The sequence below is a fragment of the Alteromonas halophila genome, from assembly GCF_014651815.1.
GTDB classification, from domain to species: domain Bacteria; phylum Pseudomonadota; class Gammaproteobacteria; order Enterobacterales; family Alteromonadaceae; genus Alteromonas; species Alteromonas halophila.
Genome location: NZ_BMXP01000002.1, coordinates 173,015 through 288,357 on the forward strand (window position 1 = coordinate 173,015; position 115,343 = coordinate 288,357).

A 115,343-nucleotide genomic window follows, 5' to 3' on the forward strand; every position below is an offset into this window, starting at 1 on the left:
AGCCCGGCGTATACATTGCCAGTTATGCTGGATGTGGGCACCAACAACGAAAAACTGCTCAATGATCCCATGTACATGGGAGCCCGGCATCCGCGAATCAGTCAGGACGAGTATGACGAGTTTGTCGACATGTTCGTCAAAGCCGTTAAACGTCGCTGGCCTGATGTCATGATCCAGTTTGAAGACTTTGCGCAGCCGAATGCGATGCCGCTGCTCAATCGCTACCGCGATGATGTCTGTTGTTTCAACGATGACATACAGGGCACTGCTGCAGTGACACTGGGTACTATTCTGGCGGCATGCCGGATGCGCTCCCAGAAATTGTCGGATATGAAAGTGGTGTTTGTTGGCGCGGGCTCGGCAGGCTGTGGTATTGCCGAGATGCTGGTACAGCAAATGACCCATGAAGGGCTCAGCGACACCGAAGCGCGTCGTCAGGTGTTTATGGTGGACCGCTTTGGGTTGCTTACCGAAGGTATGGAAGGCCTGCGTGATTTCCAGCAAAGATTGTGGCAAACCAAAGATGACCTGGCGCAGTGGAGCTATAGCGGTGATTACCCATCGTTACTGGACGTGGTGCACTGCGCCAAACCCGATATTCTGATCGGAGTTTCCGGGCAGCCAGGACTGTTTACCGAGCAGGTTGTGCGGGCCATGAACCAGCATTGTGAAACGCCCATTATTTTTCCGTTGAGTAACCCGTCCCGTCAGGTTGAAGCGCGACCGGAGCAGGTCATCGAATGGACAGAAGGCAATGTTATTATCGCCACAGGAAGTCCGTTTAAACCGGTAGAATACGAAGAGACCATCTATCCCATTGCACAGTGCAATAACGCGTATATTTTCCCTGGTATCGGACTGGGGGTAGTGGCTGCAAAGGCAAAACGTATCAGTGATGAAATGCTGATGGCCGCCAGTACGGCGCTGGCAAACGCCTCGCCGCTGGCAAATACCGGCACTGGCGCACTGCTGCCGCCGCTGGCAGGGATAGCCAACCTCAGCAAAGAAATCGCGTACGCGGTAGGTAAGGTCGCGATGGAGCAGAATCTGGCGTTAGAAATGAGCGATGAATCGCTGCGCGATGCTATTGAACGCCACTTCTGGGAGCCCGAATACCGTCCTTATAAGCGTGTCAGTATCTGATAAGCACGTCGAATAACCTCGTAAGGCACTAATACATATAGTGTTTTACGGGGTATGTCTGATAAAAGCATCAGACACCGCCAGTTTATGCCATCATATGCTGTTCCCTGCATCCCCTGCGTTCTGACACATTGACGAACACGTCCTGTTCCCGTCCCCCATTATTACACTGAAATCTGTCGCCGGTTTGCAACATTTCCAGAGGGATATCGCAAACGATAACCTTAATTATATTTTAAGTCATTGAAATATAATAGTTATTCATATCTGGCATGAGAGTTGTATTAAACATAGTGCAACATGGTTTTTCCTAACCATTCTTCATGCTTTGCGGGCAAGGGACTGTCCGCCTTTTCTTTGTGGAATGCCATTCCAGTATGGCACTAAACACCGCCAGTGCGCTATCTGTCTCGTTTACCCTTGCGGTTATGATCTAACTTGTCTTTCATTGCTAATTAAATGCCAGGGAAGATCCCTAAACTTTGCCAAACACACCGGAGTGACTATGAGCGATGACAATCAGTATACCCCACCAGACATCTGGACATGGGAAAAAGAAGACGGCAGTAAATTTTCTTCCATCAACCGTCCTGAAGCAGGAGCCCGCGAAGAAAAAGCGTTGCCGGTCGGAGAGCACGACTTACAACTGTACTCGCTGGCAACTCCAAACGGACAAAAAGTCACGATCATGTTAGAAGAATTGCTGGCTGCTGGCGTAGACGCGGCAGAATACGATGCCTGGCTGGTTAATATCGGTGAGGGTGAGCAATTTACATCGGGTTTTGTTGAAGTGAACCCCAACTCGAAAATTCCGGCCATGGTGGACAACAGTGTCTCTCCTGCACTGACCTTATTTGAGTCAGGCGCAATTCTGCAGTATCTGGCAGAAAAATTTGAAAAGCTTATCCCCGATGAGCCGCACGCCAGAGCCAAGTGTCGTCACTGGCTGTTCTGGCAGGTAGGCTCTGCGCCCTTTCTGGGCGGTGGCTTTGGCCATTTCTACAACTATGCACCTTATCCAATGGAGTATCCGATTAACCGCTTTACGATGGAAACGAAGCGACAACTGGATGTGCTGGATAAGCACCTTGCTACGCATACATACATGGCGGGCGATGAATACTCTATTGCCGATATTGCAATCTGGCCCTGGTACGGCAACCTGGTTTTGGGGCGCCTGTATGATGCAGAAACCTTCCTGCAGGTTCATCAATACAAACACGTCATGCGCTGGGCGAAAGCCATTGATGCCCGTGACGCTGTGAAACGGGGGCGCATCGTCAATCGCACCTGGGGTGATGACGGCCAGCTGGAAAACCGGCACAGTGCCGAGGATATCGATAAGGCACTCGCCGACGCAGGCTAGTTTTGCGCCAGAGGGGGCGGTATCGCCGGTTCGGTACGCCGTAAATCCATCCCTGGAGGCTCTGCTGCAGCATCCCTGCTGCAGAAGACCTCACAGACGATACCGCCCCCTCTGGCACATCGAGCTGTGTCTCTGTGGGTAAATTGTAAATCTGTCCTCAGACAGTTTGCCGCAGCATCCCTACTGCGGAAGGCTTCACAGGTGCCACCGTCTCTCACCTCTGCATCGTAATCTGCACGCCGTAAATCCATCCCTGCTGCAGAAGACCTCACAGACGATACCGCCCCTTCTGGCACATTGAGCTGTGCCTCTGTGGGTAAATTGTAAATCTGTCCTCAGACACTTTGCCGCAGCATTCCAGCTGCGGCAAGCTTCACAGGTGCCACCGCCTCTCGCCTCCGCATCGTAATCTACACGCCGTTAATCCATCCCTGCTGCAGAAGACCTTACAGACGACACCGCCCCCTCTGGCACATCGAGCTGTGCCTCTGTGGGTAAATAGTAAATCAGTCCTCAGACGCTTTGCCGCAGCATCCCTGCTGCGGAAGGCTTCACAGGTGCCACCGCCTCTCACCTCTGCATCGTAATCTACACGCCGTAAACCCATCCCTGCTGCAGAAGACCTTACAGACGATACCGCCCCCTCTGGCACATCGAGCTGTGCTTCTGTGGGCAAATAGTAAATCAGTCCTCAGACACTTTGCCGCAGCTTGTCTGAGACGAAGGCGTGGCTACCCTAGTGGCCGTCAACAAAGGACAGAAGATAGTCGCTGATGATGGGCCAGAGTGACTTACAGCGACGGGAGAAAAAGCCCATATGGCCAACCTGTGTCAGGCCGTGTTCACTGGGCGTGATAAGGGTTACCTCAGCATTCATGTTGGGGAATACGCGTAGCATGTCCTGTACATTGGCCAGATTGGCAATGTCGTCATCCTCGGCAATCAGCCATTTAGACGGAAAGTGAATGGCGTCGTAAAAGTGGCTTTTTACTTCGCGGCCAAACGCGGTTTGCACATAGCCTTGTCCGTTACACCACTGCTGCCACTGACGGGCAACCTGCTTAGGCAGCGGTTCGCCCATTCCTACCAGGTGCGCCTTGGTATGACCAAACAGCAGGTTATTGAGCGGAATATAGACATTCATAAAAAAGTGCGCGGGCAGTAAATAACCCGGGCGCATATTACTAAGTTGCCCGGATGAACTGCCGAAGTTACACATGGCAGTAAAGTCAGAGGCGTTGTGCATCAGGCCAACAAGTTGTCCGCCGGCACTGTGGCCGACCAGAAAATAAGGTACATCGGGTACCTGGGCCTGCAGTTCGCTGAACACCGCAGGCATGTCTTTTTGCCCCCAGCACACCAGGCTGGCATCGCTGTCTTTAACCGTGCCCTGCAGTGACTCGCCAATCCCACGATTATCATAGGTGATAACCGCGAAGCCCTGGCTTGCCAGGTAGGTCGCAAAGTGTGTATAAAACTGACGACGAATGCCGGTTGCGGGACCAACCATAACTGCCGCCTTAACGGTATCCGGTATAAATAGCGTGGCGGCCAGCAAATGTCCGTCTTCACAGCGAATTGCGGTTTCTCGTTGCATGCATCACCTTGTCTGGTCATACCAGTGAGAGTGATAGATTAGCAGAACAAGTGCCAGTGTTGAAGTTTTGTCATGCTAAAAGCAACGCGACGTGGTGCAGAAGAGACAGTGGAAATTATACTGTCAGCGTAAACACCTTCGAATTGCGCTGGTAGTTATACAGCTCTTTTTTGATGGCGGGCAGCGCACTGATATCTGCCCGTTCAAAGCCCTGCTCTAAAAACCAGTGGGCGGTGACGGTGGTCAGCACAAAAATCGTCCGGATGTCGGCTTCTCTGGCACGCTGTCTTACCAGTTCAAGGATCCGCTCGCCACGGTTTTTACCACGGTAGTCCTGATGGGTGGCTACGCAGGCCAGTTCTGCGCAGTTATCCTGGGGATACAGATAAAGGGCCGCGCAGGCGATGATCATGCCGTCGCGTTCAATTACCACAAACTGCGATATTTCGTCTTCCAGGCGCTCTCGTGATCGTTTCACTAACACGCCGCTTTCTTCCAGCGGTTTGATCAAATTAAGAATACCGCCGACATCGTCAATGCTGGCTTCGCGCAACTGCTCATAGTGGTGTTCCATAACCAGCGAGCCGGTTCCGTCGCGGGTAAACAGCTCCTGAAGCAGGGCTCCATCGTTTTCATAGCTGATACAGTGGGCCCGGGGGACGCCTGCAGCCACACTGGTGATAAGCGCCGTAAGAACGGTTGATTCGGTCTTAATATCGCCATCGGCAATGCGCGCCTCAAGGTCTGGTCGCTCAATGGTTCTGAGCAGCTTGCCGCTTTGATTGTATATACCGTCAAAGTTGGAAAACACAATAAGTTTGTCGGCCTCAAGAGCAATTGCGGCCTGTGTGGCGACATCCTCATGAGAAAGATTAAATACTTCCCCGGTAGCGGAGTAGCCCATCGGGGAAAGCAGCACAATCGAGCCATCATTAAGATGATCGTTAATACCAGTAACATCAATACGACGTACCTGGCCGGTATTCTCAAAATCAACGCCATCGCGCACGCCAACCGGTCTTGCGACTACCAGGTTGCCGGAACAAACGCGGATCTCAGAGCCGTGCATGGGCGAATTAGGCAGCCCCATGGTCAGCAACGCTTCTATGTGCGCACGTACCGAACCTGCGGCATCTTTTACACACTCCAGCGTTTGCTTGTCGGTAATGCGTACGCCCTGTTCAAAACGCCCTTCCAGTTCGCGTAGGGCGACGCGCTCATCAATTTGCGGGCGCGCGCCATGCACCAGCACCAGGCGTACACCCAGTGTGGTAAGCAGCGCAATATCATGAATAATATGCGCAAAGTTATCGTGCTCGATAGCTTCGCCACCAAACATTAGCACGAACGTTTTACCCTGATGGGCATTAATATAAGGCAGCGAGCTGCGAAACAGCTTTATTCCGTCGTGTTGCGCCAGCACCATGGCTTATTTTTCCTGTTGATCCAGTGTTTCATATTCCCGGTACAGTGCCTGTGTTACCGTCTCACTGCTGGTACCGCCCAGAATATTGCGTTTGTTCAGTCCGTATTCCAGCTGCAGCACCTCATAGACATCCTCGTCAATGTGCTCGCAGATAGACTGAAGCGTGGACAACGCCAGATCTTCAATGGCACAGCCGTGTTCGAGGGCCTTCACCACCGCCTGTCCGGCGATATCGTGTCCGGTACGGAAGGGCACCCCTTTGCTCACCAGGTAATCCGCCAGTTCGGTCGCGTTAGCAAAGCCCTGACTAGCGGCCTGGCGGCAGCGCGCTTCATTAAGCTTCAGCGAGTCCAGTACCTCTGCAGCGATACACAGACAAGTATGCCACTGCGCCACTGCGTCGATGGCGCCTTCCTTATCTTCCTGCATGTCTTTGTTGTAGGCCAGTGGCAGGCCTTTCATAGTCACCAGCAGTGCCTGCAGGGCACCAAAGACCCGGCCGCATTTGCCGCGCATCAGCTCCAGCGCATCCGGGTTTTTCTTTTGCGGCATCAATGATGAGCCCGAGGTAACTTCGTCGCCTAACTGCAAAAAGCCCGCCTCGCCACTGTTGTAAAAGATCAGATCTTCCGCCATGCGCGATAAATGCATCATGCTGGTACTGGAGGTAAACAGTAACTCCAGCACGAAATCACGATCTGATACCGCGTCCAGGCTGTTCAGCGTGGGACCGGCAAACCCCAGCGACTCGGCAATGTCATGACGATCGACCGGATAGGTGGTACCGGCCAGTGCGCCGCAACCCAGCGGGCACTGATTGAGCCGCTTACTTAAGTCATCTAAGCGACTGATATCCCGTTTAAACATTTCCACATACGCCAGGCACCAGTGCGCAAATAAAATAGGCTGGGCCCGTTGCAGGTGGGTATAGCCGGGAATAATGGCCTGCTGGTGGCGGGTAGCCACTGACAACAGGGCGCGCAGCAGGGCCGTCAAATCACTGCGCAAAGAACGCACATGTTCACGCACCCACAGGCGAAAATCGGTGGCGACCTGATCATTGCGGCTGCGACCGGTGTGCAGCTTTCGTCCTACGTCGCCCAGTTTGTCGATAAGTGCGGCTTCGACAAAGCTGTGGATGTCCTCTTCGCCACTCGCCGCAAAGTCCAGCTCGCCGTCGCGGGCCTGATCGCGCAACTCTTCAAGTGCTGCCTGCAGTTGTTGCTGCTCATCGTCAGTCAGTACGCCGGCATTGTTCAGCGCCTTCGACCATACAATTGAGCCAGTGAGATCCTGCTCGGCCAGCACATTATCAAACGGCAGCGAGTCGTTGACCTGTTTAAACATGCTGCTGGCGTTACCGGCAAACCGGCCTCCCCATAGTGCCATGGTGATCTCCTTACTGCTGCTTTTTCAGTGTGTCGATACGGCTGGACAAGCTGAACAGGCGGATAAAGCCTTCAGCATGTTTCTGGTCATACACATCGTCGGCGCCAAACGTGGCAAAATCCTCTGAATACAGGCTGTTGGGCGAACGGCGCTGGGTTACCGTAGCCTGCCCCTTGTACAGTTTAACCACAATGTCGCCGGTAATTTTTTTGGCGAACGACGCGGCACCGGCTAGAAGTGCATCATTAAGCGGCGTAAACCAGCGCCCGTCGTACATCACATGCGAAAATTCCAGCGCCAGCTGCTCGCGGTATTTCAGGGAAGCCTTGTCCAGAATCATGGTCTCAAGCGCTTTGTAGGCCGCCAGCATTACCGTTCCCCCTGGCGTTTCATAGCAGCCCCGTGACTTCATGCCTACCAGACGGTTCTCAACAATATCAATACGTCCAACCCCGTGCGCCGCAGCCAGTGTATTGAGCTTCACCAACGCCTGATAGGGCGTTAATGCTTCGTCATTAACGTGGGTCAGTTTGCCTTCTTTAAATGACAGGGTCACACGCTCAGGTGTATCCGGTGCGTCTTCGGGATCGACTGTCATGGTCCAGACTTCCTTTGACGGCTCCTGCCACGGATCTTCCAGTTCTCCGCCTTCATGGGAAATGTGCCAGGCGTTGGCATCCCGGCTGTAAATTTTGGTGGCCGACGCAGTGGTAGGAATATCCCGCTTGGCCAGATAGTCCAGCAGGTCTTCCCGCGAGACCATGTCCCACTCCCGCCATGGCGCAATCACTTTTAAATCAGGTGCCAGTGCTGCAAAGGCGCTTTCAAAGCGCACCTGATCGTTACCTTTGCCGGTACAGCCATGGCTGAGCGCATCGGCGCCCACCTTTCTGGCTACCTCAACCTGGGCTTTGGCAATCACCGGGCGGGCCATCGACGTACCCAGCAGATATTCGCCCTCATACACGGCGCCGGTGGTAATGGTGGGGTAAATATAGTCGCGTACAAACTCTTCTTTTAAGTCAACGATATGACACTCACTGGCGCCCGAGGCGATGGCTTTTTGCTGCAATCCCTCCAGTTCGTCATCGCCCTGGCCGACGTCGGCGGCGAAGGCAACCACCTCACACTGGTAGGTCTCTTTTAACCAGGGGATGATTGCTGAGGTATCGAGGCCACCTGAGTAGGCCAGTACAATTTTGTTAACCTGTTGCATTTTCTGTCGTCCTTATAAACCGCTTAATAAATGAGTCAGAATTGCATTCTGGCCATGCATTCTGTTTTCTGCCTGCTGCATCAGCAGTGAGGCGTCGCTGTCTATCAGCGAGCCGGTTATTTCCAGATCCCGGTGGGCGGGCTGGCAGTGCATCACATGACTGGCACCCGTACGTGTCATCAGTGCTTCATTGATCTGGTAAGGCATAAACGTGTCTTTAATCTCGGCGAGCGGTGTTTCATCGCCCATCGACAGCCACGTATCGGTGTACAGCACGTTCGCACCTTCCGCATCGGCCAGATCATGACTCAGCGTAATGGTTGCCCCGGTCTGCATGGCCAGCGTGTTTGCCTGTGAGACCATGTCAGGCTCGGGCGCGTGACCAGGCGGTGTGATCACTACCTGATTACAGCCTAACAGTGCGCCCACTATCATCAGAGAATGGGTGACGTTATTTCCATCGCCGATGTAGGCGACGGTGAGCCCCTGGGTTTTACCAAACTGCTCGACAATGGTCAGATAGTCGGCCAGTCCCTGACAGGGGTGATATTTATCGCACAGCGCGTTTACCACCGGCACCCGTGCGGCACTGGAAAACTGCTCTAACGTGCGGTGTGAGTATACTCTGGCAACGATGGCATCAGCCCAGCAGGCAAGGTTTGCAGCCATGTCGATGGTATCTTCACGACCACTCAACTGGCTTGCCTTGGTATCTAAGTACACCATATGTCCGCCCAGACGGTTGATACCAATATCAAAGCTTACCCGGGTACGCAGCGAAGGTTTTTCAAACAGCGCCACCACCGATTTACCCGCGAGTACCTGCGCATAACTTTGTGGTGAGCCCTTAATTTCCATGGCCAGTTCGAGCAGTCGCTGCATGCCCTCGGGTGACCAGTCAGCAAAAGTGAGTAGATCCTGTTTCATGGTCTTTCTCCATTCGGTAATGCGTTCGGATGAATGCGGGTGCCTGTTTCATGATGAAGAATTGCGCTGATTGACGCCGACCAGCTGGCAATACTTACCGGGCGTTTTAATGCCAGTGCTGCGGTAAGCGCCGCGTCAGTTTTAACCCGCATGCCATCTGTTACAACGCCATTGTCGTACAGTGTCGCCAGGGTCTGTTCATCAAGATCCGTCAGCAGCATTTTGTCGGCATCAAGCACGCCTTCAACATTGGACAATAACAACAGGTCGCCGCCTACCAGCTGTGCAATGACCATCGCCGCCTGATCCGCATTGATATTTAGAAGTCGCCCGGTGTCATCCGCGCCAATTGAGCTTATAACCGGTAACATTGTCTGCGATAAAATGGATAGCAATAAGCCCGGCTCACCAGGCTGAGCACGGCCCACCGCGCCGTACTTCGCGTCAAGCGGAGCACAGTGCACCATATTGCCGTCAAGCAGTGATAAACCCACCGGCGTTAGCTTGTTACTCAGCGCCTGACCACACAGCGCTTTATTAACATGACCGGCCAGCGCGCCGCCAATGTAGGGCATGTGCTCGTCCGGGGTGACCCGTAATCCGTCAATTTTGGTGCTGGGCAGATTCAGTGCCTGCATTAGCTGTTCAACGGACGGGCCGCCACCATGTACCAGCACCACCGGCCGGGTAGTCTGTATGTGGGCAATACTGGCAAACAGGTGTGCCATCGCTTCCGGGTGTTCAAGTAATGCACCCCCCACCTTTATAACAACGGGTGCGCGACTCATAACAGCAATCCCGTCTGCTGCGGCCAGCCGCAGGTCAGGTTGGCACACTGAATGGCCTGAGAGGCTGCGCCTTTCATCAGATTGTCGATGGCCGCGGTGACAACCACGTAGCCAGACGCAGGATCGTATTGCCAGTAGAGATCGACAAAAGGCGTTTTTACCACATCATCCAGTTTAGGACTGTGCTGGCGAAGCCTGACCAGCGGCGAGTCTGCATAAGCCTGATAAAAGGCGTCATTGACCTCGTCGTGACTGACGCCGGCGTTGAGTTTCACGGTCACGGTTGCCAGTATGCCGCGTTTAAAATTGCCAAGATGCGGTGTGAAGATCACTGGCGTGCCCAAGTAAGCACTGATTTCTGGCGTATGACGATGAGACAGTATGCCGTAGGCCGATAAACTTACCTCGCAAAAGCTGTTGGTAAGGCTGGCTTTTCTACCCGCGCCTGTGACACCGGAGACGGCATTGATCACCGGGTAATGTTGGGTATCAACCAGCGTGTTGTTTATCAGCGGCTTCAGCGCACTTAAGCTGGCAGTAGGATAGCATCCGGGCACAGCGACCAGGCTGGCATTGCTAATGTCTTCAGCATACCACTCGGCCAGACCATAAACGGCATTACTCAGTAACGTAGCATGGCGATGTTCAAAGCCGTAAAAACGCGAAAAGATCGCTTCATCTTTAAGGCGAAAGGCACCGGATAAATCAAACACCCTGGCCGTTCCGGCCATAAGGCGTGGCATCCAGTCGTGACTGACCTCATGCGGTGTCGCCAGAAAAATCATCGACACGTCATTGCACAAGGTATCCAGCATCTCATCGTCTACCGGAGATAACTGATAATCGAGATGAGCCAGCTGACCGTGAATGGCGGACAGTGGTTTGTTTGCGTCAGCACTGCTCGCCGACACGCAGACATGACTAAGGGTAAGCGAGGGATGTTGATCCACTAACTGAACTAACTGAGCGCCGGTGTAACCACTGGCACCGATAATAGCAACCTGATTCATAGTATAAGAATGTGTTAAATCTGAAAAAAATCCACTTTTTACCCTCGTAATCAGTGCCATTACCGGCACTACAGCCTTCTTACGAAGGTAAAAAGTGCGCTACGGACATTGCGCAAGTTCGACGACCACATCGTCGTTGCTTTTGACAAGCGTAGCCAGCCAGGGGAGAGGTAACCCTGTATGTTGTCACCCAGGCAGAGTGCCCAAAGGCATTAACATTCATCATAAAAACCTGTAATTAACCGTGCACACCAGAGTGTGCATAAATCACTAACATCTGCAGTGTACCTATGTGGAATAATTATGCAATAAAAATAAATAAATATTTTTTCTTTTTCGTCTGGTACGGATTCATAATCATGCGCATCATGTATGACAAAACGTTGACAAGGCCTGTTTTAACAATGAATATTTATACTATTTGAAGGGAGTTAGGGATGAGTAAGTACACAGTGGCGCTGGTGGCCCATGATCACAAAAAGCCAGACTTGCTGGCGTGGGTGAAAACCCACCTGTCTGTCATGCAAAAATGCGATCTGGTCGCTACGGGGACAACCGGCAGCATGATCGAGGAAAAAACAGGGTTGTCTGTAGATTGCCTCAAAAGCGGGCCGCTGGGCGGCGATCAGCAAATCGGCGCGCTTATCGCCGAAGGCAAACTGGATATGCTGTTCTTTTTTTGGGATCCACTCAACGCTGCACCGCACGATCCTGACGTTAAAGCATTACTGCGCCTTTGCTCGGTGTGGAATATTCCGGTCGCCTGCAACAAAGCGACAGCCGATCTGATTGTCACCTCGCCACTATTTTTATCAGACGACTATCAGGCAGAAAGGCCGGCGTTGTAGCCAGCCTTCAGGATGAGGCGTTGTTGCGCCGGGGCTTATCCCCGTGCGCGATGGTGTGGTTTTTGCGGCCGATGTGTTTCGAGCAGGGTCAGAAACATCTGCTGTTGGTGTTCATTTAACACGTTAAACATGGCATGTTGGTTTGTGGCCTTTGCCTGCGCCAGTTCAAGCAGACGGATACGGTGCGGCTCAAGGACTGTCAGCCAGCGCTCATAACTGAATGCGTCGCTTCTTATCAGTGCACGTTCAGCGTTGCGAAACGCCACCATTTCAGAGTGAAAGTCCTGCATTAGTGCATCTCGATCCTCGGCGAGTGCGGCAATTTCTATGTCCTGTTCACTCTTAAGCCCGAGTTTTTTAAACAATTCGGTGTGCGACCGGCGAGGCTTGGGACGATCGTGGTCACGTTCGCTGTCTTCAGCCAGCGCCTGACGTTGTGTATCGCTTAACAGGCTGTAAATAGCATGCCGTAGCGATGCAACAGCGAAGGCTTTTGTTTCGCGGTCATTGAAGCGGTCTTTAACCTGTGTACTGATATCGGCATCATCACCAGTCATCAGCTCGGTGAGCCATTCTTCGCGTCCGTCATGATGTGGCGCCTGATGACGGGTTTTGAAGTCACGTACCAGTGCACGGATCTGCTGGTGTTGTTCATCGGTCAGCGACAGATCGCGAAGCTGATGTATGAATCTGAGACCGGGAGCGGCACCATGCCGGTGGTCGGTTGGTTTAGCCTGGCTCACAGTTGTGAAAAGCAGGGTGCTGGCGAGCAGGCTGGTCAGTATGACGTTTTTCATTTGTCTTCTCCGGATTGGTTTCACATAAGTAAGCATTTTGCGTTACTGCCAGATAAGTCTATGCGCCTGAATGCAAAGTGACGTCAGTGGAGTGTAAAGCTTGTGTAAAGACGCGACCCGGACTTTGCTGTTTAATCACTGAACTTTGTACACTGGTGTCAGTCGATAACAAATAACCGCAAAATGAACAGACTTATTCGCATTTTCCCCAGGTTAACGGCGAAGCGTTATCAGTCTCACTTTATGATCTGTATGGCCAGCCCGGGAGCTTTACATGCAATCGCTGCTTATTATTGATGATGACCATCAGCTGACAGCCATGCTCGACACCTATCTGAGCACGCTTGGCTATGGTATTTCTATTGCCGAGGACGGCGAAGCCGGACTGGCACTGGCCACTTCAGGCCGGCATTTTGATCTTATTTTACTGGATGTCATGATGCCGAAACTGGATGGGTTTGATGTATTAAGGCGACTGCGAATGCATCATTCCACGCCTGTGTTGATGCTTACCGCCAGAGGTGATGATTATGATCGCATTCTAGGGCTGGAGCTGGGGGCCGATGACTATTTGCCTAAACCGTTCAATCACCGCGAACTGGTTGCGCGCATCAAAGCTTTTTTCCGTCGTCAGGAGCTGTCTTTAAGTGCACAGTCGCAGCAGGACTTGTCGGTCAATGGTCTGTTCCTCAGTACCGCCACACAATCTGCGCAGGTTGATGGAACGACGCTGGATCTAACCGCTACGGAGTTCGCGCTGCTGAGACTGTTAATGATGAACGCCGGTCAGCGGGTAAGTAAACAGACAATCAGCGAGCAGGTACTGGAAAAAAAGCTGATGGCCTTTGATCGCAGCATCGATATGCATGTGAGTAATCTGCGCAGGAAAGTGTCACAGATATCGCCCAAAGAACGTATTAAAACCATTCGTGGGGCAGGCTACCTGCTACTTACACAATGAGCATGACTGACAGCGTAAATCCGGTTAAGCGCCTGGTTGGGCGCCTGTTTTTGTGGTTCTGGCTCACGTTGCTGGTAACCGCGATTGTCGCAATAGCAGCCACCCGGCTATGGTCAGACACGATCTCATTATCAGACCCTGAGCCCGCGGTAAATGCTGCCTTATCGCGAATCAGCGGGCAGATTAACAGTGACCGGACATCGCGGCTGCGGCTTGACAGTCTGCTGCGACGTGCATCACGCGGTATCCGGGGCGAAGTGGTTGCCTTCAATGTACAAACGGGGGAATTTATAAAAGCAAACGGTCCGCCGCTGCGTCCAGGCGATGCTGAAAATATCGAACGCCTCAGCGGACAGCGCCAGGCAATGAGCTTGCACCAGGGCATCGTGCATATCACCGGACCCGTGGCCACGCAGCATCGTGGTAAGGTGTATCAGCTCTTTGTTTTGCGCCTTGATCGCCATGGCCCTGAGCCCTATCGGCTGGCGCTGCTTGCCATAACGGCACTGTGTATTACCGCGCTGCTCGCTTACGTGTTTGCACGTTCTCTGGTGCGTCCAATTCTGTCAATTCAGAAGGCGGCGGGCGCTTTGGCGTCCGGCCAGCTTGATGCCAGGGTGTCACAGGCAGCAACACGTCAGGACGAGATTGGCACACTGGCGCGTGACTTTAACACCATGGCCAGTCAGCTCGAAGCCATGTTGCTGGCACAAAAGCGGCTACTGGCAGATATTTCCCATGAATTACGCTCCCCCCTCACACGCCTGCAAATGGCGGTGGGCATTGCCCACCAGCAACACATTGATGCGCAGGTCATCGACCGCATTGAGCGGGAGGCCGAATGCATGGAAGCGCTCATTCAGCAATTGCTGACCCTCAGTCGCGCCGAAGCCGGCACGTTGCAGCGCGAGCAGCTATCAGTGCGCGAATTGCTGTCAGAGTTACTCACTGACGCCAGTTTTGAAGCGAACAGTCTGGGTAAGGAGTTGCACGTGTCTCCCGTTCCGGATGTGCAGATAACCGTAAGTACAGACCTGCTGCGCCGGGCGACAGAAAATGTCATTCGCAATGCGCTTCACTATGCCAGCCATGATATACACATCGAGGTACAGGTAACGGATACGTCATGGACACTGATCATCAGTGACGACGGCCCCGGGCTGACTGAACAGCAGTGTGAACACATATTTACCGCGTTTTATCGTGTGTCAGCGGCCCGGGAGCGCGGCTCGGGTGGCGTCGGGCTGGGACTGTCCATTGCAAAAGCAGCGGTGGAAATGCATGATGGCCAGATTACTGCACATCCGCACGCCAACGGGGGGCTGCGGGTGACGCTGTCATTTCCCCGCTAAGACCATGTAAATGAGCTGGACATTCACCGACGAAGCTACCCTTGAGCGCGGCTTTAGCACTACTATCGAAACATTCTGGCAGCGCCAGGTAGAGCAATCTGTAATGACCGGAAAAGACGGCGTGTCGGTGCACGTGGCCTGGTGTGTGCCCAACAATGCCCGTAACACCGTGGTGATAAGCTCGGGGCGTATTGAGTCGTTGCTTAAATACAAAGAGCTTATCTTTGATTTGTACCAGAACCAGCTCGCGGTGTTTATTCTGGATCACCGTGGGCAGGGGCTGTCCGGACGAATGACTGACGATCCGCAGCACGGCTTTGTGGCCAGTTTTGATGACTACGTCGATGATTTACTCACCTTTACCGATACTATTGTGGCACCCCGTCAGGTGGGGCAGTTAACCCTGCTGTGTCACTCAATGGGCGGCGCGATTGGTGCCTTAACGTTGCTGCGCGATCCAAGCCGGTTCAGTAAAGCCGTGCTGGCATCGCCGATGTTCGGGATACGACCCGCACTGCCGCCCTGGCTGGCGAACTCGCTGGTTCATACCGGGTTGGCCTGGAACCGGCTGCGAAAAAAACGCTCAGGGTATTTCTTCGGGCAAACGCCCTATGTCGCGTTTCCTTACACACTGAATAAGCTCACGCACAGCAAAGTTCGCTATGAGCTGTTCCGCCAGCTGTACGATGAAGAGCGTCAGATCCAGCTGGGCGGTGTAACCAGTGAGTGGCTGCATGCTGCACAGGTGGCCATGAACAGAATTGAAGCCTGTGCCCCGCAAATCACCACACCCACGCTTATCTTCAGCGCCGACGGTGACAGCATTATTGATAATGACCGGCAGCGTCGGGTGGCCAGACGGTTTGCCGACGCGCAGCTTGAGGTAATTCCCGAGGCCTATCATGAACTGTTTACAGAAGCCGACCAGTACCGTGACAAGGTACTCACCCAGACCCTGGATTTTCTGACACAGCCGTAATTACAATCCCGGTTGGGCGGCAGCTGGAGACAAAGAGCAGACCTTCAACGCCCCTAATGATAGGCAGAAATGCGTAGGCTAAAATACCGAGCGAAGCGACAGAAGGCTACGTGTTATTGACCACACACAAAAGCATCATTACTTACCAACAAATGGCGACCTTGCGATGGGCGACAGTGGCACCACTTGTTTCGAAGCTGAGTGGTATTAAACTGTTGAGCTCTTTGATGCTCAGTAACTAAAAACCGGCCTTAACTGGCCGGTTTCTCAAATTCATAAATTCGGACTATCGAAGCAGGGTATAATCCGTTATTGACGTTTAAGAGTCAGTTTAACGAAGCCGGCATTTTGCATAAGCGTGTCTTCATCAACGATTTCAAATACGTCTTCGCTGCCAGATTCGTCCTCCATCACCAGATATTTTTTATCACCTGATTCGCGGACAAAGATATCGAATTCTGTTCGCTGACCACTGCTCTCCACATAGTCGTCGCCGATAATCAGTGTGCCGGATTGACCTACCATAGCCAGCATTTTATCCATGCCACCACCGCCTATTTTCCAAGTGCCTTCATAACCATGTCCACCGCAGGCTGTCAGTAGAAGAGAGATGGCCGCAATCGCTAAAAATCGAAGTTTCATAAATACCTCAAAGTAAGTGTTTCTGTGTTTATTTTTTGTTCTATCAGAAAGCTGCCTGACGGCAGCTTTTTTCGTTTGTTATTTAATATCCGTCAGCAGCTGCGGCGTACCGAACTGCTTCAGTGTCCCGCCAGCCTGTTTCACGACAGCCTCCCAGAAAGCCTCAAGCGAATTCAATGCAGACTGTGAAGAGTAAGCGCTACCGCCTTGAGCATAACCGCCACCGATAACAAAAACCTCTACAGAAGACAGCGCTGTTGGCACGATACTATTCGCATATTTGGCAAACTCAGCATCGGCATCAATGGCGCGAACGCTGCCAGCGGAGTAAAAGCTCGACATATCTGAGTTTTCCAGCATATCGGATACCAAGATCAAGATACGACGCTGCGTATTGTTCTCAGCGAACACTGTTTTGGACACATCGAGCAGTGAACCAACCAGCTCAGTTTTCGGGTAATTCTGATCGCTATCGTGAAAAGAGCCTTTAAGCTGTTTGTGCACAAGGTTAATGGCCTTGGTGCTTTGCATTTCCATGCACTTATCGAATTTGCCGAGCTTCAGTCGGTTCATTGCGTTGCGCTGCTCTTCACTCATCGGCTGGTCAAACTCACCGTCAAAGGTGATATCGGTATACCGACCTTGTGCGTTGGCAGAGAAGGACACTACACGAATGCGATCACCGGTACCAACCAGTTGCTGTACCTGATGGTGGACGCTCTTCTTAAGGTTGGTATCAAGATTAACGGTTTGGTCAACCATAACCACAATATCTCTAAGTGGTGTAGTGGGTTTGATGTCCGCTACCTCCGCATAGTCATAGCATGACACGATATCGTCCCGGTCCGCCTGAGCAACGGCGAAATGACTCGCCGCTGCCGCAAGCATCATTAATGCTGCGCGTTTGATCATAGTTTACCTTCCGCTTTAAGCTTTTCTAAGATGCGAGCACGTTGCTCTTCGGGTGTTTCTTGCTTTTGAGCCTGCGCTTCTTCCAGCAACTGTTTTTCCATTTCTTCGTCGCTCAACGTCGTCTGTTCCTGCTGTTCAGCGAGTAGTTGCTTTTCCATCTCAGCGTCAGACAATGGAGTCTCTGGCTCTGCCTGAGATTGTGTCGCTGGAGCGGGGGAGGTGTCTGTTGCAGCCGTGGACATAATGTCAGAGTGCTCACGCTCACGATCCAGTTTGGTTCGAGTCTGACGGTTACGGCTGGCCATGGACTGCTCTGCATCCTGTTCAACATAGCTCAAGAAAGTACGCTCTGATGTATTGCCCAGCAGGACAGCTATATGGCTGTTCATAGTGTTGTCGCTTAAGGTTTTAGCCATACGCGATTGCAAATCACTCAGAGTTTTTTGCGCTCGCTGGACAATCTTTTTCGCCTTGGCATCCATCGCCATTTCATACTGGCTTTTGGTTTTGTACTTATGAGTACTTTCCCATGCGCTTTTAGAGTGTTTACCGACAAAACCAAACTTAAACGATACCCATGTCGCAAAGGCTTGTAGTACCAGAAACAAAATGGCCAACATGCCGAACGTTGCCCAGCTACCTTCTTTGGTTGCCTGACAAATTTCAGACTCGCCTTTCGCTTTCGCTTCTTTAGATGTTTGTTGCGCTTCAGCCGGAGGAGGCGGAGCGTCACTGTAAAGGTCGGCAAAGTCACCGCCACCACTGTTGGTTGCTGCTGCTCCCGGCTGGCACATAGCGTCCTGAGTCTGAGCCACTTCAAGTGTTTTTACTCGAACAAAGGTGATGATGACACCGATGATAGCGATAGCCACGACAGCGCTTATAGTAAAGGTGTGCTTCTTCTTAGGTGTATCGACATCAAGGCGGTTTAAACGGCGCTTATACTTCGGGCTATCTTCATCAGAGAAGTCTTCAATCGCATAGTCATAGTCAATCTCATCAAGCGTCTTTGGACGGGTTTGGGGATCGTCCACTGCCCAGTTATTCCGGATGCGACCAAGAATACTGTTGCGGTACATCTCGTGACCCATTAGGTGGGTCAGGAACGCAAGGATAACTGCAAAGGCGATAGCGACTATCCACGTCATAATCACCCGGGTGTTTTCAGAGGCGCTTAAGTCAATGAAGCCACTCATGGTGTAGCTGAAACCCCATGCCTCTAATACAAGGACAGCAAACAATCCCAGCATTAAGAATACACCAAGGGGCTTTCTGCCTGACTCACCGACAATAGACAGGTACTGCTTACAGGCTTCGTAATAGTCACCGTCTTTGTGGATCTTGCTATAGAGCTCTGAGTAGTCCTGACAGACAACGGTTTCTGAATGGAACCAATCACCATTGGTGTCGGGGTTTTTAGATAGAGAGCGGAGTTTACCGAATAGGAAGTTGTGGTATTTAAACCCTTTCCACCACAGGCTTACTGCGTCCCAGTTGGTATAGGCGAAATAAAATAATATCGACAGCGTCAATGCGATAACAATCAAGATATCGCGATAGGTGCTGAGCAAACTCACCAGATCCATTTTCTTATCCTTCTACTAAATTCATCTTGAATGATTTTGCCATCAGGTCTTGGTTTTCCTGATAAATCACGGCGCTTGCACGCGTTGTTCTGTCACCATTGGTGTTGAACACAACGTCAGTACAGCGCATCAGTGCATCGTCTTCTTTGGCGAACATGCGAACCAGCACGGTGCCATCCCCACGATAGGTTTCGACGCTGACCGGATACTTGTAATCTGGTTGTGTTGCGCTGCCGTCGTAGTTCTTATAGAAGCTGATATGCGGCTTGTGTGTTGGGTTCAGAGTTTCTTTTTCGATACCAATTGGGCCTACGGTGATACCGGTCTTAGCGGCCATGCCATACCAAGCTGTACCATACAGATTCGTAATGCTTTCTGAGACCTTTGCTTTTTGAATTGAACGGCCTGTGTAGCTTTTCAGTGTGGACTCGGCCACTGGTGCGGTGTATGCGCAGCTACCGATAAAGTGGCTATCATCAGCCTGTGCCGTGGGGAAGAAGGGTATTGATGACTCTCTCTCACGCTCGCCTAATGCCGCAACCACATAGGACTGATCAAACTTAGACAGGGCGACACCATTCAGGCCAAGGCTTTCAGAGCGACGCTTGGACGATGCTTTGACTTTGGGCTCTGGCGCCTTATCCTGTGTAGACGGGTCCTTTTTCTCTACCACAGGCAAATCGTTAATAACGTTTTCGATACGCGTCTTTTTTGCACTAGCGACCTGCACAACCTGCTCGTCCGGCACCATGTTCCTCTCTGGGCCTTTATCGCCTCGTTTGTCCAGCATGACGTCGACTAGCTCGAAACGGCGGTTCTTTCGTTTGCCATCTTCCGTCTGGTTACTTGCGACCGGCTGAGATTCACCGACCCCTTCAAAGAATATGCGGTCGGGGTTCGCTCCTACTTTCACCAATTCGTCAGCAATGAATTTTGCTCTGCGCTCAGACAGCTTTTGGTTGTAGGATGCAGAGCCTGAACTGTCTGTGTGGCCAACTACGTATATCTTAGATGCTTCATCCAAACTTTTTATGTAGCCCTTTAGGAAGCCGCGAAGATTTTTCAATTGCTGAGGGTCAGTAACCTCTGCTCTATTGGAGGCAAACATCGGCTTTTTGGTTGATAGCGATACTTGTGAAGCAATGACATTCTCTTCTGCATCATCTGAAAAGCTTGTGCCTTTCTCCTTATCGATGGCAATCCGCTCGAATTCAGGCTTCAGTGAGTTCTTTTGGGCGAGTTCTTCAAGCTCCTTTTCCCGGGCATCAATGTAAGCGCCGACACCACAACCAACAATTCCGCCAGCCAGAGCACCAATCGCTGCTTTTTTTACATCTCCGGTTCCCATGAAGGTCGCAACTCCCCCAGCAAGTGCGCCACCCATACAACCAAGTGCAGTGTTAGACATACCGTCTGTTGAGGCGCATCCGTTTAGCATCAAGGGGGCAGAAAGGGCCAAGACTACGGATTTATAGGTTCTTTTATGTTTCATCCCTCGGGGTTCCTTATTTTATTCATACTAAGACATCATTTAGTCCGTCGACTATCACGCTACGACCATGAAAGGCTTCCTCGTGACAAAGTCAAAATAAGCTAGATATATGGTGTGCCTGCAATTGAATGTAATGCAGGTAGACCACAACTATTTCATAAAAACGGATTTGGGATACTAATAGTGAGGAGTACCTTTCAATCCGTGAAAGCGCAGTGCAGCTTTTTTAAGTGCCCAGCGGTCAATTCCCATCTGATGTTACTTGAATTACGTGGTGCGAAAACAAGCTAGGGGTAATTAAATTTAAGCCATAGCCTAAATTTTAATCCTTAGATTCAGCATCATAGCATGTTACGTTCATATTGCGAACAAACCCTGTGTGTTGACTTTCCAAGCTACCGTAGTAGTGAAGTGGTCATGTTTTGTCAGGCGTTGTTTAACACTTTGGAGCCGGCTCACATTTTATGAGCTGCAACATTTAGACCCTGTTTCTTATCGTGTACTAGTGAAGTCTAACCAGTTCTCATTATATCCCTTCATTTTTATTGAATTCAGCTCCGCTCGATCGAGCTTGTATTTATTGATGATAAACTCTTCGGAGTCTAGAACTGATAGACCCTCATCTTGAAGCTTTACACTTTAGCCCACCTTTCGATATTACGCTGAATAAAACCCTCAGATAATTTACGACGTTCCTTCAACATTTCCGTTGATTTCTCTAAGAGCGAAGCTTTAATTAATCGAACAACGTCTGGAGTAACCTTATAAATTAACTCAGAAATATCAATTTCATCTGCAATTTCAGGATTATCTTCAATTTTTTTGTTGAGAGAGTCCACAAATACATTATGAAGATTATCCATCCAACTCACCTATGATTCGTTACTGCTTTATGCTGAGAGTTGATAGTAACCCTCGTTTTCACTGAAAAACTATAATCTGTGTTTTCATGGGAAAGAATGTTATATGTCCGCTTCACGTACTAACGAGACCCTCACCTCCGCGAGGGTGACGGGCTGGTTTGGGCACTGAACAAACTGTTAGAACTGATTGAGCATTATCTTGGTTAGTGTCAGGTAAAGTTGAGGTCAATCCATAGTAGTGCCTGTACAGGCAGACGAAATCAGGCCGCTGTTCGCTTTTTGTTCGCGTCGTTTTAGGGAAAGTGGTAATGTACTTTACGAATACTGGTTGCAAGAGGTCGTCGGGTGCAACGCGTTACAAGCCGAGCTGTCACGCTTTTACTGGCATTGAGTTTTGCCCTCTCTGCATACGGCAAAGACTCTGTTATCCGCTTTTACACTGAAATTGCGGCCCCGTTTTATTGGCTCGATGAGAATGATCAGCCACAGGGGGCGAGTCTTGAGCTGGCAACCGCTGTGGCAGACAAGGCGAAGCTAAATGCCACTGTCGAGCACCTGGCCTGGGCGAGAGCCTATTACGAAGCCACATCATCCCAATGTGGTACTTATTTCCGTCCTCAAAACACCGGCGCGTGAGTCTGAGTTTCAGTGGCTGGGGCTGGTGCATGTAGCGCGTGCCTCGTTTATCAGGCTGACAGCGCGAGAACAGCTCTATATCGATAGCCCTGAACAGGCCCGACAATACCGGGTAGGGACGATTCGTGGTTATGGTGCAGCCAGCTATCTGAAAAAACAGGGTTTTGTTGAAAATGAAAATCTGTTTCTGGCAACCAATCCGGAACAGCTCTGGTCCATGCTGTATAGTCAGCGAATAGACCTGGTGTTGTCCAACCTGGAAACCGACCGCTATGAAATAGCGAGTATTGGCCTGGATCCCGACAAAGTAACTGCCATTCATAACGTCGAGGCGCTGAATCTGCAGCTGCAGATGGCAACCGGGCTTTCGACACCTGAAGATACCGTTGAAAGCATTCGTAAAGCTCTGCACCAGCTGAAGGAAGGCGGCGATTATGAGCGCATCATGCAGAAGTGGGGGCTGTTGTAACGTACAGAAATTACCACCACGCTTTTCCCGCACCGGCGTTCCCCGCTAAACGTTCAGTCGCCTTTGCAAAAAGGGTATGAAAGTTCAGACGTGCTACAAAAATTACACAAAAACATTCAGATACATTCTGTGTAGACTATGCTTTTCTGAAACGGACTTGTCATGGGGTGGTTTTTGCGGTCAATTAATCCGACTCTCTTGCTGTTATTGCTGCTTCCCAGTCCAGCGTGGGCATGGGCAGAAAAGATACAGGCATTGCCAGCTATTACATTTACCCTTGTATTCTGGGCACTTGTCGGCCTTGCGGCGCTGTTTTGTGTGCTGTATCTGGTTTCACGTATTTCTGCAAAGCGTTATCAGAAAGCGCGGGATAAACAGCAGTCCACCAGTACGCAGCTACAGGCGCAACTTGATAGCCTGAGCACCGGTATTGTGCTGTTAAGTGACCAGCAGCGCATTATGTATGTAAATCGCACGGGGGCTTACCTGCTTGGTAAAAAAGCCGATGCACTTCTTGATACTGAACTGACAGCCGCAATGCCCGAAACACTCAGCCACGATTTGCTGCATGCTCTTGCCGGTGCCAGAGAACAGGTGCTGCAATGTAAGTTACCATCACGGGACCGCCACTACCGGGTGAGAGTTACCCCTAAAATGCCCGATGTGACCGGCTGCGCCGCCCAGGTGCTGCTGGAAGATGTCGATCGCCTGCAGCATGAAATTGATAAGGGAGACGCGCTTGCCGGGCACCTGAGCGCACTGTGGGACACGGCGCAAACGGGGTTAATTCGTCTCGATACCGGTTCCGGAGACGTCACGGTCAGCGCATCACTGGAGAAGTGGCTTGAACAGCCGCCCGTCACCGGCGATGAGATTGCCGGGATATTCTCTGACAGCGATAAGCCAGCAGTTTCTGAGCTTATCAACCGGGCCAAAGACGGCGAGGGTGACACTATCGAGGTCACGCTTAACAGCACGGGTCGTGCGATACCAGTATGGCTAACATCCCGCTGTGCCACGCACACGCTGCATGACACGCCGCTTATTCATCTGACGCTGACAAGCCGTGAGCGAGAACTACAACACGAAGCTGACGCGCAGAATGCGAAAAAACGTTACCAGTCCTTAACCGCGTTGCTGCCTCAGGCTTGTTACCTTACCGATGCAGACCTGAAACTAACAGAGTGTAACCGCAGTTTTGCCAAGGTGTTCGGCGTCGATCCGATGCGCGTGAAAGGTAAACCAATTACCGAAATAAGCTGCTTCAATGACGCGATGGCGTCACTGCATCTGAACCTCGAAACCGCCATGCCCAAGCATGCTACCGTTACCTTAGCTCTGGCAGATGATCTTAAGAAAACGCTTAAGGTGCATGTTCAGGCTGTGTATGAGGACGGCAAGCGCACCGGGATCCTGGGTATCGCCGAAGATATTACCACGCAGGTACAGCTTGAAAATGATCGCCAGCATGCGGTGAAACGTCTGCATGCCTTTATTGACCGGGCTCCGATGGGCGTTGTGGTGTTTGACGGCGACGATAAAATAAAAGAGGTAAATCATACGGTTACCCGCCAGCTAGGGCTGTCGGCCGATGAAATCAGGCAGCGCACCTTTTATGACATGTTCAGTCAGGGCGATCAGGCAGGCCGGGCGGCCAGAAAGCTGCATCGCCATGACCAGTTTTCCGAACTGCCAGCCTTGCTTAACAGTAACGGCAAACCCGTCTCCACAACGCTCTATGCCAGTAAAATTAATGAACTGCCTCAGGAGTTTGTGTGCTGGATTGGCGGGCGCGAAGAGCAGGATTATCTGAATGACCGGTTCGAGCGTCTCATCAAATATGCCAGTGTGCCGGTGGGAATACTGGAGGAGCAGGGATTTAGTCACTTAAATACTGCTGCCTGCGTATTTTTTGGACTGCATGATGAGGACGAACTGCTTGGCAAGGGCCCCGATGAGGGCTTACTGAATGACAATGAGGAGAAAGCCCGCCAGCTTAGTGAGAAACTCAGTACGGCCCGTCATCAGGGGCAGGTGCAGACGTTTACGTGGCAACATACGTTTCGCGGTCAGTCATTACCCTGTGAGCTGACGCTCATTCCGGTACTGCGTGACGGCGAGCTACAATCGGTGATCTGCATTTGGGTCGATTTACGGGCGCTGGAAAAAGCCAACGCGGCACGTACCGAGGCACTGCAGTTACGCGAGGCGGCCGAAAAAGAAGTTGCCGAAAAACAACAACTGCTGGCCTCCAGTCAGAGTAAGCTGGAAAAGCAGTCGGCCACCCTGGCACAGACCGAAGAAAGTCTTGCGACGACCGAGCAGAAACTCTCTGAAGCCGAAGAAGACCTGTCGGAAAAAATGGGCACCATTACCGATCTTCAGCAGGCCCACAAAGACATTAGCGAACATCTGGCCAGCCTGCAGGGCGACTATGCCCGCAATAAAAACTTACTGGCGCAGAGTCAGCAGGCAAATGCCGATCTTGAAGCACAACTGAAACAGTCCAGCGCCAAGGTAGGTCGTCTGGAGGCGCAGCGCAATCAAATAGCCGATAAGCTGCAATACAGTGAAAAGCAATATCAGCAGGCTCAGGCACAGCTGGACGAGAGCAAGAAGGAAACCGAACGGTTGCGCGAGGCACGCCGGGAGCAGGAGCAGGAAGTTGAGCAGTACCTGTCGCAAATCACCAGCCTCAAAGACTCCATTGGCGACAAAGACAAACAGTTGTCTGACGTCAGCGGCCAGATCAATGCCCTGCAGTCGCAGTTAGTCAGTTCGGGTGAGGCGTCAGATAAACTACGCGAGCAGCTTGCCAATCAGCGTAAAGCCAGCGACAGGGCCGAGAAGCAGCGCCGTGAAATTGAGCTGGCCTGTCAGGCCGCCGAAGCTGAGCTGGCGGCCAAAGCCCGCAATATTGAACATTTGCAGCATGAAATGCAGATGCTTGAGAAAATGTCGCAGCAGGAGAAAGGCGACATGGAAGCTTACGCCAGCCAGCTCCAGCAGGAGCTGGAAGCCAAACAGTCGCAGTTAAGTCAGACTGAATCCGCGCTTGAGAAAATTCGCGCGCAGTCGGAAGCCGATCAGCGCGAGAAAGCCCAGCAACAGGATGTGCTGGCGAAATTGCAGCAGGAAATGCAGCAGGCTGAGCAGCAGGCGAAAGCGCAGCAGGAGAAAATGGCGACCCTCGACGCCGAGCGTAAAGCGGAGCAGCAGCGCATGCAGGAGGCCCTGCAAGCCAAGCAGGCGCAGTTAAGTGAAACAGCGCGCAACCTCGAAGAGGCGAAAAAGCAGAACGAAGATGCCGCAGCAGAAAAAGCCCGGCAGCAGGCCATGCTGGACAAACTGCAACAGGACATGCAAACCACCCGCGACGAGGCAGAGGCGCAGCAAGCCAGGCTCGCGGCGATGAGTGCCGAGCGCAAAGAAGAGCATGCAAAACTGCAGGAAGACCTGCAGGCCAAGCAGAAACAGCTTCAGGAAACCAAGTCATTCCTGCAGGATGCCAAACAACAAACCGAATCAGAAAAAGCCGAGAAGGCCCGCCAGCAGGCCATTTTTGAAAAACTCAAGTCTGAGCTTGCGACCATGGAAGCCAAATCAGCCGAGCAGCAACAGGCCATTGCCGAGACCGACAAGGCGCGCCAGGCCGAACAACAGGCCATGGAAGAGAAGCTGGCTGCCCGCCAGAAGCAGCTTGAAGAAACCCGCGCAGAACTGAGTGCCCGTCAGCAGCAAATGGACGAAGAGAAGCAGGCCCGCCAGACACAGCAGGCCTTGCTGGAGAAACTGCAGTCAGAAATGGCCAGCATGGAAAAACGTGCGCAAGAGCAGCAACAGGCCATGTCGAGTAGCGACAAGCGGCGTGCGGAAGAACAGGCCCGGCTGGCCAAAGAGCTGGAAGGCAAACAGCAGCAACTGGAAGAGGCGCGTAAAGAGCTTACCGCCAGACAGCAGCAGATGGACGCCGAGAAACTGGCCCGTGAAGAGCAGCAGGCCATGTTAGAACAACTGAAGTCAGAATTGTCAGATGTGGCGCAGCGCGCTGAGAAACAAAAAGAAATGATGAGTGGCAGTGATGAGCAGTGGCGCAGGCATCACGAAGAAATCGAAGCGCAGAAGAAGCAATTGCAACAGGCACTCAGTCAGGCTGAAAATCAGAATACGTCTATGCAGTCGCAGCTTGAACAGAGCCGCGAGGCGCTGACGCAGGCCGAGAGCAAGGTTTCCAGGACCATAAGCGAAGAGCAGAAACTGCAAAGTGAGCTGAATACTGCCCGCGAGCAGGCAGCATCGTTACGTGAGCGTCTGGCGCAGCAGGAGGCGCAGGAGGCACAGCTGCAGTCACAGGTGAGATCGCAGCAATCCGCGCTGAAAGAACGTGAGCAGAGTATCAGTGATCTGCAGGCCAAACAGAAGGCGCTGGCCGACAAGCTCTCTGCCATCGAGAAAGAGTACGCACAGACCAAAGCTTCGCTCAGTCAGCAGGACTCCAGTCAGAGTGAACTTAGTGATCAACTGAAACAGCTGGAAAGCGAGCTGCTGCAAAGCAAGTCACAGCTGGATACCAAGGAAAAAGCGTTACAACAGGCGCAGACCAAACTGAAAGACAGTGAGCATAAACTGGTCGAGCAGGAACAGGCGCTGGTGGACGCGCAAAAAGCTGAGCTGCAAAAGGAAAATGCCGACGACACGCCGAGCCGGCCAGTGCCGGCCTTTGCCAAAGCCCCCATGCCTGCCGACCCCATTGTCTGGTTTGATTTGCTGCCGTACCTGCAGCAAAACGAACAGGTGGGGTCGCTTGCACAGTCACTGACCAGCCTGATGGATAACCTCAGCGAAGCGGTAGAAGGAGTGGAGCAGGCCGTGATGGAGGACAGTCGTGGCAAGATCCTGACCAGCAGCCGCAAGCTGGTCAGTGTGATAAAAACTGTTCAGTCTGATCCACTCAATGACATGGCTGCCCGGCTTCAGGCCGACTATGAATCGAATAACTTCGATAATATTTCGATTTTCTGGCCCACTGCCAGACAAAACCTGATGAAAACGTTGCGGGTGATTTACTCTCACCTGCATGAGTAGTGCATTATCACTGACTAAGTATCGGCGCGTCCGTTGTGGACTGAGAAGAAAGGCAATGGCGGTGTTGACACGTACTTATTATTCGCATGTGCAAAGCGCCCCCAGGCTTAAATTTGCCTGGGGGCGACTGTGACCGCTCATACGCAGACTAGTTGAATGTGCTGATGATTGCGGGGATCCCCGGAAACATGCCAATAATTGCCATTACCGTGCACAGTACAACAAATGTAATGCCGGGAATGATCCAGCGGCCGGTTTTGCCCAGTTCGCTGGCACGGTCTTTACAGCCGACCATACCGATATTGTCCAGCAGCATCGTGAATGACCAGCCAAATACCGGATTGACCAGTACTGACGACACCACCACCAGCGCCGCCGATTGTGTGGTCTTGCCTTCCCGGGTCATTTGCATACCGGCCTCCATCAGCGGCAGGAAAACCCCTACAATCAGGGCGACAGACAGTACCGGCGGCCACACTGCCAGATCCATGGGGTAGCCCCACAGTGCAGCAATAACACACAAGACGCCGGTTACGACTGCGCCTGCCGGGATAGGGCGCCGGGCGATGGATGCCGGAATGATGTAGGTTCCCCAGGATGACGCAATATTACCGCCTCCCAGCATACTGCCGACGGCCTGCCGTGTAGATGCAGCGATCATGGTATCGTCAATGTTCATCTGTACTTTTTGCGTCTTTTTGGGATAGCTGATTTTCTGAAAGACCTGATGGCCAAGAAAATCCGGTGACCACATTGCGACCGCCAGCACGGCAAAAGGCAGAACCGCGACAAAGTGTGACCAGCCAGGCAGTCCCAGTTGCCAGCCGGTGCTTTCGCCCCACCAGTAGGCAGGGTTAAGGTTAGGTACACCCGGCGCGGTGGTGAACTCGAACGGTGCGCCCATCGCCAGTGCGAGAACCGCGGCAACACCGGCGCCCAGCGGAATCGCCAGCCAGCGCTTTTTGATATGCTCAAGCCAGGCGTAAAGAACAATAGTCACGATCAGTACGACGAACGCAAGGTACCCCATGTCGAAACCCTCGGCCCAGGCAAACAGTTTCTTCACCTGCCCGGTAATGCCAATAAATCCAAGGTAAAGCAGTAAGCCGCCGCACACGCCGTTACTGGTAAGTTTGGCCAGAATACTGCCGCCGCGTGTTATTCCCAGTAGCAAACCAAATAGGCCAATAAGTAAACCCAGTGCCATTGGATGACCACCTGAGGCGACAATGATCGGGACCAGGGGAAGCAAGGGGCCATGTGTACCGGCAAGGTTGGCTGTGGGATTAATAAATCCTGACACCAGTATGGCGAACAGCACGCCAGCAATCAGCAATTCAAAACGCACATTCTCAATGACAAAGTCGGAGGACAGACCGAGCGGGGCAGCAAACGCGCCGACCACGGCCGCCACCATCACAATTTTTCCAATGGTTGCGGCCATGCCCGGCACCAGATCTTCAAACTCAAACCGGTAGTCGCGAAGCGGCAGATTAGGCCGCCATCGTCGCGGCGACATGATAGACAGTTCATGATCAAGGTAGTCTGCGCGGCTGGCAAATGCAGTGGCAGGTTGCGATTGTGATGCATAGTCAGATGATTGCTCGTAAGACACACCGTACCTCAAGGTTGTTGAAGGAGCGGCCAGTCTAGGTGGCAGTGTACTGAGTCACAATGCGACTTGGGTCGTAGATGCTTGGTGTACCTGTGCGAATCTGCTTTTAACCACAAGGGTAGCGACAGGCGTCCCGCAGGACGCCTGTCGTTGCGGTGACGCGCTAATAAGCGCCTTCACTGTAGATTAATTCATAGCTATGGCTGTAAATTTCCAGGATATTACCGAACGGATCTTCCATATAAATCATGCGGTAAGGTTTCTCGCCGGGGTAATAGTAGCGCGGTTCCGGCATGCGCTTTTTACCGCCGGCGGCGACGATGCGATCGGCCAGTGCTTCTACATTTGGATCCTGCACACAGAAATGGAAAATTCCGGTCTTCCAGTATTCAAAATTATTATCCGGATTGGTCTGGTCGTTAAACTGGAAAATCTCCACACCTACCCGGTCACCGGTAGACAGGTGGGCGATTTTAAAGCTGCCCCAGCCAGGTCCGAAAACATCTGAACACATCTCACCAATGGCACTGTCATCTTCCTCTATGGTGGTCGGTTCCATAATCAGATACCAGCCCATTACCTGGGTGTAAAATTCAACCGCTTTTTCGACATCCGGTACGGAAATACCAATGTGAGAAAAAGTACGGGGATATACGTTAGTCATAAATTGCCTCCTGTGTTGGTTGTTAATTAGCCTACACAAGCGGTATGATTACGTAAAATTATCATATTTAATAAAATCGAGTATATTTTGTAATGATAAACACGGTGTGGCTACAGACATTTTGCGTGCTGGCTGAGGTAGGCCAGTTTACGCGCACAGCAGAAAGGCTGTATATGACGCAGTCTGGCGTCAGTCAGCATATAAAAAAGCTCGAAGAACAATTGGGTACGCCTTTATTACTGCGTGACGGCAAACAGTTTAGCCTGTCCGATGCGGGCAGAAAGTTGTATCAGGAAGGCCAGCAGATATTACAGGCACTAAGCAATGTGGCGCAGCACATTGGTGATGATCCTGCTTTTGAAGGCACGGTGCGGATAATGTCACCGGGTAGCCTTGGCCTTAAATTGTACCCGCATTTACTCGACTTGCAGGTGTATCATCCTCAGCTTAGCGTTGAGTACCGGTTTGCCCCTAATCATGATATTGAGAACGGTGTTGTTAGCGGTGACGCGGATCTGGGGTTTGTGACCCGTCCTTCTGACAGCCCGCTGCTGCATTGTCAGCCAATTGCACAAGAGCAGTTACTGCTGGTAACGCCAGCGTCGGTTGCCGTCCCCCACTGGCAGGACTTGTGTGCGCTGGGCTTTATTGATCACCCCGACGGCGACTATCACGCCTCACTTCTGTTGCAGCCCAACTACCCACAGTACAAAGGCAGCAAAACGTTTACACGAAAAGGATTTTCTAATCAGATTGGTTTAATACTGGAGCCGGTCAGCAGAGGCTTAGGCTTTACCGTACTGCCTGCTTACGCGGTGGCGGCGTTTGATAAGTCTGCGCAAATCCGCACACATACCCTGACAACGCCGGTCAGTGAAACTATTTACTACTGTTGCCGGCGCGGGGAAGCCCTGCCACGCCGGTTGACCACCGTGTTAGACGAAGCCAGGAAATGGTTGTAACAGCCAGCTAAATGACCAGCATGTCCATAAAGCGGTTAACCGGCGTTGCCTGAAGCGCTGACGGATCTTTACACAGAGAATATATGGCGCTGGCTTGCTGCGCCGGGAAGCGTGTCGCCAGGTTGCGTTTAAATTTCTCCTCAAGCACGGGTATGCCTTCTTCACGACGACGGCGGTGTCCGATCGGGTATTCGACAGCGACCTGATCGGTGGCGGTCCCATCAGAGAAAAAGACCTGCACGGCATTGGCAATGGAACGTTTGTCCGGGGCGTGATAGTCCTCGCTGTACTGTTTATCTTCCACGACTTCCATTTTCTCGCGCAGGGTATCAATGTCGGGATGCGATGTATGGAAGTCATCTTCATAATGGTCCGCATTCAGCTCGCCCAGTAGTAATGGAACGGCCGTCATGTACTGCAGACAGTGGTCGCGATCGGCTGGGTTGGCCAGTTTGCCCTGTTTAGAAATGATGCGTATTGCCGATTCATGGGTGGTGATCACAATGCGCTCAATGTCATCAATGCGGTCTTTGACCTGTGGGTGTAGCGCCACGGCGGCTTCACAGGCAGTCTGAGCATGAAACTCGGCGGGAAAGCTGAGCTTAAACAGAATGTGCTCCATGACGTAACTGCCATACTCGCGCTGAAACGTGAATGTGCGCTGGGTCTCAGGCTTCACCTGTAAGTCTTTATTGGTGTGACTGAAAGACACATCGTAAAAGCCCCATTGTGGTGCGGTGAGTGCGCTGGGAATACCCATTTCGCCGCGCATTGACATGTCGGCCAGACGCACCGCGCGTGAGGTGGCATCCCCTGCCGCCCATGATTTGCGTGAGCCGGCATTAGGCGCATGACGATAGGTGCGCAGTGCCGAGCCATCTACCCATGCCTGCGAAAGCGCGGCCATTATTTGCTCGCGGTTGCCGCCCATCATGTGCGTTACCACGGCCACACTGGCCACCCGGACCAGCAGTACATGACACAAACCAACCCGGTTAAAGCTGTTATCCAGCGCAATGACGCCCTGAATCTCATGGGCCTTAATCATGGCCAGCAATACATCACGCATAGTAAGCGGGGACTCGCCACGCGCAATACGCTGCTGCGAGAGATAATCGGCCATGGCAAGAATGCCGCCCAGGTTATCTGACGGGTGGCCCCATTCGGCAGCCAGCCAGGTGTCGTTAAAGTCCAGCCAGCGAATAATACAGCCAATGTCCCAGGCCGCTTTTACCGGGTCCAGTGTGTATTGCGTACCGGGAACACGGGCACCATTGGGAACAACCGTACCCGGTACCAGCGGGCCAAGGTGCTTGGTGCATTCCGGGTAGCGCAGTGCCAGCAGGCCGCAGCCCAGCGTATCCATTAAACAGTTTCGGGCAGTATCCAGTGCTTCCTCTGACTGCACTTCATAGTTAATCACATAATCCGCGATATCCTGGATCACAGCATCGTAATCGGGGCGGTTACTCGACTCGGCCTGATGACTCATGGCGTACTCCTGCAAATAATGAATGCGTACTTAACGTTTCACGCTGTTTTCTATGTTGTGTAATACGCAGTCACCAGGATACGGATTATTGTTGCCAGACGATGAGTTAACGAGTGCGTCACAATGAGTGTCCGCCAGGGGCGGTAAATATTGTGTGTGTTGACAAGTAGCGGTAGGCTGACGCTTTTGTTACAGAGTGCTGTGTTATGTTAGATATCGTGCTTTACCAGCCTGAGATCCCGCCGAATACCGGTAATATTATCCGGTTGTGCGCCAATTCCGGCTTTTCATTGCATTTAATTGAGCCACTGGGCTTTGCCTGGGACGACAAGCGTATTCGCCGGGCAGGTCTGGACTACCACGAATTTGCCAGCGTACAGCGTCACAGTTCGATGGATGCTTATCTGGCGGCCTGTAACCCCAGCCGGGTGTTTGCCTGTACAACGAAAGGCAGCGCGTTTTACACCGATGTGCACTATCAAAAAGGCGACGCTCTGTTGTTCGGACCGGAAACCCGCGGCTTGCCCGATAGCATCATCAATGCGCTACCACCGGCGCAGCGTTTGCGTATCCCTATGCTGCCAGACAGCAGAAGCATGAACCTGTCCAATGCGGTGTCGGTGTTTGTGTATGAAAGCTGGCGTCAGATGGGGTTTGACGGGGCCAGATAAAAAAACCGCGTGAGTTACGCGGTTTCGTCTTTAAGCTCACGACCCAGCAGAGTCAGCGCGGCCTCTTTAGGGGGCTTGCCCTGATACAGCACCGCGTATATCTGTTCACAAATGGGCATTTCCACGCCGAGGCGTTTCGACAGAATGTGCACTTCTTCTGTGTTTCGGTAGCCTTCTACAACCTGTCCAATCTCCTGCATGGCAGTATCGACAGACTTGCCCTGGCCGAGGGCCAGACCAAAGCGCCGGTTACGTGACTGGTTGTCAGTACAGGTGAGTACCAGATCGCCCAGGCCTGCCATGCCCATAAAGGTCTCAGGCTGTGCGCCCAAATTCACGCCTAAACGGGTCAGTTCGGCCAGCCCCCGTGTGATCAGTGCCGTCCGGGCATTGGCGCCAAAGCCAAGGCCGTCGGCTAACCCGGCACCAATGGCAATCACATTTTTAACAGCTCCGCCTAACTGCACCCCAATAAAATCAGGATTTTTGTAGACCCTGAATGATTTGGCGCAATGCAGTTTTGCGGCAAAGTCGTCAATGAGCTGCTGGTCGGTAGAAGACAGCGAAATCGCAGTCGGCAGGCCGGCTACCATCTCTTTGGCAAAGGTTGGGCCTGACAGTACCGCCAGCGGGTAGGTATCGCCCAGCACATCCAGTGCCACTTCCCGCAACAGTCGTCCGCTACCTGGCTCCAGTCCCTTGGTCGCCCAGATTACGCGATGCGCATCGGACAACATGGGCTGAATGGTTTCCAGCATGGCTTTAAACGCATGGCTGGGTACCACCACCAGAATATCGCGGCTGGCACTGACAGCAGCGGCCAGATCAGTCTCTATTGACAACTGTTCGGGAAAGGTGGCGCCAGGCAGGTACCGCGCATTTTCGCGGCTGTCGCTAAGCGCGCGCATATGTTCCGTGTCGCGGCCCCACAAATACGTTGGAACCCCGTTTCGGGCCAGACAAAAGGCAAGGGCGGTGCCGTATGACCCCGCCCCTAATACCGATACCGCGTTTGCGTTCGGATTCACCTTGATTATGCGTCCAGTTGCTGCGCGTTATCGCCTTCTTGCGCCTGCTGTGCACGTTTTTGCATATAAGCGGCAAAAATAGCGTCAAAGTTAACCGGCGCCAGGTTCAGTGGTGGGAAGGTACCGCGGTTCACCAGGCTGGCGATAGCTTCACGGGCATAAGGGAACAGCACGTTCGGGCAGTAAGCACCAACCATGTGCGCTTTATTTTGTTCTGGTATCTCACCAATGGCGAAAATCCCTGCTTGCTGAACTTCGCACAAGAAGGCGGTTTCTTCGTTCATGGTCGCCGTGACTGTTACCGACAGCACAACTTCATACACGTTTTCTTCAAGGGTATTGGTGCTGGTATCGATATCCAGTTTAATCTCGGGCTTCCACTCTTTGGTGAAAATAGCCGGTGAGTTTGGTGCCTCATACGAGATATCTTTGGTATAGATGCGTTGGATATTAAATTGCTGCTGCGCTTGTTTTGCTGCAGCTTCGCCGTTATTGCTTTGATTTTCTTCAGCCATGTTACTTCCTAATCGTTATAATAGTGATATTCAATGTAAAGCCATATGGTTACTGGCTTTGTAGTAAAGCATCCAGTTTTTGCTGACGCTCCAGCGCCATCAGCTCATCGCAGCCACCAATATGCAGGTCGCCGATGAATATCTGAGGCACGGTCCAGCCCCCGTTGGCGCGTTCAATCATTTCTTCGCGTAACTGGGGTTTTGCATCAATAGCCACTTCATGAAACGCAACACCTTTCTCCTCAAGCAAGGCTTTGGCGCGCGTACAGAAAGGACAAAACGCTTTGGTGTAAATGTCGACCTGTTGCATGGTAAGCCTCTATCTGGAGATGGGAAGGCTGGCACTTTGCCAGGCATTCATTCCGCCTTTCAAAATCCGAACGTCTGAGAATCCATCCTTAGCCATAGCTGTTGCCGTGGCGCGGGCAGAATTACCCATTGCGCAAATTACAATAATGGGCTTGTCTTTAAGGTTTTCAAGTTTCTTAAAATTTTTCTCCCTGATCTCTTCGGGCTTGATCTGACGAGCGTTAATAATGTGACCAGCGCGAAAGTCTTTCACCGGACGGATATCCAGAACCGTGGCATCCTGCTTGTTGATAAGCAATGTGGCTTCGTGGGTGTTCACTTCCTTCACCGACGATGTCCAGGTGCTGATATAGCTGTAGATCAGCATGGCGACCAATGCCAGCCAGATGCCTGCCAGGATCATATTATTACTGGCGAACTCGATAAGTTGCTCCATTACCTCTAACCTTCGACCTTTGCGACCATAAAAAAGAGTGCAAAGTATACGGAAAATTGGCGCAGAAACCACCCTGAGTAACTACTGACTTACAGGCATAACCATAATGCACTGGTGCTACTGAGAAATTGGGCTGGGCATCAGCATAAGGCTCGGATAAACTGGCCCTACTTTTTGCTCAAAAATGGTAGCGGATGACATGGAACCTACTCTAAGCCAGGAAGATCAGGAAGCCCGGCAACACGCGTTGATTGCCTACATATTAATGCTGCTTGGCCTGTTTACCGGGCTGCTATGGCTGGCAGGAGGTATCTGGGCCATTATTAAACAGCCCGCCGCCTCACAAACGCAGTTTGCCGACCACTATCAGAATTTGGTGCGGACGTTCGTTATTGCGATCGTCCTGTCTATTCTTGGCGGCATTCTCACGGTGGTCCTGATTGGCTGGCCAATCCTTTTCGGCGTATTTATCTGGGCGGCGTTTAAACTGGTTAAAGGGCTGGTGCGGCTCTCCTCCAACCAGGCCTATTACGCCTGAATGATGTGCTTGCTGATGCGCGTTTGTTTATTGCTGTTGTTGGGGATCGTACTGGGTAATCCTGCTTTTGCTCAGCAGGATGAACAGCGACTGCAGGCATTGCAGGCTGAACTCAAAGAGCGTCAGCAGGCGCTGGCGGACAGCCAGGCAACCGCAGAAGAATTGCAGGAAGTACTGAAAGAGTCTGAGCTTGAAATAGGCCGCGTGGCCCGGGCGCTTGAAGAGACCCGCACGGCGCTCGCCAACAACCAGGCAGAACAGGAAACGCTTAAAACCCAGCAGTCCTCACTTAAAAAAGCCATTCTCAACCAACAGGATATGTTAGCCAGTCAGCTGCGCAGTGCATTTATGGCGGGCCATTATGACTACGCTAAAATGCTCTTTTACCAGGAAGATGCGCGCAAATTTGAGCGGGTAGTGACCTATTATCAGTATTTGTCTAAGGCGCGTCAGGAAGCGATTAGCGAGTTTCGCGCCAATGTCGACAAGCTCAAAGAGGTGAATGCCCGGCTCAGCGACAAAGCCGATGAGCTGAAAGCACTGCTAGCCAGACAACAATCACAACGTGCATCGCTGGTGGCCCGACAGGACGACCGCAAAGCCACGCTAAATAAACTTAATAAAAAAATTGCCTCTGAAAGTGAGCGAATCGCGCAGCTGCAGGAAAACGAACAGGCGCTGGTACGCGCTATTGAAGAAGCGCAGCGTCGCGCTGAGCAGGAAACGCAAATGATGGCGGGACTGGCGGGCAGCAAGGGGCAACTGGCAGCACCGGCAGACGGACGTGTGCGCAGGCTGTTCGGGCTGCGTCGACAGGGGCAGTTACGCTGGAAAGGCATTGTCATAGAAAGTAATGAAGGCAACGCGGTTAAAGCGGTGTCAGGCGGCCGGGTCTTATACGCTGACTGGCTGAAAGGCTTTGGCCTGGTCACCATTATCGATCATGGCAAAGGGTATATGAGTGTGTACGGGCATAATCAGGCGCTGCTTAAACAATCCGGTGATTCGGTGCGTCCCGGCGATACCATTGCCCTGGTGGGTCAAAGTGGTGGTCAAACCTATCCGAATCTTTATTTTGAAATTCGCCACAAGGGCAAGGCACTGAATCCCAGTAAATGGCTGGCACGGTAGGTGCGGTGGCAGGCGGGCGTTGGTGGTGAACGCCCCCGGGAACTACTCAGTGCAGACAGACACTGACCGTGAATACCCGCGACGGGTAGGGGACAGGCCTAAAGGACGCCGGCCATGGTCAGAACATTAAAGCACCATACGCCTGCCATTACCGCGGCAGAGATGGTAATCGCTTTCTTTTCAATAGCTGAATAATGCATAACGCTCTCCTTGTTTCGGATTCATAGAGCGTATCGGCAAAAAGAAAATTTGCTTTAATGGTTGTGGTAATGGCTTAAAGCTACGTGGTGCATAACACCGTTTTTAGCTTATCAAAGGCAATATTTTTACCGCACAGGATCACTGCTGCACGTTGTCCCTGAAGTTGCGGCGCATACTTAAGGGCGCCTGCAATAGCTACGGCAGCTGCGCCTTCCACAATCGTATTGTCAAAGGCCACCATGTCCTTCAGGGCACGGGCGATTTCTTCTTCACTGACCAGCACGGTGTCGTCGATGACCTGCTGACAGACATCAAATGTGATTGCTCCTTCATCTACACCGCCAGCCGTACCGTCAGATAATGTCGGCTTTTCATCCACTTCACAGATTTTGCCAGCCTTCAGGCATTCTGCCATGGCCGGAGCATGCTGTGGCCAGCAGCCAATGACGCGAGTGGCAGGGCTGTGTGCTTTCAGCCACGCCCCAATGCCGCTAATCAGGCCGCCGCCCCCCACCGCGATGAAGACTGCGTCAAGGTGTGGCTGTTGGTGAAGCAGCTCTTTGCCTATGGTTCCCTGGCCCGCCATCACCAGTTCATCGTTATACGGCGATATGTAGGCCTTACCTTCACGTTCTGCTTCCTGGGCTGCGGTTTTTTCTGCAACCAGGCAATCGCCGTCGGCATGGATAACCTGGGCGCCTAACGCCTCGATTTTTTGAACTTTGAGCGGCGAAGCGTCCTGCGGCACAAAGACGCGCACCGCCACACCTGCCTCTCTGGCCGCCATGGCACACGCCATACCATGATTGCCAGAGCTGGCGGTGATCACCCCTTTTTTGCGACCTGCATCATCTAACGCCAGGATCCGCGATAAAGCACCGCGGTATTTAAACGACCCCGTGTGCTGCAGGTGTTCACCTTTAAGGTAAACCTGCATGCCGGCCAAGTCAGACAGCCGTGTGCTGATGTCCAGTGGGGTATGCACAGGTGGCGTGCTACTGCTTTGCATACGCTGCCAGGTAGTATTAATACGTTCAACGATGTGCGTGATAGCGTGGGACATGCGGGCTTCCTGATAGTGTGTTGGCTACGATCGAGTCGGGCAATGAGAACATCATGCGCCAGGTAAGCGCAAACTTCATTTCCCCTGAAGACTTACACAGTGTGCTGCTTGCTGGCACCAGATACTGGCTATCCTAATCAAAATTCCCGCTGCGCTAAAGCTTTCTTCCGCAATCTGACACAGGTATGCTTAGGCAGGGAAAGAGGCAAAGCAGTCTGTCAGCACTCAGCGAACCCAGAAGGGCGCAGTCGCAAGGCTGGCTTCGCGGGCAATAGCCGTGGCCTTTAGTGAGCACTTTCCTAACTGGCAAAGAACAACTAAAGCAAACTCGGGTTATCATGCGCAAACACGTTTTCAGACATTTTGGCTTTACGGTGCTTGCCGTCCTTGCCTGTATGCTGATGCACAGCGCCCATGCCAGCGAGAAGCCAGGTATTGTGATTATTATTGATGACCTGGGCTACCGTCAGTCTGATAAACAGGCCCTGTTGCTGCCAAAAGCCGTTGTGTTTTCTATTTTGCCGGACACGCCGCTGGCTACGCAGTTATCGCGTCGGGCCGATGATCAGGGCCGTGATGTGATGCTGCATCTGCCTATGCAGGCATTGTCCAATAACCGATTACTTGGTCCCCGGGCGCTCACAGCAGATATGTACCCCTCCGGTATTGCCAGTACCCTTGAGGCGGCGCTTAAGAGTGTGCCGAATGCGCGTGGGCTGAATAACCATATGGGCAGTTTGCTGACCGGCAGGCGTCGGCCAATGCAGGCACTGATGTACGAAATACACCAGCGTGGTTTGTTTTTCGTTGACAGCCGTACTACGTCTGAGTCGCTGGCGCAGCGCGTTGCACAGGAGCACGGCGTACCCAGTGCCCATCGCCATGTGTTTATTGATCATCAGCAGTCAGAGACGTTTATGAACCAGCAGTTGCGCCAGCTTGAAACAATAGCCCAGCAACATGGTGTGGCGATCGGCATTGCTCACCCTCATCCCAGCACGCTGGCCTTTCTGAGCGAGCAACTTCCTGAGCTGAATGCCCGTGGTATTGAACTGATCTCCATGTCGACGTATTTCGCACGCCAGCAGCCGGCACGTTTGGGGAATTCAGTGTCAGGTGCACGTGTTGCCGCGCCCCGCTAAGGCGTCTTCTTAGTGCAACGTGCGCAATTTAAGATCGTCAGTTGCTCACTGCCATGGTTAAATTTTATAAAAGCGATTTAACTCTGTCACGTTTTGTTATAATATAACGTTCTTCGAAAGCAACCTGTGTGGAATCATCATGACCCCTGTGGAGAATCCGACAAAACTGGACACGTTAGGCATCTGGATTTCCAGCCTGTGTGCGCTGCATTGTCTGGCGTTGCCGGTGGTTGTTCCCTTGTTGCCACTGATCGGGTCGACGTTTTTTGCACAGTTGTGGTTTGAAAGAACAATTCTGAGTATTTCGCTGGTTATTGGAGCGGTTGCGCTTATTTCCGGGGCACTGAAATACCACTCCCGCTACTATCCTCTGGCATTACTTGCCGTTGGCGGTCTTATTTACTGGTTTAAAGATATTTTTGGTGAAAGTGGCGAACCATTCACGATTGCCACAGGTGCCATGCTGATTGTCGCCGGTCACTGGGTAAATATGCGGCTATGCCGGCAGTATCGCAATGACCGCCGGATGATGTTTACTGCTCAGCAGGTAAGTACTCAGGCAAAATAACCGGTTGTTAGCCGTGATACAGCGCCGGGTGAGGTTCGTCATGCAGTACGTGACGGGCGAACGCCGGTACATTGGTAAATATCCCATCGACGCCCCAGGACTCCAGCTCCAGCATATCCAGGTGTCCGTCAACGGTATACACATACACCTTCAGGCCCGCATTATGCGCATCGCGCACGTATTCAGGGGTGATCACATCCAATGCAACGTGCAGGGTAGAAGCGGATATGGCGGTGGCATCTACAATACTGTTGCGGGTGTAGCTGGCTGTTAATGCGCCAATAGTAAGGTATGGCCGGTGGTGTTTTATATCGGTTAACCAGTGGTGGTTGAACGAAGATATCAGCAGCCTGTCAGCGCTTACCCGGGCACTGGTAATGGCTTTGTCGAGTTGCTCCAGCCACTGCTGGGTGTCCCTCAGTGACTTAATTTCAATATTACACCAGGCATCGGCGGGAATGCAGAGCAGTGCTTCGCTTAGTAACGGAATCGTCTGGCCATGCCCCGCATCAAGATGACGTAAATCAGCCAGCGAGGAATCTTTAAAGCGACCCTGGCCGTTGGTGGTGCGATGCAGGTAGCGATCATGAAAGACCAGAATCGTGTCATCATGCTGATAGGTGTCAAATTCGATAGCGTCAGCACCCTGATGAAAGGCTTCTTCGAACGCTGATAAGGTATTTTCCGGCCGGTCGCGACTGGCACCTCTGTGACCGATGATGTGCATGCTACGCTATCCCTCGTTGTGCAATTTATGCGCGTTAAGCGTTTCATAAATAGACGCTGAAGTAATCATAATGCCGCCTAACAGTGTTTGCCAGCCGGGACTTTCATTAAGCAGCACTATGGCCAGAATGACGCCATAGAAAGGTTGCATGCAGGCAATCAGTGAAAAGGTTTTGGCGCGCAAATGGCGCAGACAAGCAGCAATCAGCGCATGGGGCAACGCCGTAAATACGGTGCCAAGCAACAGCAATAAGCCCCAGGTTTGCAGCGACGCCTCACCAATCGCCGGGGTGCCAAAGGGCAGGACGCAGACACTGACGATCAGGGTCTGCCACGCCATTGCCTTGGCACCACTGTAATGTGAAAAATGCTTGCGATGGGTCAGGTTGCGTATCGAATACAAAAATGCAGAAAGCACGCCGACAGCGACCCCCAGTGTGACATCATTAGCCAGCGATACTTCCGGGACCATCAGGATAATACCGGCCACCACAATGATGGCCGAGAGCAGATCCTGCCAGACCAGCGCAATTCGCTCAAAAAATGGTTCAATCAGCACGGTTATCACCGGGAAGGTGAACATGGCAATCATACCGACAGACACGCTGGCATATTGCATGGCAGCAAAATACGTCACCCAGTGCAGTGCCATCAGTGCGCCCAGCCCGATTGCGATGCTGTAGTCGCGACGACGACTGAGGGTCAGCGATTCACCGCAAAGGCGCAAAAACACAAACAGCGCAAGGCACGCAACGACGGAGCGAACCAACGTAATATCGCCCGCGGCCAGCGGCACCAGGTGTGAAAAAAGCCCGGTGCCAGCTAACAGCACCACTGTAAAATGCAGCGATATCAGGCTGCGTTTGACCGGATCCATCAACGCTCTGAACGCGTTGCCATTGGCTCACCTAACCGGGTTACCATGCCAGCTTCCAGCGCTTCAAAATCAATGGCGTCCTGCTCGAAACAGGCGACGATGGTTGAACCCAGTTTGAAGCGACCCAGTTCGTCGCCTTTTTTCAATGTAACGCTGGCTTCGCTGTCTTTATCATAGCGCCAGTGCTGCACGTTCTTGCCTGCGGGTGGCGTGACCGTGCCAGACCACACTGTTTCGATACTGGCGACAATTGTTGCCCCGACCAGCACCATCGCCATTTTACCGACGGGTGTATCAAACAACGCCACAACCCGTTCGTTTCTGGCGAAAAGATCAGGCACATTCGCTGCTGTCAGCGGATTAACAGAGAAGAGTTCGCCGGGCACATACACCATATCGGTGAGCGTGCCGTCGACAGGCATATGTATACGGTGATAATCACGCGGTGCCAGATATACCGTCGCGAACTTACCATTTTTAAATGGCTCAGCAAGATCAGGGTTGCCCCCCAGCAGGGATGTCAGACTAAAGTTGTGTCCTTTGGCCTGAAAAATACTGTCATAATTGATATCGCCAAACTGGCTGACAGTGCCGTCGACGGCATGGATCAGGGTGTTGTCGTCATTGTCGATGCTGCGCGCTTCAGGTTTAAGCGGGCGCGTAAAAAAAGCATTAAATGACCGGTAATGCTCTGGCTCAGGGTACAGTGCCTCGTCCATGTCTACCCGGTAATGCTTAATAAATGCTTTGATCAATGCGGTGGTAAGGCCACCCATTTCGGCTTCGGCAAGTTTGCCAACCAGGCGTGATAACGCATGTTTCGGGGTAATGTATTGCAGATTGATTTTTAGCCAGTCCAGCACAGCGTATCTCCGTTTCAATTTCGCGTGGATTGTACCTTAGATAAGGGGTTTGAAAACAACTTATCTGTACTTGCTTATACCAGATGCGGTATAAGAGGGCTCACCATAGTTTAAAAGAGTTACGGCCATTGTCCGCGAAACCTGCGTTGCAACCTCGCATTTCAGGACGCGCTGAGTGATGATTGCCTTGTTTGCAGCTTCCCTAAGGAAGCCGTTGCCGGAAAGTTAGTGAAATTTATGAAACTTGATGTTGTAAGCAAGCACTTACTGCTAATTTTTTCGTGGCTGGCATTGTGGCGCCTGGCAGTTTTTATGGAGTATGCGCCGCACGCCAGCATATGGTTTCCGCCAGCCGGACTGACGTTTGCGGCCTATCTGCTGGTGGGTTGGCGGGTGGTTGGGACTATGTTTATCGCCTGCATGCTGTCGACATTCTGGGAACATATGGTGTTTCAGGATCAGCGCACCATTTCAGAGCTACTTACCTCAGGCGCCATCTTTGCCGTTATCCATAACCTTATTTACGGTGTTAGCGCCCATTTACTGCGCGGCGCCATTGAGCAGGTAGATACCTACAACCTTTACCATCTGGTTATGCGGTTTATGATCACTGCCTCGGTATCCAGTTTTTTTATGGCACTGACCGGCATGGTCCTGCTATACGGAGGCTTATCGCTGGCCAGTTTCAAAGAGTCCTGGCTGGGTTGGTGGATAGGTGACATGTCCGGCATTCTGGTGTTAACACCGCTGTTTATCAGTTTTATGAACCGTCTGTACCCTAAACGGGGGTTACTGACTGCGTTGCAGTTCTCGTTGCCGGCCACCCACAGGCGATGGAGTTATGGTGCAAAACTGCTGCTTTGCAGCAGCCTGCTGACTATTGTTGTAATTATGGCGGATCTGTTTAACTCTCCGGAAATTGCCTGTTTCGTGTTTTTCCTGGCCCTGCCGCAGATGTGGATTGTGTATACCGAAACGCCCTACCGCACTGCGCTGAGTCTGGCGTTGTACAGCTTCCTCACCGCAGCGCTGGTTGCGGTTTTTGGGGTAGGAACCCAGGCCTATATTTATCAGTTTGCAATAAACGTTGTGGCCTGTAGTGCCTATTTTGCGATGGGGGTACCGGCTCTGGTTTCAGCTAACCGGATGCTGCACCAGAAAGCGCATATCGACCACCTTACTCAGGCTTATACCCGGCAGCATTTTCTTACGCTTGCTGAACAGCAGATAAAGCAGGCCCGACGTTACGGTCAGGCGACGTCTCTGCTCCTCATCGACGTGGATAAGTTTAAACTGATCAATGATAAATATGGCCACTCTGTCGGTGACCGGGTGCTCGAACGCATTGCGGTAGAAATAAAAAGTGCATTACGCGAGAGTGATATTCTGGGACGATTTGGTGGTGATGAGTTTATGGTAATGCTGCCCCAAACGCAGGAAGATGATGCCTTCGAGGTTGCCGAGCAAATCCGTGAGCGGCTGGCCGGGCTGTCCTTTGTGCAACCTGATCTGAGTGTATCCTGCAGTTTTGGTGTGACAGGGCTGGATGCCAGTCAATCGTTTCAGGACGCGTTTGAAGAAGCTGATAACAGCCTGCTTGCTGCAAAACGAGCGGGTCGCAATGTCACCCTTATGGCCTCTGAAACGCCGTTACGGCAAGCGTGACGGTCTAAGGCTATGTTCGGTTAAAAGGGCTGACTACGACTGGGGCGCTGATCTTCCATGGTGCTTAAGATTTTGTGATAGCTGGCAAAGCGTACTGCACTGATCTCGCCTTTTTCCATAGCATCACGCAGTAGACACCCAGGATCGTCCAGGTGCTTACAATCGCGGAATTTACAGCCGCCAAGGTAATCCCGGAATTCTATGAAGCCCCAGGTAATGCGTTCAGAAGGCAGGTGCCAGAGGGAAAACTCCCGTACGCCCGGCGAGTCAATTAAATCGCCGCCTTGTGGCAGGTGTAACAGCTTCGCCGCGGTGGTGGTATGTTGTCCCAATCCCGAGTTATCAGAGATATCACCGACCTGTTCATCGGCATCGGGCAATACCTGATTCACCAGGCTTGACTTACCTACGCCTGACTGACCGACAAAAATACTCACATTGTCGTTTAAGTACGCGTTTAACTGTTCCAGCCCTTCACCGGTTTTGCAACTGGTAAACAGCACCTGATAGCCCAGCTCCTGATAAATGGCCAGTGCCTGTTCGGTGCTCTGGCGCTCATCAACATCGAGCATCTCAGCTTTATTCAGCACAATCAGAGGTCGAATGCCAATATCCTCACAGGCAACCAGGTAGCGGTCAATAATGTTCAGCGACAGCGCCGGTTTGACAGAACTGACGATAATGATTTGATCGATATTCGCGGCAATGGGTTTAACGCCGTCATAAAAGTCAGGGCGTGTGAGCTCCGACTGCCGGTCTTTTACCAGTTCAATGACACCGCTGACGCCACGGTCCCGCTCGGCGTCTTCGCCGGGACTAAACAATACGTTGTCACCGCATACGACGGAGTTGATCGTACGTCTGATATGACAGCGGGAAACAGTGCCTGACTGGTCCTCTACATCGGCATGTTTACCAAAGCGTCCGATCACTTTGCCAGATATCAGGCTGGCTTCATCAAGAGGACTATCAGCATCCCCCTTTTGCCGCAGTCGCTTATTGCGGTTTGCTGCAACCTGACGCCTCTGACGGTGCGTGAGTTTTGGTTTTTTGGCCACAATTTCTCGCAGATTTCACGTATACTGGCGTTCAATGATACCGTTTGTATGGCACTAGTGCCATGATTTAACGAGGAAAGTGAATGGCTAAAAATAATACCAATCTGGTTTGGATCGATATGGAAATGACCGGCCTTGATCCGGAAACCTGTGTAGTAATGGAGATTGCCACAATCGTCACAGATGCACAGCTCAATGTACTGGCAGAAGGCCCGGTGATTGCTGTACATCAGCCAGACAGTATTCTGGACAATATGGATGAATGGTGCACCCGGGTTCACGGTGAAAGCGGGCTTACCCAACGCTGCCGTGAAAGTAATGTGAATGAAGCGCAGGCCGCACAACAGACGATGGCGTTTCTTCAGGACTATATCGACCCCGGAAAGTCCCCGCTGTGCGGGAATACGATCGGTCAGGATCGTCGCTTCATGGTTAAGTACATGCCAGAGCTGGAGGCCTTTTTTCACTACCGTAATGTTGATGTCAGTACCATTAAAGAGCTGGTTAAGCGCTGGAAACCAGAGGTGCTGGACGGGTTTACCAAAAAAGGCGTGCACCTGGCGCTGGACGACATTCGCGAGTCCATCGAAGAAATGCGTTTTTATCGTGAGAAAGTGTTCACGATTTAGTCGTTTATGCACGGATACGTAAAAAAACTGCAATTAACGGTTGCGTGAGCGCCGTTTTTTTGTAAAATGCGCACCACTTCAAACGAAGTGCTTTTTTGTGCGGGAATAGCTCAGCTGGTAGTGCACATACCTGGTCACCACGTGATTGCCATTTTGGCAAGGTTGATAACAGGTAACACAACCACCGAGGCCGCAAGTTAAAAATGAGTGCGGGAATAGCTCAGCTGGTAGAGCACAACCTTGCCAAGGTTGGGGTCGCGAGTTCGAATCTCGTTTCCCGCTCCAATTAAAGCATAATGACAAAGTAGTCATTATTGCGTGCGAGAAATCGCTCCCCCAAGGGGGCGCGACCGGTTCCCGGCGAGTTAGCAAATCTCGTTTCCCGCTCCAAAAATCTTCAGAAATACCTTCTATGCGGGAATAGCTCAGCTGGTAGAGCACAACCTTGCCAAGGTTGGGGTCGCGAGTTCGAATCTCGTTTCCCGCTCCAATATCTTCAGAAAAATACCTTCTATGCTGGAATAGCTCAGCTGGTAGTGCACATACCTGGTCAGCACGTGATTGCCAAGGTTGGGGTCGCGACCGGTTCCCGGCGAGTTAGCGAATCTCGTTTCCCGCTCCAATATCTTCAGAAAAATACCTTCTATGCTGGAATAGCTCAGCTGGTAGTGCACATACCTGGTCACCACGTGATTGCCAAGGTTGGGGTCGCGACCGGTTCCCGGCGATTGTTTCTCAACGAGTTAACAAATCTCGTTTCCTGCTCCAATATCTTCAGAAACACCTCAATCCGATTAGTCAAGCGTCTGTCATGACAAATGTGTCTTCACCGTGTGATGTTAAACGAACGGTGAAGGCGGCTGCGTACGGTCGATAGCGACGTATTTTTTTAAGCCTTTTATAAGACGTACTTTTCATGTATATTTTTTTAGAGATATAAGGAAAGTTAAATTATTTCAGTCAATTAGACTGGTTAACCTCGGCTTTGCACGTCTATTTCAAGTGCCAAGCAAACAATAAGGACGTTGAATATGAAAAGTTTGTTTTTCTTCGAAAGCATGATCACGCCTAAAGTGATTACCTTTATTTACTGGCTGCTGTTACTGGTCGCTGTGATAAGTGGTGTGGCATCAATGTTTGCCGGGTACGGCGGAATATCCTTTACCTCATTTTTGTTAGGGATACTTTATATCGCAGGCGGGGCACTTGGTGCCAGATTATGGTGCGAGCTGGTTATTGTGCTGTTTAAGATAAATAGTAACCTGTCAAAAATGGCACAGGCCTCTGACGAGTAGACTTATTCACACCTTCCCTGGCTAAACTGGGGCGACTGCGCCCCCAGTTTAGCTATCAATTCACTTCTCCACGCACTGAAAAGCTTGCATGTAAGAATAAGTCGGTCTAGGCTGACTGGTCAAACCAGATGCAGTGAGAGATCTTATGCCGGCCAGTAACCCTCTACGTAAATTTGCAGAAAAGGCTAACCGTTATCCTTCATGGTTAAGCAGTCGTCTGCTGACTTTTGCATTTCGCTCCAAAGTGAAGCTAACCAATACCGTAAAACTGGATATCCTGCATACGGATCTGAAGTCAGTCACCTTTCGGCAAAAAAACTATAAGAAGGTACAGAATCACATTGGCAGCGTGCATGCCGCAGGCATGGCGTTACTTGCTGAGTCGTCCACCGGATTTGTTGTTGGCGTAAATTTGCCAGGCGATAAATTACCGCTGATTAAAGAAATGAACTTAAAGTATGTAAAGCGTGCTCAGGGCGATATGCAGGCGGTGGCCGAGCTTACAGACGAACAAATTCAGCAAATGCAGACGCAGGATAAAGGGGAAGTCACCGTAAAGGTTACTGTCACAGATGTTCAGAATATAGAGCCGGTGATATGTGAAATGGTGTGGGCGTGGGTCCCAAAACAACGTAAATAACCTGCAGTTGCGGTCTTATCTTTACGTTAGACAATGTGCGTGGGAGGCTAATCACCGGAATATTCACCTTCACCGGCCATGAATAATCATAGAACATAGCACAATTATCTGGTGCTGAATCCGGCTGTCATATCTGCCCAGCGTTGTGTGACATTTCCATGAAACTGTTGCTGTCTCGTTGACAGATCAATGCTTCTTTTCTAAAACAGATGTAACAGACACCGGTACGGGTACGCAGTGTACCGAAGCACATCAATTGAGGATCGGCTCATGGCCAGAATATGCCGTGAAACACTTCTTAAGCGTTTGTTCTCTGACAAAAAACATTACCCGTACGGATTTTCCCGTTCTGGAGATTTCTCGATCCGCGAAAGTCAGCTTTTACAGCAGTACGGCACAGTGATGGATGCCATACAACGCGGTGATCTTGAGCCGTCAACTCAGGAGGAACGCAACTGTCTGAAGGTTGTCGCAGGCGAACGTGATCCGCAAACCCCGCTTGAGAAAACCTGGATGAAGTATCAGACACGCATCCACCGCCCCAAAATGGCCAGTATTTATGGGTCGAAGCCAGTGATGCGGGGAGATGTTGCAAACGAAGCGAATGATGACGACCTGAATACATCTCTTGACGGTATGGTGCTGCCTGAGTAGCGGTGGAAATGTAAATGCAATGTAAACTTGATCCTCATTTTAGCTGTGAATTTCATTTGAGGTGAAAGGAATATCCTAATATTTCATTTATATGGGATATATGTCTCACTTTTCTGGATTTTCGTGTTTTATCTTCCTATTTCCTTCGATATAGTCCGGCTATGGCTAAGAGAGGGCATTTTGCCCTTTTCTGGCAATTGCTGGTAATACCGTTTCGTGACAGGAGATAGGCCGTGAAGATGATGTCAGGCGCAGCCATGGTGGTAGAGGCGCTAAAAGATGTAGGAGTGACACATGTGTTCGGTTACCCGGGTGGGGCCGTACTTGATATTTACGATGCGCTTTTTGCGCAGGATGATGTCAAACATGTGCTCGTACGTCATGAACAGGCCGCCGCACATATGGCAGATGGGTACGCACGCTCGACGGGAAAAACCGGCACCGTACTGGTTACCTCAGGTCCTGGGGCAACCAATACGATTACCGGCATCGCCACCGCGTATATGGATTCAATTCCTATGGTGGTGCTGTCCGGTCAGGTACCGTCGATGCATATTGGTGAAGATGCGTTTCAGGAAACCGATATGGTGGGTTGCTCGCGGCCCATTGTAAAACACAGTTTTCTGGTCAAACGGGCCGTGGATATTCCGGATGCCATTGCCAAAGCCTACTATATTGCCAATTCAGGCCGGCCCGGCCCGGTGGTGGTCGACTTGCCCAAGGACATTGTCAATGTGCAGGAGGAGCACCCTTATGTGTTCCCCACCGATGTGAGTCTGCGTTCATATAACCCTACCGAGCGTGGACATCCGCGCCAGATTAAAAAAGCCGTGGATGCGCTGATGAAAGCCGAACGCCCGGTGTTATATGTTGGCGGTGGCGCGATTGCCAGTGATGCCTCTGCACAGGTACTGGAAATGGCCGAAAAGCTGTCAGCCCCGGTCACCTGCACACTAATGGGGCTGGGCGCGATTTCCGGTACTCATCCGCAGTTTGTGGGAATGCTGGGCATGCACGGTACCCTGGAAGCCAACAAAACCATGCATAATTCAGATTGTATTCTGGCATTAGGCGCGCGGTTTGATGACAGGGTGACCAATAACGTCGATAAATTCTGTCCGCATGCCGACATTATTCATGTGGATATCGATCCGGCATCGATTTCTAAAACGGTGAATGCGCATATTCCGGTGGTTGGCATGGTCGACAAAGTGCTGGATCAGATCCTTGAGCAACTGGTGAACAAGGATTTGAGTGCGCAGCCGGACAAGCTCAAAGACTGGTGGCAGCAAATCAGTCAGTGGCGGGACAAAAAGTGTCTGACCTACGAGCAGGGTGACACCGAGATTAAACCGCAACGGGTGATTGAGTCGCTGTATAAACACACCAATGGCGATGCCTATATCAGCTCTGATGTGGGGCAGCACCAGATGTTTGCTGCACTGTATTATCCGTATAAAAAGCCGCGTCAATGGATCAATTCGGGCGGCCTGGGCACCATGGGCTTTGGCTTACCCGCCGCGATGGGCGTGCAGGTTGCGCATCCAGGCGCAACGTCAGTAGTGGTTACCGGCGATGGTAGTATTCAGATGAATATTCAGGAGCTGTCGACCTGCCTGCAATATAATCTGCCGGTCAAAATCATCTCACTGAATAACCGTGCGCTGGGTATGGTACGCCAGTGGCAGGACATGATTTATAAAGGCCGCCATTCACACTCTTACATGGACTCCATGCCTGACTTCGTCAAACTGGCGGAAGCGTATGGCCACATTGGCATTAAAGTGAATAAGCCGGATGAGCTGGATGACGCAATGGCCGAATGCTTTAGTCACAAGGACCGGCTGGTATTTATGGATATTGCCATTGATCAGAATGAACATGTTTACCCCATGCAGATAAAGTTTGGTGCTATGGATGACATGCGCCTGAGTAAAACGGAGCGAACCTGATGAAGCGTATTATTTCAGTGTTGATGGAAAACGCCCCTGGCGCCTTGTCCCGCATTGTCGGTGTCTTCTCGCAGCGTGGCTATAACGTCGATTCGTTGTGTGTGGCACCTACCGATGACCCCAGCTTGTCGCGACTGACCATTATTACGCACGGTGACGACAAGGTTATTGAGCAGATCACCAAACAGGTCAATAAGCTGATTGATGTGCTTAAAATTGTCGATTTGACGGAAAACGCCCACATCGAACGTGAACTTATGCTGATCAAGGTTGCCACCCGCAGCGAAGCAGTACGCGCCGAAGTGAAGCGTAATACCGATATTTTCCGTGCCCGGATAGTGGACGTGCACGCCAACAATTACACCATCGAAATTACCGGCACGACCGATAAACTGGATGCGTTTGCCGACACCGTCGGACAATGTGCCGAAATCATCGAGTCATCACGCACCGGTGTGTGTGGTCTGGCGCGGGGCGAACGGGCACTGCGACCCTGAGTGCGCCGGCCCGCCTTAGGGCGGGCCATAGGCTCAGGCCTCGAACGTCCCTTTAACGCGAGCTTGCTGGTTGTCTACCATTTGCACGCCATTGGCGAAAACGTGCTGAATATCGCGCGTCGCTGGATCGATAAGCACAATGTCAGCATCTGCATTCGGCTGTAACCGGCCTTTATTGTGCAGGCCCAGTATATCGGCAGGAGACAGGGTGACACTGGCAATGGCATCGGAGAGCGACACGTCGCGTATCGCGGCCAGATCACGGAACGACTGATAAAGGCTGCCCACTTTTCCAACTTCCAGCCCGGTCAGGCGCCCGTTGTTGTCAAACACCGGCAGGCTGGCGTTGCCGTCAGAGCTCATGGTCAGCTGGTGAACATCAACACCCTGACCTAAAAACCAGGCAATAGACTCTGCAGCCGGAATTTCCCCTTCCGCAATAAATTGCGCATTGGTGCTGGTTGTCACATCAATTCTGCCACCGCGTTCGCACCAGCGCTTGCCGGCTTCCATCAGCGACTGACTGCGGTTGATGTGGGTGGGATAAAACTGGCTGGCCGGGATATCAGAGCTGTCTGTTACCTCGTGAAGCAGCGACAGCTGATAGGGACTTTCACCGGTATGAATACTTACAATACCGCCTTTTCCGGACAGCATGCCGCCAACCCGGGCTTGTGAGGCAATGCGCGCCAGTTCGCTGGCACTGAGTTGTGAAGAGCGGTGGTCAGCGATGGCTACTTCGCCCACCCCAATCACCGGGCCAGTGAGCATAATATCATCGGTGATATCACCGGTGACGGTGCGCACCGGGTAGTGGTAAGAGCCCGTGTAGCAGTAAGCCGATATGCCCTCATTTCTAAGCCCATAGGCTTTGGCAATCAGTTCGGGCAACGTGCGGGTGGTGGCATCGGTACCCAGCGCACCAATTACGGTTGTTACACCGTGCAGGGTGGCATCGGTCAGGTTCATTTCCGGAGTGCGGGTGTGAAAGCCTCCTTCGCCTCCGCCCCCGGTAATATGAACCAGCGAGTCAACCAGACCTGGCATGGCGATCATGCCATTTCCATCGAGCCGGGTAATGTGTTCGCCGGACAAGGTAATGCCTGGCTCAATAGCCATAATACGGTTGCCGGCAATAAGAATGTCGCAGACGCCCAGTGCCCTGGGCGCATACACATCGACATTGGTAATCAGTGTGATCATTAAGAGAACCCTGTGATAACAGCAAGAAAAATGGATGCGCAGGCTAGCGCAAATAAGAGTAATACCAGCTTCCAGACAAATCTCGCCCAGACTGTCCAGTCCAGACGGGCAACGCCCAGACAGCCAATCAGCGAGGCCGAGGTAGGAATGATCAGGTTGGTCAGTCCATCACCCAGCTGGAAGGCCAGTACCGACACCTGTCGGCTGACCCCGACTAAGTCAGACAGCGGTGCCATTAATGGCATGGTGATCGCCGCCTGACCCGAGCCAGAGGCGACAAAAAAGTTAAACACTCCCTGAAATGTCAGCATCAGTAGCGCACTTACGACTGTACTGGTTTCCGCAAGTGCTTCACTGGTATAGAAAAGCAGCGTATTAAGCACCGACGGCGAAGTTACATCATCGCCGCCAAGTACCAGCACAATACCTTTTGCCATCCCCACGATCAGTGCGGCGGGCAGCAGGTCGCGAGCCCCTTCCACAAACGCCTGACTAATACCGTTTAGCCGCATGCGTCCGCCAATAAAAGCAATGAGTCCGGCCCCCAGTCCCATAGCGAAAAACTGCGTTGCAATCTGGGGAATGTAGTAGGCATGCACAATCACACCCCAAATCACCCAGATTATCGCGGCCATAAACCATAGCAGGATACAGATATCCGTACGTCCAAAGGAGTCGGTGGTGGATTGCTGATGCTTATGGTGCCTCTGATCGGTCTCCCGGCATGGCGATAGCGCCGGATCTGCTTTGATTCGCCGGGCGTAGAGCAGGGTAAACATCAGGCCGGTGACAGTAAACACTGCCCACATGGCGATTCTGAAGCCCTGACCGGACATCAGGGGCACCCCGGCGATGCCCTGGGCAATGGCGACCGAGAAGGGGTTCATCCAGCTGGTGGCAAAGCCAATCTGGGTTGCCACGTAGGTAATCAGCACAGCCGTTATACTGTCGTAGCCCAGCGCGACGATAAGCGGTACCAGCACAATACAAAAGGCAATGGCTTCCTCGCCCATACCGAAGATGGCACCGCCCAGTGAAAACAGCACAAACATTACTGGCAGCACGGCCGTGCCCGCGTGTTGGGTGCGGTTGATTAGCGCAAGAATACCATTATGAATCGCCCCGGTTTTCATTACGATGCCAAAGGCACCGCCCACAATCAGGATAAAGGCGACCACGCCCACCGCAGAGCCGTAGCGATCGCCCGACACCAGACCATCAAAGGCATAATTCAGCAATCCGGTTTGCTCTGCCGAGTCGCTGAACAGCGTGGCTCCGGCCGGGCTGTCGGCCGCATAATGAAAGCTGCTGGCATCTACCACTTCCCGGGCTTCTCCGGCACTGGTGGTCACCTGTTCGGTGGTAAACGCGCCGGGCCGGACAAATAGCGTCAGCAGACCGGCAGCGACAATCACAAAAAACAGGATCACAAAGGCATCCGGCATCCGCTGCTCTTTTTTTACAGCATCATGCATAGTCAGACTCCGAGTTGAAAAAAGGCGGCCCGGCAGGGCCACCATAGCTTACAGCCAGGCACCTGGTCTGGGCTGGCATTATTTAACTTATCCCGTCAGGCCTGCAAACAACCGCCTGGACCAGGCACCGGACTGTGTGCGTGAGCGGCGATAGACGTGTTTGCACCTTCTCTAGTCAAAGTAGTAGCTTAGCGAGAGGGTGTACATGGTGCCATAGGGATCATGATTATATGCATCAAAGCCCCGGGCCGAGCCGTACGCAACAGGCGCATCACGGTCGAACAGGTTGTCGATGGTCAGGCGCACGTCGGCATTCTCAAAGTAATAGCCCGCACTGAAGCTCACCGTGGTCCAGCTGCTGATATCGCGTTCGCCGTTTTCATCCAGCGCGCCAAGGGCTTCCAGCTCATCGATTTCACGGCCACGCAAGCGGATCGTTTCATCTTTGTAGCTGTCGGTATAATAAATATACGCGCCGGCGTACCAGTCTTCGGTGGTCCAGAAAATCTCCGCCGTGGCAATGGTTTCCGGATAACGGAACTGACCGGCCAGCGACTCAATTTCGTCAGAGCCGGGCTTATTGCGGTCATAGGTCAGGTAATGGGTACCAGACAGACCCAGCTCCAGGTCACCCTGATCAAACACAATGTCGTGGGTCAGACTAAGGTCAATCCCTTCCAGCTCCTGCGTACCGGTATTTTCAAGCTGCAATACGTGGTCGCGGAACAGAGGCAGCTCCGCGTAACGCGGATTCTCAAATTCTACCCAGTTTGCGAGGATCTGGTTTAGATTTGCGCCGTCTTCTTCAATGGTCAGGCCGTTGTTGTCGGTGACCAGACACAGTCTTTCCTCGTAGGAAATACCGGTTTCGCCCTGGGGAACCAGCCCACAGTGACGCAACGATGCGTCGTTGATGGCACGCGCCAGCACCCCGGTCATGTTGGTATCGACAATTTCCTCGTGGTCAAACTGCCAGTAATCAATGGTCAGGTGTGTGTATTTGGTCGGGCTGTACGCCAGTCCAAGACTGTAGGACTCAGACTCCTCTGCTTCAAGACGCGGGTTTCCAAGCTCCAGTACGTTGTTGCCACGTACCGCGCCTTCCCCCTCGCAGTAGAGATCCGAGACCGCCTGATTGGCTGAGCAGTCGAAAGAGGCGCGGGTAGTACGAAGGTCAACACCCGCCTGCGTCAGTGACGGCGCACGGAACGCAGTAGACCAGGAACCACGCAGAATAAGATTATCTGTAGGGCGGTAGGTCACGCCCACTTTGGGGTTAAAGGTACTGCCGAAATCATCGTAGTCATCGAAACGACCGGCCAGGCTCACATCCACCTGTTCGGTCAGCGGAATATGAAATTCGGTAAAGACCCCGAACTGACGACGGTCAGCCGACGATTTACTGGAACCAAAACCATAGACATCGACCAGGTACCCATTTTCCGGCCGCGCCTGCGCCTCAAGCGACGGATCATCAGTAATTTCTTCGTGACGAAGCTCTACCCCTGCCGCCATGCGGATAAAGTCGCCGCCAAACTCCATCAGTGAGCCATTCACTTTAAAGTCCACACCCATTACTTCGCTGGTGCCATCCCGTGTTGGGCGGGACTGGGTGAGAGCCAGAATCTCCTGGTTAGCCGCATCATCCACCGCAAACGGGTTATAGCTGGGCAGCAGTGTACCGGTTGCACAACTTAAGTTATCGGTGCCCGCGTTATAACTGGCAAAGCTGCCATCACTGCACAGCTCACCAAAAACGGCAGCACTGTAGCGGTAACGGTTATAAATACCGGCTACTGCTTCCTGTTCGGACTCAGAACGGGAATAGGTCACACCACCTTCCCAGTCCCACTCGCCCCAGCTGCCACTTAGCGATGACACCAGGCGGACAGCGGTGGTATCGACCTCGACCGTACGAGGCGATTCAAAGCGGGCATCATAGCGAAAGCCTTCCAGTTCGCGGCCTAAGTAAGTATCAAAAAATTCAGAATAAATCCCGTCAAGCAGTGCATTGCGGGTGGCATCCGGGAATACGTCCAGCGCATCAAGGGCAACCCACGGGCCTTCCTCATCATTGATTTGATTTATCGGTGCCGGCGTTGAATAGGACGTGGATGAAGAATGCGAGGCCAGAATGTCGGTTTTCCAGACCATATCATCAATATCGCGGGTAAAGGTCAGGCCGCCGGAAAAAGTTTCCAGTGGTGTTTCGAAGAAGTCATCCTGATTGCCGTAGTAGGCACAGATATCTTCGTCCAGCTCCGTGGAAACCAGTTCGGTTTCGCAATTTGGTGCGCCAATTTCATAAAAGTCCTGCGTGGACAGGTAATAAATATTGGGCGTAGGCTTGGGCAGATAAGAATACCCGCTTTGTAAAATGGGGTCGCGGGTGGCCGCAAAGTCTGTGGCCCGAATCGATTTACGATCATAGTAATCGGCAAACAGGGTCAGGTTGCCATCGGCGACCTGCGTCCCCCACAGTGCCTGCAGGTTGATGGCGCCATGATCGTCATCATCCACGGTGTTTTCGTAACTCGCGTTAAGCTCCAGGCCTTCGTAATCATCCTTGAGAATATAGTTGATGACCCCGGCAACCGCGTCAGCGCCGTAGATGGCAGACGCTCCTGTAGCCAGTATTTCTACGCGTTTGATGGCAGAGGCCGGTATGCTGTTAATATCAACAAAGTTCTCGGTGCCCGCGGCAAAGGAACTGGCGGCAATACGCCGGCCATTCACCAGTGTCAGGGTAGCCGACGGGCCAATGCCCCGCAGCGACGCAGCGGCCTGCCCTGGTGGTGTGGAGGTCGAGGTTGCGCCACTTTGCGTGGTATCAAAGGTGCCGACCCCACCGCGGGTCTGACTGACCGTGCGCATCAGTTCCGAAATCGTATTGGCCCCGGTTTTGGCGATATCTTCTTCGTCCAGCACGGTGAGCGGTTGTGACCCTTCAAGGTCGACACCGCGAATATTGGAGCCCGTTACCTGGATCCGCTCTACCATGTCGTCGCTGGTTTGTGACGCAGGCTCTGCCTGTTGCGCAACGACAGCCGGTGACAAGACCACTGCCGAGGCGGCAGCAATACGCATGGCGCTGCCTACCGCAGCACTTAATACCGATAGTTTCATATGGTTTTCCCCCATCACACGGACGGTCTTGTGCCGTCTTCAGTGCGATATTCAACACAAATTGTAAAAATTATTTTGAGATTGGTACTACTAAGATTGCTGCGACACGGGCAGCAGAGACCGACCTGGCGGACCCAGGTGGTATAGGTGAGCTATTCGTCGAACCACTCCGACAAATAGTAATTCTGGTAACGATACGTGCCGAGATTGGCCGCTTTCTTAAACATGAATTACTTTACCTTTAAATTGCTGATTTATGCAGTTTTGCATGATCAGTGAAAAGTCACCGTACGCGATGTTTCGGTTGACTTCAATAATTTGTTAACACTAGTGTAAAAAAAAGTCAATCGAATTATTAAAGCCTGTCAGGAGGTTTCCTTGCTCCCCAATGTGTTGTTCTTGCGTGTTCGTCGAGGTAAACAGCTGCGCGTTTCATTGTCGGCGTTTTCCCTTATTTTATCTTTATTTTTCGTGTCATTCCCTGCTTTTTCGAAGGATTTTGATTTAATGCTGGTAGGCGGTTCCCTGCAAACCTGCTCCAGTTTTTTTCCGGATAATTGCGATAAACAAACGCAGTTTTCTGAAGCAAAAATGCAAAATAAATACAGAATTTCTGAGCAGGCTTACCAGCGTCTTGTGAAAAATAGCGCGCACTTTGTCCAGGAATTAAAAATTTTCGATGCGCTGAAAGCGAATAAATATTCAGAAAGCGCGTTTAATGAAACAGATCGCCAAGGCTTCTTTTCCCAGCTTGAATCGTTAGGTATAAGCAATAAAACGATCCAGCATCTGCCTGATGAACACTACTACGCACTGCTCGACAGCCATGAAGTGTATCAGACCAGTGCACAGGGCGAGCGACTCAAAGAGCAGGTGAGCCTGATGCACACCGAAAATGTTCACAGTAAAGCCATTTATCAGGCGTTTGTCGATGAGGCCGCGCAGCGCGCTGGCGGAAAAACGCCGCACATTCTGGTGGTTACTGCCTCCTCCCGTGACCCTTTTGCAGTGGTGGACTTTTACACCTCGGTGTTTACTCAGGCGGGCGCCAGAGTCGACTGGTTGCCAGTCAGCGCCGCATTCGTTGAAGCCCGTCAGGACGGACAGTGTAATGAACTTGCCACTTACAGAGCCAGACACCACCTCTACGACAGAGCCAGGGTGTATCCGGTACTCAGCGACTATCAGCAGCAGCTTTGTGCGTCTCCCGAAAAGCTACGGGACCTAATTGCCACGGCGGACGGGATTTTCTTCAATGGTGGCGATCAGAGTAAGACGCTGGCGTCACTGATTGACAGCGAAGGGCGCGAGACAGATGTACTTCGTACCATGCGTGCCCGTGTCAGCGCGGGAAAGCTGATTGTAGGTGGCACCAGTGCTGGCACGGCGGTACAGGCAGGCGGCACACAGGCAGGTATTCCGGTGCCAATGCTCACCAGTGGCGATCCAGCGACGGTCATGCATGACGGTGTTTTCTTTAACACTGCCCCATCAGTGCGCTGTGCGCAGGGTGAGTCATGTACCTCTACCGTGCCCGCGGGTGCCGTCACACTGCGAAGTGAAGGTGGTACCGGGCTGTTTCATCAGGGCTTACTGGATACCCACTTCTCCGAGCGCGACCGTGAGACCAGGCTGATCATGGCCACTGCACTGAGCCGGCAGACCCTTGGCTTTGGTGTTGATGAAACCACAGCGCTACTGGTCAATACACAAGGCGCAACGAGTACCTTTGATGTCATGGGCGAAGGCGGCGTATTTGTGGCCGATATGACCGACGGTCAGCTGGTGCGTGACTGGACAGATGGTGTCGTGCGCCATACCGTAGGTGGCAGGGCGCACTACTGGACAGCCGGTACCCAGGCGACGTATTCAGAGCGGTCATGGCAGGTAAGCCTGCCGGGTAAGCCGGTAACCGGCCGCGTTGTGGCCTCAGGCGCGCAAAGGGACGGCGTGTGGCGCAGCCAGATCACTGGACACTGTGGTGCGCGGGATGCCATTAACTGGGCGCAGTTTGGCAATCATTACAGCGTCAAAGCCGCCGCAGACACGGTATTTGCAAAATCAGAGGCTGGCCATTGCGGGTATCAGTCACTGCCTTTTGCTGTCAGTGGTCCGGTAACTGATTAAAAGCCAAAGAAAATTCAGGAGCGCTTGCCATAGTAAGCTTCTACGCGCAGCGCAACGCCATAGGACGGCGAAAACGACTCGTCGCGCAGCCACAGCACAAAGGGCTCGACTTCAAAAAACAGCCACTCGCGGTACCGGTTTGCGCGCCAGCGCAGACCGGTGTAAACCTCCTCGACGCGATAACTGGGCTGACTCAGGCCCTCAACCAGCGTGTGGAACAGCAGTGCATTTTTCTCGTCGATTGGATGCAGCCACTGTACGTCGTGACGCCACAGCCAGTCATTGCTGTCGTCCCGAAAATAAAAGCGGTTATTCAGGCGCACCACATTTTCGGTATCACTGACATGCTGTACAGACAGGCCCAGCTCTGCTCCCAGCCGGTCACGGGTGTAGTAATACAGCTCGGTGTCATAGCGCACGGCCCAGTGGCGGGAAAGGGCACTGGCATCCTGAAACTGTGTTTTGACATAAAGTTGATCACGTCGCCCGGCCCCCACGCGGTATGAAAGCCGCGAATCCTGATCAGGCCTGAACCGTAATGCCAGCGTGGTGCTTTCACGTTGCCGCATTGAATTGTCGCGAGCTGCACGGATAGTATTATCCTGCGACTCATCCTCGTTATCACTCAGCAATAAGTCCACACGGTTTTCCAGAGCAGGCAACTGTACCCGGATACGAAATCGAAGATCGGTTTGTGCAATATCCCGGGTACGTGGCTCCCAGGCCAGCTGAATACGTCCCTCAGCGCGTGCATTTTTATAGGCGGTACTGCCGTCTGCAGCAAAAAAGCTGTCTAGCTGCCGGACGGTATAATCCATGGATTCAGTGAAGCCATCCTGCCATGTATCAAGCCAGTGTGAACGTTCACTTTGCGGATTGTCGCTGGTGGTGTGTTGTGGCGGCGGAATCAGCGGGGCAGCCTCAATGCCGGACACAGCAGCGACTTCATCGGCCATAGCCAACGTACTGCAGACCACTAACCAGTAGCACGCCATGACCAGTACTCCTTACCTAAAACGACAACTGCCTCTGCTGCATACTGTCTTTTTATGTTGAAAATGACCTGACGACGGTACAGGCTCATGATACAAGCATGCAACTGGCGCTGGCAGAGGTCAACTTATTACTCATCCTGGAGGGAGGCGCAGCTGCTTTTCGATACCCTGCAATCTGGACTGGTTATGGAAAACAGGGCGTTTGCCAGCAATGCAGACGACACAATCTTTGCAAATAATCTGGTGAAAGCTTAGCCCTGCAATGGCATACTGGACGCTCGCAATGCAAGGAGAAGTAAGATGGGCATTAGTATGTGGCAACTGCTGATTATTCTGGTCATAGTGGTTCTGCTGTTTGGTACCAAACGCCTTAAAAATATTGGCTCGGATCTCGGTGGTGCAATTAAAGGGTTTAAAAGTGCGGTAACCGACGATAAAGACGCCGACTTTGATGGCGACAAAAAAGTCGAAGAAAAGCAGCAGGCCGATGCCGCTGATTCGCAGCAGACAACGGCGAAAACAAAAGAAAAATCCTGATGTTCGACATTGGCTTTTGGGAAATTCTGGTCATTGGTGTGCTGGCCTTGTTAATACTGGGGCCGGAACGCCTGCCTGGTGCCATGCGATCTACCTTTTATACCATACGCAGCGTGCGCAATGCGGCGTCTGGTTTTAAGCAGGAGGTTGAACACCAGCTTCGTGTCCATGAGCTGCATGAAAACTTAAAAAAAGCGGAACAGAAGGGCCTCAATGATATGTCTCCCGAGCTGAAAAAAAGTGTGGATGAGCTCAAAGATGCCGCTGAGTCGGTCAGAGAACCTTATAAAAAGAAATAGATGTCAGACGAAAACAGTTTACTGTCCCACCTTATAGAACTGCGATCCCGAATTCTCAAAGCACTGGCTAGTGTGCTGCTGGTGTTTCTGGCGCTGGCGTATTTTAGTCAGGATCTTTATCAGTGGCTGGCGACGCCGCTGCTGCAGGCGTTGCCGGAAGCAAGCTCGATGATCGCAACCGATGTGGCCTCGCCGTTTTTTGCACCGTTTAAATTGACCCTGGTATTGTCGTTTTTTATTGCCATTCCCTATGTGCTGTATCAGGTTTGGGCATTTGTGGCGCCGGGGTTGTATCGCAATGAAAAAAAACTGATTGCACCTCTGTTGTTATCGAGTACGCTGCTTTTTTACGCCGGTATCGCTTTTGCGTATTATGTGGTCTTTCCGCTGGCCTTCGCGTTTTTTACCAGCGTTGCGCCGCAAGGCGTCACGGTTAGTACGGACATTTCCAGTTATCTCAATTTTGTATTGAAACTCTTTTTCGCGTTTGGCGTCTCATTTGAAATCCCAATCGCGATTATTTTAATGTGCTGGACTGGGGTAACGGATGCCAAATCACTACGTGCGAAGCGTCCTTATGTGATCGTAGGGGTGTTCGTGATTGGAATGCTGCTGACGCCGCCGGATGTTATTTCGCAAACGCTGCTGGCATTACCGATGTGGCTGCTATTTGAAGTCGGGGTACTGATTGGTGGTCTTTATGCAGCGAAACGTGACGATGAGGCCGATAATACGTCGCACGTCGATCCCTAATTTAGCAAGCTCATTAGCTGAAGGATATTAAATGAAGTATAACGCGTTACTCTTACTGAGTTTTATTGGTTTAGGGGCACCGACAACGGTTGCTGCAGAGACCATAGAGAATGCGCTGGCAAAGTGCAGCGAACAAAAAAACAGCCTGCAGAGACTGGTCTGTTACGACAGGGTCGTAAAGGATCTGAATCAGTATTCTGGGCTTGATGGTTCAGTAACCCGTCATCAGCCAGTGCCAAAAGCACGGCCTGAGAATCCGCTGCCACTGGCCAATGATTCCAATTCACAGCGCCAGCAGCAACGTAAGCCTGAAACCCGGTTTGGTCTGGAACATACCGAAGACAACACCACGGAATCAGATACCATGAGCGCGATGATTGCTGAAGCTGAAAAATCACTTCGTGGTCAGTATGTCATAACGCTCGATAATGGGACCGTATGGCGGCAGACCGATCAGGAATACTTCAGTCTGAAAGCCGGACAAAGTGTCACGATTGAACGTGGAATTCTGGGCGCTTTTTATCTTTCCCGCAGTGGTGCGAACAAGCAAATAAAGGTTAAACGCGTCGAATAAATGAAGTGGTTTGATGCGGGTGTAAATCTTACCGACGACCGTCTGGATGCAGAGGCAGTGATTACAGACGCACTTGCTGCATCGGTCCAGCGGTTGTGTGTCATCACTACACACCCAGACGAGTGGCAACGGGCGCGTGAACTGCATGCGCAGTTTCCACAGCAGATTTGCTATACCCTGGGAGTGCATCCGCATCACGCAAAAGATGTGACAGAAGCCGACTTTACCCGTCTTCGCGACATGATATCCCTGCCAGGCGTGGTGGCCCTTGGCGAGTGCGGGCTGGACTTTAACCGTAATTTCTCGCCGCAGGATACGCAGATAGCGGTTTTTAAAAGGCAGTTGTCTATCGCGGCAGAGACGGGCAAGCCCGTTTATCTGCATGAACGGGACGCGTTTGATACCCAGTGCGCCTGTCTTAAACCGGTGGTTTCGTCATTATCAGGCGGTATTGCACATTGCTTCACTCAGGGCCAGCGTCAGCTCGATGCATATCTTGAAATGGGACTGTATATCGGCATTACTGGCTGGGTCTGCGATCCGAAACGCGGTGATGCCTTACGCCAGTGCATTCCTTCTCTGCCTCTGGATAAACTGATCCTCGAAACCGATGCCCCCTATTTGTTTCCTAAGTCATTGCGTCCGCGCCAGCGTAATAATACCCCGTCGTGCCTGCCTCATATCGGCGAGCAGGTAGCGTCGCTGTATGACATCTCACCTGCACAAATCAGCGCTAGCAGTTATGCTAATACCTGCAGGTTATTCGGGATGGACTGATTCGACATTATGCAACTGAGTTCTCTGGATGTGCGGCGATACGACGTCTGGCTGGTAGCCACCACCTGCCTGGCCTTTATCTGCTTCGTAATAGTGGCGCTCAATGTACTGCCCGCTAAGAATGACGGCGAACGTATCAGTGATTTGGCCTACTACGCGGATCCCCAGGCGACCCAGACATTGCCCACCTTGTCGTCTGTGCCGGACGGGGAGTGGACATCCATACAAAACCCTATCAACCTGGGCATGGATCATGCCCCATACTGGTTTCGCTTTACGGTGCCACCCACAGCCGAGTCAGCCGCACACTATCTGCTTGAAGTCAGCTATCCATTGCTGGATGAGGTGATGGTTGCGGTTTTTGCCGAAAATATGCTGGATCCCATGGTTACCTATCAAAGCGGAGACGGACAGCAATTTAGTCAGCGCGCCATATCGCACCGTTCGTTGCTGTTTCCACTGCCTGACTCAGCATCGCCGTTAACCATTGTGATACGCGCCAAAACAGCAGGAACTATCCGTTTGCCGCTACGGATCTGGAAAGAGCGAGAGTTCATTGAACATACGCCTAAGCAAAGCCTGGTGATGGGGGTGTTCTTCGGCTTCCTGGCGGCAATGGGCGTGAGTAATTTCTTTTTGTTTGTGACAACCCGCAGCCGCTCCTTCCTGGCCTATTCCGGTTATGTTTTCTCACTGGGTCTGACACTGGCATCCTTACATGGGTTTGGCTACGCTTATCTGTGGTCAGAACAGGCCTGGTTTCAGGAGCGCGCGGTTGCCCTGTTTGCCAATGCTACCATCGTTTTTGCCCTCATCTTTACCCGCATGTTACTGCCGATAAAGCGCACCATGCCGCGAATGGAGCGACTGCTCAGAATTACCATTATTCTGTTTGCGGTAAACATTGTGATCGGCCTGTTCTTACCTTACGCCTTTCTGATTAAGATTTTTTTGATCATGCTAAGTGTTGTCGTGATGCTCACACTGTCGCTGGGCGTGTGGCTGTCACTCAAAGGAGTGGTCATCGCCCGTTATTTCTCTATTGCCTGGGCGGTGCTGCTGTTAAGTGGTCTCACTGCGAGTCTGGATAACCTGCATATTGTCGATTTGTCTATTTCGTCCAACTATCTGGTAATGCTGGGCGCGTCTATTGAGACCATCCTGCTGGCATTCGTGGTGGCTATCAGCTACAGCCACAATCGTGACGAAATGTTCGACGCCCAGGCCCGGGCGCTGACGGAAGAGAAAAATGCAAACCGCGCCAAGGAAGACTTGCTGGAAGTGCAGCAGCGTTATCAGTCAGATCTGGAATATAAAGTTGAGGAACGCACGCTGGAGCTTGAGATAACCCTGCGTGAACTGTCTGAAGTTAATCGCGAGCTGGAAACCCTAAACACAATCGATTCGTTAACAGGCATTAAAAACCGTCGCCACTTTGATAAACGCCTGAAAGCCGAAGGACGTCGCAGCCGCCGTGAACAAACGCCGTTATCGCTGGCCATGATCGATATTGATCACTTCAAACAAATCAACGACCGTTTTGGTCATGTGGCTGGTGATGCCTGTATAAAACACACAGCCAACGTACTGAAAGACCAGTTGCGACGGCCTTCAGATGATGTGTGTCGCATCGGCGGCGAAGAATATGCACTTATCCTGCCCAACACCGATAATCAGGGTGCAAGGATGGTGGTTGAGAATATGCGGGCGATGCTGGAAGACACACCCATTGAATTCGAAGGTCAGCAGATCCATATGACCATGAGCGCTGGCGTTGCAACGACGACCATTGCGTTCGAAGAACATGAACTGGCGTTGCTGAAAGAGGCAGACAGGCAACTTTACTCTGCCAAGCAGGCCGGCCGCAATCAGGTTGTGGCTCACCAATTACTATCGGAATAACTATGCTATCTACTACTTATCCCGCGCGTCGTATGCGGCGGCTTCGTGCTCAGTCAGGATTGCGAGAGCTGGTGGCTGAAAACCAGCTCAGCGCGTCCGATCTTATCTATCCGGTATTTGTGTTGCCCGGTGAGGGGCAGCGCGAAGCGGTACCCTCAATGCCCGGTATTGAGCGACTGTCCATTGATGAGCTTATCAACGATGCGAAAGACTGGCGTGCTCTGGGCATTACTACGCTGGCGATATTTCCGGTCACTCCCATGTCAGCGAAATCAGACTGTGCCAGCGAAGCATTTAATCCTGAGGGGCTCGCACAACAGGCGATGCGTGCATTAAAGCGCGCCTATCCTGACTTATTGCTGATGTCTGATGTTGCCTTAGATCCGTTTACCAGTCATGGTCAGGACGGTCTGGTCAATGACCAGGGCTATGTCGTTAATGACGAGACCGTTGAGGTGCTGGTTAAACAGGCGCTGTCACATGCCCAGGCGGGGGCCGATATTGTGGCCCCCTCTGATATGATGGATGGCCGCATTGGTGCGATCCGACAGGCGCTGGAACAGGCCGGACACAGTAATACCTGTATTATGGCCTATTCGGCAAAGTATGCGTCCAGCTACTATGGCCCGTTTCGTGATGCCGTCGGTTCAGCGGCGAATATAAAAGGTGGCGATAAAAAAACCTACCAGATGGATCCGGCAAACAGCGATGAAGCCATTACGGAAATTGCCCTGGATTTGCAGGAAGGGGCTGACATGGTGATGGTAAAGCCCGGTATGCCGTATTTAGATATCGTCAGACGTTGTAAAGAGGAGCTAAAGGTGCCGACCTTCGCCTATCAGGTCAGTGGTGAATATGCCATGCATCAGGCCGCCTTTGCTAATGGCTGGCTGGACGCAGATAAGGTTATTCTGGAGTCACTGCTTGGCTTTAAGCGGGCCGGGGCTGACGGTATTCTGACCTACTTTGCACCGCAGGCCGCTGCGTTGCTTCAGAGAAAATAACACGCGCTTCGCCGTCGCTACAGTGCGGATTTATTCGCACTGTAGCTGCCACCCGGCACGATGCTGCAGCCAGCATTCGTTGGCCAGCTCAGCATTAATTAACGGGTGGGCTTTGAGCCAGCCTGGCGGAAAGGAAATGGTCCAGTCGTCGCCACTCACCTGTAAGCGTATGTCTGGCAGGTGCTTGTTCTGACGGCGCAGGCAAACCACTACGGAAATGCGTAATAGTCGCAGCAGTGCCAGTAACATTGGACGCACATCCTCGTGATAGTTGCTAAATGTAGTGGTATCAATGGCCAGCCGGTGCTGACCCACCAGATCACGGATGGCACTGCGCTGAAGCTGCGTAAAACCAGGCATATCAATATGAGAAAGAATGTAGGCACCGTGCTGGTGGTGCTTTTTATATTCGATATGCAGACCAATCTCATGCAGCGTGGCCGCCGCCTCAAGAATGGCTTCGGTGTCCAGGTGACAAATCTGGTGCTGTGCGCACATCTGGTGGCACAGTTTAAGCGAGACTCCGGCTACCGTTTGCGCATGCGCTGCATCAATATGGTAACGGCCCAGCGCCTGATTCAGGGTCTGGGTTCGGCGGTCGTTTTTTTGCAGATTATCGAGCATGCCATAGATAAGCCCCTCGCGCAGCGCTCCGCCTGCAATGTTCATGGTTTCAATATGCATTGCTTCAAACAGTGCAATGAGGATCGCCAGACCACTGGGAAAAATAGGCCGTCGACTTGCTTCAAGTCCTTCGATTGTCAGTTTATCGACGTGTCCGTCATCAATACATTGTTGGCGCAGCTGGTAAAGGTAGTCGAGCCGAATGGCATCGCTGATCCTCTGTGCCACCAGAATCTCGGTGATGGCCTGCGGCGTACCTGATGCACCCAGACAATTATCCCAGTCAAAACACAAAAAGGCATCCGCTACTGCATCAATCTGCTGATGTGCAGCAGCAATGGCACTGTCAAATTCGGCCTGGGTTGTGCGGCCACCGGTAAAGTAACGCTCCATGAAGGTCACACAGCCAATGTCCAGGCTTTTCAGGTGCATGGGGGTCATGTCATTACCGATGATCACTTCCGTACTGGCGCCACCAATATCAATAACCAGTGTGTTGCCCTGATTGGCTGACGTATACGCAACGCCCAGGTAGATTTGCCGGGCTTCTTCTTCACCGCTTATCACATCCAGCCGGTGCTTAAGAATGTTTTCCGCTTTACTGACAAATTCGCTGGCATTTGTGGCGAGACGTAACGTCGCAGTTGCAACAATTTTGATATTCGAAGGAGGGATATCCTGCAGTCGCTCAGCAAAGGTATACAGGCATTGCCAGCCACGTTCCATGCTCGCAGCATCCAGCTTAAGCTGCTCATCGAGGCCCGCTGCCAGACGTACTTTTTGCTTAATTTTGTTGATGATTTGCACACTGCCGTTAACAACGTGCACAACCACCATATGAAAACTGTTGGAGCCAAGATCAACAGCGGCGTAGTACTCACCCTGTGTGGTTGTGGGATGGGTAAACGCCGCCTGCTGCATATTCGGTTATCCGTTTTGTTTTTTCTGTGGTGGCTTGCCGCGCCCACGGCCCCGGCGCGATGAATTGCGCGCATTCGGTGTGCGTCTTCGACGCGGCTTGGGCGTTTTTACATCGTCGAGCAGCGCACCGCGATCGTAATCGGTTACCGGGATGGCGTGAGATATGTATTGTTCAATCGCAGGCAGGTTCAGTGCATACTTTTCACAGGCAAAGCTGATGGCATGGCCACTTTTTCCGGCGCGACCTGTACGACCAATACGGTGCACATAGTCTTCTGCATCGTCCGGCAGATCGTAATTGAATACATGTGTCACGGCTTCGATGTGCAGGCCGCGGGCGGCTACGTCGGTGGCGACCAGTACATCCAGGTTGCCTTTTGAAAAGTCGTCCAGAATAGCCAGGCGCTTTTTCTGAGGTACGTCTCCGCTCAGTAAGCCAACCCGGTGGCCGTCGGCGGCCAGCCAGTCGTTGACCCGCTCACAGCCGCTTTTGGTGTTGGCAAACACAATGGCTTTTTCAGGCCACTCTTCTTCCATCAGCGTCAGCAGAAGTAGCATTTTGTCTTCGTCTGACGGATAAAACAGCTCTTCTTTAACCCGGCTGGCGGTCTTTTGTTCAGGCTCAACCTGCACATGGGTGGGGTTGTTCATATGCTCATACGCCAGCTCCTGCACCCGGTAACTCAGGGTGGCAGAAAACAGCATACTCAGACGTTCGGTAGCCGCAGGCATCCGTCTGAACAAAAAGCGAATGTCTTTGATAAAGCCCAAATCGAACATGCGGTCAGCTTCATCGAGCACCGCCACCTGAATGTTATTCAGGGTGAACACGTTTTGCTTATAATAATCGAGTATGCGGCCGGTCGTACCAATAATGATATCCACCCCATCCTCAAGCACTTCACGTTGACTTTGGTAACCTTCGCCCCCATAAATCAAACCAAGTGATAAGCCAGTGTGTTCACTGAGCAGTTTTGCATCATTGTATATCTGAACGGCAAGCTCTCGTGTTGGCGCCATAATAATGGCTCTGGGGCCTTTACTGGCATCGGTGTCGTTGGCCCGGCCTAACAGATAGTGGAAAGTGGCAACCAAAAATGCCATGGTCTTTCCGGTACCTGTTTGCGCCTGGCCAGCAATATCCAGACCGTCCAGTAAGGGTGGTAGAGAGAGCGCCTGAATCGGCGTACAATGCGTAAAATTTTCTGCCAGCAGGGCGTCAAGCACCTTGCTGTTAATCGGCAGATCGGAAAAATGCGTTTCAGTTAAATGTGTGGTTTGCATAGCTTATAGCTTATCAGTGCTTGCATTAAAAAACAGTTTCTATATAACACTCATGGTTGAGCTGAACAAATCAGCGACAGACCAAATTTGGAGAAGAGAATGAGCGACAATATTATCCAGTTATCAGACGATAAATTCGAAGCAGACGTCATCAATGCTGAAGGTCCTGTGCTGGTTGACAGAAGTTGCGAGCGAGTATGACGGCAAGTTAACAGTTGGCAAGTTGAATGTCGATGAAAATAACGAAACCCCGCCAAAATATGGGATCCGTGGCATTCCTACACTACTGCTTTTCAAAGGCGGTAATGTAGCAGCAACCAAAGTTGGCGCATTATCAAAAGCGCAACTGACAGAGTTTCTGAACGAAAACCTGTAAGTGCTTTGCGGCGTGCCCGGTGTCAGTATCACCGGGCCGCTCTTATATTCCTGCGGCTTTTTTACGATTTTAAACATTTCTCCGGCAAAAGGCTGGACGAACCTCATTTATGGTGCTAACGTTCTAAAAGCTCTCATCTGAGCAGCGTTCTGCTTTGTCCACATCCGGGCAGCTACATATATCAATCCTTTAATCAAACAAACTAACAAGTGACGAATAGTCCTGTAAGCGAAGTTCAAGCACAAAGACCCACCAGTATGAATTTAACTGAACTCAAAAATAAACCAATCAGTGAATTGGTTGGTATGGCCGAAAAAATGGGCCTGGAAAACATGGCGCGAGCCAGAAAGCAAGATATCATCTTTTCAATCCTCAAAGCCCACGCAAAAAGTGGCGAAGACATTTTTGGGGACGGGGTGCTCGAAATCTTGCAGGACGGTTTTGGTTTTTTACGCTCAGCAGATTCTTCATATCTTGCAGGGCCGGATGATATCTATGTCTCGCCCAGCCAGATTCGACGGTTTAATCTGCGCACCGGGGATACTATCTCCGGTAAGATACGTCCGCCGAAAGACAGCGAACGCTATTTTGCACTGTTAAAAATCCGCGAAGTCAACTTCGACAAGCCTGAAAACTCCCGCACCAAAATTCTGTTTGAAAACCTTACGCCACTGCATGCCGAATCACGTTTGCGTATGGAGCGCGGCAATGGCTCAACAGAAGATATTACCGCGCGGGTGCTGGATTTGGCATCGCCTATAGGTAAAGGGCAGCGTGGCCTTATTGTCGCACCGCCGAAGGCCGGTAAAACGCTGTTGCTGCAAAACATTGCTCAGTCCATTGCCGCAAATCATCCGGAATGTGAACTGATGGTATTGCTGATCGACGAGCGTCCGGAAGAAGTGACCGAGATGCACCGTCTGGTCCAGGGCGAAGTGGTGGCATCAACCTTTGATGAGCCGGCCAGCCGTCACGTTCAGGTTGCAGAAATGGTGATTGAGAAAGCCAAGCGTCTGGTTGAACACAAAAAAGACGTGGTCATCCTGCTTGACTCTATTACCCGTCTGGCCCGCGCCTACAACACCGTGATCCCGTCATCAGGTAAGGTACTGACCGGTGGTGTAGATGCAAACGCTCTGCACAAACCGAAGCGCTTCTTTGGGGCGGCGCGAAATGTTGAGGAAGGCGGAAGCCTGACCATCATTGCCACCGCGCTGGTGGATACTGGCTCGAAGATGGATGAAGTGATTTACGAGGAATTCAAGGGCACCGGTAATATGGAAATGCACCTGCATCGCAAGATTGCAGAGAAGCGTGTCTTCCCGGCGATTGACTTCAACCGCTCAGGTACGCGACGTGAAGAATTACTCACGGCGCAGGATGAACTTCAGAAAATGTGGATCCTGCGTAAAATCGTTCACGAGATGTCTGAAATTGATGCCATTGAGTTTTTGATCAGTAAACTGTCAATGACCAAGACCAACAACGAGTTTTTCGATGCCATGCGGCGTCAGAAAAGCTAACCTCGTTTATATCCAGAAGGCCGCACCAAACTGCGGCCTTTTTACTATCTGCTGCCTTCTTCCTGCTATTTGCTACTTCTGTCTAGTAGTCATACCCCAAATCTTTTCGTAATGTACACATCAGCAAAACGCGAATGTGACTGATGTTGCCGTTTTGAGCCTGTTCATCCGGCAGAATGTAACCGATGTCATTATCAGGTACCGCAGATCAGAATTTGTATTGTGTTTGCGTTCGAGTAATCTGGGAGTTCCAGTAAACAATAAGAGAAACGCATGTTACGACTTATACTTACAGCTGCCATTCTGGCATTCGGTACATCGGCCCTTGCCGACGTTGACGTGGATGAACGGGCCAAACAGGTTGAGGATGATGTAATCAAGTGGCGGCATCATTTTCATGAGTTCCCGGAACTGTCGAACCGGGAATTTGAAACCGCTCAGTATATTGCCGACTACCTTAATGGACTAGGGCTTGACGTCACAACCGGTGTAGCGAAAACCGGCGTTGTTGCGGTATTGGACTCAGGCAAGCCCGGTCCCGTGGTTGCACTGCGTGCAGATATGGACGCTCTGCCGGTAAAAGAGCGAAATGATCTGCCCTATAAATCGACGCAAACTGGCGAATACAATGGAAAAACAGTGCCGGTGATGCATGCCTGTGGCCATGACACCCATATGGCGATGCTGATGGGGGCTGCGAAAATACTGACCGATGTGAAAAGTGAGTTACGCGGTAAAGTTAAGTTTATCTTCCAGCCTGCAGAAGAGGGCGCGCCGCCGGGAGAAAAAGGCGGAGCGGAAGTGATGGTCAAAGAAGGGGTGTTAAAGAGCCCGGATGTGGACGTTATCTTTGGCTTGCACATCAGCGCGAATACTGATGTTGGGTCGGTTCGTTATAATTCGGGCGGCACCATGGCTGCGGTCGATCCTTTTAAGGTGGTGATCAATGGACAGCAGGCGCATGGTGCTTATCCCTGGAAGAGTGTCGACCCAATTGTCACCGCCGCACAGATGGTGATGGCGCTGCAAACTATTGTCAGCCGTGAAATAAAAGTCATCGATGATGCCGCGGTAGTAACCGTTGGCTCAATTCATGGCGGCAATCGTTCTAATATTATTCCCGAGCAGGTAGAACTAGTTGGGACCATCCGTACCCTGGACAAGGCGGCACGCGAACATATTTACGAAGCCATGGAGCGTAAAGTAAAAGGTATCGCAGACAGTATGGGCGCCACGGCGGAGCTTACCCTGCCACTGGATTACTCGTATCCTATTACCTACAACGATCCGGAACTGACGCAGGCCATGCTGCCGACCTTGCAGCGCACGGCGGGAAAAGAAAATACCCTGCTATCCAAGCCGGTCACCGGTGCCGAAGACTTCTCGTTTTTCCAGGAAAAAGTACCAGGCCTGTATGTATGGGTTGGGGGCAAACCCAAAGACGTACCTGAAGAGGAATCCCCTGCCCATCATACGCCGGACTTCTATGTGGATGATAAAGGCATGAACCTCGGAGTTCGTCTGCTAACCAACCTTACCCTGGATTATATGGCCGCGAACTAAGCGGTACATAAAGGATTATCGGGTTATGAAGCCGTGCGCCATTTTTGACCTGATGATCCTGTTGCTGTGTGTGTTAGCCGGTACGGCGGTTAATACGCTTCCTCCCCCGATAGAAAGTAGCGGTGTTGAAGTATTTGGTCTCGGTGCAGCAGTATTTCTGGCGCTGCGTTATTCGCCTGTGATGGCGGTTCCCGCTGCACTGATAATATGCGCGCCGGTGTGGGTTCTCGACTCTGGCATCATTAGCAAAGTGACGCTAACACTGCTACCGGTCGTGGTTAGCGCCGTTGGGTATTTGCAACCTGTCGCCAGGGCTCTCAAAAATACGGTTATCTGGTGGGCTTTGCCTGCTATGTGTCTGTTGCTTGCTGAACACTTCTGGTCACTTGGTTTTGAGGACAGCTTACCGATCACCGGCCAAATCATTAGCTGGGTCAGTGGTGTGTTTGGCTTTGTCAGCGGGCAGTTTGCCTTTCTTTTTGTACAGCGCTACCAGCGCGATTGGATAAGCCGCGACATTGGCTTACATTTTTTATTCAGTTACCTGTTTGCTGGCAGCTTTTTTATTGCGGTACTGGTGATTGTGTTTACGACGGTAGGGCTTTATCAGCATCAGGAACGTCAGCAACTGCAAAGTTATATGACGCAGCGTGCTAAGGTACTAAATCAGCAGCTCAGTGAGTTTGTGTCTCACCATCATCAGGTGATTATACAAGCTGGCGACATGTTATCTGCGATTACCGATGATAAGGCCTATGATGTTCGTGCTCGCCGCGCATTGCGTACGCTGAACCAGCATACTCCGGAGTTTCTCACCTTTCTGATTGCTGATGCGCAGGGCGACATAGGCTATGCCAGTCCGCCCGATCTGCTGGAGGTTGCCAGACAGGCCGGGGCACTGAACGTGGCTGGGCGCGACTATTTTTATACCGTCGTGGAGACTGGCCGCCCTTTTCGCTCAGATGTATTCAGGGGGAGGGGCTTTGGTGATGACCCGATTATTGCACTTTCAGCCCCAATTAAAGACAGTAGTGGCAACGTAACCGGAATTATTGAAGGTTCACTGTCACTGAAAAGCTTTCAGCAATTCGACGCACAGAACATTGCTGGCTTTTCTATGCTTCTGACCGATGCAAATAATCGTGTGATCTATGCCTCTTCACCTCTGGCACTTCCGCCACTGAAAGCGGCGCCGGATATGCAGTGCGCTGAAGAGTGTGAGACCCGTGTCACTATGCTGGACAAGCAATGGCTGTATACCGCTCGCGGAATCGATTCGCTGGGCTGGCAACTGCGTCTGCTGTTCGATAATCGTCTGTTTGTTACGCTTTCCAATGAGTATCTGGTCAGTGCGTTGGTGGTATTGCTGGTGCTGTCCGCCGCAGGCACCCTGATCGGTTTGCTGGTGGCAGGCATGGTCGATTCGCCGATAAAAGGGCTGGCACGCCGTGTCATTGCCTTTAGCCCGAATTCACGCAAAGTTGACAATCCTATGCAGCACCATGCCTCGTATATTCGTGAAATCGCGGCACTGGATGATGAGTTTGTGCGTCTTCAGCATCGCCTGATTACTGCGTTTGACGAACTTGGACAAGCGCGTAATGCACAGCGTAGTCTTAATCGTGAGCTCAGTGATTTTAATAAAACGCTGGAGCAGCGTATTGCTCAGAAAACTCATTCGCTGGCTAAAGCGCTGGACGAGGCAAATGCAGCAAGCGTAGCGAAAACGCAGTTTCTGGCGAATATGAGCCACGAAATTCGTACACCAATGAATGGCATTATTGGTAATTGTGAACTGTTGCGTGAACAGGCCCTGCCACCGGCGTCAGATGCCCGGGTTAATGTTATTGCGCAGTCGGCTATGAACCTGCTGACGATTCTTGACAATATCCTGGACTGGTCAAAAATCGAATCCGGAAAAATGCGTGTAGATAATCACGCTACGCAATTAACCCCGCTGTTGGCGTCGGCCTGTGAGTTATATCGCCAGAAAGCCGCGCAAAAACAGGTGAATATCAGCCTTGATATTGATCCGTCGGTACCGGCATGGGTGTTGATCGATAGCGGGAAGCTCAGTCAGGTTCTTAACAATTTACTTAGCAATGCGGTTAAGTTTACGACGCAGGGAACGATCCGTGTGCTCGCAACTTATACCAGTGCAATGTTGAAGATTGCCGTCACCGATACCGGTGTCGGCATTCAAAGAGAAAAACAGCTTACCATTTTCGAGCAGTTCGAACAGGCGGATGCATCCACCACGCGCTTATTCGGCGGCACGGGCCTGGGCCTGGCGATTAGCCGAGGGCTAGTGGACGCAATGAAGGGTAATATCAGCGTTTCCAGTACGCCAGGTCAGGGAAGCTGTTTTTCGGTAATTATTCCCTGTGATATCACTGCCGAAAAAGTAAGCGACGATTCCTCTGCCTCTTTGCCTGAAAATCTGCGCGTACTGCTGGTTGAGGATAACGATATCAATGCGCACATCGTGCAGGATATGCTAAAGCAGGCGCAGGTACGGTGTGTGCGCACGACTAACGGCCTGCAGGCACTGGAAGCAGTAGAACGACATCGCTTTGACTGTATTTTAATGGACTGCCAGATGCCCGTGATGGATGGCCTGGAGGCGACCCGCAGGATCCGGCAGCGTGTTGATGACAATCGCCACATCCCAATCATAGCGCTGACCGCTAACGCATTTAATGAAGACCGCGATGCCTGTATAGCCGCCGGCATGAATGACTTTGTGACGAAACCCGTCACCCGGCAGCGGCTGTTTGACGTGATCGCGGCAATGGTGGCGACGCACCAGCAAGCGTGAACGTTCATCAGGCGTGGTGGCTTACGCTTCACACCTCTTAACTCACTATACTACGCCCCCTTCTGCCACATGCCGGGCAGGCAAGATCATCGTGTGGCGACTGGGATCTGGCTGCTTTTTACGCTACAATCCCGCGCTTTCCACGGCACTGAGTGGGAATGGTGTGGGAATGTGTATGCGAACGCCTTCACAGCACATTTTTTTCCACGTAAAAAGGTTATCATATGGTGTTAGTCGTCACCTGATGTGACGAATAGCGCATACCGCTTCTACAGACACCCAGGTGAGGATGAGTTAATGGCAAAAGTCGCAATAGTTATGGGGTCAACGTCTGACTGGCCGACCATGCAACAGGCCGCCAAGATGCTGAAAAGTTTTGGTGTAACCTTTGAGGCGCGGGTCGTGTCGGCACACCGCACGCCAAACCTGCTGGTTGAATTTGCTGAGTCAGCTGCCGACGAAGGCTTTAGTGCGATTATTGCCGGTGCAGGAGGGGCTGCCCATTTGCCTGGGATGATTGCCGCTCACACACATTTGCCGGTGTTTGGTTGCCCGGTTAAGTCCAAGGCTTTGAATGGGCTTGATTCGCTGTTATCTATCGTGCAAATGCCCAAAGGGGTCGCGGTAGGCACCCTGGCTATCGGAGAAGCCGGCGCGGCGAATGCCGGTTTACTGGCTGCACAGGTGGTGGCGCTGCAGGATGAAGCGGTACGCGATGCCATTATTGCATTCAGAAAAACGCAGACCGACACCGTATTGAGTAATGCCAGTCTGGAGCTAGATGAATGAGAGTACTGATTTACGGTGCCGGGCAACTGGCGCAAATGATGTATCTGGCGGGCTGCCCGCTGGGGATTGAAGTTCAGGCCGTGGACGTGAAAGATGACAGTGTTGTGCATCCGGTATCAAAACTGCCACTGGAGTTGAACCTGACGCAGGCCATTGAAGCGGCAGATGCCCTGTCAGTGGAATTTGAGCATGTCCCTGAGCGCTTACTTGAACAGGCCGCCGCATCTGACAAATTGCTTCCCTCGATGAGCAACATCCTGATTGGTGCAGACAGGGTGCGTGAGAAAAAACTGCTGGAGAGTCTGAATGTGCCCAACTGTGCGCACAGACTCGTAACGGATCTGACGCAACTGGATGAATGTGTTGAGTCACTTGGTGAGCGACTCATAATCAAGGCCAGTCGTGACGGGTATGATGGCTATGGCCAGTGGCGTCTGACCGACAGAAGCAAACTGGATGCACTCAAGCAGTCATTACAAGGCCTGGACCTTGATGCAGTTCCGCTTATTGTCGAGCAAATGGTCGACTTTGACCGGGAGCTTTCCATGGTTGGTGTCAGAGACAAGCAGGGCAATATCAGCACCTATCCCCTGGCGGAGAACCTCCATTATAAGGGACAGTTGCATGTGTCAGTTGCGCCAGCGCCTGAGGTTGATACTGAACTGCAGAAGCGGGCTGCGCATATCTTTGAAACGCTGGCCAGCGGTATGGATTACGTCGGCGTGCTGGCCGTCGAAATGTTTCAGTGTGGTGACACTCTGCTGGTCAATGAGCTGGCGCCGCGCGTGCACAACTCCGGGCACTGGACGCAGTCAGGTAGCGTAACCGACCAGTTTGAAAACCACCTTCGTGCTGTGTGTGGGCTGCCACTGGGTGATGTGGCTGCAATTGGCGTCAGCGCGATGGTGAATATCATTGGCTGTGGCAGCTTTTCCAGAGAACTTTTGAGTATAAAAGGCAGCCACTTACACTGGTACGGCAAAACTGTGCGTGAAAAGCGCAAGATGGGACACATCAATGTAGGGGCCGCGGATTACGCCGAACTGGGCGATAAACTTGCGGCACTGAGTCAGTATTTACCGCTTGAGTTCTTTCCTAAACTGGAAAAAGAAGCACGGCGTTTACGCAACGCTTGACAACCGCCGCTGCTTGCATACAATACGCACCGCTTCGATGCAAAGCAGTGCCAGGCACCAGTCTGGTATGCTGCGATAAGATGCGATTTTCTTTCGGTGCCGACTTAGCTCAGTTGGTAGAGCAACTGACTTGTAATCAGTAGGTCGCCAGTTCGATTCCGGCAGTCGGCACCATCTTCCCCTCTTCCTTATTTCCCCCGGTTGGCATAGACTGGCTTTCACATTTGGTGAATGCTTATTGGTGGAAAATTAATGGTTTTTTTACGCAGAACCCTGGCGTTTATTGCAGTACTACTTTTATCTCCCTGCACGCTTGCTGAATCGCTGATGGTACACGACGCGTATGCGAAGGCGACCTTTCCCATGGCGCAGACGGGGGCGGCCTATTTCACATTGCACAATGCGTCTGCCACACCGCGCAAACTGCTTGGTGTTGAAGTCGATGCGTCGGTGGCTGACGAGGCGCAGTTACATACCACCGAGATGCAGGGCGAAATGATGCGTATGCGCGAGGTGTCCGAGGGATTGCTTATTAAAGCCGGTGAAGAAAAACAGCTCACACCTGGCGGTTATCATGTGATGATGATGGGGCTTGCAGAAGGCTTAAAGGAAGGGCAGACCTTTGCTCTGCAGCTGGTATTCGACAATGGCGAAACACTTGAAACCACCGTCACTGTCAGAGCCGCCGACTCCGATAGCGGGCATCACCATCACGGCCACAATTAATCCAATATTCTTAATAAATGGTATCTATATAATAGATTGTACTTAATCTCTTTAATCAGTTTATCCTGTATATAAAGAAAAGGAGGAAACATGACAAAGATTGATATCGGTATTTCAGAAGGTGACCGTAACGATATAGCAAAAGGTATCGCTAAGTTACTGGCAGACTCTTACACGCTGTATCTGCAAACACACAATTTCCACTGGAACGTCACTGGACCGCAGTTTCGTGAACTCCACCTGATGTTCGAGGAACATTATACTGAGCTGGCAGAAGCCGTAGATGAAATTGCTGAGCGGATCAGAACACTTGGTGTGGCCGCGCCTGGCACATATAAGGCGTTTGCTGAACTCAGTGCCATAGAAGAAGTTGAAGGTGTGCCAGAAGCGAGTGAAATGGTGCGTTTGCTGTGCCACGGCCATGAGCAGGTGGTTAAAACCAGCAGAGAGGTTCTGAAGCTGGCGCAGGACGCAGACGATGAATCTACAGCGGCGCTGGTGTCAGATCGTATGCGCGTTCATGAAAAAACCGCGTGGATGCTGCGCGCAATGTTGCCTGATTAAGGGGAGCTATGAAACGCGTTTTAGCAGGATTATCAATCGCAGCGCTTGCATCACTGGCGGCACAGAGTGTCGCCAGTGATTCAGTGAATGTTGACGAGCTGGCTACCGGGTTGTCTCACCCCTGGGGCATGGCGTTTTTACCCGACGGTCGCATGGTGATAACAGAGCGAACAGGCACAATGCGCCTTTACTCGCCTGACGAAGGCGTCAGTGAACCGTTGACGGGTGTACCAAACGTTGATGCAGTCAACCAGGGCGGGCTGCTGGATATTACGCTTGATCCAAACTTCGCTGAGAATCAGACCCTTTATTTCTGCTACAGCAAACCGGGTCAGGACGGTAACAGCTCAAGTGTCGCAAAGGCTGAGCTGCGTAATAACGCACTGCATAATGTGCAAAACATCTTCACCGCACAGCCGCTTGTCGATAATGGCTTTCATTTTGGATGCCGGCTGGCCTTTGATCGTCAGCAGCATCTCTTTATAACGCTGGGCGATCGCTATAAATACATGGATGAAGCGCAAAATACCGATAACCATTTTGGTAAAATTGTGCGGGTCCACACAGACGGCAGTGCGCCCGATGATAACCCGTTTATTGAGGGGGATGCGCCAGAAATCTACAGCTATGGTCATCGCAATGTTCAGGGGCTGACAGTCCATCCTGAGACCGGCAAGGTGTGGGCGATGGAGCATGGACCTAAAGGCGGTGATGAGGTCAATCTGCTGGAGAAAGGGGCTAACTACGGGTGGCCTGTTATCACGTATGGTATCGACTATGACGGCGATATTATTTCGGATAAGACGCACAAAGAAGGCATGAAACAGCCTGTGCTGTACTGGGACCCCTCTATTGCGCCCAGCGGTATGGTGTTTTATGACGGCGAGCCCTTTGCTGACTGGCAGGGAGATTTACTGGTTGGTGCGCTTAAGTTTACCCACCTTCGTCGTATTGAGATGGAACAGGGGGCGCCTGGTGACCAGCATGAATACCTGAAAGATCGCAAAGAGCGCATACGCGACGTTGATGTGGGGCCTGATGGGTATATCTATTTGCTCACTGACGCACCAGACGGGAAGTTGCTCAAACTGTCACCTGCTGAAAAACAGTGAAGTGCAGACGGGCAAACCCGGTTTGTCGTTCAGCTGGTGAGGGGCTGGCGTGGTGGTAAAGCAATGCATAAAAAAGTGCATAGGTGGGTGCGTTACGCCCCTTCGTCAGCGAGAACAACTGTCACTGCAGGGCAGCACTGCCATGCGGTGTCATCAGGCACCCTGTCAGGCGTTATAGTACTTAGTACAGTGTGAAGCGCTGTGTATGCAGATCGTATTGCATCACCGTGCTGTTTACTGGGTCAGTTGACTGGCAAAGCGTTCCAGTTCAGCCAGAATAATTTCCAGTTGTACTGGTTTATTAAAGTGCCCATCGAACCCTGCTGCTTTGGTACTGCGTCGTGCTTCCTGATGCCCGTACCCGGTGATAGCCAGAAACAGCGTGCCCGCAGTTAGTTGCGGCTTCAGATGCTGGATGAGCTCGGTGCCGCTCATATCAGGCAGACCAATGTCCAGAAGCGCAACGTTGGGAGCAAACGATGCGCATTTGTCTATGGCTTCCTGCGCAGTGTTGAACACTTCAACTTCACAGCCCTTCAGGCTTAGTATCATCGCCAGACCATCTGACACGGTTTCATTGTCATCTACCAGCATGACACGCAGCTTATTAAGGTTGGAAAAGTCGTCGGCAGCTTTCGCTGACACTTCCAGTGTCGGTGTGTCACCACTGCCAATTGGCGCCGATGTGATAGGCAGGGTGAGCGAAACGCAGGTGCCCTTATTTTCGCCGTCACTGAAGATAGAGACGTTACCGTTGTGCAGTTCAGCAATCTGTTTTACCAGCGATAGCCCAATTCCCAGACCATTATTGGCCCGGGTTTTCTTGTCCTTAATCTGCTGAAATGCTTCAAATACTTTTTCCCGGTAACGCATGTCCAGGCCAATACCCGAGTCAACGATATTGATGACCAGACGGTCCTCATTGCGCACCATTTCGACCTCAATCGATCCGCCTTCGGGCGTAAATTTAGCCGCATTATTAATGATATTGTTGATCACCTGCTGGATCCTGACGCGGTCCAGGTAGGTGATAATCACTTCGTCAGGCAATGTCAGTCGCATAGACTGTTTATTCTGTTCAATCGAGGAGGTGAAGTTTTGAATTACCTCTTCAAGCAGCGTATTAACATTCACCGACGATTTTTCAAGCTTCACTTCGCCGCGGGATATGCGGGTCAGATCCAACAACTCATCAAGCAGCGATGAAACCAGGCTCACATTGCTTTTCATGGTGCCCAGTGCCCAGTCGAGCTTGCTGCTGTCATGGTCAATAATTTGCACTGCGGCACTGATAGAGGCCAGCGGATTGCGGATCTCATGGCCCAGCGTCGCTAAGAAGTCATTCTTCTTATCATTCGCTTCCTGCAGCTCTTTAACCGCAAATTTGAGTGAGGATTCCAGTTTTCGCTGGCGGGTAATGTCAGTCACCATGCCGATCATCTTCACCGGTTCATCCCCGTCAAACAGCACCTGACCATTCGCTTCAATCCAGGTCAGCTTTTTCGTGATCTGGCTGATTACCCGGTACACCGCATGATAGTGGCCGTCACCTTTAGGGTCCCTGGAAGCTGCAATCGCATCAGAAACTGCCTGGCGATCGTCTTCGTGCATCGCCTGATAGAAATCTTCAACCGTTACCTGATTGCCGTGTATTCCCCAAACATTATCGAGCATCTGATCCCAGTCGATATACTGCTCAGAGAAGACCCACTCAAACGAGCCCATGTGGCTTGAGTCTTTGGCAATACGCAGACGGTTTTCGTTGGCCCGTAATTCCTGCTCCATGCCCTGACGATGTATGGCCACGGACAGAATATTGGCTGCTGACATCAAAAAGTGGATATCTTCGTCGTTAAAGACGCGTTTATGCTTGGTATGAACACTCAGTACGCCGTAGGGGTGGCTGCCATATTCAATAATGCAACTCATCCCACTGGTGATTTTGTGCTCGTTAAGCAGATCAGAACCTGAGAACCGTTGTTCACTTTGCAGGTCTTCCACAATCACTGGCTCGGTTGTCGACAATGCAAATCCTGCCTGGGACGCATTTTTCGCAGGCACCGTTACTGTGCCTACCAGACCACTATCCCAGCCTATCCCAGCAGTCATCAGCAGATTATCTTCATCAGGCTGGTATTTAAGCACTTTGCAGAAATCGACATTAAGGGTATGAGATACTTCACGGACTAACTGGTCCATGAGGTTTTCCGTGTCTTCTGTACTGAGGGCCTTAATGCCCAGTTTGGCAATGACAGCATGCTGCTCGCTGCTGGCCTTGAGCCGATCTGCGGTGGTTTTGAGACTGGTAATATCGACAAAGGTGATAACCACCCCATCCACTTTTCGTGACTCTGTCTGGTAGGGCAGGATCTTACGGTCAAACCACTTGCCATCGGCATGAATTTGCTTCTCGCTGGCCTCGAGACTGTCTAATACATGTTTTGCTTCTTCCAGCGTGTGTTCATCGATCAGGTCCCGGCAAACTTCACTAATTGGCTGATCGATATCCTGTGATCCAATCCTTAGCAGGCGTTCGGCGGCAGGCGTATAGCGCTTAATCTTAAACTCGCTGGAAAGAAAAATGGTAGCCAGGTTGGTACTGCCAAAAAAGTTTTTGATGTCATCATGGGTGGTCGAGAGTTCATCAATTTTGTCTTTCAGTTGCGCGTTGACCGTCGTCAGCTCTTCATTCAGTGAGCGCAGCTCTTCGGTACTTGCTTCAAGCTCTTCATTCGACGACTGCAGTTCTTCGTTTGTCGATAAGGCTTCTTCATGGGCGGCTTTAAGCTCTTCTGTGCTGGTCTCCAGCTCTTCTACCGTATTTTGCAGCTCATCTTTAGTTTCGCGCAGCTCACGTTCCATCGCATCAATCATTGAATCCTGGTCATGATGACTGACCAGGTCCGAAGTAAACCCCGACTCTGCGGGTTTGTCTGCAATTTCTTCGAAGGTAATAATTACGCTACCTTCACCCCGTCCGCTGTCTGCTGCGGGCGTAATCACGCAGCGGAAGTTTACATGGTCGTGGGTATGTAAAGCCGTTTGCGGGAGGTGAATACTGACCCGCTCACCGGTTTTTTTGGCTTTATAGATTCCACTGCGCATACGGGTTCTAATTTCCGGAAACAGCATGGGGTACAGGTTCAGCGCGGCTTGCCCTTCTTCCGGCAATTGCAAAAACTTATTCACATTGCCGTGGAAGTAGGTAATCGTGTTTTGCTCATTGACAATAATCGACGGCTTAACGGCCGCCAGCAGCGTTTGCTTGTGCCAGTTGTCCTCAGCCAGTTGCCGCTCTTCGCGGCTTTGCTTAGGCTTGCCTCTTTTCTTGTCCTCAAAGAAAGAGGGAAGCTCAGAAGGCAGACGCTGGACATTTTCCCGTTCTCGGCGACTGAAAATACGCCACTTCTTAGACAGGGGGGCAAACACCCGTTTGTAATCACCAATGCTCTCCGAGCTTCCTAAAAACAAGTACCCCTTGGGCAACAGTGAATAGAAAAATGATTTCAGTACGCGCTGCTGAGCAGACTGTTGCAGGTAAATCAGCAGGTTTCTGCAACTGACAAGGTGAAGCTTGGAAAACGGCGGATCAGCATAAACATTTTGCTGTGCAAAAGAGATACAGTCGCGGATACGGCCTTTAACAGTGGCGTAGCCGTCTTCTCCCACATTAAAGTACTTGTGGGTCAGCGTTTTCGGTAGCTCTGAAATAATACTATTAGGATAAACACCGCGCCGGGCGACCTGAATTGCCTCAGCATCTATGTCTGTGGCAAAGACCCGTAGCCCCAGCAATTTGCCAGACTTTTCGATCTGTTCGGTTAATAAAATGGCGATAGTGTAAGCTTCTTCACCACTGGCACAGCCGGGTACCCAGACCCGAACATCCTGGCCTTCGTCAACTTCAGAGACAATGGTGGCAAGCACCTGGCTATCGAGTATTTCAAACGCTTCCCGGTCACGGAAAAAGTCCGTCACGTTGATCAGCAGGTCACGCATTAACGCATTACGTTCTTCAGTATTCTGGCGGAGTGAGTCCAGGTATTCCCCGGCGTTGTGCAGACCAAGCAGGCTCATACGGCGATAAAGCCTGCGTTTTACGGTGCTGTCTTTGTACTGACTGAGATCAAAGTTTTCCTGTGCTTTTAGCAGCGCACGGATGTTGGTCATATCATTTGCCGGAGCAACATCGTCTTCGTCAAAGTCATGGTAGGGATGCGACGCATAATCGAGCAACAGATCAGGAATGTCTTCCAGCGGCATGGTTTCGTCGACAACACCTGCCAGAATCGCGGTTTTGGGCATGCTGTCGTATTGTGCACTGTCTGGGTTCTGGACAATGGCCAGTCCACCAGCTGCTTTTAGAGTGCGCAGGCCTGCTGTGCCGTCGCTACCTGCACCCGAAAATACCAGACCGACCGCTCGTGATTTGTAGTTGTTAGCCAGAGAGCGAAACAGGTGGTCAATCGCCATTCTGGAGCCCAGTTGATCTTTTTGCTCGGTAATATTCAGCGTATAGCCGTCAACTTCAATGTACTGACCCGGCGGAAGAATGTACGCATGGCCTGGCTCAATTTTTTCATTGTGTTTTGCCTGACTACAGGGGAATTCGGTTTCACGCTCCAGAATTTCTGACAGTAAACTGTCATGATTCGGGTCCATATGCTGAGCAACAATGAAAGAGATTGGTATGTCGTTGTGGACGGCTTTGAAAAAGCGTTTGAGGGCTTCCAGTCCGCCAGCCGACGCCCCAACACCAACCACCAGATGGGCGTTGTTCTTTTTATTATCGCTATCGCTCACATCGCCCTCTTTGGCACTGAAAATACTATCGACGAAAGAGTAGCAAGTGCCAGTCATTGCGTCCAATCAATTCCCTGCTGCTTTGTTCATCGAAGGCAGCAGGACTTGCTACAGGAAACATGTAAGAATAACGAAATCGTCACATCGACGTATCCTGAACGTGTATTCTGTACTCATTCGCGGCCTTGCAACTTAAGGTATGACAACATTAAGGAAACTTGGATGCAAAGATCAATCAGTGTAGCGCTGGCTTTACTAATTTGTATCGCCGGCTGTGCCAGTCAAGGCGAAAATAGCAACCACAGGACACCCACATCGGCATCTTCGGTAACAGAAGATGGGACACCCACCTCGTCGACCCGACAGCAAGGCAAAACACCCTCCTCTTTGTCAGAGGGTGTATGGCGGGTTGAGCGTATTGATAAGGAGGAGGTCGTTGATGGCAGTGGTGTCACCTTAGATCTTTCACAGGCTGGGAGTGTGAGCGGCTCAACCGGGTGTAACCGCTATACCGGTGAGCTTGATGCATCTGACGGCCGGTTTCGCACTGGTAAACTGGTAACGACCCGGCGCGCATGTGCTCCTGCGATTGCGAAGCAGGAAGCGCAGTTTCTTGAGGCGCTGGAGGCCTCGGTCAGCTATGGCATGAAAGCAGGCACTGGGTTGATTCTTAAGGATGACAGGCAGCAGACACGGCTTGTACTGACAGAAGTTGTGTCGGCTGACAATGCACAGCAGCTCCCGCAGGATGGTGCGTCACGTCAGATTATTGCGTTTCATTGTGAAGGCTTTGGCATAGTGGGCGTTCGCTTTCTGGGCGCAGATACAATTGAATTGTCAATGAATGGAAATACCAGTGTGTTGCCCCGCAAGGTGACGGCATCAGGTGCCCAGTATGCCGACGATAACCTGGTGTTCTGGAACAAAGGCGATGAAGCGCTGCTGCGAATTGCAAAGCAGGACTATCAGTGCCAGCGCAAAGAGAATAAATAGAACGTGGCGCAGAAACAGGCCAGGCAGCAATAAAAAGGGAGGCAAATGTGCCTCCCCATATTCATTTCATTGCTGAATTACTGTTCCTGGTTGTCGGTTTTATAACGTTCAAACCAGGCCAGAATATTGCCCACTTTCTGGATAAGACGTGATGGTTTACCGGCAATACCGTGAGGGGAGCCCGGTATACGCACCATGGCAGCGTCTACACCTTGCAGGCGGAGGGCCTGATAGAATTGCTCTGACTCGCTGATTGGCGTGCGGTAGTCGGCTTCACCCGTTAACAACATGGTGGGTGTCTTAACATTGCCGACCAGTGATAATGGGCTGCGATCCCACAGTTTATCGGCCACTTCCCAGGGCATATCTGACATCCAGTACTGACTAAAGAAAGGATACGCATCCGCCGTCAGTGCAAAACTTACCCAGTTAATCACCGGCTTGGCGACCACGGCAGCACGGAACCGGTCAGTTTTACCCACAGACCAGGCTGTCAGCACACCGCCCCCAGAGCCACCGGTAATGAAAAGGTTGTCCTTATCAATAAAGCCTTTGTCAATTGTCGCGTCGACCACATCCATCAAATCATTGTAATCTTCTGACGGGTAATTGTGGTGAATAAGGTTGCCAAAGTCTTCGCCGTACGAAGAGCTGCCGCGAGGGTTTGACCATACCACCACGTAGCCCTTTGCGGCCATTAACTGAATTTCCATAGAAAAATGGGGGCCATAGGCTGCGTGCGGGCCGCCGTGGATTTCCAGGATAAGTGGATACGACTTATTTTTGTCAAAATTCGGCGGATAGGCAATCCAGGCGTCGATGTCGCGGTCATCCACAGACGAGGTAACGTCCATGGCCTCAACCTTCGCCAGATTGAGGTGACCCAGTGCATCTTCGTTGAGGTTGGTCAGGGTTGTTTGCTTGCCACTGCGGGTTAGTAGCGCTAAATCTGCCGGTTGCATACTGTTTGCTTTGGTATACACAATGTCGCCCTGCTGGCTTAATGCAAACTCCCCCGATGTGTAGGGGCGTCCCAGCGATTGCCCGCCGATTGCAATATCCAGCGCCTGAATTTCACCATCGAGATTGACCCTGGCCAGACGCGTATTGCCTTTATCCTGATACGAGAACACCAGCGTGTTACTGTTTTGTGCCCAGACATAGTCGCCAATGCTGCGGTCCAGACCAGTAGTGATTCTTGTGGTGCTGTTATCACTTAAATCCATGATCACAATGTCGCCATTCTGGTACGACAACTTGCGATCATTAAGCTGCATAAAGGCCAGTTTTTTACCGTCCGGGCTTATTACCGGGTTGCCCTCCGGCCCTTCGATGTCTGTGACCTGTGTGACGTCAGCGGTATCAATGCTGACTTTATAAATATCACTGACCAGCGGATGCAGAGCATAGTTTTCATCACGTTGGGCTGAAAAATAAATGCTTTGGTCGTCGCGGCTGAAATTCAGGCTGCCCGAGTTAGGATAATTCCCGGTCGTCAGCTGACGTGGCGTGCCCCCTTCAACACCCAGAATATAAATCTGATTGTGGCCATCGGGGAGATACCCGGCACCGTCGGCGCGGTATTGGGTTCTTTCAATGTAGGTTGCAGGCTCTGCCCAGGTCGCTCCCTTTGGTTTCGCGGGCATATTGGTAAACAGACTTGCGGGTTTTGACGGTGTAAACATGGTAAAGGCCAGTGTTTTACCATCGTGAGACCAGGTTATATTGCCCGGGCTGTGCTCCAGATTCGTCAGTTTTGCCGTGCGGTCACTGTCAAGATAGCGTACATAGAGCTGCACTGAACCGCCAGCATCTGACAGATAGGCCAGCTTGCTGCCATCAGGGGACAGGGCGGTCGCAAAGGCATTCGCACTGTCTGCCATCAGTGGCCGGTGAGACATATCATCCAGGTTTACCTGCCAGACGCTGGTGCGCGTGCTGTCACTCATAATGTCAGAAGAGCGACGCTCATAAATGACACTGCTGCCATCAGGGGAGAATTGCGGTGCAGCCGGGTACTCCAGGTTAAATGTATCTTTGTAGTCAAGAGTGGTCGGCAACGCCGGCGTGTCATCTTTTGCCAGCGCGGCCCCTGTAAACGCAGCAAATGTCGCTGCAACAAGCCCCGGTAGCGCCCTATAGTGATGTCGCATAGTGTATCCTTCTTGGTAGTGTCGGCACACCTTGTATCTGCGCTGAATGCAGGCACGCCGTGTTCGAACAACAAGTCATTCGTGCTTAATGATGCGCATTCCCTGAACGCAGAGAAAGGCGGCCCGACAGAATATCTTTAAACATTACCCAGTCACCCATCAGGCTGTACAGCGGGTAACGAAATGTCGCCGGCCGGTTTTTTTCGAAAAAGAAATGTCCGACCCAGGCGAACCCATAGCCAATGACCGGCAGCAACCATAGCCATACCCATTGTTGCGTGACAATCGCGAAGAGCGCGACCGCCAGCACCAGCCAGGAGCCAATAAAATGCAGCAAACGGCAGGTGGGATGGTCATGTTCGCTGAGGTAATACGGATAAAATTCGCGAAATGTATCAAAATCTTGTGACTGATCAGTATCGTGTGAAGTCATGGCAGGCTCCCGCAGCATGTTACAGGAAGGTTAACACCATATTGTACAGACAGCCAAAAATTGCATAAGGCTGTCTGTCGCTGAAACAACGCAGGCTGTCGTCCGTAATGGGTTGTATTTTTAGCTTACGCGCCCCATATTCCGATACAACGAAAATTAAGGTAAAGGCAGATTTCATGGATAATTTAGTAGACAGTGCCTCAATGGGGGCGTCCGCCAACATCGTCGATATCACCGTAGAAAATTTTCAGCAGGTTGTGCTGCAGGAATCACAGCATAAGCTGGTTATGATTGACTTTTGGGCTGACTGGTGCGAACCCTGCAAAGATCTGCTGCCGATTCTGGAAAAGCTGGCTGCGGAATATCAGCAGCATATGATCCTGGCGAAGGTTGACTGTGAAGCTCAACAGGAGGTCGCTGGTCAGTTCGGTATTCGCAGCCTGCCTACCGTGATGCTGGTGAAAGACGGCCAGCCAGTTGATGGGTTTGCCGGCGTTCAGCCAGAAGCGCAAATTCGGGAAATGCTGGCGAAATACTTACCTGCGCCGGAAGATGAAGCGTTACAGGAAGCCGCGCAAAAGGCACAGAGTGGCGACTATCAGGCGGCATTTCCGTTGGCGAAGCAGGCGTTTGACCTTAACCCTGACAACATCGATGCTAAATTTCTGTATATCGACTGTTTAGTAGAGACGGGTTCAGTCAATCAGGCAAAGGACCTGCTCGAGCAGGTCAGAATGGTCGATCAGGATCAGCGTTATCAGGCGCTTGCTGGCAAAATCGAGCTGGCTGAACAGGCTGCGGATTCACCGGAGATACGTCAGTTGCAGGAGCAGGTGGAATCAAATCCCGATGACTTGCAGGCTAAAATTAATCTTGCGGTGCAACTGCAGCAGGCTCACCGTGTTGATGAGGCTTTGTCATTGTTATTCTCGGTGCTGGTAAAAGATTTAAATTTCGGTGACGCCCGCAAAACCACGCTGGATATGATTAATGCATTGCCAGATGGCGATCCGCTTAAATCTGAATATCGCCGTAAAGTTTACGGGTTATTGTACTAACCGCTCTGCGGTCACCAGACTGTAAGCCTGAATGCTCACAGGCGTTGGTGGTGAGGTAATGGTCAGGGTTTGAAGCCCTGATCTGCCAGCCAGTTTAAGGCTGAAAAATACGTGGTAAAGTATTCACGCTGGTAATCACCGACATCAAAGGTCTGGTCACCTGAGGGATGCGTTCTCTCCAGTTGCGCACGTTTTATCATGCCAGGGTCAAGGACATAAGCGGCGCGCTTAAGCCCGTGCTCAATATTGAATTTTATAGCATTGCTGAGGCAGTTCTGGCATTCCGGTGTGGAGAGTACCCAGCGTCTGCCATCCATGAGTGCAGCCCAGGGCGCCCCTTTAAATAAACGCACCATATCCTGCATATCCACGACCATGGCTTCGGCTGTTTTCAGATTCCACGCACCTGTCGCGAATACCTCAAGCACATTGCCGGAAATATCCAGAGTGTAGTTACCGTACCGGGGAAATCGCATTGCGTTTATCCTTGCATACTGCCCGCCAATAGGAGTCTGAAAGTAGTTATAGCAGATATCGAAAAACAATGCGTTGTATATGCATGGCAAAACGCAACTGGTCAGTGGACTGGAATACTGGTCAAAGTCTGATAAAGTGCGAAGCGGAATTTTCACACTGTATATCACCATGTACCAACACTTTTACTCTCGCTTTTTAGCGGCCAATCAGGGCAAACAACATTACGCCTGTCACAGCCATTATTACTGGCCGGATGTGACCCGGGAAGCGATGTTGCAATACTGGGACGACAGCGCAAAGCATGTTGACGATAAATGGCAGGTGTTTTTTTCTGATGTCGTGCCGGCATTACAGGCATCGATCAGCGACATACTGGGGACGGATGATCCGGCACAAATTGTGTTTGCGCCGAATACACACGAGCTGGTCTACCGCATACTGAGCTGCTTTGATTTTGGCAAACCACTCACTATTCTCTCCACCGACAGTGAATTCCACAGTTTTCACCGACAGGCAAACCGGCTGGCCGAGCATGAACATGTGACGCTGGTATCGACGTCCAGCATGCCGTTTGCTACGTTTACCGAGCGCTTTATCCAGCAAATCAGGGACACCCACCCCGACGTCGTTTTCTTCAGCCAGGTCTTTTTCAATTCCGGCTTCGCGGTTGAGGACATCCAGACTATTGTTGATGCCATCGACAATCCCAACACCATCATTGTTATCGACGGCTACCACAGCTTTATGGCGCGTCCGATTGATATCAGCAAGATGCAGTCTCGGGTCTTTTTTCTTGCCGGCGGGTATAAATACGCCCAGGCCGGGGAGGGCGTGTGTTTTGCCCACGTGCCGCCAGGCTGCACACTGCGACCGGCTCACACCGGCTGGTATGCCGAGTTCGGCGCGCTGGATAAGCCACGCGACGGGCAGGTGCAATACAGCCAGGATGGCATGCGCTTCGCCGGCGCAACCATGGATTTTAGCGCCCTGTATCGCCTGCGTGCGGTTTTCAAGCTGCTAGAGGATAACAACATCACCGTGCGCGATATTCACGAGCATGTATCGTCGCTGCAACGCGTATTTCTTGAAAAACTTGACGAATGTGGACACCCACAGTTAAACCGCGACAACCTGCTGGTTAAGGACACCCACAATCGTGGCCACTTCCTGACCTTCCAGCTCCCTGATGCAGACACCACCGCAGAGCTTGCTGCCTGGTTGCGTAAGCAGGGGATCTTTACCGATTACCGAGGCGATCGCATACGTTTTGGGCTGGGGCTGTACCACACTGCCGACAGCATTGATCTGACATGCCTTAAGCAACATGCAGGGGTGTAATGACGATGGAATGGCTGTGGGCTGCACTGGCATTGGTATGCGTTATTGAAGGGCTTGGCCCGCTATTGTTCCCGGATCGCTGGCGACTGTATCTGTTAAAGATCAGTCAGCAGCCTTCGAACCAGCTACGCCAGGTTGGCGGGGTATTCGTTGTGATCGGTGTTGTGACGCTGTATTACCTTTCAAGTCACTGAAATCCCGAAAACTTCCTGAAAATTCAACGCGCATTGAATGGATTGCGCTGATTTTTTGCGCATAAAACAGATGATCACACGGCGATAATTTTGTAGAATCCACGCCTAATTTTTTAACACATATGATTCATGGCAAAGAACGTTGTGGTACTCGGCACCCAGTGGGGTGACGAAGGCAAAGGTAAAGTTGTAGATCTTCTCACTGATCGCGCAAAGTATGTGGTCCGCTATCAGGGCGGTCACAACGCCGGTCACACGCTGGTAATTGATGGTGAAAAAACCGTCCTTCATCTCATCCCCTCAGGCATTCTGCGCGATAATGTAAGCTGCATTATCGGCAACGGCGTGGTGTTAAGTCCCGAAGCGCTGATGAAAGAAATCACGATGCTTGAAGAGCGTGGTGTGCCAGTAAAAGAGCGCCTGAAAATCAGCGAAGCCTGCCCGCTTATCCTGCCGTATCACATTGCACTGGACGTGGCCCGTGAAAAAGCCAGGGGCAGTAAAGCAATTGGCACAACAGGGCGCGGAATTGGTCCGGCTTACGAAGACAAAGTGGCTCGCAGAGCATTGCGGGTTGGCGACTTGTTTAATGCCGAAGACTTTGCTGCCAAGCTGAAAGATGTGCTGGACATCCATAACTTTACGCTTACGCAGTACTATAAAGAAGAGCCCGTCGATTACGACGAAACCCTGAAGCAGGCGATGGCCGTTGCCGACATGCTGAAAGCCATGGTTGTTGATGTGACCGACGAGCTGGATAAGGCACACCAGGCCGGGCTGCCAATTATGTTCGAAGGTGCACAGGGTACACTGCTGGATATTGACCACGGTACCTACCCCTATGTGACGTCATCGAACACCACTGTAGGTGGAGTTGCAACCGGCGCGGGCTTCGGCCCAATGAAACTCGACTATGTGCTGGGCATTGTTAAAGCCTATACTACGCGCGTAGGATCGGGCCCGTTTCCAACTGAACTGGACTGTGACGTCGGTCAGCACTTAGGTGTAAAAGGCCATGAATTCGGCGCGACAACCGGACGTAAGCGCCGTACCGGCTGGTTTGATGCAGTAGCAATGAAACGCGCGGTGCAGATTAACTCGATCACCGGTTTCTGCCTCACTAAACTGGATGTACTTGATGGGCTGGATACGCTGCAAATCTGTATCGGATACAAAGACGCTGACGGCAATGTCAAAGATGTGCCGCCCATGGCAGCAGATGGTTATGATCTGGTTGAGCCGGTGTATGAAGAAATGCCTGGCTGGAGTGAGTCAACCTTTGGTGTGACCCGTTACGAAGAGCTGCCCACCGCCGCTAAAAACTACATTCAACGTCTGGAACATATTACCGGGGTGCCGGTGGATATTATATCAACCGGACCAGATCGTAATGAAACCATAGTGTTACGTCACCCCTACGACGCCTGATCGCGGTCAGGATCACAGTAGATCCATAGCTTATCCCCTGATTTATCCACAGCCTGCTTAATGCAGGCTGTTTTCGTACAGCGCTTGATTTTTCAGGCTTGCCAAGGTGCTGACACTCCTCTATTCTCAACTGCTCAGGTTAACTTACCACAGCGTCTCTACAGGAGTGTTTTCGGATCATGATCCCTACAGCACAGGCCGAGTCGGATCTGGCGATCCCATCAATGCAACCATTACTTGATAATCTCAACGCCGTTTTTGCGACGGGCAAAACCCGTTCGCTCGACTGGCGTCGCCAGCAACTTAATGCACTGGAGTCGCTTGTCAGTGATAATGACGTCGCTATTCAGCGGGCGCTGAAAAGTGATCTGGGAAAATGTGAAATGGAAGCCTGGGCGTCAGAAATTGGATTTTTGCTGAGCGATATTGCGCATACCCGCAAACACTTGGGAAAGTGGAGTTCACCGCGTAAAGTCGGTACGCCGCTTGTTGCGTGGCCTGGCAAGAGTTATCAATTACCAGAACCACTGGGAACCGTGCTGATAATCGGCGCCTGGAACTACCCACTACAGCTGACGCTGGCGCCATTTGTGGCCGCAATAGCAGCAGGTAACTGCGCGGTCCTCAAACCTTCTGAGCTGGCGCCTGCAACGTCTGCAGTTATCGCTGAGCTAATACCAAAATATTTAGATAGCTCAGCCGTTGCCGTGGTTGAGGGGGGCAAAGATGAGAGTACTGCGCTGCTTGCCTGTCGCTGGGATCATATCTTTTATACCGGTGGGGAAGCAGTAGGAAAAATAGTGATGCGGGCTGCCTCAGCGCATCTGACACCGGTCACGCTGGAACTAGGTGGGAAGAGCCCCTGTCTGGTTGATAAACGTGCCGATCTTAAGGTGACAGCCAGACGCATTGTGTGGGGGAAATGGATGAATGCCGGGCAGACCTGCATCGCACCGGATTATGTGCTGGTAGAGCAGGAGCATGTGGACGCATTTGTCGCCGCGATTAAAGCGGAATTACATGCCCAGTACGGCGAGAATCCCCTGCAGTCTGCCGACTATGGAAAAATCATCAACGCCAGGCATCTGCGCCGTTTACAGAGTTATGTTGAAGAAGTAAGTGTTCACTATGGTGGAGAGGTCGACGAAATGGCGCTTCGTATGGCGCCGACGCTGGTTGTCGATCCGGATCTGCAAAGTGATCTAATGCAGGAAGAAATTTTCGGGCCGGTGCTGCCCATCATTCCTCTGGCGTCCCTGGAAGATGCGATAGAAACAGTCCGGGCACGTCCTAAACCTCTCGCGTTGTATTTGTTTACCAGTGACGATAAGTTGCAGCAACGGGTACTGAGTCAGTGCAGTGCAGGCAGTGTCTGTGTGAATGATACCATGCTGTTTATGACCAACCCTGAACTGCCGTTTGGTGGGGTTGGTAACAGTGGAATGGGAAGCTACCACGGGCGTGCCGGGTTTGATACATTCAGCCACCTCAAATCTGTAATGCGACGCGGATTTTCTTTTGACGTCGCGTTCCGCTACCCGCCGTATACATCACTCAAGCGTAGTATTCTTAAGAAATTACTTTAGGAAGGAGAAACAAGTATGCCGCAACCGTTCCATCTGGCAATACCGGTGATTGATCTGGCTGCATCAGCCGCGTTTTATGGTGAACTGCTTGGCTGTGAACGCGGGCGCAGTGATGCGCACTGGATTGACTGGAATTTTTTTGGTCATCAACTGGTGACGCACAAAGTCGCGGCAATGCCAGAGGAGCCGGCACCCAATCAGGTTGATTCACACGCAGTGCCAGTGCCGCATTTTGGTGTGGTGCTCGATATGGATGACTGGAAGGCACTGGCGCATCGGCTGGAGACGGCGGGGGTGGCGTTTATTGTCGAACCCTACCTGCGCTTTGTTGGACAGCCAGGTGAACAGGCCACAATGTTCTTTCGGGACCCCAACGGCAATGCATTAGAACTCAAGGCGTTCGCTGATCCCGGGCAACTGTTCGCAACCTGAGATTTCTGCAGGGGCACTGCCATCTTCAAGATGGCAGCAAACACACTGACTTCTGAACGCCAGATGCAAATGTTTCGTAGTTAATTACGGATACTCACCGTTACTGGTGGGCGAGCCTTCAATATCCGGCACATGAGGTGAATGATGAGCAGTAAGCATGGTAAACAGATTAAGGATGACAGCCGCTACGAAGCATTGCGTGAGCAGGGTTACAGTAAAGAAAAGTCTGCCCGTATTGCCAACGCACAGGCCAACACGTCATATTCCCCCTCTAAAAAAGGCGGGAAAGCATCTCCGTATGAGGACCGCACTAAACAGGAGTTGTATGACAAGGCGAGGGAAATCGGCATTGAGGGACGTTCTAAAATGTCGAAAAACGAGCTGATTGAGGCACTTCGTAACCACTAGATCGTGGAGAGCTAATCAGCGAATAAACACCCACCTTCCCTAGACGGTTTCGGTTTCTTTTACTTCGTAAATTTCCAGCCAGCTGGCTGTTTCTGTGATCGATTCTGCAGTGAGGTCCCGCAATAACTCGTCAAGTGCTTTAAGGCGCACTGGCTGCGTTGATAGCTGCTGCAACCGGTGGTTGTAGCCCAGTAGTGTTTCCCGGGCACTTAACGAGCGCTGGGCAGAAATATCGAATTCCGCATGATTACGTATGGCAAATGCGGTGGTGCCTAATACCGGAAACCAGGCCGCGAGCACGCCACATACCTTGGAGATAAGATAATAGCGTGCGGGCAACAGGCCGCTCGCCACTTTAAGGCACACTATTACAATGGTGGCAGCAAACAGGCGTTCACTGATACGAGCCAGGCGTCTGCCCATCAGGTTCATAGCGATGGCGTTACGTGTGTGATACTGATACTGCTGCGCTATCCACTGGCTGCGGATCACGCTAATGACCTGATCTAAATAGTTGTGATTAACTTTGTAGCCTGAAAAGCCGATGTAGCGCAGCACGGTTTCGGTATACAAATAGGCCCAGCACCGCTCGGGCCTACCATGACCCAGCAAATTACGGCTAACCACCTCTTCGTTGTCGCAGTAGCGGCGCATAGGAAAATGGCTGCCAAGCAACGACAAAAATAAGCTGGGCCTGAGAAACTCAGCAATACAGCGGTACTCAAGCCACCGATCATGCAACTTTTTATGTTTGTCGCGTCTGAACAGCCCGTAAATTAACAGCAGCAATGCCAGTTCCACAGCGGCGCAATACGCGGAACTGTTGCCATAGATCGCGGGATCCGAAAGTGCAATTGCCAGCGCAGCCACAATCAGTGCAGCAGCGCCCAGCAAATAAATAAACACAAAGGTGCTGCGATGTTGTGCGGCATAATAGCTTGCCAGTCTGTCTGCGCGAAGGTATGCAGCAAAATAACCATGACTGGCGACAGACTCAACAGGCCCGATATCGGCTTTGCTTTGTGCCATCACTTTTGCCTGATCGGGAAGGCGATCGCGGTGACTGGCAGCTACTTTGTCGATGGCATTGGGGGAAGTAAAAAACCGCTTGAGCAGCGCAAAACCGTGTTGGAGCGGGCTGAATTTCGTGGTCTTTAACCTGATGGGACCGTCATCGTTAAAGTCCGGTTGTTGCTTTGGCGATAAGGCCAGACACGTTTCACTGGCAAATGCTGAAAAACGCGCCAGCACCTGTTGCGTAAGCGGATCCTGTTGCCCGTTTTCGGCGCAGGTTAACAGCGTATCGAATAACAACACATGCCCGAGCCAGTCATAAAGCGCATCTTCCGAAAAAGTTTGCTGCCTAACCTTGCCCTGATGATGGTGTATAAAATACATCGCATCAGGATTTTCGCTATCAATCCAGATAACCGGTATTTTCTGAGCTAACGCCAGATTCACGGTCCATGCAGTGCCGTAACCTGGCCGCTCTTTGCCATCATACAGGGCAACGAGCAGGTCGCAGTTTCTCACCAGGTTCTCTGCACAGTCACGATAAGCAAAGTCACTTAGCCGACGATCACCGTCCAGCTCCAGCACACGCGATTGAGGCGTATTAAAACCGGCTTTTTCAAGTAGAGCGTAATAGGATTGCTGGCTGGTGGCATCAAAGTCGCGGGCATATTCGTCGGCACTGAACGGAAGAATACAGGCTAGCTCATAGGCCTCTGCGACCAGTGCCGGCTCGATGAGCAGTCTGTCAGCGCCGTCAGCCATCGAAGAAATTAAACGTAATAGTGGTGGTGCGTCTGCATAAAGCGAAGCGGCATTAGGATGCTGATGACAGCGGGAAAGCTGAACGTGAAGCTGGTCATACAGGTGCGAGATGCGGGCAACCAGCTCCGCATTGTCAGCCCGTATATTGGCATTTTCCCGATGTCCGGCTACCGCCACACGCAGGGTCATGGGTACCAGTGGGTTCTCGGCGAATCGGGCATACTGATCCTGTACGTTATTTTTATTCATAGTGTCATCCATTCACTGACTGATGATCGGGCGCAGTTATTATTTAAGACCTAAAACGTGAATTTGTCAGAGTGATACGACAAATATTCTTCGCGGTAATCGCAGGCGGCAACTATGCTGAAGTACAGTTTTTGTACTACGCTAACTAACTCGCGTAGCGCGGACCGTTCGTCATGCATACCTGCAATCTGTTTGTGTCATCACCCGGAGATGTGGCCCTGGAGCGAACACTTATCGCAGGTGTTGTAGAGCGATTGCGTCGCGTGTTTGGGCACCGCAGCAAGCTGACGCTTACCCTGTGGGAAGAATTGCCACTTGAAGCAAATACGTCCTTTCAGCCGCAACTTCCCGATCCGGCTACCATGGATATCTTCATACTGATCCTGTGGCAGCGTATGGGGACGCCACTGCCACAAGAGGCTATCCCGCCCACCTTTAAGGGGCCAATGACCGGTACAGAGTTTGAGTTTTTTTCGGCTCTGAAGGCTCAGCAACAATCTGGACAGCCATCGATCATGGTGTACCGGCGCATGGACAATGCTGGTAAGTATGCTGATGAAGTGAATGCGTTTTTTGCCACGCACTTTGTCGATGACAGCCAGTGTGTACGTAAGGCCTTTCATACCTACGCCACTATTGCTGAATTTGAGAGCCTGGCTGAAAACCATCTGTACCGCTGGCTGGACAGCCACCTTCCGCACCTCAGCGAAAAGGAGATGATCCAGGAGCGGCAGTGGTACAGCGGCAACCCGTTTCAGGGACTGAAAGCGTTTCGTTTTGAACACGCCAGTGTGTTTTGCGGGCGAAATGATGCAATAGCGGAAGCTTTGGAAAAATTGAAAGTGAAAATGCAGGCTCATCAGCCCTTCTTGCTGATTGTCGGCATGAGTGGTTCGGGTAAATCGAGTGTCGCCCGTGCAGGGGTCCTGCCGGCGCTATATAACGCGCCATTTCTGCCCCGCGATGGGATGCTTGGCAGAGGTGTAATGTGCCCTGCTGATGTCGAAGGCGATCCGTTCAAGGGGCTGGTAGCTGCGTTGTCAGCGCAAAGCGCCGGCTCATTGGTCTCTAGTCATGACATACCACGCCTGGCGAAGTTGGCAGCACAGGCGCCTGATGACTTTATCTCGCTGGTAGACCAGGCAATGGCCAACAAGCCACCACCGTTTCATCTGGTACTGCTGATTGATCAGCTTGAAGAGTTATATATTTCTGCCGCTATCGATGGTCCGACACAAAAGCGCTTCTCAACCCTGATCAAGCGCCTGGTGGAATCGCTGCATATCATCGTTGTGGCGACATTACGGAGTGACTGCTATCACCTTTTAGGTGGCTCTCCAGCTTTTATGGCAATGAAGCAGCAAGGCGGCCAGCTCGATCTCACGCCACCCACGCTATTCAATCTGCGCCAGATGATCACGATTCCCGCGCACGCCGCGCGGTTGCACTTTGAAGCTGGCGAACATGGACAGCCACCGTTAGATGAAGTGATTGCCGAGAGTGCAGCCTGCTCACCGGAAAGCCTGCCGCTACTTGAGTTTACTCTGTCGCAACTGTATGAAAGCCGCACCCCCAGCGGCATGTTGACCTTCAAACAATACAACGCGCTGGGCGGCATTGAAGGCGCGATAGCCAGTCACGCGGAGGCGGTCTTCAGCCGCCTCAGTGACAAGGTGCAACGCTGTTTCGCGAGTGTATTTAATCAACTAATTAATGGCGATACCAATCAGCGATACCTGCGCAAATGGGTGAGCCACAAAAAGTTAAATGTGGATGTCCATGCAGGGCAGCTGGTGGCAGCATTTTTGGCGGCGCGCTTGCTGGTCAGCGAACGCAACCCCGATAATGTTGATGTCGTCGCGCTTGCGCATGAGTCGCTGTTTATCCACTGGCCACGGCTTGTCGAATGGCTGAAAGTAAACCGCAGTCTGCTGAATATTCGCAATCGCATGTCCGGACAGGGACAGCGCTGGCTTGCTGCCGGTAAGGATCCGGCCTTGTTGCTCAATCGCGGTAAACCACTAGAAGACGGTAAGGCATTACTCAACAGTGACCTGACTCTGGATGAAGATCTTAAACGCTACGTTAATGCATCACTCAAGCGGGTCGCTCGGGCTCGGCGGCTGCAGTATGCCGCTATCGTCGCCTTGTTTGCTATCACACTGATTGCTCTCGGGGCGTCTTATTTTGCCAGGCAAAATCAGTTAGCGGCAGAGCGTAACTTAGCGAAAAGTCAGGATCTGATTGAGTATCTAATTGACGATTTGCACAGCCAGCTCGAAAAGGTAGGTCGACTGGATGTGATGCAATCTATCGGTGAAAAAGTTATGGATTATTTTGCATCCATGGCACCGACCGAAACAACGGCAGACAGTCTGCGCAACCGAACCAAAGCACTATATCAAATTGGCAGTGTCTACATGGAACTGGATGCGGCAAAACAGGCTGTCAGGGCCTTTCAGCAAAGCCTGGAACAAGCCAGGGCACTTACCCGGCAGACGCCCGACAAGTATACCTTTGTGTTTGAACAAGCGCAGGCAGAATTCTGGCTAGGCTATGCTTACTGGTCGTCGAATGAGCTGGACCGCGCAGAAGCACAGTTTATTAGCTACCGGGATACTGCTACCCGACTGGTAGCGCTGCGTCCTGACAGCCCCTCAGCGATGATGGAGGTGGCATATGCCTACTCAAACCTTGGCACGCTGGCGGATACCCGGGGCGAAATCGACGAGGCTATTCAGAATTTTTTGCAGGCGGCGGCCACGACGGTCAAGGTGGTGGCGCTTACACCTTCCGACATGGACGCCATAGCAACGCTGGCAGATATTTATTCGTGGCTGGGCTCGGCCCACGAAAAGCAGCTAAAACTCACCCAAGCATTAAGTTTTTATCGCAGTGAGCAGAAGCTATTCAGCCGCATTCAGCAGCTCGAGCCAAGCTATCAGTCTCGTGTAAATATTGTTCTTGCCAACAATCGCCTGGCAAAAATAGAGCTATTTAGCGGCAATGTCGACAACGCTATCGCGACGTACCAGGACCAGCTTGCCAGCATGCAGCAGATCGTTGACTACGACCGTAATAATCGAAACTGGCAGGAAATATTATCCGCCACTCACGCAGGACTTGGCGAGGCGCATATTCTTGCTCAGGATCTAGCTGCTGCCCAATATCACCTGGATAAAAGTTTCGCCATCGACCCTGAGATACCGCAGCAAAGCAACCGCTACTGGCGGTCAGCTTTTTATCAGCGCCACTACTGGTACTGGCGGTTGCTTATTGCGCAGACTAAGTATCAGCAGGCCAAGTCCTATGAGCGCGACCTGTTTGCCACCGATGATCCCACGGCGCAGTTGTGGCAGATGCGTATTGCCAGCTACCGTCGACAATCGGTAGACGCACTGCCCGACACTGCCGCGAGTCCATACCATCTTGTTGCATTGCTTGAGCAGGCGCTGCTCACACAACGCACAGATGTGCTCATGTCGATGGTGGCGCGCGTTCCACCTTCACTGTGGAATTACCCTGAGTTAGTAAAGCTAAAGCCAGGCATCGATACACGGCTTACCTCGCTGCCACCCGCGCGGAGGCAGGCGAGCCATTCGGCTTGGCCAGAGCATTAACGCTTAAGCCTGCCTCCGTGATCCCCAACAAAGGAAACAACAATGAACAAAAAGACATACCTACGTTACGTGATCTGCCTGATGGCAGCGTTAAGCGCCGTCGCCGCGGCTAATCCACATACCATTGACGTTGAGCTGAAGGTGGCCAATGCGGTTGATGAATTGCTGTTATTCCGGGACGGCCAGCAAATAGACATTATCGATTTTCCGAAAAACAAGAAATTTATTCGTTTTACCTTTCCTGACGGCTATCGAAAATTTGACCTGAAAGTTTTTGAAATGAATGAAGTCGCTGAAAAAGAAACCATAATGGCTGCCTATGCCGCGAGTCGTGAACAAGGTGTCAGCCAATTCAACACCTTGTGGCGAGGACATGCCTCCAGTACGCAAAATGCCCGTGAGTTTCAGGTACACCAGCAGGGTCGGTCGACGCTGGTGGTGCGCAATAAAAATGTGGATGGCACGCCCGAAGGCGTGCTGCACGATTATATTTTACGATTTTCGGTGAATGGTATTACCTATCTGAGCGACCCGAGTATCCGTAATAAACAGAACTAGTCGGTGTGCGCGTCCCGCACCATGGCCTCACCGCGCCCGCTTTGTTCAGACGCTGCGCTGAGCCCGGTGCTGTCCTGCTTGATCAGCTGCACGTCGCCAAACCGGCGTCTATCCAGGGTATAGCCCATTTGCTCCAGGTGTTTGAGGGTGCCGGTGTCAAAACCTGGGTGAACACGGATAGTGTCTTTGGGCCATAGCTGATGGTGAAAACGGGGCGCATTGGCGCTCATTGTTGCGTTTTGTTCGAAAGCCAGTGCATTAAGAATGGTCTGGGTCACCGATGAGATAATCGTGGTTCCGCCAGGCGAGCCGGTGACCAGTGCTACCTCGTTATCGCGCAGCACGATGGTAGGCGTCATGGAAGACAGCATCCGTTTACCGGGGGCGATGGCGTTGGCTTCCCCACCAATTGCGCCGAAAAAGTTGGGTACGCCCGGCTTGGCACTAAAGTCATCCATTTCGTCATTCAGCAAAAAGCCCGCACCGGCTACAACCATGCCACTGCCAAATGACAGGTTTAGCGTAGTGGTATTCGAGACCGCGTTACCGTGTTTATCGACGATAGAAAAATGCGTGGTGTCCTCACTTTCAATCAAACCGGGCTCTACCGGTTTTGACGGCGATATTGCGGTGGGGTTAATGTCACTGGCTCGCCGCGCAAAGTAGGCGGGATCGGTGAGTGCCGCCACGGGCACATCAACAAAGTCCGGGTCGCCAAGGTATTCGGCGCGGTCAGCAAATACCCGTTTACCAATTTCGGACATTACGTGCAGATAATCGGGTGAGTTGTGCGCTGGCATAGTATGGGTAGTGGCATAAGCTTCCAGCATATTCAGCCACTGCGCGACGGCCACGCCGCCTGAGCTTGGTGGCGGCGCGGTAACCAGCGTAAAATCGCGCCAGGAAAGACTTAACGGCTGACGCCACTTTGCCTGGTACGCTGCCAGATCATCTGTCGTGATCAGGCCGCCATTATCTTCCATAAAATCTTCAATCTGCGACGCCACCTTTCCCGCATAAAAGCCGTCATGGCCGTGCTGCTGTATATGGCGCAGGGTTGCCGCCAGTTCAGGCTGAACAAAGCGCTGGTTGCTCTCTATATCACCAAAGTGGTCGGCAAAATTAGTCTCTATACCGCGTTGTGAAGTACGCTTTATGTACTTTGCGACGCGATCAGCAAGATGGGCAGGGACGACAAAGCCATCTTCGGCCAGGGCAATTGCCGGTGCCAGCAACCGCGCCCAGGGCAGCGTGCCGTACGCCTGATGGGCTTTCCACATGCCAGCGACCGTGCCAGGCACACCGGAGGCTTTCGCGCCGAATAAGGGCTCTCTGGTTTTTACCTTACCCTCGTCATCCAGGTACATATCACGGTGCGCGGCACCCGGCGCTTCTTCACGGTAATCCAGAAAGCGCTGTTCGCCGTCTTTGACGATGGTCATAAAGCCACCGCCGCCAATATTACCGGCTTCGGGCAGGGTCACCGCCAGCACAAACTGAGCGGTAATTGCGGCGTCAACGGCGTTACCACCGTCATCCAGCACCGCCATGGCAGCCTGAGCACTAAAGGTGTCTGGCATAGCAACAGCCTGCTGTGACGGTTGCGGGTCACTGGCACAGCCAGCCACTCCGAGCAAACAGATGAAGAGGTATAAGAAACGAACCATGGGTTTATCCAATCATTATCAGGCTGGTAATGAAGTAGGCTACCAGTGTCATGCCACCGGCGACAAGCGCGTAGGGCAACTGGGTTTTCACGTGGGTGAGGACATCGCAGCCTGCAGCCAGCGATGACACGGCCGTCGTGTCAGAAATGGGCGAGCAGTGATCACCAAATATGCCCCCTCCCAGTATTGCGGCAACCACCAGAGAGGGGGGCAGCCCAAGCGTCTGGATCAGGGGCACGCCAATGGGTATAAGAATGGCAAACGTGCCCCAGGATGTGCCTGTGGTAAACGACATCACGGCCCCTGCCAGAAACAACATGGGTACAATCAGGACCAGTGGCAGATATTCGCCCACAATACCGGCTACAAAAATGCCAGTACCTAACGCTTTGAGGCTATTGCCTAACGTGAGTGACAACAGCACAATAGTGACCAGGGGCAGCAGTTCACCCATGCCCTTGAAGCCTACTTTGACGGCCTGCTGATGCGTGAAACGCCCATACCCAAGCAGCAACAGATAAGCCACTGCGGTCGCCAGCGCGGTGGCGTAAAGTACTGATTTACTGCCACTGCCGTCGGCAATGCTGCCATTGCCGGTCCACAGCATAAAGCCAACCATACTCAGCACCATGACAATGAGCGGTACCAGCATGTAGCGGGCCTTAGTCGCAGGCTGAATTTCCGGCGCGCTGTCAGTTTTGTGTTTGAGTGCTTCCTCGGCTTTCATCGGCCCGTGTACTTTATCGCGGGCGATGGTATAGGCGACAATGCCAAGTGTAAAAAGCGCATAAAAGTTAAGCGGTACACTGCCCCATAAAATGCTGGCGGCGGAGCCACTTAATTCGTAACCTTCAAGCATGGATAGCACAAAGGCGCCCCAGCCATTGAGCAAAATCAGAATGCAGACCGGTGCGCTGGTACTGTCGATGATGTAGGCCAGGCGCGCACGGCTCATTTTAAACTTATCAAACAGACCCCGTGCAAAAATGCCCGACGTAAGCACACTTAAATTTGATTCAATAAACACCGCAATGCCGGTGAACATCGTGATCCCGCCAACCTGACGACGTCCCCGTGCAACGCCTTTTCCCACCAGGTAGTTCACGGTGGCAGTGACGCCCCCAGAGTCCCGGATATAGGCCAGTAATGCACCGACCAGCACTGAGAAAATCAAAACCCGCGTATTACCGGGGCTCGCTGCGGTATTAATGGCTTGTTCGATGGCGTTGATGGGGGCCAGCAGCAGACTACCGCTGTTATTCACAGTAAGTAGCAATGCCTCGGCGCACAGCACGGCCAGCAGTAGCGCCAGAATGACTTCTTTTTTCCAGAAAACGACGATTATCGCCACCAGTGGGGGGATGACTGACACCCAATCCATATCAAACGCGCCTTGTATCTAAAGGTTCTGCCACGGCAAGGGTGGCACAAAATAGTTGGTAACCGACGGATCCTACGCAACTGCCTGCTGTTGCGCCAGTTATCATTCGTTCTATGTCATTGTTTTTCAGTATTAACGCGCACTGTCGACTGGTGCGGCGTGACTGCCATGGCGCGGTACAGTGGTAAAAGCCAGTACGCCTGTCATTGTCGCAGCGTCATGCAACCCTGTCGATATGCTGCTTGGCTGAGTTCGGTTGTGGCGATAGACTTACCTGCATGCATTTCCTATTACGTTATTAAGTGGCCCCTCATGCGTTATTTTTGTTTGCTGGCAGTGTGCGTTTTTTCATTATTCACCGAGGCCACCACGCTGTCTCCGGTGCAGAAACTGGGGCAGAAAACCATCATCGATTTACGCTATTTCTGCGTCGATGGCACACCGGCTGACGCCTGTCGAACACCGTTTACTCACATTACCGCACAAAACCGCCAGGTGATCACCGACCTGCTGACAGAGTATGCGGTAGGCGGGGTGATTTTGTTTGCCGAAAATATTGAGAGCAGCACCCAGCTCATCACGCTGAACTATGAGCTGCAGTCGATCATGCGAAAAGCCGGCCTGCCGCCTCTGTTTATTGCCATCGACCAGGAAGGCGGCAGAGTGGCACGGCTGCCAGAAGACATGGCGGTGCGGTTTTCCGGGAATATGGCTATCGGCGCAACGTATGCAAAATCTGGCACCCGCTTTGCCAAAGACGTGGCGAAAGGGATGGCATCAACCCTTAAGCGGCTTGGGATTAATGTTAACTTTGCGCCGTCACTGGATGTAAACAGCAATTCTGATAACCCGGTTATCAATGTGCGCAGCTATGGCGAGCAACCGGCAATGGTGGCGGCGCTGGGAGAGGCGGCAGTCAGGGCCATGCAACAACAGGGTGTAATAAGCGCAGTGAAGCATTTTCCCGGTCATGGTGACACCCATACAGACAGCCACAGTCACTTACCACGGGTCACGCATGACCGTGCTACCATTGATAAACAGGATCTGCTGCCATTTAAGCGTGTGATCCGGGATGCCGCACCGGCCATGGTGATGACCGCGCACATACAGTACCCGGCACTGGACAGTGATACCGTCGTCAGCCAGTCGGGCAAAGAAACGATTGTGCCGGCCACCATGTCCTCACGCATACTCACCGACCTGTTGCGCGACCAGCTAAAGTTTAAAGGCCTGATTGTGTCAGACGCCATGGACATGGCAGGGATCACGACGTTCTTTTCGCCTCAGCAGGCGCTCGCGACGGCATTTGCTGCAGGTGTTGATGTGGCACTGATGCCGCTGCCGCTGCGCGTGCCGGATGACATTACAGGGTTTGGTGAGCTTCTTGCCAGTGTTGAAAAGCTGACACAACAACAGCAAAACGGCAAAGCAAGGCTTGAGGCATCGCTGGCACGAATTCGGGAAACCAAAACGGCTTTTAGTGTCGGTGCATTCATCAACACGTCGCTGACTGCGCGGCTTGCAAGTGCCAAAAACACGCTGCCTCAGCCGTCGAATCTGGCGCTTGACCGTGACCTTTCGCGCCAGGCTATCACTCGTATTACGCCTTCTTCTGCTGTCACGCTGAGCCAGCAAGCCCAGTGGTTGTTTGTTATGCCAGACCAGGCTCATTGTGTGGCTGCCCGGGCGGCAGCGACTGCCAAAAATATAACGTCCAGGTGTTTGTCTTACTTCTCGCTGCCACCATCAGAAGTAACACAAAAGGCCGTCGCGGCTGCCGACGCGATAATCGTCGGCGATATTACCCCTCAGCATGCCATCTACGAAACCGGAGGGCTGGATCCGCAGGTTCCCCGTGCCACGCTTTCAAGTCAGCACGCATGGCTTAAAGCGGTAATGAAGACCGCACAGAGCAACCATAAAAATGTAGTGTTTGTCGCTATGCGTGCGCCTTACATAGTGACAGAGATGGCCCCCTTTGCCAGTCAGACACTGGCCAGTTATTTCTACAATGTTGGCGTAACAGGGCAGCGCGCGCGCAGTGTGATGTTCGACAGCCTGACTGAGGTGCTGCTTGGTAATCAGGCTGCACAGGGGACATTACCGGTTACGGTACCGCTTGCCCCGGCGCGCTGACTTCATCGAGTAAATACGCTACATGCGCATAGGGAATGCCGCCGTGGTGAGATAGTCCCAGTTCACAGGTTCGGGAATTGGAGACGCCACGACGGCAGGTGTCAGGGATCTGACCCCGCAACGTTGCCAGCGCACTGGCATTCAGTGCCGGCCTGAACAACCCTTTATCACCGGCAAATCCGCAACAGGCAATATCGTCAGGTTCACAGACCTTCGCTGCACACAACGCGGTGAGAGTACGCAGCGCGGCGCCATGATCCAGATGCGTGCTGGAACAACTGACATGCAACATAACGGTTTCCTGCACAGGCGTAATTCTAAGCTTAGGAACAACGTATCGAAGTAAGTATTCACTCATTTCAGTGGCATTGATTTCTGGGATCTGCTTCGCAGTGAGCGCACAGGTGCTGGCGTCAAATACCACGGGGAAGTCAGGGGATGGGCTACTGTCTGTCAGTGCAGATTTCAGCGCTTGCTGAACATGATGCGCTGCATGTTGCCGCCCATTGCTGCTAAACGGCTGCCCACAGCAGGTATTGTCATACCCATCTGGGATGCGGACGTGGAGCCCGGCTTTTTTACACAACTTTAAAAATATTTCTGAAAGTGAAGGCTTACTTACCTCACTGCCGAATAATCGGTTAGGGCAGGCAGGAATGTAAAGTACATCGGGCTGCGATGACGATATCGCTGCCGGTAACGGTGCCGGCGCCGGTAAAGTGGGAATGATATACGGAAACCGACCTTTCGTCAGGCGGTTCACAGAACCGCTGAGTGAGGCCACAGCCTGTTTACCCACCAGCCGCGACACCTGATGCGTGGCCCGAAGCCCCAGTCGCTGTATCCCGGTTGACCGGGAAAAGTGCCTGGCCTGCCATGAAAGCGCAGAAGACGACTCCCGCTCACGTAACTGCAGGATCCACTCACCGGTGTTAATGCCTACCGGGCAGCGGGTTGCGCACATGCCGGTCGCGGCACAGGAATCGACTGACAACGCCCCAGTGGCCTGGCTGATTTGCTGCTGTGCGGCCTCTGATAATGACGCGGCCCGACGTGCCAGTGCAATACGCTGACGCGGCGAAAGCGTGTGGTGCAACGACGGGCAGGCGGGTTCACAGAATCCGCACTCAATGCAGGTATCCACAATGTCATCTATGGCTGGCAGGTGTTTTACATGCCTTACATGTGCCTGTGGATCGTGATTAAGGATCACGCCGGGGTTCAGGATCCCAGTCGGGTCAAGTAAGGTTTTCAGCGACTGCATCACAGCCACGCCATCTGCTCCCCACTGCTGAGCAAGAAACGGCGCCATATTTCGCCCGGTCCCGTGTTCTGCCTTCAGGCTGCCGCTAAACTGACCGGCCACCGTTTCGACCACGGCCTGCATAAAGGCATCGTAACGCTTAAGCTCACTGTCGCTGACACCCTGACTAAACACAAAATGCACGTTTCCATCCAGCGCGTGCCCAAAGATGATGGCGTCGTCGTAGCCAAAGCGAGAAAACAAATCGGTCAGTGCGCGTAAACCGTCAGCCAGCACAGACAAGTCAAACGCAACATCTTCAATGATCACCGTGGTGCCAGTGTCGCGCACCGCACCAACGGCCGGAAACAAGCCTTTGCGGATATCCCAGAGCGCATTGATCCTAGCCGCATCGTCGGTAAATGCACACATGGCGACCGGCTGCTGTGAGACCGGGCAGTCAGCAAATGCTGCATCTATCTGCGTTAGCCTGTGGGTAAGCTGCGCCGAATCATCACCACCAAGATCGATGAGCAAGGCAACCTCTCCCTCGTTAATCTGCTGCGTGTAAAAATCACGGAGAAGCGGTTGTACTGCGCGCAGCGCTCGGGTATCCATCAATTCTACCGCATCGGCCTGATAGTCGCGCAACACCGGTATCAGCGCACAGGCCGCGTCAATGTCCGGGAACAGATACAAACCCGTAGCGCGCAGCACAGGGATTTCAATGGTGTGGTAGGTGATATCGACAATAAACCCTAAGGTGCCTTCTGAGCCGATCATCAGGTGGCTCAACATGTCTATTGGGTCGCTGAAATCAACCAGCGCATTCAGTCCGTAACCCATTGTGTTTTTTAAACGAAACTGATGGGCAATGGCGTCACTGAGTCCCGGCGTCGTTGCGATAGTTGTGGCCAGTTCGGTCAGTGTTGCCAGCAACGTCGCATGGCTTTGCCTGAAAGCGGCCACGCTGTGGGGGTTCAGCGTGTCGAGTACGGTGCCATCGCTAAGCATCAGCGTCATACCTGCCAGCGTATGATAACTGTTGTTTTTCACACCGCAGCACATGCCGGATGCATTGTTCGCCGCGATGCCCCCGATTTTGCAGGCATTAATCGAGGCGGGATCCGGACCAATTTTCCGCCCATAGGGCGCCAGCAGGGTGTTGGCTTTGGCGCCAATAACACCGGGCGCCAGGCGAATTTTTTTGCCCTGATCGAGAATATGGGCGTCTTGCCAGTCGCGCGTCAGCATAACCAGCACCGAATCGCTGACGGCCTGACCGGAAAGGCTGGTGCCAGCGGCACGAAACGTCACAGCGATACCGTGTTCGGTGGCCAGACGAAGCAGCGACTGCATGGCCTGCGGGCTGTGTATATACACAACCAGGCGCGGTGTCAGCGCATAAAAACTTGCATCGCAGGCCAGCGCGGTGCGCCGTGGCAAATCATCGATAATCTGCCCGGCGGGTAAACACTGGCAAAGCGCACGATGAAAAGCCTTAAACGCCTGCTCAGTGTTCGTCATGAGCCTGACCTTTCGGATACAGCAGGTAAGGCGCGCGTCTGGCACGAAATGCGGCCAGCGGTTGCTGCCATTGCTGACGAATTTCACTCGGCGTTGCTCCCGCCTCAATGGCTTCGCGCAACGCCGATGTACCGGCTAACTTGTCGAAGAACGCCGGGCGGGTGAAAAACGGTACGTCAGTGTCGTTGAAACGCTGGTAAGCGGCAATCAGCAGCGCCAGGTCAATCCTGTTACTGCGCGGCGCGGTAAAGCGCTGTGCCTGTAACGTTTTACCGTTAAGTTTTGGCGAGGGCGCCGCCTCGTTGCCGGCGATAGTGACAGGCGTATCGCCCAGCATCACCTGATCATGACCAATAAGCTGAAAAGGCGTTGCGGTGCCGCGCCCCACACTGACCGCCGTGCCTTCAAAAAAGCACAGCGTTGGATACAGTGAGATGGCCAGCATATTGGGCAGATTAGGGCTTGGTGGTATTGGCAGTGTATAGGGCGTACTGCGGCTGTAACCGTCGACAGGGATCACATGTAAGCGCAAGGCCTGTGACGCATTGATCCAGCTTTCGCCCTTTATCATCCGTGCCAGCTCGCCCAGGGTCATGCCATGCATCACGGGAATAGGGTGCATCCCCACAAAAGACTGAAATGCGGGAGCCAGCACCGGGCCATCGACGATCCCTATATGCGGATTAGGCCTGTCCAGTACTACCACGCTGATATTTTGCTCGGCTGCGGCCTCCAGCACATAGTGCAGGGTGCTCAGGTAGGTGTAGAAACGGGTACCGACATCCTGCATATCAAAGACCAGCACATCGACATTTTCAAGCATGGCTTTGGTCGGCTTTTTGGTGCTGCCGTACAAGGAATGCACGGGTAGACCAGTCTTGCTGTCAGTGCCATCCGCTACCTTTTCGCCCGCCGCTGCCTGACCGCGAAAACCGTGCTCAGGCGACATCACGCTGACCACATTCACCTCGTGCTCACGCAATACGTCCAGCAGGTGTTTGTCGTTTACGCGGGCCGTATGGTTGACGACCAGCGACACCCGCTTACCTTTCAGCAGCGGGAGATACTGGTCGGTCTTAGCAGCGCCCACACTGATAGCAGCAGCTGGCAGGCATATCAGGCTAAGCAGAATTACTATAAGGTACCGCATCATTGCGCCGCCTTACGTAAAAAGCCCTGGTGCCTGGTCAGGCGCGTGCGGGCAGCGGCGGCATCACAGCCGGTCAGCTGCATGAGTATGGCCACTTTTGTCTCATTCCCGGCCGCCGCCAGCACTTCTCTGGCGGCTTCAGCATCACAGTCTGTTGCCTGCATCACAATGCGTACGGCCCGCGCCTTGAGTTTGGCGTTACTGGCATTCACGTCCACCATCAGGTTCTGGTAGGTCTTACCCAGCCGGATCATCAAAGCGGTACTGAGCATATTTAATATCAGCTTCTGTGCCGTGCCTGACTTCATACGGGTCGAGCCCGTCAGACATTCCGGGCCCACCACTGCACACAGAGGCACATCTGCATGGGCAAAAATAGCAGCATCGGGGCTGCACGCAATGGCAGCCGTAAAGCAGTTATTGCGCCGGGCACAGGCCAGTGCGCCACTGACATAGGGAGTACGGCCGCTGGCAGACAGTCCGATGATGACATCGTCAGACTGAATATTCAGTGACAGCATATCCTGCTCGCCCTGATCACTGTCATCTTCGGCACCTTCGACAGCATGAGTGAGTGCTTGCTCACCGCCGGCAATCACCCCCACCACCAGTGTATCCGGCACACTAAATGTAGGGCGGCACTCCACGGCATCCAGTATGCCCAGCCGGCCACTGGTACCGGCGCCGACATAGATTAGCCGCCCACCTCGCTGAATACGCGGCACGGTAGCATCAACCACATCCGCTATGGCAGGCACCAGCGACGCTACAGCCGGCGCCACTTTCGCATCCTCATGATTAATGCGGGCGAGAATGGCTTCGGTTGGCAGGGTGTCGATATCCATGGTGTCGGGATTGCGCCCTTCGGATATCAGGCTGGCCAGTGAGGCCAGTAGTGCGGCGTCTGATTGTGTGCTCATAATGCTTTTTGAAACAGTAACAACTATTGACAGAATGGCTTTCACCTTAGAGGATTGCAGGATTTTTGTATAGGGTAATTCGAAGCCGCACGGGTCATGCTAAACTGCTGTCTTAATGCGATTTACACCTGTGCGTCATGCCATTGGTAACGCAGGCGCAAAAACCATGCGTTAGCCCCAGACTGAGGAATTGTCAGCGCCGTGAGCAGACAGACACAAGCCATTATTCATGCCAATGCAATTACTGAAAATTTTTCGGTTTTGCAGGCGCTCGCGCCGCAAAGTAAGCCCATGGCCGTGATCAAAGCAGATGCCTACGGACATGGTGCAGTCACCGTAGCGCGATTGCTGCGTGACCAGGCCGTACGCTTTGCCGTGGCCATTATTGAAGAGGCGATTGCGCTACGCGAGGCGGGTATTACCGCGCCAATAGTGGTGCTTGAAGGGCCCCATCAGCCTAAAGAATGTTATCTGGCCAGGCAAAATGACTGCGTAATGGTTATGCACAGCGAACAGCAACTGCAATGGGCCAGCGATTGTACCGACGCAGACCGCCCGGCTATCTGGATCAAAGTAGACAGTGGCATGCACCGCCTTGGCTTTTCATTAGAGGATACCCCCCGGGTACTCAACCGCTACCGGCATATTATAAGCGATGAGTCGGTGCTGGTGACGCACCTTGCCAGTGCCGATGATTTGCAGTCAGACTTTACGCAGCGCCAGCTGCAGGCTTTCAGAAAAGTCAGTGAGGACGCCGGGTTACCGGTAAGCATTGCCAACTCACCGGCAACCATCGCCTGGCCACAAAGTCGCGGTGACTGGAACCGGCTGGGCGTGGCGCTGTTTGGCAGCGGTCCGCCCCTGCCTGAAGGCGCGGGCGCGCTGCGCCCTGCCATGACACTGCGGTCCAGTGTGATGGCGCTGCATGCAGTCCCACAGGGCGAGGCGGTGGGATACGGACAAATGTGGACAGCCACCCGTGACAGCATTATTGCAACGGTCGGTATTGGCTATGCCGACGGGTACCCGCGCCATTGTCCGAATGGCACCCCCGTTATGATTAAGGGTCAGCGTGCAGCGCTGGTCGGTCGGGTTTCCATGGACATGATCACCATTGATGTGACCGACATTGCCGGTGTAAAAATGGGCGACCGGGTTGAATTGTGGGGCGCGCATATTCCTATCGATGAAGTAGCAGCCTGGGCGGGTAGTATTGGCTATGAGCTGATGACCCGGGTATCAGCGCGGGTGCCGCGTATCGTGCGGCATGACTAGCACGTGACCGTTTGCGGCAAAAGCGTGGTATAAAGGCCTACAACACATTATTGATCAGGCTGTATGAATCCATCAGATATCATTTCCATGGGCGTCGTTGCCAGCTTCTGTGCCAGTATGGGAACGGCATTGGGCAGCTGTGGCGTATTTGCCATACGTACACTTTCACGCCGTCTGGAAGATGGCCTCTTGAGTCTGGCTGCAGGCATAATGCTGGCCGCAACCTTCTTTTCGCTGCTGTTACCCGCGCTGGAGCATGCCGGCGGCGCTCAGGGGGACGCGCTCACCAGTGCGCTGGTGGTCGGTCTTGGGGTGCTGCTGGGCGCCGGGACGCTGTTTTTCATTCACCAGCATGCACCGCATGAACATTTCCAAAGTGGCCGGGATGGCGCCACAGACATTAAGCTGGGCCGGATCTGGCTGTTTGTTATTGCGATAACCCTTCACAACTTTCCTGAGGGACTGGCTGTCGGCGTCGGCTTTGCCGGTGGCGAGGTAAAAAATGGCGTGACCCTGGCCCTGGGGATTGGGCTTCAGAATATCCCCGAAGGTCTGGCGGTCGCGGTGGCATTGCTATCCGTAGGCTATTCGGCGGCAAAAAGTGCGGGCATTGGTGTGTTATCCGGTATGGTAGAGCCGGTTGGTGGTCTGGTGGGCGCTATTGCGGTGTCGACCGCTGCAACCTTAATGCCCTGGGCTCTGGCGTTCGCCGCGGGAGCTATGCTGTTTATTATTAGTGATGAAATCATTCCTGAAACCCATCAGGGCGGTCACCAGAACCTGGCAACCTTCACACTGCTCGGCGGCTTTGTACTAATGATGGGGCTGGACGTGGTGCTGGGTTAGCATCACCACGTCAGCTATTTTGCGGGTGCATTGTGGCGTTAGCCTGTAATTCACTTTGCTGACGTGGCGCGGTTTTTTTCGGCGGGGCGTAGCGCTCCGGACGGTGGTTTAAGGTGATCACCATGTTCAGGCAGAACGCTGCCAGAATTGAAATAGCAACCAGCGGCCAGGCAATGAAATACAGTGAGCTAAGCAAAATAATACAGTCGACGCCAAGCTGAAAATAGCCAGCACGAATGTTGTAGCGGCCCTGAAGGAAGAAAGCCAGGATCCCCAGTCCACCCAGACTCGAGGAGTGGCGGAACATAATCAGCATCCCCATACCAATAAGAATGCCGCCAAATACGGCCGCAAAAAACGGATTGATATGACTGATATCCACAACACGGTGCACCTGCTCTGTGAGAACCGATACCGTGGTAACCGAGATAAAGGTATTAAATGTGAAGCGCTTGCTGATTTGGGTCCACGCCAGCGCGTAGAACGGAATATTGATAAGAAAGAAAATAGTGCCAAAGCTAACGGGCAGCGCATGGGTACCAAGCAGCGCCAGACCTGCCGCACCACCGACCATCAGATCCTGAGACTGAAACAGGTGTACGCCGAATGCGACAAACAAACCGGCGCAAACCAGGGCAAACATGTCTTCAAACACACTGTGTTTTGCAATGGGCATAAGGGAAATAACCTGTTGAAGGAAAACAGGATAATTATACGTTTGTCAGAAAATGTTGACAGGCCGGCAGGCCATTTGATGCAGCGTAAAAAGCAGTCAAAGGTACGCATCGCTTTACGAGTTTTTGCCGGACAGTGAATGCTGTGTTGATGCAATGTAAAACCTGCACCAGCATGGCGCAGCTTATTTCAGCATCATCTGCGCGTGGGCAACCCGTTCATCTTTTGTGAAGTAGATACGGCAGTGAAGACCATCTAAGTGCAGCGGGCTGCGCGCAATAGTGGTACTGCCATTGGCGGTAAAGCGGGTGTCGTAGGTAAGCAGGTTTGCGGTATCGAGCTGCCTGAAAACGCTTTTCTTAGTCACTCCCGGACTGAAATTTCCGCATAAATACATCACTTCTTTTTTGGCTTCGATCCACATTACCGTAACGGCAATCAGCGCGCCAACAAGCAGCACACCGGCAAAGACAGTTAATAGCGAGCGGGTAATCATCATGCTGCAAAGTGTATCTGTGCGGGCTTCGGTTGTCTATGCATTACCTCATCAACATCCTCAAACCAGGACACCCACATCTTCAGCCTCAAATCAGGACACGCACACGTTCAGGAGCATCCATCATGGGCACTGCACGTTGTTCACTGTACGGTTGCGCGTATGAGGTTAGTCAGGGTGCATCCACATGCGTTCACGGCGGGACGGTTTGGCGAAGGTAAAAATACTTAGCCAGATAACCGGCGACAAGACCAGCGCGACAGCCAGGGTAACACCAGAGGGGTTATCGCCGTACAGGTAGGTATTGATAAAGCGTTCAAATCCCACCGGATCCCAGAACGCAATACCGGTATTGCCGTGAAGAAAAACCGTGCCGGCGATAGTCACGGCCAGACAAAACCATTTGCCGCGGGGTTCATAGCTTTGTGCAAGGAAAGCGGGGATCAGACCGGCAAGCGCTATCATCAGCACATCCCGGGCCAGTTTGGTACTGTCATCATCTACGCTGACATTCAGTAAACCGGCAAGCTCATCAACGGTTGTGTATTCCATCGGTGCCATCGTCAGCAGATAATAAAAGCCGGTCAGGCACACGCAAAAAAATGCAAAAGCCACGTAGCGCATAATTGTCCTTATTCTTCCCTATCCTGGCGGATAAGTGATTTTTATTCTTTTCAATTACGCTAGCAGGTTTGTCAGTAAAACGCGACTTTCACCATTTTACAGGGAAGCAGTGTGATCTTAATCCCCGTCAATACCCGTTTATTCGACAAATAAATAGTTGTTACTACGCGCCCGGGTGTAGGCTTTAGTCAGACTCAGACAGGAGACATGCATGACACAAGACAGAGAATTTGACGTCGTAATTTTTGGTGCAACCGGCTTTACCGGCCAGTTAGTCGCCGAATATTTTCAGCAGGCATACGCAAGTAACCCGGATGTCGCCTTCGCGCTGGCCGGACGCAACAGGCAAAAGCTCGAAAATGTGCGGGATGAACTGGGCGCATCGGTGCCGTTACTGGTTGCTGACAGTGACGATGAGCAGGCACTGACCACACTTGCCAGAAAAGCCAGCGTTATCATTACCACGGTTGGGCCCTACCAGAACTATGGCGAAAAGTTACTGGCGGCATGTGCAGAAAATGGAACCGGCTATGTGGATCTCTGTGGTGAGCCAGCCTGGATGCACGATATGATTGAAAAGTATGAGGACAAAGCCAAAGCGTCCGGTGCCGCCATTGTGTTTTCCTGTGGCTTCGACTCAGTGCCCTTTGATTTAGGCGTCTTCGCGCTGCAACAGCACGCGGTGAATCAAACCGGCGCCGTGATACCTCACGTAAAAGGGCGTGTACGTCAGATGAAAGGCCGGTTCTCGGGCGGCACGGCTGCCAGCCTGCAGGCAACCATGGAAGCGGCGAAAAAAGACAAGTCAGTGATGAAAATTCTGGGCAATCCTTTCTCACTGGCTGACACTGACCATGCCCACCCGCAGCCTGATGGCAGCAAACCTTACCACGATGATGAGCTGGGCACCTGGGTGGCGCCGTTTATCATGGCAACCATAAATACCAAGAATATTCACCGCAGCAATTATCTGATGCATTATCGCTATGGCGATACCTTTGAATACGATGA

General features: G+C 52.2%; 96 protein-coding genes, 3 tRNA genes and 1 pseudogene (2 of these 100 running past the window's edge). 56 read left to right on the forward strand and 44 right to left on the reverse strand.

The annotated features are described in order from the left end of the window. Both IE054_RS04790 and yghU read left to right on the forward strand, forming a co-directional pair. On the forward strand, positions 1-1,143 hold the 3' portion of the coding sequence (locus tag IE054_RS04790) for an NAD-dependent malic enzyme (RefSeq protein ID WP_189403946.1). It extends 549 nt beyond the left edge of the window; 1,143 of the gene's 1,692 nt are visible here — the last part of the coding sequence; its start codon lies beyond the left edge, outside the window; the stop codon is at positions 1,141-1,143. Between the two features lie 505 nt (positions 1,144-1,648). Then, positions 1,649-2,509, forward strand: coding sequence for a glutathione-dependent disulfide-bond oxidoreductase (yghU, locus tag IE054_RS04795; protein WP_189403947.1), 861 nt, complete (start codon positions 1,649-1,651; stop codon positions 2,507-2,509). 736 nt (positions 2,510-3,245) lie between these two features. Here the strand turns inward: yghU and IE054_RS04800 are convergent. From IE054_RS04800 to argC, 7 genes are all read right to left on the reverse strand, one after another. Further along, positions 3,246-4,106 carry an alpha/beta hydrolase family protein gene (locus IE054_RS04800; RefSeq protein ID WP_189403948.1) on the reverse strand — a complete coding sequence of 287 codons (861 nt, stop codon included), beginning with the start codon at positions 4,104-4,106 and terminating at the stop codon, positions 3,246-3,248. Positions 4,107-4,221: 115 nt separating this feature from the next. Beyond that, the gene (argA, locus tag IE054_RS04805; RefSeq protein WP_189403949.1) at positions 4,222-5,532 is read right to left on the reverse strand and encodes an amino-acid N-acetyltransferase; all 1,311 of its coding nucleotides are present in this window, start codon (positions 5,530-5,532) and stop codon (positions 4,222-4,224) included. Between the two features lie 3 nt (positions 5,533-5,535). After that, entirely contained in the window at positions 5,536-6,921 is a 1,386-nt protein-coding gene (gene argH / locus IE054_RS04810; protein ID WP_189403950.1) for an argininosuccinate lyase, read from the reverse strand. A gap of 10 nt (positions 6,922-6,931) precedes the next feature. Continuing rightward, complete coding sequence (locus IE054_RS04815; protein WP_189403951.1) at positions 6,932-8,137, reverse strand: argininosuccinate synthase; 1,206 nt, start codon at positions 8,135-8,137, stop codon at positions 6,932-6,934. A 12-nt stretch (positions 8,138-8,149) separates the two neighbouring features. Continuing rightward, a complete protein-coding gene (locus IE054_RS04820; RefSeq protein ID WP_189403952.1) occupies positions 8,150-9,064 on the reverse strand; it encodes an ornithine carbamoyltransferase in 915 nt (304 codons plus the stop codon). Beyond that, positions 9,061-9,852 carry an acetylglutamate kinase gene (gene argB / locus IE054_RS04825; RefSeq protein WP_189403953.1) on the reverse strand — a complete coding sequence of 264 codons (792 nt, stop codon included), beginning with the start codon at positions 9,850-9,852 and terminating at the stop codon, positions 9,061-9,063. The genes IE054_RS04820 and argB overlap by 4 nt, the downstream gene beginning before the upstream one ends. Continuing rightward, positions 9,849-10,862 (reverse strand): N-acetyl-gamma-glutamyl-phosphate reductase, encoded by a 1,014-nt coding sequence (gene argC, locus IE054_RS04830; protein ID WP_189403954.1) that lies wholly within the window; start codon positions 10,860-10,862, stop codon positions 9,849-9,851. Before argC ends, argB begins: the two co-directional genes overlap by 4 nt. 437 nt (positions 10,863-11,299) lie before the next feature. Here argC and IE054_RS04835 point away from each other — a divergent pair, with 437 nt between their 5' ends. Continuing rightward, on the forward strand, positions 11,300-11,710 hold the full coding sequence (locus IE054_RS04835) for a methylglyoxal synthase (protein WP_189403955.1): 411 nt from the start codon (positions 11,300-11,302) through the stop codon (positions 11,708-11,710). Positions 11,711-11,745: 35 nt separating this feature from the next. On the opposite strand, the gene IE054_RS04840 is transcribed toward IE054_RS04835, so the two are convergent. Beyond that, positions 11,746-12,507, reverse strand: a complete 762-nt coding sequence (locus tag IE054_RS04840; protein ID WP_189403956.1) for a Spy/CpxP family protein refolding chaperone — start codon at positions 12,505-12,507, stop codon at positions 11,746-11,748. Between the two features lie 274 nt (positions 12,508-12,781). Between IE054_RS04840 and IE054_RS04845 the strand changes: the two genes are divergently transcribed. Genes IE054_RS04845 through IE054_RS04855 form a run of 3 tightly spaced genes read left to right on the forward strand, consistent with a single transcriptional unit; the run spans position 12,782 to position 15,799 of the window. Continuing rightward, on the forward strand, positions 12,782-13,468 hold the full coding sequence (locus IE054_RS04845; protein WP_189403957.1) for a response regulator: 687 nt from the start codon (positions 12,782-12,784) through the stop codon (positions 13,466-13,468). A 2-nt stretch (positions 13,469-13,470) separates the two neighbouring features. Next, entirely contained in the window at positions 13,471-14,820 is a 1,350-nt protein-coding gene (locus IE054_RS04850) for an ATP-binding protein (protein ID WP_189403958.1), read from the forward strand. Between the two features lie 10 nt (positions 14,821-14,830). After that, complete coding sequence (locus IE054_RS04855) at positions 14,831-15,799, forward strand: alpha/beta fold hydrolase (RefSeq protein ID WP_189403959.1); 969 nt, start codon at positions 14,831-14,833, stop codon at positions 15,797-15,799. A 309-nt stretch (positions 15,800-16,108) separates the two neighbouring features. Here IE054_RS04855 and IE054_RS04860 read toward each other — a convergent pair whose 3' ends face one another. The 5 genes from IE054_RS04860 to IE054_RS04880 form a co-directional block, all read right to left on the reverse strand. Beyond that, the gene (locus IE054_RS04860) at positions 16,109-16,441 is read right to left on the reverse strand and encodes a hypothetical protein (protein ID WP_189403960.1); all 333 of its coding nucleotides are present in this window, start codon (positions 16,439-16,441) and stop codon (positions 16,109-16,111) included. A gap of 78 nt (positions 16,442-16,519) precedes the next feature. Next, entirely contained in the window at positions 16,520-17,353 is an 834-nt protein-coding gene (locus IE054_RS04865; protein WP_189403961.1) for a hypothetical protein, read from the reverse strand. Further along, positions 17,350-18,939, reverse strand: coding sequence for a cell envelope integrity TolA family protein (locus IE054_RS04870; protein WP_189403962.1), 1,590 nt, complete (start codon positions 18,937-18,939; stop codon positions 17,350-17,352). The genes IE054_RS04865 and IE054_RS04870 overlap by 4 nt, the downstream gene beginning before the upstream one ends. A gap of 4 nt (positions 18,940-18,943) precedes the next feature. Continuing rightward, on the reverse strand, positions 18,944-20,431 hold the full coding sequence (locus IE054_RS04875) for an OmpA family protein (protein WP_189403963.1): 1,488 nt from the start codon (positions 20,429-20,431) through the stop codon (positions 18,944-18,946). Between the two features lie 632 nt (positions 20,432-21,063). Next, positions 21,064-21,294, reverse strand: a complete 231-nt coding sequence (locus IE054_RS04880; RefSeq protein WP_189403964.1) for a hypothetical protein — start codon at positions 21,292-21,294, stop codon at positions 21,064-21,066. Positions 21,295-21,639: 345 nt separating this feature from the next. Between IE054_RS04880 and IE054_RS04885 the strand changes: the two genes are divergently transcribed. The 3 genes from IE054_RS04885 (at position 21,640) to IE054_RS04895 (ending at position 27,484) form a co-directional block, all read left to right on the forward strand. Next, positions 21,640-21,930 carry a transporter substrate-binding domain-containing protein gene (locus IE054_RS04885; RefSeq protein ID WP_189403965.1) on the forward strand — a complete coding sequence of 97 codons (291 nt, stop codon included), beginning with the start codon at positions 21,640-21,642 and terminating at the stop codon, positions 21,928-21,930. Further along, positions 21,893-22,399 (forward strand): substrate-binding periplasmic protein, encoded by a 507-nt coding sequence (locus IE054_RS04890; protein WP_189403966.1) that lies wholly within the window; start codon positions 21,893-21,895, stop codon positions 22,397-22,399. Before IE054_RS04885 ends, IE054_RS04890 begins: the two co-directional genes overlap by 38 nt. A 162-nt stretch (positions 22,400-22,561) precedes the next feature. Further along, positions 22,562-27,484 carry a PAS domain S-box protein gene (locus IE054_RS04895; protein WP_189403967.1) on the forward strand — a complete coding sequence of 1,641 codons (4,923 nt, stop codon included), beginning with the start codon at positions 22,562-22,564 and terminating at the stop codon, positions 27,482-27,484. A gap of 148 nt (positions 27,485-27,632) precedes the next feature. Here IE054_RS04895 and IE054_RS04900 read toward each other — a convergent pair whose 3' ends face one another. Beyond that, positions 27,633-29,099, reverse strand: a complete 1,467-nt coding sequence (locus IE054_RS04900; RefSeq protein WP_189403968.1) for a DUF3360 family protein — start codon at positions 29,097-29,099, stop codon at positions 27,633-27,635. 163 nt (positions 29,100-29,262) lie between these two features. Beyond that, positions 29,263-29,763, reverse strand: a complete 501-nt coding sequence (locus IE054_RS04905) for a lactoylglutathione lyase family protein (protein WP_189403969.1) — start codon at positions 29,761-29,763, stop codon at positions 29,263-29,265. A 92-nt stretch (positions 29,764-29,855) separates the two neighbouring features. Between IE054_RS04905 and IE054_RS04910 the strand changes: the two genes are divergently transcribed. Continuing rightward, positions 29,856-30,725, forward strand: coding sequence for a LysR family transcriptional regulator (locus IE054_RS04910; protein WP_189403970.1), 870 nt, complete (start codon positions 29,856-29,858; stop codon positions 30,723-30,725). Between the two features lie 7 nt (positions 30,726-30,732). Here IE054_RS04910 and IE054_RS04915 read toward each other — a convergent pair whose 3' ends face one another. Further along, positions 30,733-32,217, reverse strand: coding sequence for a bifunctional 2-methylcitrate dehydratase/aconitate hydratase (locus tag IE054_RS04915; RefSeq protein WP_189403971.1), 1,485 nt, complete (start codon positions 32,215-32,217; stop codon positions 30,733-30,735). A 206-nt stretch (positions 32,218-32,423) separates the two neighbouring features. On the opposite strand from IE054_RS04915, the gene trmL reads away from it, so the two are divergent. Further along, positions 32,424-32,888, forward strand: coding sequence for a tRNA (uridine(34)/cytosine(34)/5-carboxymethylaminomethyluridine(34)-2'-O)-methyltransferase TrmL (gene trmL, locus IE054_RS04920; RefSeq protein ID WP_189403973.1), 465 nt, complete (start codon positions 32,424-32,426; stop codon positions 32,886-32,888). 14 nt (positions 32,889-32,902) lie between these two features. Here trmL and gpsA read toward each other — a convergent pair whose 3' ends face one another. From gpsA to IE054_RS04940, 4 genes are read right to left on the reverse strand one after another with little or no spacing between them, the layout of a single operon-like run. Then, positions 32,903-33,916: an NAD(P)H-dependent glycerol-3-phosphate dehydrogenase gene (gpsA, locus tag IE054_RS04925; protein WP_373293830.1), complete on the reverse strand. Its 1,014-nt coding sequence runs from the start codon at positions 33,914-33,916 to the stop codon at positions 32,903-32,905. Positions 33,917-33,921: 5 nt separating this feature from the next. Next, complete coding sequence (gene secB / locus IE054_RS04930; protein ID WP_189403974.1) at positions 33,922-34,431, reverse strand: protein-export chaperone SecB; 510 nt, start codon at positions 34,429-34,431, stop codon at positions 33,922-33,924. A 49-nt stretch (positions 34,432-34,480) separates the two neighbouring features. Continuing rightward, positions 34,481-34,741: a glutaredoxin 3 gene (gene grxC, locus IE054_RS04935; RefSeq protein WP_189403976.1), complete on the reverse strand. Its 261-nt coding sequence runs from the start codon at positions 34,739-34,741 to the stop codon at positions 34,481-34,483. A gap of 9 nt (positions 34,742-34,750) precedes the next feature. Next, positions 34,751-35,176 (reverse strand): rhodanese-like domain-containing protein, encoded by a 426-nt coding sequence (locus tag IE054_RS04940; RefSeq protein WP_189403978.1) that lies wholly within the window; start codon positions 35,174-35,176, stop codon positions 34,751-34,753. A 199-nt stretch (positions 35,177-35,375) separates the two neighbouring features. Here IE054_RS04940 and IE054_RS04945 point away from each other — a divergent pair, with 199 nt between their 5' ends. Next, positions 35,376-35,714, forward strand: coding sequence for a DUF4870 family protein (locus tag IE054_RS04945; RefSeq protein WP_189403980.1), 339 nt, complete (start codon positions 35,376-35,378; stop codon positions 35,712-35,714). Between the two features lie 15 nt (positions 35,715-35,729). Continuing rightward, entirely contained in the window at positions 35,730-36,845 is a 1,116-nt protein-coding gene (locus IE054_RS04950; RefSeq protein ID WP_229805008.1) for a murein hydrolase activator EnvC family protein, read from the forward strand. 280 nt (positions 36,846-37,125) lie between these two features. On the opposite strand, the gene IE054_RS04955 is transcribed toward IE054_RS04950, so the two are convergent. Beyond that, positions 37,126-38,109, reverse strand: coding sequence for a threonine/serine dehydratase (locus tag IE054_RS04955; RefSeq protein ID WP_189403981.1), 984 nt, complete (start codon positions 38,107-38,109; stop codon positions 37,126-37,128). A gap of 338 nt (positions 38,110-38,447) precedes the next feature. On the opposite strand from IE054_RS04955, the gene IE054_RS04960 reads away from it, so the two are divergent. After that, entirely contained in the window at positions 38,448-39,251 is an 804-nt protein-coding gene (locus IE054_RS04960) for a divergent polysaccharide deacetylase family protein (RefSeq protein ID WP_189403983.1), read from the forward strand. 139 nt (positions 39,252-39,390) lie between these two features. Beyond that, the gene (locus IE054_RS04965) at positions 39,391-39,819 is read left to right on the forward strand and encodes a MerC domain-containing protein (RefSeq protein ID WP_189403985.1); all 429 of its coding nucleotides are present in this window, start codon (positions 39,391-39,393) and stop codon (positions 39,817-39,819) included. A gap of 7 nt (positions 39,820-39,826) precedes the next feature. Here the strand turns inward: IE054_RS04965 and IE054_RS04970 are convergent, their stop codons facing one another. The 3 genes from IE054_RS04970 to asd are packed head-to-tail and all read right to left on the reverse strand — an operon-like array spanning position 39,827 to position 42,285. Continuing rightward, positions 39,827-40,546, reverse strand: a complete 720-nt coding sequence (locus tag IE054_RS04970; RefSeq protein ID WP_189403987.1) for a glycerophosphodiester phosphodiesterase — start codon at positions 40,544-40,546, stop codon at positions 39,827-39,829. 6 nt (positions 40,547-40,552) lie between these two features. Further along, positions 40,553-41,422, reverse strand: coding sequence for a DMT family transporter (locus tag IE054_RS04975; RefSeq protein ID WP_189403989.1), 870 nt, complete (start codon positions 41,420-41,422; stop codon positions 40,553-40,555). Beyond that, the gene (gene asd / locus IE054_RS04980) at positions 41,422-42,285 is read right to left on the reverse strand and encodes an archaetidylserine decarboxylase (protein WP_189403991.1); all 864 of its coding nucleotides are present in this window, start codon (positions 42,283-42,285) and stop codon (positions 41,422-41,424) included. The genes IE054_RS04975 and asd overlap by 1 nt, the downstream gene beginning before the upstream one ends. Positions 42,286-42,522: 237 nt before the next feature. Between asd and IE054_RS04985 the strand changes: the two genes are divergently transcribed. Then, entirely contained in the window at positions 42,523-43,950 is a 1,428-nt protein-coding gene (locus IE054_RS04985; RefSeq protein ID WP_229805032.1) for a sensor domain-containing diguanylate cyclase, read from the forward strand. A gap of 20 nt (positions 43,951-43,970) precedes the next feature. Here IE054_RS04985 and rsgA read toward each other — a convergent pair whose 3' ends face one another. Then, entirely contained in the window at positions 43,971-45,008 is a 1,038-nt protein-coding gene (rsgA, locus tag IE054_RS04990) for a small ribosomal subunit biogenesis GTPase RsgA (RefSeq protein ID WP_189403995.1), read from the reverse strand. Between the two features lie 83 nt (positions 45,009-45,091). Between rsgA and orn the strand changes: the two genes are divergently transcribed. The 8 genes from orn to ilvN all read left to right on the forward strand — a co-directional run bounded on the left by orn (position 45,092) and on the right by ilvN (position 50,675). Next, complete coding sequence (gene orn, locus IE054_RS04995) at positions 45,092-45,637, forward strand: oligoribonuclease (RefSeq protein ID WP_189403997.1); 546 nt, start codon at positions 45,092-45,094, stop codon at positions 45,635-45,637. Between the two features lie 209 nt (positions 45,638-45,846). After that, positions 45,847-45,922 (forward strand) — tRNA-Gly (locus tag IE054_RS05000). A gap of 129 nt (positions 45,923-46,051) precedes the next feature. Beyond that, a tRNA-Gly gene (locus IE054_RS05005) sits at positions 46,052-46,127 on the forward strand. Positions 46,128-46,668: 541 nt separating this feature from the next. Further along, a complete protein-coding gene (locus tag IE054_RS05010) occupies positions 46,669-46,932 on the forward strand; it encodes a DUF4282 domain-containing protein (protein ID WP_189403998.1) in 264 nt (87 codons plus the stop codon). Between the two features lie 145 nt (positions 46,933-47,077). Further along, positions 47,078-47,572 carry a DUF4442 domain-containing protein gene (locus IE054_RS05015; RefSeq protein WP_189404001.1) on the forward strand — a complete coding sequence of 165 codons (495 nt, stop codon included), beginning with the start codon at positions 47,078-47,080 and terminating at the stop codon, positions 47,570-47,572. A 270-nt stretch (positions 47,573-47,842) separates the two neighbouring features. After that, positions 47,843-48,226 (forward strand): MaoP family protein, encoded by a 384-nt coding sequence (locus tag IE054_RS05020; protein WP_189404003.1) that lies wholly within the window; start codon positions 47,843-47,845, stop codon positions 48,224-48,226. Between the two features lie 233 nt (positions 48,227-48,459). Further along, positions 48,460-50,178, forward strand: coding sequence for an acetolactate synthase 3 large subunit (locus IE054_RS05025; RefSeq protein WP_189404005.1), 1,719 nt, complete (start codon positions 48,460-48,462; stop codon positions 50,176-50,178). After that, on the forward strand, positions 50,178-50,675 hold the full coding sequence (gene ilvN / locus IE054_RS05030; RefSeq protein WP_189404008.1) for an acetolactate synthase small subunit: 498 nt from the start codon (positions 50,178-50,180) through the stop codon (positions 50,673-50,675). Before IE054_RS05025 ends, ilvN begins: the two co-directional genes overlap by 1 nt. A gap of 33 nt (positions 50,676-50,708) precedes the next feature. Here the strand turns inward: ilvN and iadA are convergent, their stop codons facing one another. The 3 genes from iadA to IE054_RS05045 all read right to left on the reverse strand — a co-directional run bounded on the left by iadA (position 50,709) and on the right by IE054_RS05045 (position 56,479). Beyond that, entirely contained in the window at positions 50,709-51,878 is a 1,170-nt protein-coding gene (iadA, locus tag IE054_RS05035) for a beta-aspartyl-peptidase (RefSeq protein WP_189404010.1), read from the reverse strand. Beyond that, positions 51,878-53,353 carry a putative basic amino acid antiporter YfcC gene (gene yfcC, locus IE054_RS05040; RefSeq protein WP_189404012.1) on the reverse strand — a complete coding sequence of 492 codons (1,476 nt, stop codon included), beginning with the start codon at positions 53,351-53,353 and terminating at the stop codon, positions 51,878-51,880. The genes iadA and yfcC overlap by 1 nt, the downstream gene beginning before the upstream one ends. Before the next feature lie 171 nt (positions 53,354-53,524). Continuing rightward, entirely contained in the window at positions 53,525-56,479 is a 2,955-nt protein-coding gene (locus IE054_RS05045) for a TonB-dependent receptor domain-containing protein (protein ID WP_189404014.1), read from the reverse strand. Positions 56,480-56,986: 507 nt separating this feature from the next. Between IE054_RS05045 and IE054_RS05050 the strand changes: the two genes are divergently transcribed. Further along, on the forward strand, positions 56,987-58,606 hold the full coding sequence (locus IE054_RS05050) for a cyanophycinase (protein ID WP_189404015.1): 1,620 nt from the start codon (positions 56,987-56,989) through the stop codon (positions 58,604-58,606). A gap of 14 nt (positions 58,607-58,620) precedes the next feature. On the opposite strand, the gene IE054_RS05055 is transcribed toward IE054_RS05050, so the two are convergent. Further along, a complete protein-coding gene (locus tag IE054_RS05055) occupies positions 58,621-59,601 on the reverse strand; it encodes a TonB-dependent receptor (protein ID WP_189404017.1) in 981 nt (326 codons plus the stop codon). Positions 59,602-59,901: 300 nt separating this feature from the next. Here IE054_RS05055 and tatA point away from each other — a divergent pair, with 300 nt between their 5' ends. From tatA to hemB, 7 genes are read left to right on the forward strand one after another with little or no spacing between them, the layout of a single operon-like run. Next, the gene (gene tatA / locus IE054_RS05060) at positions 59,902-60,138 is read left to right on the forward strand and encodes a Sec-independent protein translocase subunit TatA (protein WP_189404019.1); all 237 of its coding nucleotides are present in this window, start codon (positions 59,902-59,904) and stop codon (positions 60,136-60,138) included. Next, entirely contained in the window at positions 60,138-60,437 is a 300-nt protein-coding gene (tatB, locus tag IE054_RS05065; protein ID WP_189404021.1) for a Sec-independent protein translocase protein TatB, read from the forward strand. Before tatA ends, tatB begins: the two co-directional genes overlap by 1 nt. Next, positions 60,438-61,190: a twin-arginine translocase subunit TatC gene (gene tatC, locus IE054_RS05070; RefSeq protein WP_189404023.1), complete on the forward strand. Its 753-nt coding sequence runs from the start codon at positions 60,438-60,440 to the stop codon at positions 61,188-61,190. It abuts the gene before it with no gap. A 31-nt stretch (positions 61,191-61,221) separates the two neighbouring features. Continuing rightward, positions 61,222-61,764, forward strand: coding sequence for a hypothetical protein (locus IE054_RS05075; protein ID WP_189404024.1), 543 nt, complete (start codon positions 61,222-61,224; stop codon positions 61,762-61,764). Then, positions 61,765-62,541: a TatD family hydrolase gene (locus tag IE054_RS05080; protein ID WP_189404026.1), complete on the forward strand. Its 777-nt coding sequence runs from the start codon at positions 61,765-61,767 to the stop codon at positions 62,539-62,541. 9 nt (positions 62,542-62,550) lie between these two features. Beyond that, entirely contained in the window at positions 62,551-64,443 is a 1,893-nt protein-coding gene (locus IE054_RS05085) for a sensor domain-containing diguanylate cyclase (RefSeq protein WP_189404028.1), read from the forward strand. A 2-nt stretch (positions 64,444-64,445) separates the two neighbouring features. After that, positions 64,446-65,447 carry a porphobilinogen synthase gene (gene hemB, locus IE054_RS05090; RefSeq protein ID WP_189404030.1) on the forward strand — a complete coding sequence of 334 codons (1,002 nt, stop codon included), beginning with the start codon at positions 64,446-64,448 and terminating at the stop codon, positions 65,445-65,447. 30 nt (positions 65,448-65,477) lie between these two features. On the opposite strand, the gene IE054_RS05095 is transcribed toward hemB, so the two are convergent. After that, on the reverse strand, positions 65,478-66,992 hold the full coding sequence (locus tag IE054_RS05095; RefSeq protein WP_189404032.1) for a Ppx/GppA phosphatase family protein: 1,515 nt from the start codon (positions 66,990-66,992) through the stop codon (positions 65,478-65,480). 6 nt (positions 66,993-66,998) lie between these two features. Next, on the reverse strand, positions 66,999-68,276 hold the full coding sequence (gene rhlB / locus IE054_RS05100) for an ATP-dependent RNA helicase RhlB (protein ID WP_189404034.1): 1,278 nt from the start codon (positions 68,274-68,276) through the stop codon (positions 66,999-67,001). Positions 68,277-68,375: 99 nt separating this feature from the next. Here rhlB and IE054_RS05105 point away from each other — a divergent pair. From IE054_RS05105 to IE054_RS05150, 10 genes and pseudogenes are all read left to right on the forward strand, one after another. Then, positions 68,376-68,652, forward strand: a pseudogene (locus IE054_RS05105) (thioredoxin domain-containing protein). 257 nt (positions 68,653-68,909) lie between these two features. Next, positions 68,910-70,175, forward strand: a complete 1,266-nt coding sequence (gene rho, locus IE054_RS05110) for a transcription termination factor Rho (protein WP_189404036.1) — start codon at positions 68,910-68,912, stop codon at positions 70,173-70,175. A 273-nt stretch (positions 70,176-70,448) separates the two neighbouring features. Further along, a complete protein-coding gene (locus IE054_RS05115; RefSeq protein ID WP_189404038.1) occupies positions 70,449-71,738 on the forward strand; it encodes an amidohydrolase in 1,290 nt (429 codons plus the stop codon). Between the two features lie 25 nt (positions 71,739-71,763). Beyond that, complete coding sequence (locus IE054_RS05120; protein WP_189404040.1) at positions 71,764-74,556, forward strand: response regulator; 2,793 nt, start codon at positions 71,764-71,766, stop codon at positions 74,554-74,556. 297 nt (positions 74,557-74,853) lie between these two features. Continuing rightward, positions 74,854-75,345, forward strand: coding sequence for a 5-(carboxyamino)imidazole ribonucleotide mutase (gene purE / locus IE054_RS05125; RefSeq protein ID WP_189404041.1), 492 nt, complete (start codon positions 74,854-74,856; stop codon positions 75,343-75,345). Then, positions 75,342-76,481, forward strand: coding sequence for a 5-(carboxyamino)imidazole ribonucleotide synthase (locus tag IE054_RS05130; protein ID WP_189404043.1), 1,140 nt, complete (start codon positions 75,342-75,344; stop codon positions 76,479-76,481). The genes purE and IE054_RS05130 overlap by 4 nt, the downstream gene beginning before the upstream one ends. Positions 76,482-76,579: 98 nt before the next feature. Beyond that, positions 76,580-76,655, forward strand: a tRNA-Thr gene (locus IE054_RS05135). A 78-nt stretch (positions 76,656-76,733) separates the two neighbouring features. Beyond that, the gene (locus IE054_RS05140) at positions 76,734-77,207 is read left to right on the forward strand and encodes a copper chaperone PCu(A)C (RefSeq protein ID WP_189404045.1); all 474 of its coding nucleotides are present in this window, start codon (positions 76,734-76,736) and stop codon (positions 77,205-77,207) included. Positions 77,208-77,297: 90 nt separating this feature from the next. Next, positions 77,298-77,771, forward strand: coding sequence for a Dps family protein (locus IE054_RS05145; protein ID WP_189404047.1), 474 nt, complete (start codon positions 77,298-77,300; stop codon positions 77,769-77,771). Between the two features lie 8 nt (positions 77,772-77,779). Further along, positions 77,780-78,883 carry a PQQ-dependent sugar dehydrogenase gene (locus tag IE054_RS05150; RefSeq protein ID WP_189404050.1) on the forward strand — a complete coding sequence of 368 codons (1,104 nt, stop codon included), beginning with the start codon at positions 77,780-77,782 and terminating at the stop codon, positions 78,881-78,883. Between the two features lie 234 nt (positions 78,884-79,117). Here the strand turns inward: IE054_RS05150 and IE054_RS05155 are convergent, their stop codons facing one another. Then, positions 79,118-83,743: a chemotaxis protein CheB gene (locus IE054_RS05155; RefSeq protein ID WP_189404052.1), complete on the reverse strand. Its 4,626-nt coding sequence runs from the start codon at positions 83,741-83,743 to the stop codon at positions 79,118-79,120. Between the two features lie 165 nt (positions 83,744-83,908). On the opposite strand from IE054_RS05155, the gene IE054_RS05160 reads away from it, so the two are divergent. Then, positions 83,909-84,679 (forward strand): META domain-containing protein, encoded by a 771-nt coding sequence (locus tag IE054_RS05160; RefSeq protein ID WP_189404054.1) that lies wholly within the window; start codon positions 83,909-83,911, stop codon positions 84,677-84,679. A 77-nt stretch (positions 84,680-84,756) separates the two neighbouring features. Here the strand turns inward: IE054_RS05160 and IE054_RS05165 are convergent, their stop codons facing one another. Beyond that, the gene (locus IE054_RS05165; RefSeq protein WP_189404056.1) at positions 84,757-86,832 is read right to left on the reverse strand and encodes a S9 family peptidase; all 2,076 of its coding nucleotides are present in this window, start codon (positions 86,830-86,832) and stop codon (positions 84,757-84,759) included. 85 nt (positions 86,833-86,917) lie between these two features. Next, the gene (locus tag IE054_RS05170) at positions 86,918-87,265 is read right to left on the reverse strand and encodes an Mpo1-like protein (RefSeq protein ID WP_189404058.1); all 348 of its coding nucleotides are present in this window, start codon (positions 87,263-87,265) and stop codon (positions 86,918-86,920) included. A 176-nt stretch (positions 87,266-87,441) separates the two neighbouring features. On the opposite strand from IE054_RS05170, the gene trxA reads away from it, so the two are divergent. Then, positions 87,442-88,323 carry a thioredoxin gene (gene trxA, locus IE054_RS05175; RefSeq protein WP_189404060.1) on the forward strand — a complete coding sequence of 294 codons (882 nt, stop codon included), beginning with the start codon at positions 87,442-87,444 and terminating at the stop codon, positions 88,321-88,323. 62 nt (positions 88,324-88,385) lie between these two features. Here trxA and IE054_RS05180 read toward each other — a convergent pair whose 3' ends face one another. Then, on the reverse strand, positions 88,386-88,799 hold the full coding sequence (locus IE054_RS05180; protein WP_189404061.1) for a hypothetical protein: 414 nt from the start codon (positions 88,797-88,799) through the stop codon (positions 88,386-88,388). Positions 88,800-88,968: 169 nt separating this feature from the next. Here IE054_RS05180 and IE054_RS05185 point away from each other — a divergent pair, with 169 nt between their 5' ends. From IE054_RS05185 to IE054_RS05210, 6 genes are all read left to right on the forward strand, one after another. Beyond that, positions 88,969-90,138: an aminotransferase class V-fold PLP-dependent enzyme gene (locus IE054_RS05185; protein WP_189404742.1), complete on the forward strand. Its 1,170-nt coding sequence runs from the start codon at positions 88,969-88,971 to the stop codon at positions 90,136-90,138. 5 nt (positions 90,139-90,143) lie between these two features. Then, entirely contained in the window at positions 90,144-90,332 is a 189-nt protein-coding gene (locus tag IE054_RS05190) for a DUF2065 domain-containing protein (RefSeq protein WP_189404744.1), read from the forward strand. A gap of 129 nt (positions 90,333-90,461) precedes the next feature. Then, the gene (locus tag IE054_RS05195) at positions 90,462-91,760 is read left to right on the forward strand and encodes an adenylosuccinate synthase (RefSeq protein ID WP_189404063.1); all 1,299 of its coding nucleotides are present in this window, start codon (positions 90,462-90,464) and stop codon (positions 91,758-91,760) included. Positions 91,761-91,939: 179 nt separating this feature from the next. After that, positions 91,940-93,346: an aldehyde dehydrogenase family protein gene (locus IE054_RS05200; RefSeq protein WP_189404065.1), complete on the forward strand. Its 1,407-nt coding sequence runs from the start codon at positions 91,940-91,942 to the stop codon at positions 93,344-93,346. 15 nt (positions 93,347-93,361) lie between these two features. Further along, positions 93,362-93,778, forward strand: coding sequence for a VOC family protein (locus IE054_RS05205; RefSeq protein WP_189404067.1), 417 nt, complete (start codon positions 93,362-93,364; stop codon positions 93,776-93,778). 141 nt (positions 93,779-93,919) lie between these two features. Further along, a complete protein-coding gene (locus IE054_RS05210) occupies positions 93,920-94,186 on the forward strand; it encodes a DUF7218 family protein (protein ID WP_229805009.1) in 267 nt (88 codons plus the stop codon). 39 nt (positions 94,187-94,225) lie between these two features. On the opposite strand, the gene IE054_RS05215 is transcribed toward IE054_RS05210, so the two are convergent. Further along, on the reverse strand, positions 94,226-96,211 hold the full coding sequence (locus IE054_RS05215) for a TIR domain-containing protein (protein WP_189404069.1): 1,986 nt from the start codon (positions 96,209-96,211) through the stop codon (positions 94,226-94,228). Positions 96,212-96,384: 173 nt separating this feature from the next. On the opposite strand from IE054_RS05215, the gene IE054_RS05220 reads away from it, so the two are divergent. Both IE054_RS05220 and IE054_RS05225 read left to right on the forward strand, forming a co-directional pair. After that, complete coding sequence (locus IE054_RS05220) at positions 96,385-99,831, forward strand: ATP-binding protein (protein ID WP_189404070.1); 3,447 nt, start codon at positions 96,385-96,387, stop codon at positions 99,829-99,831. Positions 99,832-99,873: 42 nt separating this feature from the next. Continuing rightward, entirely contained in the window at positions 99,874-100,389 is a 516-nt protein-coding gene (locus tag IE054_RS05225) for a hypothetical protein (protein ID WP_229805010.1), read from the forward strand. Here the strand turns inward: IE054_RS05225 and ggt are convergent. Both ggt and IE054_RS05235 read right to left on the reverse strand, forming a co-directional pair. After that, positions 100,386-102,056: a gamma-glutamyltransferase gene (ggt, locus tag IE054_RS05230; protein WP_189404072.1), complete on the reverse strand. Its 1,671-nt coding sequence runs from the start codon at positions 102,054-102,056 to the stop codon at positions 100,386-100,388. The two genes, IE054_RS05225 and ggt, sit on opposite strands and share 4 nt — an antisense overlap. A 4-nt stretch (positions 102,057-102,060) precedes the next feature. Next, positions 102,061-103,437, reverse strand: coding sequence for a Na+/H+ antiporter NhaC family protein (locus IE054_RS05235; protein WP_189404074.1), 1,377 nt, complete (start codon positions 103,435-103,437; stop codon positions 102,061-102,063). Positions 103,438-103,749: 312 nt separating this feature from the next. On the opposite strand from IE054_RS05235, the gene IE054_RS05240 reads away from it, so the two are divergent. Then, complete coding sequence (locus tag IE054_RS05240; RefSeq protein ID WP_189404077.1) at positions 103,750-105,576, forward strand: glycoside hydrolase family 3 protein; 1,827 nt, start codon at positions 103,750-103,752, stop codon at positions 105,574-105,576. Here IE054_RS05240 and IE054_RS05245 read toward each other — a convergent pair. The 3 genes from IE054_RS05245 to murQ are packed head-to-tail and all read right to left on the reverse strand — an operon-like array spanning position 105,548 to position 110,416. Further along, a complete protein-coding gene (locus tag IE054_RS05245) occupies positions 105,548-108,346 on the reverse strand; it encodes an FAD-binding and (Fe-S)-binding domain-containing protein (RefSeq protein ID WP_189404079.1) in 2,799 nt (932 codons plus the stop codon). The two genes, IE054_RS05240 and IE054_RS05245, sit on opposite strands and share 29 nt — an antisense overlap. Further along, a complete protein-coding gene (locus IE054_RS05250; protein ID WP_189404081.1) occupies positions 108,333-109,499 on the reverse strand; it encodes an exo-beta-N-acetylmuramidase NamZ family protein in 1,167 nt (388 codons plus the stop codon). The genes IE054_RS05245 and IE054_RS05250 overlap by 14 nt, the downstream gene beginning before the upstream one ends. Further along, positions 109,496-110,416, reverse strand: a complete 921-nt coding sequence (gene murQ, locus IE054_RS05255) for an N-acetylmuramic acid 6-phosphate etherase (protein ID WP_189404083.1) — start codon at positions 110,414-110,416, stop codon at positions 109,496-109,498. The genes IE054_RS05250 and murQ overlap by 4 nt, the downstream gene beginning before the upstream one ends. Positions 110,417-110,617: 201 nt before the next feature. On the opposite strand from murQ, the gene alr reads away from it, so the two are divergent. Both alr and IE054_RS05265 read left to right on the forward strand, forming a co-directional pair. After that, the gene (gene alr / locus IE054_RS05260; RefSeq protein ID WP_189404085.1) at positions 110,618-111,691 is read left to right on the forward strand and encodes an alanine racemase; all 1,074 of its coding nucleotides are present in this window, start codon (positions 110,618-110,620) and stop codon (positions 111,689-111,691) included. A 63-nt stretch (positions 111,692-111,754) separates the two neighbouring features. Beyond that, on the forward strand, positions 111,755-112,537 hold the full coding sequence (locus tag IE054_RS05265; protein WP_189404087.1) for a ZIP family metal transporter: 783 nt from the start codon (positions 111,755-111,757) through the stop codon (positions 112,535-112,537). Positions 112,538-112,547: 10 nt separating this feature from the next. On the opposite strand, the gene IE054_RS05270 is transcribed toward IE054_RS05265, so the two are convergent. From IE054_RS05270 to IE054_RS05280, 3 genes are all read right to left on the reverse strand, one after another. Beyond that, positions 112,548-113,213, reverse strand: coding sequence for a YitT family protein (locus tag IE054_RS05270; RefSeq protein WP_189404089.1), 666 nt, complete (start codon positions 113,211-113,213; stop codon positions 112,548-112,550). A gap of 183 nt (positions 113,214-113,396) precedes the next feature. Continuing rightward, on the reverse strand, positions 113,397-113,711 hold the full coding sequence (locus tag IE054_RS05275) for a hypothetical protein (protein ID WP_189404776.1): 315 nt from the start codon (positions 113,709-113,711) through the stop codon (positions 113,397-113,399). Between the two features lie 165 nt (positions 113,712-113,876). After that, the gene (locus tag IE054_RS05280; protein ID WP_189404091.1) at positions 113,877-114,332 is read right to left on the reverse strand and encodes a hypothetical protein; all 456 of its coding nucleotides are present in this window, start codon (positions 114,330-114,332) and stop codon (positions 113,877-113,879) included. Positions 114,333-114,543: 211 nt separating this feature from the next. Between IE054_RS05280 and IE054_RS05285 the strand changes: the two genes are divergently transcribed. Further along, positions 114,544-115,343, forward strand: the 5' portion of a protein-coding gene (locus IE054_RS05285) for a saccharopine dehydrogenase family protein (protein WP_189404093.1). 370 nt of this gene lie beyond the right edge of the window; 800 of the gene's 1,170 nt are visible here — the first part of the coding sequence; the start codon lies at positions 114,544-114,546; the stop codon falls past the right edge of the window.

What these genes read in the sequence shown, in the direction of transcription:
- yghU (WP_189403947.1), top strand. Translation starts at nt 1,649, where the DNA reads ATGAGCGATGACAATCAGTATACCCCACCAGACATCTGGACATGGGAA.
- IE054_RS04800 (WP_189403948.1), bottom strand. Translation starts at nt 4,106, where the DNA reads ATGCAACGAGAAACCGCAATTCGCTGTGAAGACGGACATTTGCTGGCC.
- argA (WP_189403949.1), bottom strand. Translation starts at nt 5,532, where the DNA reads ATGGTGCTGGCGCAACACGACGGAATAAAGCTGTTTCGCAGCTCGCTG.
- argH (WP_189403950.1), bottom strand. Translation starts at nt 6,921, where the DNA reads ATGGCACTATGGGGAGGCCGGTTTGCCGGTAACGCCAGCAGCATGTTT.
- IE054_RS04815 (WP_189403951.1), bottom strand. Translation starts at nt 8,137, where the DNA reads ATGCAACAGGTTAACAAAATTGTACTGGCCTACTCAGGTGGCCTCGAT.
- IE054_RS04820 (WP_189403952.1), bottom strand. Translation starts at nt 9,064, where the DNA reads ATGAAACAGGATCTACTCACTTTTGCTGACTGGTCACCCGAGGGCATG.
- argB (WP_189403953.1), bottom strand. Translation starts at nt 9,852, where the DNA reads ATGAGTCGCGCACCCGTTGTTATAAAGGTGGGGGGTGCATTACTTGAA.
- argC (WP_189403954.1), bottom strand. Translation starts at nt 10,862, where the DNA reads ATGAATCAGGTTGCTATTATCGGTGCCAGTGGTTACACCGGCGCTCAG.
- IE054_RS04835 (WP_189403955.1), top strand. Translation starts at nt 11,300, where the DNA reads ATGAGTAAGTACACAGTGGCGCTGGTGGCCCATGATCACAAAAAGCCA.
- IE054_RS04840 (WP_189403956.1), bottom strand. Translation starts at nt 12,507, where the DNA reads ATGAAAAACGTCATACTGACCAGCCTGCTCGCCAGCACCCTGCTTTTC.
- IE054_RS04845 (WP_189403957.1), top strand. Translation starts at nt 12,782, where the DNA reads ATGCAATCGCTGCTTATTATTGATGATGACCATCAGCTGACAGCCATG.
- IE054_RS04850 (WP_189403958.1), top strand. Translation starts at nt 13,471, where the DNA reads ATGACTGACAGCGTAAATCCGGTTAAGCGCCTGGTTGGGCGCCTGTTT.
- IE054_RS04855 (WP_189403959.1), top strand. Translation starts at nt 14,831, where the DNA reads ATGAGCTGGACATTCACCGACGAAGCTACCCTTGAGCGCGGCTTTAGC.
- IE054_RS04860 (WP_189403960.1), bottom strand. Translation starts at nt 16,441, where the DNA reads ATGAAACTTCGATTTTTAGCGATTGCGGCCATCTCTCTTCTACTGACA.
- IE054_RS04865 (WP_189403961.1), bottom strand. Translation starts at nt 17,353, where the DNA reads ATGATCAAACGCGCAGCATTAATGATGCTTGCGGCAGCGGCGAGTCAT.
- IE054_RS04870 (WP_189403962.1), bottom strand. Translation starts at nt 18,939, where the DNA reads ATGGATCTGGTGAGTTTGCTCAGCACCTATCGCGATATCTTGATTGTT.
- IE054_RS04875 (WP_189403963.1), bottom strand. Translation starts at nt 20,431, where the DNA reads ATGAAACATAAAAGAACCTATAAATCCGTAGTCTTGGCCCTTTCTGCC.
- IE054_RS04880 (WP_189403964.1), bottom strand. Translation starts at nt 21,294, where the DNA reads ATGGATAATCTTCATAATGTATTTGTGGACTCTCTCAACAAAAAAATT.
- IE054_RS04895 (WP_189403967.1), top strand. Translation starts at nt 22,562, where the DNA reads ATGGGGTGGTTTTTGCGGTCAATTAATCCGACTCTCTTGCTGTTATTG.
- IE054_RS04905 (WP_189403969.1), bottom strand. Translation starts at nt 29,763, where the DNA reads ATGACTAACGTATATCCCCGTACTTTTTCTCACATTGGTATTTCCGTA.
- IE054_RS04910 (WP_189403970.1), top strand. Translation starts at nt 29,856, where the DNA reads ATGATAAACACGGTGTGGCTACAGACATTTTGCGTGCTGGCTGAGGTA.
- IE054_RS04915 (WP_189403971.1), bottom strand. Translation starts at nt 32,217, where the DNA reads ATGAGTCATCAGGCCGAGTCGAGTAACCGCCCCGATTACGATGCTGTG.
- trmL (WP_189403973.1), top strand. Translation starts at nt 32,424, where the DNA reads ATGTTAGATATCGTGCTTTACCAGCCTGAGATCCCGCCGAATACCGGT.
- secB (WP_189403974.1), bottom strand. Translation starts at nt 34,431, where the DNA reads ATGGCTGAAGAAAATCAAAGCAATAACGGCGAAGCTGCAGCAAAACAA.
- grxC (WP_189403976.1), bottom strand. Translation starts at nt 34,741, where the DNA reads ATGCAACAGGTCGACATTTACACCAAAGCGTTTTGTCCTTTCTGTACG.
- IE054_RS04940 (WP_189403978.1), bottom strand. Translation starts at nt 35,176, where the DNA reads ATGGAGCAACTTATCGAGTTCGCCAGTAATAATATGATCCTGGCAGGC.
- IE054_RS04945 (WP_189403980.1), top strand. Translation starts at nt 35,376, where the DNA reads ATGGAACCTACTCTAAGCCAGGAAGATCAGGAAGCCCGGCAACACGCG.
- IE054_RS04950 (WP_229805008.1), top strand. Translation starts at nt 35,730, where the DNA reads ATGCGCGTTTGTTTATTGCTGTTGTTGGGGATCGTACTGGGTAATCCT.
- IE054_RS04955 (WP_189403981.1), bottom strand. Translation starts at nt 38,109, where the DNA reads ATGTCCCACGCTATCACGCACATCGTTGAACGTATTAATACTACCTGG.
- IE054_RS04960 (WP_189403983.1), top strand. Translation starts at nt 38,448, where the DNA reads ATGCGCAAACACGTTTTCAGACATTTTGGCTTTACGGTGCTTGCCGTC.
- IE054_RS04965 (WP_189403985.1), top strand. Translation starts at nt 39,391, where the DNA reads ATGACCCCTGTGGAGAATCCGACAAAACTGGACACGTTAGGCATCTGG.
- IE054_RS04970 (WP_189403987.1), bottom strand. Translation starts at nt 40,546, where the DNA reads ATGCACATCATCGGTCACAGAGGTGCCAGTCGCGACCGGCCGGAAAAT.
- IE054_RS04975 (WP_189403989.1), bottom strand. Translation starts at nt 41,422, where the DNA reads ATGGATCCGGTCAAACGCAGCCTGATATCGCTGCATTTTACAGTGGTG.
- IE054_RS04985 (WP_229805032.1), top strand. Translation starts at nt 42,523, where the DNA reads ATGAAACTTGATGTTGTAAGCAAGCACTTACTGCTAATTTTTTCGTGG.
- orn (WP_189403997.1), top strand. Translation starts at nt 45,092, where the DNA reads ATGGCTAAAAATAATACCAATCTGGTTTGGATCGATATGGAAATGACC.
- IE054_RS05010 (WP_189403998.1), top strand. Translation starts at nt 46,669, where the DNA reads ATGAAAAGTTTGTTTTTCTTCGAAAGCATGATCACGCCTAAAGTGATT.
- IE054_RS05015 (WP_189404001.1), top strand. Translation starts at nt 47,078, where the DNA reads ATGCCGGCCAGTAACCCTCTACGTAAATTTGCAGAAAAGGCTAACCGT.
- IE054_RS05020 (WP_189404003.1), top strand. Translation starts at nt 47,843, where the DNA reads ATGGCCAGAATATGCCGTGAAACACTTCTTAAGCGTTTGTTCTCTGAC.
- ilvN (WP_189404008.1), top strand. Translation starts at nt 50,178, where the DNA reads ATGAAGCGTATTATTTCAGTGTTGATGGAAAACGCCCCTGGCGCCTTG.
- iadA (WP_189404010.1), bottom strand. Translation starts at nt 51,878, where the DNA reads ATGATCACACTGATTACCAATGTCGATGTGTATGCGCCCAGGGCACTG.
- yfcC (WP_189404012.1), bottom strand. Translation starts at nt 53,353, where the DNA reads ATGCATGATGCTGTAAAAAAAGAGCAGCGGATGCCGGATGCCTTTGTG.
- IE054_RS05045 (WP_189404014.1), bottom strand. Translation starts at nt 56,479, where the DNA reads ATGAAACTATCGGTATTAAGTGCTGCGGTAGGCAGCGCCATGCGTATT.
- IE054_RS05050 (WP_189404015.1), top strand. Translation starts at nt 56,987, where the DNA reads ATGCTGGTAGGCGGTTCCCTGCAAACCTGCTCCAGTTTTTTTCCGGAT.
- IE054_RS05055 (WP_189404017.1), bottom strand. Translation starts at nt 59,601, where the DNA reads ATGGCGTGCTACTGGTTAGTGGTCTGCAGTACGTTGGCTATGGCCGAT.
- tatA (WP_189404019.1), top strand. Translation starts at nt 59,902, where the DNA reads ATGGGCATTAGTATGTGGCAACTGCTGATTATTCTGGTCATAGTGGTT.
- tatB (WP_189404021.1), top strand. Translation starts at nt 60,138, where the DNA reads ATGTTCGACATTGGCTTTTGGGAAATTCTGGTCATTGGTGTGCTGGCC.
- tatC (WP_189404023.1), top strand. Translation starts at nt 60,438, where the DNA reads ATGTCAGACGAAAACAGTTTACTGTCCCACCTTATAGAACTGCGATCC.
- IE054_RS05075 (WP_189404024.1), top strand. Translation starts at nt 61,222, where the DNA reads ATGAAGTATAACGCGTTACTCTTACTGAGTTTTATTGGTTTAGGGGCA.
- IE054_RS05080 (WP_189404026.1), top strand. Translation starts at nt 61,765, where the DNA reads ATGAAGTGGTTTGATGCGGGTGTAAATCTTACCGACGACCGTCTGGAT.
- IE054_RS05085 (WP_189404028.1), top strand. Translation starts at nt 62,551, where the DNA reads ATGCAACTGAGTTCTCTGGATGTGCGGCGATACGACGTCTGGCTGGTA.
- hemB (WP_189404030.1), top strand. Translation starts at nt 64,446, where the DNA reads ATGCTATCTACTACTTATCCCGCGCGTCGTATGCGGCGGCTTCGTGCT.
- IE054_RS05095 (WP_189404032.1), bottom strand. Translation starts at nt 66,992, where the DNA reads ATGCAGCAGGCGGCGTTTACCCATCCCACAACCACACAGGGTGAGTAC.
- rhlB (WP_189404034.1), bottom strand. Translation starts at nt 68,276, where the DNA reads ATGCAAACCACACATTTAACTGAAACGCATTTTTCCGATCTGCCGATT.
- rho (WP_189404036.1), top strand. Translation starts at nt 68,910, where the DNA reads ATGAATTTAACTGAACTCAAAAATAAACCAATCAGTGAATTGGTTGGT.
- IE054_RS05115 (WP_189404038.1), top strand. Translation starts at nt 70,449, where the DNA reads ATGTTACGACTTATACTTACAGCTGCCATTCTGGCATTCGGTACATCG.
- IE054_RS05120 (WP_189404040.1), top strand. Translation starts at nt 71,764, where the DNA reads ATGAAGCCGTGCGCCATTTTTGACCTGATGATCCTGTTGCTGTGTGTG.
- purE (WP_189404041.1), top strand. Translation starts at nt 74,854, where the DNA reads ATGGCAAAAGTCGCAATAGTTATGGGGTCAACGTCTGACTGGCCGACC.
- IE054_RS05130 (WP_189404043.1), top strand. Translation starts at nt 75,342, where the DNA reads ATGAGAGTACTGATTTACGGTGCCGGGCAACTGGCGCAAATGATGTAT.
- IE054_RS05140 (WP_189404045.1), top strand. Translation starts at nt 76,734, where the DNA reads ATGGTTTTTTTACGCAGAACCCTGGCGTTTATTGCAGTACTACTTTTA.
- IE054_RS05145 (WP_189404047.1), top strand. Translation starts at nt 77,298, where the DNA reads ATGACAAAGATTGATATCGGTATTTCAGAAGGTGACCGTAACGATATA.
- IE054_RS05150 (WP_189404050.1), top strand. Translation starts at nt 77,780, where the DNA reads ATGAAACGCGTTTTAGCAGGATTATCAATCGCAGCGCTTGCATCACTG.
- IE054_RS05155 (WP_189404052.1), bottom strand. Translation starts at nt 83,743, where the DNA reads ATGACTGGCACTTGCTACTCTTTCGTCGATAGTATTTTCAGTGCCAAA.
- IE054_RS05160 (WP_189404054.1), top strand. Translation starts at nt 83,909, where the DNA reads ATGCAAAGATCAATCAGTGTAGCGCTGGCTTTACTAATTTGTATCGCC.
- IE054_RS05165 (WP_189404056.1), bottom strand. Translation starts at nt 86,832, where the DNA reads ATGCGACATCACTATAGGGCGCTACCGGGGCTTGTTGCAGCGACATTT.
- IE054_RS05170 (WP_189404058.1), bottom strand. Translation starts at nt 87,265, where the DNA reads ATGACTTCACACGATACTGATCAGTCACAAGATTTTGATACATTTCGC.
- trxA (WP_189404060.1), top strand. Translation starts at nt 87,442, where the DNA reads ATGGATAATTTAGTAGACAGTGCCTCAATGGGGGCGTCCGCCAACATC.
- IE054_RS05180 (WP_189404061.1), bottom strand. Translation starts at nt 88,799, where the DNA reads ATGCGATTTCCCCGGTACGGTAACTACACTCTGGATATTTCCGGCAAT.
- IE054_RS05185 (WP_189404742.1), top strand. Translation starts at nt 88,969, where the DNA reads ATGTACCAACACTTTTACTCTCGCTTTTTAGCGGCCAATCAGGGCAAA.
- IE054_RS05190 (WP_189404744.1), top strand. Translation starts at nt 90,144, where the DNA reads ATGGAATGGCTGTGGGCTGCACTGGCATTGGTATGCGTTATTGAAGGG.
- IE054_RS05195 (WP_189404063.1), top strand. Translation starts at nt 90,462, where the DNA reads ATGGCAAAGAACGTTGTGGTACTCGGCACCCAGTGGGGTGACGAAGGC.
- IE054_RS05200 (WP_189404065.1), top strand. Translation starts at nt 91,940, where the DNA reads ATGATCCCTACAGCACAGGCCGAGTCGGATCTGGCGATCCCATCAATG.
- IE054_RS05205 (WP_189404067.1), top strand. Translation starts at nt 93,362, where the DNA reads ATGCCGCAACCGTTCCATCTGGCAATACCGGTGATTGATCTGGCTGCA.
- IE054_RS05210 (WP_229805009.1), top strand. Translation starts at nt 93,920, where the DNA reads ATGATGAGCAGTAAGCATGGTAAACAGATTAAGGATGACAGCCGCTAC.
- IE054_RS05215 (WP_189404069.1), bottom strand. Translation starts at nt 96,211, where the DNA reads ATGAATAAAAATAACGTACAGGATCAGTATGCCCGATTCGCCGAGAAC.
- IE054_RS05220 (WP_189404070.1), top strand. Translation starts at nt 96,385, where the DNA reads ATGCATACCTGCAATCTGTTTGTGTCATCACCCGGAGATGTGGCCCTG.
- IE054_RS05225 (WP_229805010.1), top strand. Translation starts at nt 99,874, where the DNA reads ATGAACAAAAAGACATACCTACGTTACGTGATCTGCCTGATGGCAGCG.
- ggt (WP_189404072.1), bottom strand. Translation starts at nt 102,056, where the DNA reads ATGGTTCGTTTCTTATACCTCTTCATCTGTTTGCTCGGAGTGGCTGGC.
- IE054_RS05235 (WP_189404074.1), bottom strand. Translation starts at nt 103,437, where the DNA reads ATGGATTGGGTGTCAGTCATCCCCCCACTGGTGGCGATAATCGTCGTT.
- IE054_RS05240 (WP_189404077.1), top strand. Translation starts at nt 103,750, where the DNA reads ATGCGTTATTTTTGTTTGCTGGCAGTGTGCGTTTTTTCATTATTCACC.
- IE054_RS05245 (WP_189404079.1), bottom strand. Translation starts at nt 108,346, where the DNA reads ATGACGAACACTGAGCAGGCGTTTAAGGCTTTTCATCGTGCGCTTTGC.
- IE054_RS05250 (WP_189404081.1), bottom strand. Translation starts at nt 109,499, where the DNA reads ATGATGCGGTACCTTATAGTAATTCTGCTTAGCCTGATATGCCTGCCA.
- murQ (WP_189404083.1), bottom strand. Translation starts at nt 110,416, where the DNA reads ATGAGCACACAATCAGACGCCGCACTACTGGCCTCACTGGCCAGCCTG.
- IE054_RS05265 (WP_189404087.1), top strand. Translation starts at nt 111,755, where the DNA reads ATGAATCCATCAGATATCATTTCCATGGGCGTCGTTGCCAGCTTCTGT.
- IE054_RS05270 (WP_189404089.1), bottom strand. Translation starts at nt 113,213, where the DNA reads ATGCCCATTGCAAAACACAGTGTGTTTGAAGACATGTTTGCCCTGGTT.
- IE054_RS05275 (WP_189404776.1), bottom strand. Translation starts at nt 113,711, where the DNA reads ATGATGATTACCCGCTCGCTATTAACTGTCTTTGCCGGTGTGCTGCTT.
- IE054_RS05280 (WP_189404091.1), bottom strand. Translation starts at nt 114,332, where the DNA reads ATGCGCTACGTGGCTTTTGCATTTTTTTGCGTGTGCCTGACCGGCTTT.